Origin of the sequence: Fontibacillus forbon (assembly GCF_046559655.1) — a bacterium.
Taxonomy (GTDB): Bacteria; Bacillota; Bacilli; order Paenibacillales; family Paenibacillaceae; genus Fontibacillus.
This window is the reverse complement of record NZ_JBKGFV010000001.1, coordinates 1,324,773-1,429,873: the sequence shown is the minus strand read 5'-3', so window position 1 is coordinate 1,429,873 and position 105,101 is coordinate 1,324,773. Positions and strand designations below refer to the sequence as shown.

The 105,101-nt window shown below is 48.2% G+C and carries 102 protein-coding genes and 2 rRNA genes (1 of these 104 only partly in view); 92 read left to right on the top strand and 12 right to left on the bottom strand.

All coding sequences use genetic code 11. The features are described from left to right. From ACLB09_RS06645 to ACLB09_RS06505, 29 genes are all read left to right on the top strand, one after another. Positions 1–127, top strand: a 23S ribosomal RNA gene (locus tag ACLB09_RS06645); the annotation flags it as partial. Between the two features lie 186 nt (positions 128–313). After that, positions 314–430 (top strand): 5S ribosomal RNA (rrf, locus tag ACLB09_RS06640). Positions 431–1,313: 883 nt separating this feature from the next. Then, the gene (locus tag ACLB09_RS06635) at positions 1,314–3,173 is read left to right on the top strand and encodes an assimilatory sulfite reductase (NADPH) flavoprotein subunit (protein WP_410769020.1); all 1,860 of its coding nucleotides are present in this window, start codon (positions 1,314–1,316) and stop codon (positions 3,171–3,173) included. A 54-nt stretch (positions 3,174–3,227) separates the two neighbouring features. Further along, entirely contained in the window at positions 3,228–4,958 is a 1,731-nt protein-coding gene (gene cysI, locus ACLB09_RS06630) for an assimilatory sulfite reductase (NADPH) hemoprotein subunit (RefSeq protein WP_410768961.1), read from the top strand. Between the two features lie 197 nt (positions 4,959–5,155). Beyond that, a complete protein-coding gene (locus tag ACLB09_RS06625) occupies positions 5,156–5,836 on the top strand; it encodes an FHA domain-containing protein (protein WP_410768960.1) in 681 nt (226 codons plus the stop codon). Between the two features lie 45 nt (positions 5,837–5,881). Beyond that, the gene (locus ACLB09_RS06620) at positions 5,882–6,865 is read left to right on the top strand and encodes a glycerophosphodiester phosphodiesterase family protein (protein WP_410768959.1); all 984 of its coding nucleotides are present in this window, start codon (positions 5,882–5,884) and stop codon (positions 6,863–6,865) included. Positions 6,866–7,237: 372 nt separating this feature from the next. After that, positions 7,238–8,968 (top strand): proline--tRNA ligase, encoded by a 1,731-nt coding sequence (locus ACLB09_RS06615; RefSeq protein ID WP_410768958.1) that lies wholly within the window; start codon positions 7,238–7,240, stop codon positions 8,966–8,968. A 108-nt stretch (positions 8,969–9,076) separates the two neighbouring features. After that, positions 9,077–10,132 (top strand): ABC transporter ATP-binding protein, encoded by a 1,056-nt coding sequence (locus ACLB09_RS06610; protein ID WP_410768957.1) that lies wholly within the window; start codon positions 9,077–9,079, stop codon positions 10,130–10,132. Further along, positions 10,125–10,928, top strand: a complete 804-nt coding sequence (locus ACLB09_RS06605) for an ABC transporter permease (RefSeq protein WP_410768956.1) — start codon at positions 10,125–10,127, stop codon at positions 10,926–10,928. Before ACLB09_RS06610 ends, ACLB09_RS06605 begins: the two co-directional genes overlap by 8 nt. Positions 10,929–10,933: 5 nt before the next feature. Beyond that, a complete protein-coding gene (locus ACLB09_RS06600; RefSeq protein WP_410768955.1) occupies positions 10,934–11,722 on the top strand; it encodes an ABC transporter permease in 789 nt (262 codons plus the stop codon). Positions 11,723–11,963: 241 nt separating this feature from the next. After that, positions 11,964–12,401 carry a hypothetical protein gene (locus tag ACLB09_RS06595; protein ID WP_410768954.1) on the top strand — a complete coding sequence of 146 codons (438 nt, stop codon included), beginning with the start codon at positions 11,964–11,966 and terminating at the stop codon, positions 12,399–12,401. 149 nt (positions 12,402–12,550) lie between these two features. Beyond that, entirely contained in the window at positions 12,551–12,976 is a 426-nt protein-coding gene (locus ACLB09_RS06590) for a GNAT family N-acetyltransferase (protein WP_410768952.1), read from the top strand. Between the two features lie 59 nt (positions 12,977–13,035). Next, entirely contained in the window at positions 13,036–13,173 is a 138-nt protein-coding gene (locus tag ACLB09_RS06585) for a nucleotidyltransferase family protein (protein WP_410768951.1), read from the top strand. A gap of 73 nt (positions 13,174–13,246) precedes the next feature. Beyond that, positions 13,247–13,810, top strand: coding sequence for a hypothetical protein (locus tag ACLB09_RS06580; RefSeq protein ID WP_410768950.1), 564 nt, complete (start codon positions 13,247–13,249; stop codon positions 13,808–13,810). Further along, positions 13,807–14,238 (top strand): VanZ family protein, encoded by a 432-nt coding sequence (locus ACLB09_RS06575; RefSeq protein ID WP_410768948.1) that lies wholly within the window; start codon positions 13,807–13,809, stop codon positions 14,236–14,238. Before ACLB09_RS06580 ends, ACLB09_RS06575 begins: the two co-directional genes overlap by 4 nt. Beyond that, complete coding sequence (locus ACLB09_RS06570; protein ID WP_410768947.1) at positions 14,231–14,737, top strand: GNAT family N-acetyltransferase; 507 nt, start codon at positions 14,231–14,233, stop codon at positions 14,735–14,737. The genes ACLB09_RS06575 and ACLB09_RS06570 overlap by 8 nt, the downstream gene beginning before the upstream one ends. A gap of 222 nt (positions 14,738–14,959) precedes the next feature. After that, complete coding sequence (locus tag ACLB09_RS06565; RefSeq protein ID WP_410768946.1) at positions 14,960–15,412, top strand: hypothetical protein; 453 nt, start codon at positions 14,960–14,962, stop codon at positions 15,410–15,412. Positions 15,413–15,429: 17 nt separating this feature from the next. Further along, positions 15,430–16,239: a DUF2785 domain-containing protein gene (locus ACLB09_RS06560; RefSeq protein ID WP_410768945.1), complete on the top strand. Its 810-nt coding sequence runs from the start codon at positions 15,430–15,432 to the stop codon at positions 16,237–16,239. A gap of 287 nt (positions 16,240–16,526) precedes the next feature. Beyond that, positions 16,527–20,201: a nitrate reductase subunit alpha gene (locus ACLB09_RS06555; protein WP_410768944.1), complete on the top strand. Its 3,675-nt coding sequence runs from the start codon at positions 16,527–16,529 to the stop codon at positions 20,199–20,201. Continuing rightward, complete coding sequence (narH, locus tag ACLB09_RS06550) at positions 20,191–21,732, top strand: nitrate reductase subunit beta (RefSeq protein ID WP_410768943.1); 1,542 nt, start codon at positions 20,191–20,193, stop codon at positions 21,730–21,732. Before ACLB09_RS06555 ends, narH begins: the two co-directional genes overlap by 11 nt. Further along, the gene (narJ, locus tag ACLB09_RS06545; protein ID WP_410768942.1) at positions 21,725–22,294 is read left to right on the top strand and encodes a nitrate reductase molybdenum cofactor assembly chaperone; all 570 of its coding nucleotides are present in this window, start codon (positions 21,725–21,727) and stop codon (positions 22,292–22,294) included. The genes narH and narJ overlap by 8 nt, the downstream gene beginning before the upstream one ends. Beyond that, positions 22,281–22,979, top strand: coding sequence for a respiratory nitrate reductase subunit gamma (narI, locus tag ACLB09_RS06540; protein ID WP_114495688.1), 699 nt, complete (start codon positions 22,281–22,283; stop codon positions 22,977–22,979). The genes narJ and narI overlap by 14 nt, the downstream gene beginning before the upstream one ends. Positions 22,980–23,005: 26 nt before the next feature. Beyond that, positions 23,006–23,467, top strand: a complete 462-nt coding sequence (locus tag ACLB09_RS06535; protein ID WP_410768941.1) for a GAF domain-containing protein — start codon at positions 23,006–23,008, stop codon at positions 23,465–23,467. Beyond that, positions 23,464–24,510, top strand: coding sequence for a sensor histidine kinase (locus tag ACLB09_RS06530; protein WP_410768940.1), 1,047 nt, complete (start codon positions 23,464–23,466; stop codon positions 24,508–24,510). Before ACLB09_RS06535 ends, ACLB09_RS06530 begins: the two co-directional genes overlap by 4 nt. Before the next feature lie 66 nt (positions 24,511–24,576). Beyond that, on the top strand, positions 24,577–25,224 hold the full coding sequence (locus tag ACLB09_RS06525) for a response regulator (protein WP_114495685.1): 648 nt from the start codon (positions 24,577–24,579) through the stop codon (positions 25,222–25,224). A 21-nt stretch (positions 25,225–25,245) separates the two neighbouring features. Further along, positions 25,246–25,761 (top strand): hemerythrin domain-containing protein, encoded by a 516-nt coding sequence (locus ACLB09_RS06520; RefSeq protein WP_410768939.1) that lies wholly within the window; start codon positions 25,246–25,248, stop codon positions 25,759–25,761. 187 nt (positions 25,762–25,948) lie between these two features. Beyond that, the gene (locus tag ACLB09_RS06515) at positions 25,949–27,457 is read left to right on the top strand and encodes a nitrate/nitrite transporter (RefSeq protein ID WP_410768938.1); all 1,509 of its coding nucleotides are present in this window, start codon (positions 25,949–25,951) and stop codon (positions 27,455–27,457) included. A 66-nt stretch (positions 27,458–27,523) separates the two neighbouring features. Next, the gene (moaA, locus tag ACLB09_RS06510) at positions 27,524–28,546 is read left to right on the top strand and encodes a GTP 3',8-cyclase MoaA (RefSeq protein ID WP_410768937.1); all 1,023 of its coding nucleotides are present in this window, start codon (positions 27,524–27,526) and stop codon (positions 28,544–28,546) included. A gap of 26 nt (positions 28,547–28,572) precedes the next feature. Beyond that, complete coding sequence (locus tag ACLB09_RS06505; RefSeq protein ID WP_410768936.1) at positions 28,573–28,986, top strand: hemerythrin domain-containing protein; 414 nt, start codon at positions 28,573–28,575, stop codon at positions 28,984–28,986. A gap of 272 nt (positions 28,987–29,258) precedes the next feature. Here ACLB09_RS06505 and ACLB09_RS06500 read toward each other — a convergent pair whose 3' ends face one another. Next, complete coding sequence (locus ACLB09_RS06500; protein ID WP_410768935.1) at positions 29,259–29,975, bottom strand: YwiC-like family protein; 717 nt, start codon at positions 29,973–29,975, stop codon at positions 29,259–29,261. Between the two features lie 199 nt (positions 29,976–30,174). On the opposite strand from ACLB09_RS06500, the gene ACLB09_RS06495 reads away from it, so the two are divergent. The 15 genes from ACLB09_RS06495 to ACLB09_RS06425 all read left to right on the top strand — a co-directional run bounded on the left by ACLB09_RS06495 (position 30,175) and on the right by ACLB09_RS06425 (position 44,261). Next, complete coding sequence (locus ACLB09_RS06495) at positions 30,175–30,594, top strand: zinc ribbon domain-containing protein (RefSeq protein WP_410768934.1); 420 nt, start codon at positions 30,175–30,177, stop codon at positions 30,592–30,594. Between the two features lie 38 nt (positions 30,595–30,632). After that, entirely contained in the window at positions 30,633–31,139 is a 507-nt protein-coding gene (locus ACLB09_RS06490; protein WP_410768933.1) for a DUF4362 domain-containing protein, read from the top strand. Beyond that, positions 31,136–31,771: an HD domain-containing protein gene (locus ACLB09_RS06485; RefSeq protein ID WP_410768932.1), complete on the top strand. Its 636-nt coding sequence runs from the start codon at positions 31,136–31,138 to the stop codon at positions 31,769–31,771. The genes ACLB09_RS06490 and ACLB09_RS06485 overlap by 4 nt, the downstream gene beginning before the upstream one ends. Before the next feature lie 18 nt (positions 31,772–31,789). Continuing rightward, positions 31,790–32,305 (top strand): GNAT family N-acetyltransferase, encoded by a 516-nt coding sequence (locus tag ACLB09_RS06480; RefSeq protein ID WP_410768931.1) that lies wholly within the window; start codon positions 31,790–31,792, stop codon positions 32,303–32,305. A 59-nt stretch (positions 32,306–32,364) separates the two neighbouring features. Continuing rightward, on the top strand, positions 32,365–32,781 hold the full coding sequence (locus ACLB09_RS06475) for a DUF1801 domain-containing protein (RefSeq protein ID WP_410768930.1): 417 nt from the start codon (positions 32,365–32,367) through the stop codon (positions 32,779–32,781). A 99-nt stretch (positions 32,782–32,880) separates the two neighbouring features. Continuing rightward, positions 32,881–33,603 (top strand): YebC/PmpR family DNA-binding transcriptional regulator, encoded by a 723-nt coding sequence (locus tag ACLB09_RS06470; protein ID WP_410768929.1) that lies wholly within the window; start codon positions 32,881–32,883, stop codon positions 33,601–33,603. Positions 33,604–33,898: 295 nt separating this feature from the next. After that, on the top strand, positions 33,899–35,962 hold the full coding sequence (locus ACLB09_RS06465) for a catalase (RefSeq protein ID WP_410768928.1): 2,064 nt from the start codon (positions 33,899–33,901) through the stop codon (positions 35,960–35,962). Between the two features lie 175 nt (positions 35,963–36,137). Further along, positions 36,138–36,548, top strand: coding sequence for a VOC family protein (locus ACLB09_RS06460; RefSeq protein ID WP_410768927.1), 411 nt, complete (start codon positions 36,138–36,140; stop codon positions 36,546–36,548). 124 nt (positions 36,549–36,672) lie between these two features. Beyond that, positions 36,673–38,505, top strand: coding sequence for a UbiD family decarboxylase (locus ACLB09_RS06455; RefSeq protein ID WP_410768926.1), 1,833 nt, complete (start codon positions 36,673–36,675; stop codon positions 38,503–38,505). Positions 38,506–38,679: 174 nt separating this feature from the next. Beyond that, positions 38,680–39,393 (top strand): response regulator transcription factor, encoded by a 714-nt coding sequence (locus ACLB09_RS06450; RefSeq protein WP_410768925.1) that lies wholly within the window; start codon positions 38,680–38,682, stop codon positions 39,391–39,393. Further along, positions 39,390–40,748, top strand: a complete 1,359-nt coding sequence (locus ACLB09_RS06445; RefSeq protein WP_410768924.1) for a sensor histidine kinase — start codon at positions 39,390–39,392, stop codon at positions 40,746–40,748. The genes ACLB09_RS06450 and ACLB09_RS06445 overlap by 4 nt, the downstream gene beginning before the upstream one ends. 76 nt (positions 40,749–40,824) lie before the next feature. Continuing rightward, the gene (locus ACLB09_RS06440) at positions 40,825–41,562 is read left to right on the top strand and encodes a PepSY domain-containing protein (RefSeq protein ID WP_410768923.1); all 738 of its coding nucleotides are present in this window, start codon (positions 40,825–40,827) and stop codon (positions 41,560–41,562) included. A 122-nt stretch (positions 41,563–41,684) separates the two neighbouring features. After that, positions 41,685–42,302 (top strand): PepSY domain-containing protein, encoded by a 618-nt coding sequence (locus ACLB09_RS06435; RefSeq protein ID WP_410768922.1) that lies wholly within the window; start codon positions 41,685–41,687, stop codon positions 42,300–42,302. 416 nt (positions 42,303–42,718) lie between these two features. Then, entirely contained in the window at positions 42,719–43,648 is a 930-nt protein-coding gene (locus ACLB09_RS06430) for a macrolide 2'-phosphotransferase (protein ID WP_410768921.1), read from the top strand. Between the two features lie 73 nt (positions 43,649–43,721). Next, a complete protein-coding gene (locus ACLB09_RS06425; protein ID WP_410769019.1) occupies positions 43,722–44,261 on the top strand; it encodes a DinB family protein in 540 nt (179 codons plus the stop codon). A gap of 106 nt (positions 44,262–44,367) precedes the next feature. Here the strand turns inward: ACLB09_RS06425 and ACLB09_RS06420 are convergent, their stop codons facing one another. The 3 genes from ACLB09_RS06420 to ACLB09_RS06410 all read right to left on the bottom strand — a co-directional run bounded on the left by ACLB09_RS06420 (position 44,368) and on the right by ACLB09_RS06410 (position 47,571). Beyond that, on the bottom strand, positions 44,368–45,240 hold the full coding sequence (locus ACLB09_RS06420; protein WP_410768919.1) for a carbohydrate ABC transporter permease: 873 nt from the start codon (positions 45,238–45,240) through the stop codon (positions 44,368–44,370). 20 nt (positions 45,241–45,260) lie between these two features. Next, complete coding sequence (locus ACLB09_RS06415) at positions 45,261–46,118, bottom strand: carbohydrate ABC transporter permease (protein WP_410768918.1); 858 nt, start codon at positions 46,116–46,118, stop codon at positions 45,261–45,263. 109 nt (positions 46,119–46,227) lie between these two features. Next, the gene (locus tag ACLB09_RS06410; RefSeq protein ID WP_410768917.1) at positions 46,228–47,571 is read right to left on the bottom strand and encodes an ABC transporter substrate-binding protein; all 1,344 of its coding nucleotides are present in this window, start codon (positions 47,569–47,571) and stop codon (positions 46,228–46,230) included. A 307-nt stretch (positions 47,572–47,878) separates the two neighbouring features. Between ACLB09_RS06410 and ACLB09_RS06405 the strand changes: the two genes are divergently transcribed. After that, complete coding sequence (locus ACLB09_RS06405; protein ID WP_410768916.1) at positions 47,879–48,892, top strand: UDP-N-acetylmuramate dehydrogenase; 1,014 nt, start codon at positions 47,879–47,881, stop codon at positions 48,890–48,892. Positions 48,893–49,165: 273 nt separating this feature from the next. Next, a complete protein-coding gene (locus ACLB09_RS06400) occupies positions 49,166–49,786 on the top strand; it encodes a nitrite reductase (protein ID WP_410768915.1) in 621 nt (206 codons plus the stop codon). Positions 49,787–49,917: 131 nt separating this feature from the next. Here the strand turns inward: ACLB09_RS06400 and ACLB09_RS06395 are convergent, their stop codons facing one another. Beyond that, positions 49,918–50,628: a TioE family transcriptional regulator gene (locus ACLB09_RS06395; RefSeq protein ID WP_410768914.1), complete on the bottom strand. Its 711-nt coding sequence runs from the start codon at positions 50,626–50,628 to the stop codon at positions 49,918–49,920. A 212-nt stretch (positions 50,629–50,840) separates the two neighbouring features. Between ACLB09_RS06395 and ACLB09_RS06390 the strand changes: the two genes are divergently transcribed. The 4 genes from ACLB09_RS06390 to ACLB09_RS06375 all read left to right on the top strand — a co-directional run bounded on the left by ACLB09_RS06390 (position 50,841) and on the right by ACLB09_RS06375 (position 55,002). Next, on the top strand, positions 50,841–51,239 hold the full coding sequence (locus ACLB09_RS06390; RefSeq protein WP_410768913.1) for a GNAT family N-acetyltransferase: 399 nt from the start codon (positions 50,841–50,843) through the stop codon (positions 51,237–51,239). 141 nt (positions 51,240–51,380) lie between these two features. Further along, positions 51,381–52,844 carry an aminotransferase-like domain-containing protein gene (locus tag ACLB09_RS06385; RefSeq protein WP_410768912.1) on the top strand — a complete coding sequence of 488 codons (1,464 nt, stop codon included), beginning with the start codon at positions 51,381–51,383 and terminating at the stop codon, positions 52,842–52,844. A gap of 14 nt (positions 52,845–52,858) precedes the next feature. Next, positions 52,859–53,821: a D-alanine--D-alanine ligase gene (locus tag ACLB09_RS06380; protein ID WP_410769018.1), complete on the top strand. Its 963-nt coding sequence runs from the start codon at positions 52,859–52,861 to the stop codon at positions 53,819–53,821. Further along, positions 53,818–55,002, top strand: coding sequence for a pyridoxal phosphate-dependent aminotransferase (locus ACLB09_RS06375; RefSeq protein ID WP_410768911.1), 1,185 nt, complete (start codon positions 53,818–53,820; stop codon positions 55,000–55,002). The genes ACLB09_RS06380 and ACLB09_RS06375 overlap by 4 nt, the downstream gene beginning before the upstream one ends. A 212-nt stretch (positions 55,003–55,214) precedes the next feature. Here the strand turns inward: ACLB09_RS06375 and ACLB09_RS06370 are convergent, their stop codons facing one another. Together ACLB09_RS06370 and ACLB09_RS06365 are read right to left on the bottom strand one after the other, a co-directional pair. After that, complete coding sequence (locus tag ACLB09_RS06370) at positions 55,215–56,030, bottom strand: arsenite methyltransferase (protein ID WP_410768910.1); 816 nt, start codon at positions 56,028–56,030, stop codon at positions 55,215–55,217. Positions 56,031–56,133: 103 nt separating this feature from the next. Further along, complete coding sequence (locus ACLB09_RS06365) at positions 56,134–56,583, bottom strand: MarR family winged helix-turn-helix transcriptional regulator (protein ID WP_410768909.1); 450 nt, start codon at positions 56,581–56,583, stop codon at positions 56,134–56,136. A 276-nt stretch (positions 56,584–56,859) separates the two neighbouring features. On the opposite strand from ACLB09_RS06365, the gene ACLB09_RS06360 reads away from it, so the two are divergent. The 7 genes from ACLB09_RS06360 (at position 56,860) to ACLB09_RS06330 (ending at position 60,816) form a co-directional block, all read left to right on the top strand. Next, entirely contained in the window at positions 56,860–57,495 is a 636-nt protein-coding gene (locus ACLB09_RS06360; RefSeq protein WP_410768908.1) for a copper amine oxidase N-terminal domain-containing protein, read from the top strand. A gap of 135 nt (positions 57,496–57,630) precedes the next feature. Then, complete coding sequence (locus ACLB09_RS06355; protein WP_410768907.1) at positions 57,631–58,062, top strand: DMT family transporter; 432 nt, start codon at positions 57,631–57,633, stop codon at positions 58,060–58,062. Between the two features lie 72 nt (positions 58,063–58,134). Then, positions 58,135–58,833, top strand: coding sequence for a Crp/Fnr family transcriptional regulator (locus ACLB09_RS06350; protein ID WP_410768906.1), 699 nt, complete (start codon positions 58,135–58,137; stop codon positions 58,831–58,833). Between the two features lie 19 nt (positions 58,834–58,852). Next, the gene (locus ACLB09_RS06345; RefSeq protein ID WP_410768905.1) at positions 58,853–59,323 is read left to right on the top strand and encodes a DMT family transporter; all 471 of its coding nucleotides are present in this window, start codon (positions 58,853–58,855) and stop codon (positions 59,321–59,323) included. 107 nt (positions 59,324–59,430) lie between these two features. Further along, positions 59,431–59,886 (top strand): GNAT family N-acetyltransferase, encoded by a 456-nt coding sequence (locus ACLB09_RS06340; protein WP_410768904.1) that lies wholly within the window; start codon positions 59,431–59,433, stop codon positions 59,884–59,886. Between the two features lie 97 nt (positions 59,887–59,983). Next, on the top strand, positions 59,984–60,526 hold the full coding sequence (locus ACLB09_RS06335) for a GNAT family N-acetyltransferase (protein WP_410768902.1): 543 nt from the start codon (positions 59,984–59,986) through the stop codon (positions 60,524–60,526). 110 nt (positions 60,527–60,636) lie between these two features. Further along, complete coding sequence (locus tag ACLB09_RS06330) at positions 60,637–60,816, top strand: transcriptional regulator (protein WP_114495822.1); 180 nt, start codon at positions 60,637–60,639, stop codon at positions 60,814–60,816. Between the two features lie 44 nt (positions 60,817–60,860). Here the strand turns inward: ACLB09_RS06330 and ACLB09_RS06325 are convergent, their stop codons facing one another. Next, positions 60,861–61,523, bottom strand: coding sequence for an oxidoreductase (locus tag ACLB09_RS06325; protein ID WP_410769017.1), 663 nt, complete (start codon positions 61,521–61,523; stop codon positions 60,861–60,863). Positions 61,524–61,600: 77 nt separating this feature from the next. Further along, complete coding sequence (locus ACLB09_RS06320; RefSeq protein ID WP_410768901.1) at positions 61,601–62,221, bottom strand: flavin reductase family protein; 621 nt, start codon at positions 62,219–62,221, stop codon at positions 61,601–61,603. Positions 62,222–62,435: 214 nt separating this feature from the next. On the opposite strand from ACLB09_RS06320, the gene ACLB09_RS06315 reads away from it, so the two are divergent. The 21 genes from ACLB09_RS06315 to ACLB09_RS06215 all read left to right on the top strand — a co-directional run bounded on the left by ACLB09_RS06315 (position 62,436) and on the right by ACLB09_RS06215 (position 81,272). Then, entirely contained in the window at positions 62,436–63,212 is a 777-nt protein-coding gene (locus ACLB09_RS06315; protein ID WP_410768900.1) for a TetR family transcriptional regulator, read from the top strand. A gap of 118 nt (positions 63,213–63,330) precedes the next feature. Beyond that, entirely contained in the window at positions 63,331–63,933 is a 603-nt protein-coding gene (locus ACLB09_RS06310; RefSeq protein WP_410768899.1) for a class I SAM-dependent methyltransferase, read from the top strand. Between the two features lie 129 nt (positions 63,934–64,062). Then, the gene (locus ACLB09_RS06305) at positions 64,063–64,482 is read left to right on the top strand and encodes a MarR family winged helix-turn-helix transcriptional regulator (protein ID WP_410768898.1); all 420 of its coding nucleotides are present in this window, start codon (positions 64,063–64,065) and stop codon (positions 64,480–64,482) included. Continuing rightward, positions 64,479–65,309: an SDR family oxidoreductase gene (locus ACLB09_RS06300; protein WP_410768897.1), complete on the top strand. Its 831-nt coding sequence runs from the start codon at positions 64,479–64,481 to the stop codon at positions 65,307–65,309. Before ACLB09_RS06305 ends, ACLB09_RS06300 begins: the two co-directional genes overlap by 4 nt. A 347-nt stretch (positions 65,310–65,656) precedes the next feature. Further along, on the top strand, positions 65,657–66,661 hold the full coding sequence (locus ACLB09_RS06295; protein WP_410768896.1) for an ROK family protein: 1,005 nt from the start codon (positions 65,657–65,659) through the stop codon (positions 66,659–66,661). A 65-nt stretch (positions 66,662–66,726) separates the two neighbouring features. After that, the gene (locus tag ACLB09_RS06290) at positions 66,727–67,947 is read left to right on the top strand and encodes an MFS transporter (protein ID WP_410768895.1); all 1,221 of its coding nucleotides are present in this window, start codon (positions 66,727–66,729) and stop codon (positions 67,945–67,947) included. A gap of 188 nt (positions 67,948–68,135) precedes the next feature. Next, the gene (locus ACLB09_RS06285; protein ID WP_410768894.1) at positions 68,136–69,362 is read left to right on the top strand and encodes a cell wall-binding repeat-containing protein; all 1,227 of its coding nucleotides are present in this window, start codon (positions 68,136–68,138) and stop codon (positions 69,360–69,362) included. Between the two features lie 179 nt (positions 69,363–69,541). Then, entirely contained in the window at positions 69,542–69,733 is a 192-nt protein-coding gene (locus tag ACLB09_RS06280; protein ID WP_410768893.1) for a hypothetical protein, read from the top strand. Between the two features lie 174 nt (positions 69,734–69,907). Continuing rightward, the gene (locus ACLB09_RS06275) at positions 69,908–70,627 is read left to right on the top strand and encodes a response regulator transcription factor (RefSeq protein ID WP_410768892.1); all 720 of its coding nucleotides are present in this window, start codon (positions 69,908–69,910) and stop codon (positions 70,625–70,627) included. Continuing rightward, complete coding sequence (locus ACLB09_RS06270; protein ID WP_410768891.1) at positions 70,624–72,033, top strand: sensor histidine kinase; 1,410 nt, start codon at positions 70,624–70,626, stop codon at positions 72,031–72,033. The genes ACLB09_RS06275 and ACLB09_RS06270 overlap by 4 nt, the downstream gene beginning before the upstream one ends. Beyond that, positions 72,030–72,230: a hypothetical protein gene (locus ACLB09_RS06265; RefSeq protein ID WP_410768890.1), complete on the top strand. Its 201-nt coding sequence runs from the start codon at positions 72,030–72,032 to the stop codon at positions 72,228–72,230. The genes ACLB09_RS06270 and ACLB09_RS06265 overlap by 4 nt, the downstream gene beginning before the upstream one ends. 68 nt (positions 72,231–72,298) lie before the next feature. Further along, a complete protein-coding gene (locus ACLB09_RS06260; protein ID WP_410768889.1) occupies positions 72,299–72,568 on the top strand; it encodes an FAD/FMN-containing dehydrogenase in 270 nt (89 codons plus the stop codon). A gap of 161 nt (positions 72,569–72,729) precedes the next feature. After that, positions 72,730–73,410 (top strand): MBL fold metallo-hydrolase, encoded by a 681-nt coding sequence (locus ACLB09_RS06255; protein WP_410768888.1) that lies wholly within the window; start codon positions 72,730–72,732, stop codon positions 73,408–73,410. A 303-nt stretch (positions 73,411–73,713) separates the two neighbouring features. Continuing rightward, positions 73,714–75,192 (top strand): Lsa family ABC-F type ribosomal protection protein, encoded by a 1,479-nt coding sequence (locus ACLB09_RS06250; protein WP_410768887.1) that lies wholly within the window; start codon positions 73,714–73,716, stop codon positions 75,190–75,192. A gap of 737 nt (positions 75,193–75,929) precedes the next feature. Next, complete coding sequence (ilvB, locus tag ACLB09_RS06245; protein ID WP_410768886.1) at positions 75,930–77,675, top strand: biosynthetic-type acetolactate synthase large subunit; 1,746 nt, start codon at positions 75,930–75,932, stop codon at positions 77,673–77,675. A gap of 104 nt (positions 77,676–77,779) precedes the next feature. Further along, positions 77,780–78,418, top strand: a complete 639-nt coding sequence (locus ACLB09_RS06240) for a hypothetical protein (RefSeq protein ID WP_410768885.1) — start codon at positions 77,780–77,782, stop codon at positions 78,416–78,418. A gap of 191 nt (positions 78,419–78,609) precedes the next feature. Continuing rightward, a complete protein-coding gene (locus tag ACLB09_RS06235) occupies positions 78,610–78,777 on the top strand; it encodes a hypothetical protein (protein WP_410768884.1) in 168 nt (55 codons plus the stop codon). Between the two features lie 112 nt (positions 78,778–78,889). Beyond that, positions 78,890–79,306 carry an Rrf2 family transcriptional regulator gene (locus tag ACLB09_RS06230; protein WP_410768883.1) on the top strand — a complete coding sequence of 139 codons (417 nt, stop codon included), beginning with the start codon at positions 78,890–78,892 and terminating at the stop codon, positions 79,304–79,306. 92 nt (positions 79,307–79,398) lie between these two features. Continuing rightward, positions 79,399–80,262 (top strand): SDR family oxidoreductase, encoded by an 864-nt coding sequence (locus ACLB09_RS06225; RefSeq protein ID WP_410768882.1) that lies wholly within the window; start codon positions 79,399–79,401, stop codon positions 80,260–80,262. Between the two features lie 187 nt (positions 80,263–80,449). Beyond that, positions 80,450–80,800, top strand: coding sequence for a hypothetical protein (locus tag ACLB09_RS06220; protein ID WP_410768881.1), 351 nt, complete (start codon positions 80,450–80,452; stop codon positions 80,798–80,800). Then, positions 80,787–81,272, top strand: coding sequence for a nitroreductase family protein (locus tag ACLB09_RS06215; RefSeq protein ID WP_410768880.1), 486 nt, complete (start codon positions 80,787–80,789; stop codon positions 81,270–81,272). The genes ACLB09_RS06220 and ACLB09_RS06215 overlap by 14 nt, the downstream gene beginning before the upstream one ends. Positions 81,273–81,341: 69 nt before the next feature. Here the strand turns inward: ACLB09_RS06215 and ACLB09_RS06210 are convergent, their stop codons facing one another. Then, a complete protein-coding gene (locus tag ACLB09_RS06210; RefSeq protein WP_410768879.1) occupies positions 81,342–82,571 on the bottom strand; it encodes an NCS2 family permease in 1,230 nt (409 codons plus the stop codon). Between the two features lie 373 nt (positions 82,572–82,944). Here ACLB09_RS06210 and ACLB09_RS06205 point away from each other — a divergent pair, with 373 nt between their 5' ends. The 6 genes from ACLB09_RS06205 to ACLB09_RS06180 all read left to right on the top strand — a co-directional run bounded on the left by ACLB09_RS06205 (position 82,945) and on the right by ACLB09_RS06180 (position 90,747). Continuing rightward, positions 82,945–84,681: an ABC transporter ATP-binding protein gene (locus ACLB09_RS06205; RefSeq protein WP_410768878.1), complete on the top strand. Its 1,737-nt coding sequence runs from the start codon at positions 82,945–82,947 to the stop codon at positions 84,679–84,681. Next, entirely contained in the window at positions 84,674–86,548 is a 1,875-nt protein-coding gene (locus ACLB09_RS06200; RefSeq protein ID WP_410768877.1) for an ABC transporter ATP-binding protein, read from the top strand. Before ACLB09_RS06205 ends, ACLB09_RS06200 begins: the two co-directional genes overlap by 8 nt. Before the next feature lie 349 nt (positions 86,549–86,897). Then, on the top strand, positions 86,898–87,230 hold the full coding sequence (locus tag ACLB09_RS06195; RefSeq protein ID WP_410768876.1) for a hypothetical protein: 333 nt from the start codon (positions 86,898–86,900) through the stop codon (positions 87,228–87,230). A 14-nt stretch (positions 87,231–87,244) separates the two neighbouring features. Beyond that, on the top strand, positions 87,245–87,901 hold the full coding sequence (locus ACLB09_RS06190) for a PspA/IM30 family protein (protein ID WP_410768875.1): 657 nt from the start codon (positions 87,245–87,247) through the stop codon (positions 87,899–87,901). Positions 87,902–88,244: 343 nt separating this feature from the next. Beyond that, positions 88,245–89,090: an aminoglycoside 6-adenylyltransferase gene (locus ACLB09_RS06185; protein WP_410768874.1), complete on the top strand. Its 846-nt coding sequence runs from the start codon at positions 88,245–88,247 to the stop codon at positions 89,088–89,090. 100 nt (positions 89,091–89,190) lie between these two features. Continuing rightward, positions 89,191–90,747 (top strand): ABC-F family ATP-binding cassette domain-containing protein, encoded by a 1,557-nt coding sequence (locus ACLB09_RS06180; protein WP_410768872.1) that lies wholly within the window; start codon positions 89,191–89,193, stop codon positions 90,745–90,747. Positions 90,748–90,878: 131 nt separating this feature from the next. On the opposite strand, the gene ACLB09_RS06175 is transcribed toward ACLB09_RS06180, so the two are convergent. Further along, on the bottom strand, positions 90,879–91,961 hold the full coding sequence (locus tag ACLB09_RS06175; RefSeq protein WP_410768871.1) for a GntR family transcriptional regulator: 1,083 nt from the start codon (positions 91,959–91,961) through the stop codon (positions 90,879–90,881). A 295-nt stretch (positions 91,962–92,256) separates the two neighbouring features. Between ACLB09_RS06175 and ACLB09_RS06170 the strand changes: the two genes are divergently transcribed. The 7 genes from ACLB09_RS06170 (at position 92,257) to ACLB09_RS06140 (ending at position 103,460) form a co-directional block, all read left to right on the top strand. Then, positions 92,257–93,861, top strand: coding sequence for a xylulokinase (locus ACLB09_RS06170; protein ID WP_410768870.1), 1,605 nt, complete (start codon positions 92,257–92,259; stop codon positions 93,859–93,861). A 16-nt stretch (positions 93,862–93,877) separates the two neighbouring features. After that, the gene (locus tag ACLB09_RS06165; protein WP_410768869.1) at positions 93,878–94,573 is read left to right on the top strand and encodes an L-ribulose-5-phosphate 4-epimerase; all 696 of its coding nucleotides are present in this window, start codon (positions 93,878–93,880) and stop codon (positions 94,571–94,573) included. A 32-nt stretch (positions 94,574–94,605) separates the two neighbouring features. After that, entirely contained in the window at positions 94,606–96,030 is a 1,425-nt protein-coding gene (araA, locus tag ACLB09_RS06160; protein ID WP_410768868.1) for an L-arabinose isomerase, read from the top strand. Positions 96,031–96,271: 241 nt separating this feature from the next. Then, complete coding sequence (locus ACLB09_RS06155; protein ID WP_410768867.1) at positions 96,272–98,512, top strand: ATP-binding cassette domain-containing protein; 2,241 nt, start codon at positions 96,272–96,274, stop codon at positions 98,510–98,512. 220 nt (positions 98,513–98,732) lie between these two features. After that, positions 98,733–99,641, top strand: a complete 909-nt coding sequence (locus ACLB09_RS06150) for an NAD(P)/FAD-dependent oxidoreductase (protein ID WP_410768866.1) — start codon at positions 98,733–98,735, stop codon at positions 99,639–99,641. Positions 99,642–99,689: 48 nt separating this feature from the next. Beyond that, positions 99,690–100,460: a class I SAM-dependent methyltransferase gene (locus ACLB09_RS06145; RefSeq protein WP_410769016.1), complete on the top strand. Its 771-nt coding sequence runs from the start codon at positions 99,690–99,692 to the stop codon at positions 100,458–100,460. Positions 100,461–100,640: 180 nt separating this feature from the next. Continuing rightward, on the top strand, positions 100,641–103,460 hold the full coding sequence (locus ACLB09_RS06140) for a glycoside hydrolase family 2 TIM barrel-domain containing protein (protein ID WP_410768865.1): 2,820 nt from the start codon (positions 100,641–100,643) through the stop codon (positions 103,458–103,460). Positions 103,461–103,545: 85 nt separating this feature from the next. Here the strand turns inward: ACLB09_RS06140 and ACLB09_RS06135 are convergent, their stop codons facing one another. Beyond that, positions 103,546–104,202: a DUF2625 family protein gene (locus ACLB09_RS06135; RefSeq protein WP_410768864.1), complete on the bottom strand. Its 657-nt coding sequence runs from the start codon at positions 104,200–104,202 to the stop codon at positions 103,546–103,548. Positions 104,203–104,316: 114 nt separating this feature from the next. Between ACLB09_RS06135 and ACLB09_RS06130 the strand changes: the two genes are divergently transcribed. Continuing rightward, positions 104,317–105,101 carry the 5' portion of a hypothetical protein gene (locus ACLB09_RS06130; protein ID WP_410768863.1) on the top strand. The gene runs 13 nt beyond the window's last position, so the window shows 785 of its 798 coding nt (coding positions 1–785); its start codon is at positions 104,317–104,319; its stop codon lies beyond the right edge, outside the window.

Sequence of the window (105,101 nt, the reverse complement as noted above, 5' to 3'; positions counted from 1 at the left end):
AGCCCCCCTCAAGATGAGATTTCCCAATTAGTAAGACCCCTTGAAGACGACGAGGTTGATAGGCCTGAGGTGGAAGTGCAGCAATGTATGGAGCTGACAGGTACTAATCGGTCGAGGGCTTATCCAAAACAACTCCAAAAAGTGGCGTCAGGCTGAACAAGCCGATAGGAGCACTTGAGGAGACTAACACGCAAATTCAGTTTCGTATCCAGTTTTCAGGGAGCAAGATCCGATCGATGGCAATTCAAGTAATTGCTTCGTGAAGAGTTGCTGCACGGCATTTGGCGATGCCGCAACCTGAGCTATTAATACGTTTGGTGGCGATGGCGGAGGGGTTCCACGCGTACCCATCCCGAACACGACCGTTAAGCCCTCCAGCGCCGATGGTACTTGGACCGAAGGGTCCTGGGAGAGTAGGACGCCGCCAAGCAACGAAGAAGAGCACTGCCGATAACCTCGGTGGTGCTCTTTTGCTATTCTGGGGCTTTAAATCAATAAACTAACTGGAAAACCTACAGTTAATTTCGCGGAAATCGATTCTTCGAAACAATTAACTGTAAAATGTACAGCTAATTCTACGTTATTCCACTGAAAAGACTCAAATCCGCCGAAATAGCTGGAGGTTCTCCATCTAATTTACTCCGGCAGCCCGTCCAGGCCTAAATTAACTGTAGGAAATCCAGTTACTGAAGCAAAGACAAGTGAGTTAGGCAGGACCAAGAGGGTTAGATGGAGTTATAGGAAATTAGTCGGTAACCGAGGAGTATAGAAACTGGTGTATAGAAGTAGTATCAGCACTGCCGAGAACCACAACTAACTGTAAAACCTACAGTTAATTTCGCGGAAATCGCTTCTTCGAAACAATTAACTGTAAAAACTGCAGCTAATTTGAATAGTCAGAGCCATTTCAACGGAAAAATGTGAAATTAGCTGGAGGTTTTCCATCTAATTTACTCCGGCAGCCCGCCCAGGCAAAATTAACTGTAGGAAATCCAGTTAATTGGGCAGGTAAAGCGCAAAACATAAGAAATCGAAGAGGAAATTCTGCCAGGGTCAATTTTATAAACAAGATATCAAACTTACGCCGCATAGATCTACTGTTGAAATACGACGCTAGTGCTGATTTTATGATCGTTGGATTGTATTCCAGTTCGCAATAGAACCTCACTATACTTCTTTATCAATAATCCTAATAGAACCTATAAGATCATTCGAATTGACCATATACAGTAAGCTATGATAAGTTCAAAGAAGAATAATTCTGATCATATTGGTAGGAATTGAATTTATGGAAGCTACGTGAGGTGGAAATGGTGGAACTTCTAGTTACTAACAGTCCTTTTAATCAGGAGCAAGCGGAATTGCTGAACCGTCTGCTGCCTTCATTGACGGAAACTCAGCGCATATGGCTCAGCGGTTATCTGACGGCCGTTCAGGGTACGGTTGCCAATGCCGCTTTGACGGGAACGGCAGCTTTAACAGGATTAGATAGTTTGGAAAGCGGATTGGCTGTGGCCCCGGCCATTTCCAAAGAGGTAACCGTGTTGTTTGGATCCCAAACCGGTAACAGCAACGGGTTGGCCAAGAAGCTTGGGAAACGTTTGGAAGAGCAAGGTTTTCAGGTGACGCTTTCTTCGATGGGCGACTTCAAGCCGAATACGCTGAAGAAGGTTGAAAACCTGCTAATTGTCGTAAGTACTCACGGAGAAGGAGAACCGCCGGATAGCGCGATCGCTTTTTACGAGTTTTTGCATAGCAAAAGAGCGCCGCAATTGGACGGTCTGCGATATTCGGTACTTGCGCTCGGCGATACGTCATACGAATTCTTTTGCCAGACCGGCAAAGACTTCGACAAGCGCCTGGCGGAGCTCGGCGGTAAGCAGATCCTTCCGCGGGTCGATTGCGATGTTGATTTTGCAGAGCCGGCTGCGGAGTGGATGACTCAGGTGATCGGCGCACTGGCGGAAGGAGCGGGCAATACCGCTGGTACCAACACCGTAACCGCTACGATAGCAAGTATCGCATCAGGGAATGAAACGGAGTCGGAATACTCCCGAAGCCATCCGTTCCAGGCCGAGGTACTGGAAAACCTGAACCTGAACGGACGCGGTTCGGCCCGCGAAACCCGTCATGTGGAAATTTCGCTGGAGGGCTCGAATCTTCAGTATGAACCAGGCGATAGCCTAGGGATTTATCCGGAGAATCACCCGACTCTTGTAGATGAGTTGATCGGTGTCATGGGTTGGAACGCGGAAGAGTCCGTTTCCGTAAGCAAAAATGGTGATCGCCGGCAGCTTAGAGAAGCGCTGCTACGCTATTTTGAGATCACGGTGTTGACCAAACCGCTGCTTACCCAGGTAGCCGAACTGACCGGGAATCCAGGTTTACAAGAACTGCTGCAGCCTGATAAAGCAGAAGAGCTCAGGGCTTACCTTAATGAACGGGATTTGCTGGACCTGGTACAGGATTACTCTCTCAGAGGCATTCCGGCCAATCAATTTATTTCAATCCTGCGTAAAATTCCGCCGCGGCTATATTCGATTGCCAGCAGTTCAAAGGCTACTCCGGATGAGGTGCATATTACCGTGCGTGCGGTGCGCTTTGAGACTAACGGACGCAACCGTTACGGGGTATGTTCCGTACAGCTGGCCGAACGCGCGGAGCCAGGATATTCGCTCCCCGTATTCATTCAGCACAACCCGAATTTCAAACTTCCCGAAAATCCGGAAACTCCGGTCATTATGATCGGTCCCGGCACGGGCGTGGCTCCATTCCGGGCGTTTCTCAGCGAACGTGAAGAGACGGGAGCGTCGGGTAAGAACTGGTTGTTCTACGGAGACCAGCATTTCTCGAGCGATTTCCTGTACCAGGTGGAATGGCAGCGCTGGCTGAAAGAGGGCGTTCTTACCCGTATGGATGTAGCCTTTTCCCGCGATAGTGATCAGAAGGTGTACGTACAGCACCGGATGCTGGAAAAGAGCCGCGAGCTTTATCAATGGCTGCAAGAAGGAGCGATCATTTACGTTTGCGGCGATGAGAAAAAGATGGCCCATGACGTGCATGCAGCACTTGCGAACATTCTGGAGAAGGAAGCCGGATTCGGTCCGGAGGAAGCTGCGGAATATTTGACCCGGATGCAGCAGCAAAAACGGTATCAGCGGGATGTCTATTAAGTCGTAAGTAACGATGAAAGTTGAATCCCTTGACCCGCGAGAGGAGAAAGATACATGTCAGAAAATAATTTGTTGTCGCCGAACAGTGCGCCGCACAGCGACGTGGAAGATATTAAAATCCGCAGCAATTACTTGCGCGGAAAGCTGGAAGAAGTGTTGGAGGACCGGATTACCGCCTCGATTCCCGAAGACGAAAACCGGCTGATGAAGTTTCATGGCAGCTATATGCAGGATGACCGCGACCTCCGCAATGAACGCAATAAACAAAAGCTGGAGCCGGCCTATCAATTTATGCTCCGGGTCCGGGCGCCGGGCGGCGTCGTGACTCCGGAGCAATGGCTGATGATGGACCGGATCTCGCAGGCTTACGGGAACGGAACGATCCGTTTAACGACGCGCCAGTCTTTTCAATTGCACGGGGTTCTGAAATGGAATATGAAGAAGACGATTCAAGAAGTGCATCAATCCCTGCTGACTACGCTTGCGGCTTGCGGCGACGTTAACCGCAACGTGATGTGCAATCCGAATCCGCATCAATCGGAAGTTCATGCCGAAGTATACAACTGGGCGAGCCGGTTGAGCGAGCATCTGGAGCCGCAAACCAAGGCGTATCATGAAATCTGGCTGGACGGCGAAAAGGTGCTGGACAGTCAAGGCCAAGGTGCCGAGGAAGAGCAGGAACCGATCTACGGCAAAGTGTATTTGCCCCGCAAGTTCAAAATCGGGCTCGCCGTTCCGCCATCGAATGACGTGGATGTATTTTCCCAGGATTTAGGCCTGATCGCGATCGTCGAAGGCGGCAAGCTCAAAGGCTTCAATGTTGCCGTAGGCGGAGGCATGGGCATGACGCATGGGGATGTGAAAACCTATCCGCAGGTCGCACAGGTGATCGGCTTCTGTACTCCGGAGCAAGTCATTGAGCTTGCGGAAAAGACGGTAACGATCCAGCGCGATTACGGCGACCGTTCGGTACGCAAGCATGCCCGGTTCAAATATACGATCGACGACCGCGGCATCGACTGGTTCGTCGAGGAGCTTACCCGCCGTCTGGGATGGAGGCTGGAAGAGGCGAAGCCTTACCACTTCGAGGACCATGGCGACCGTTATGGCTGGGTCAAAGGAAACGGCGGCAAATGGCATTTTACTCTTTTTATCGAGAATGGCCGGATCAAGGATGAGGAAAACGATTTGCTGATGACCGGACTAAGGGAAATCGCCAAGGTTCATACCGGGGACTTCCGGTTGACGGCGAACCAGAACCTGATCATATCGAATGTATCGACTGCGAAAAAGAAAAAGCTGGATGAGCTCATTGCCAAATACGGAATTACTTCCGGGCAGCGTTATACCGCTCTTAAGCGCAACTCCATGGCTTGCGTGGCGCTTCCGACCTGCGGATTAGCCATGGCCGAATCCGAACGTTATCTGCCTTCGCTCTTGAACAAAGTGGAGCCGCTACTCGCGGAAAACGGCCTCAAGGAAGACGAGATCGTCATCCGGATGACCGGCTGCCCGAACGGATGCGCCAGACCGGCGTTGGCGGAGCTTTCTTTTATCGGTAAGGCTCCGGGCAAATACAATATGTATCTCGGCGGCGGGTTTGCAGGAGAAAGACTGAACAAGCTTTACAAGGAAAACATCGGGGAAACGGAAATTTTGAACTCACTGCGGACTCTTTTTACCCATTATGCTCAAGAGCGGCGGGAGGGCGAACATTTTGGGGACTTCACAATTCGCGCCGGCTATATAAAAGAAGTGCGTTCAGGGCAAGATTTTCATGCTTAATCGACTATAGAATTATAGATGGACAAGAGCCTTTGCCGTATACAGCGGCGAGGGTTCTTTTTTTTCTTCAAGGAGTAGTTTATCAGTCAATTATGAGGGTTTTATCATTCGGCGGCGATTTTGTTAGAATAGGAGATAAGCTAAGATTAACGAAGACAGGGAGTCTGGAGGGAAAATAACTGGAAACCTACGCATGTTTGTATATTATCCGCGGGGAGCCGTACCAGCCCGGCACATGCCTGAATCTTAACGAGACGGAGATCGAGGTAGGAAGGGCAACCAAAGACAACGCACCGGACGTGGCATTCACGAACATTTTTATATCCCGGCGTCATTTAAGCATTCGGCTTGAGGGAGAGAAGGCAGTGCTCTATGATTTGGAAAGCCGGCACGGAAGCGAAGTTAATGGAGTCCGGGTCATTCCCCATGCCCCGTATGTGCTCGAAAACAACGACAGAATTCACTTGGCCCGGGGAACCGTTATCCTGCATTTTTCCTATACAACCGGGGAGCAGACGCTGGAATTCGACTCGATCAAAGAAGTGACGGAACAACCGGAGCAAGGTCCGGAGCATGCCGTTATTTTGTGGGAAAAACGGGAATGCCATATTGACGGCCGGAAAATTCCGATGTCGGAAAAAGAGTTTCTTCTGATTCGGCTGTTGCATGAGCATTCGAACCGGCTCGTCTCCATAGCGGAGATTAAGAGTAACGTATGGTATGACCGGACCCTTGGTGCGGACGGCTTGCCGGATGTGTCGGCAGATGAAATCAGCGCCCTCATTTATCGTATTCGAAAAAAATATGGCAAGCATGCTTTTCAGATTACCGCTGTCCGCGGAAATGGCTATATTCTCGAGAGCGACCTATTTACATAAGTCCGGAGTGGTAGTCAGGCCGTGTTTCAAATTATGGAGGACGGTATGAAAAGACTTAAGCGATTGATCAAACGCAAGCGATTCTGGATTTTGACGGGATTGATCCTGTTCATCTACCTCAACAATTCTTCGCTGTTCGTCGGTGAACGTGATGGAACACCTAAACTGCTTGCCCATCGGGGACTTGCCCAAACTTTTCCCATGGAAGGCATAGAGAACGATACGTGTACGGCGGAGCGGATTTTTGAGCCGGAACACCCTTACCTGGAAAATACGATTCCTTCCATGGAAGCGGCTTTCAAAGCAGGGGCGGATATGGTGGAATTTGACGTCAAGCCGACCAAGGACGGACAGTTTGCGGTGTTTCATGACTGGACGCTAGAGTGCCGCACGGAGGCGCAGGGGACGACCAAAGATTTTACGATGGCAGAGCTGAAGCTGCTGGACATCGGTTACGGTTATACGGCCGACGGAGGGAAAACCTACCCGTTCAGGGGCAAAGGGGTACATTTGATGCCATCGTTGCCGGAGGTGTTGAAGCATTTTCCGGACCGATCCTTCTTACTGCACATCAAAAGCAATGATGCGGAAGAAGGGATACAGCTGGCACAATATTTTGCGGATATGTCTCCGGAAAAGCTGACACAATACACGGTATATGGCGGCGACGAACCGATTGCGGCTTTAAAGGAGGTTGTCCCGGATCTTAGGACGATGTCGAAAGCGACGCTGAAAAAATGTCTGGTCTCCTACGAGGCGTCCGGCTGGACGGGATATATTCCGGCAGCCTGCCGGAACACGGAGCTGCATATTCCCGAGAAAATCGCTCCCTGGATCTGGGGCTGGCCGGATAAATTTCTATCCCGTATGGATCGGGCAAATACGCGGGTGATTGTCGTGGGGGGAGACGGCAGCGATTTTTCGAGCGGCTTTGACAGCCTGGAAGATGTAAAACGGCTTCCTTCCGGTTACAACGGATGGATCTGGAGTAACCGGGTCGATGTAATTGCGGCGGTTAAACAGAAATAATAGCGGGAGCATATAAGGAGCATACGTTACTGCTTGACTATTGCGGATTTATCATGTAATTTAGGCAATACAACTTCTATAGTGTAATTGCTTTGACCAAGGCCCCATTGTTCAAAATCGCCACTCAGAGAAGAAACCCCAGGCTGAAAGGTTTCCCGCAGCGATGTAACGATGATCCTACCTTGCGAGCAGCAACGAGCGTGCCTTTTACGTGAGTCATTCAGCTTCGTTGCCGGCTTTAGCCGTTATCCTTTTAAGGACCGTAATCTCTTGCGGTCAAAACTAGGGTGGTACCACGACACATTCGTCCCTGACGGATGTGTCTTTTTTATTTTGCGAGGCATGTTGAAAAGCCGAAGGGAGAGTTATGCCATGCTTCAAAGTAAATTACTGCTGAATACTTTGCGGGAATCCCCTGGAGATGCCGAAACGGCCAGCCATCAGCTGCTGCTTCGTGCCGGCTTGATACGCCAGTTGGCTGCGGGAATCTATACATATATGCCGCTCGGCAGACGGGTGCTTCGCAAAGCGGAGCAAATCGTGCGGGAAGAAATGGACCGTGCGGGAGCGCAGGAACTGCTGATGCCGGCGTTGCAACCCGCGGAACTATGGCAGGAATCCGGCCGGTACGAGGTGTATGGACCGGAGTTGATGAGACTGTCCGACCGCCATGGACGTGAATTTGCTCTTGGACCTACACATGAGGAAGTCATTACTACGCTGGTGAAACAGGAGATAAACTCTTACCGCAAATTGCCGGTGACTTTGTATCAAATCCAGACGAAATACCGGGACGAGCGGCGTCCAAGGTTCGGCTTGCTGCGGGGCCGGGAATTTCTGATGAAGGATGCTTATTCTTTTGATAAGGACTTTGAAGGGCTGGACCGGTCGTATTGGGAGATGTACCATGCATATCACCGGATATTCGAGCGTTGCGGGTTGAATTTTCGTGCGGTTGAAGCGGATGCAGGCGCCATCGGCAGCGAAGGGGGAACCCACGAATTTATGGCGCTGGCAGAGATCGGAGAAGATACCATTGCGGCTTGCACGTGCTGCGATTATGCGGCAAATCTTGAAAAGGCGGAGTCAGGTTCATCTTCCGGATTAGTTATTGAAACCGGGACGGGAAATTTGGAGAAGCCGGAAAAGTTCCATACACCAAACATCAAGACGATTGATCAACTTGTGGTATCGTTAGGAGTAAAGACAACGGAAACTCTGAAGACAATTGTGTTCGTGGCTGACGGTGCGCCGGTGGCCGTCGTGATCCGGGGAGACCAGGAAATCAATGAATTGAAGGTGAAAAATTTCTTGGGGGCTGAAATGATCGAAATCGCAGATCCGGCTGACGTGCAGGCCTGGACCGGGGTTCCTGTCGGTTTCGTCGGCCCTCACGGGTTGAATCTTCCCATACTATTGGATCACACAGCTGCCGGAATGGAGCAAGGCATTGCGGGGGCGAATGAGCTGGATTATCATTACCGCCATCTTGTTCCGACGCGGGACATGAAGCAGGCAGAAATCGGTGATTTCCGCACTGTGAAGGAAGGCGATCCATGCCCTCGATGTGAAGATGGAACCTTGAAGTATTACCGTGGCATTGAGGTTGGGCATGTATTCAAGCTTGGAACCAAATACAGTGTAAAACTGGGCGCAACTTATCTGGACGCTTCCGGTCAGGCCCAAAGTATGATTATGGGTTGTTACGGGATTGGAGTATCGCGTATTTTATCTGCAGTCATTGAGCAAAATCATGACGATCAAGGGATTATCTGGCCGCTGGAATTGGCGCCGTATCAGGTGCATTTGATTCCGGTATCGCACAAGGATGAGACTCAAATGCAGCTTGCATTGAATCTGTACAGCCTACTGCAAGAAAGGGGAATCGAAGTGTTGCTGGACGACCGCGATGAACGGGCCGGCGTAAAATTCAAAGATGCGGATCTGATCGGACTCCCTGCGAGAATCGTGATCGGCAAGGATGCCGGTCAGGGAATGGTTGAATTTGCTGAGCGTAGCACGCCTGGGATCAAAACAACAATTCCCGTTGAGGAAGTCTTGGAACGCGTGCTTGATATACTGGGACGTTACCAGACTGATTAGGGCATTAGGTGAGCCACGGACTGGCGCTTTTTCCATAGCTGCTATATAATCGTAAAGCGATCTTTGAATCGATTTATTCATCTCAAGTTTAGCGAGGTACATCATAACATGAATGCAATTGAAGTGAAGGATTTGCGCAAGACGTTCAAGGTTCAGAAGAACCGCGAAGGTTTGAAGGGCGCTTTTCTCGATTTGTTTAAACGGGAGTACAATGAGGTCGCCGCGGTGAAAGATATCTCGTTCAGCATTCCGCAAGGCGAAATTTGCGGCTATATTGGCGAAAACGGCGCGGGCAAATCGACCACGATCAAGATGTTGACCGGCATACTCGTACCGACGTCGGGCCATTTGTCGGTAGGGGGCTTTGTCCCCTACGAGGAGCGCGAGAAATTCGTGCAGCATATCGGCGTAGTGTTCGGACAGCGAAGCCAACTGTGGTGGGATATCGGGGTAATTGAATCCTTCCAGCTGTTACGCAAAGTTTACCGGGTGTCCGAGCAGGATTTCAAGCGCCGGCTGGACGAGCTGGTGGAACGGTTGCAGTTGCAGGATTTGCTGAATCGCCCCGTGAGAAAACTGAGTCTCGGCCAGCGGATGCGCTGCGAGCTTGTTGCCGCTTTGCTGCACAATCCGTCGATCGTGTTTCTGGACGAGCCGACGATCGGACTGGATATCGTGGTCAAATCGGAAATCCGCGAGTTTCTGAAGGATATGAACCGGGAGCATGGGACAACAATTCTGTTGACGACCCACGATCTCCAGGATATTGAAGCGCTCTGCTCGCGCGTTATTATGTTGGATGATGGCAAGATTATCTATGACGGCGGGCTGGAAGAATTGAAGAACCGCTGGGGCACCGGGCGGGAAGTGCAGTTCCAGTTCGGTACCGGCACGAAGCTGGCTCAGCTTCAGAGTTGGACGGCCGGACTGCCGCTGGAATGGTCGGCGGACAATGATCTCGGCGCGAAAGTATGGATTCCGCTGGAGATCAATGTATCCGACGTGCTTGGGCAGGTGGTCGGCAAAGCCGATATCACCGATATCAAAATTGTGGAAACAAACACGGATGATATCGTTCGCAGCATTTATCAATCCGGTTCGGCCGATAAGAAAAACGGTGAAACGGCGGTCCAAGAGGACGAGGGTGTGGTGACCCATGTTTAACGGTACCAGCGCTTACTTGGACTTTATCCGGATCCGGTTTCTGACGATGCTCGCTTACCGGGTAAACTATTATACCGGTATTCTAATTTATACGCTTAATATTGGCGTTTATTATTTTACCTGGAAAGCGATTTATGGAGGCGGGGGAGAGCTGGGGGGATTCACGGCCTCGCAGATGACGACGTATCTGGCCGTTTCGTGGATGGCACGGGCGTTTTATTTTAACAATCTGGACCGCGAAATTTCGACGGATATCCGCGACGGAAGCATCGCCATTCAATTTATCCGGCCTTATAACTATATCATGGTGAAAATGATGCAAGGGTTCGGCGAAGGATTGTTCCGGTTTATGTTGTTCATGATTCCCGGGATGGCGATCGCCATGCTGCTCTTTCCCGTCAAGCTTCCAACCGCGCCCGAAGCCTGGGCAGGTTTTCTGGTCATGCTGTTCTTCAGCTTTCTGATCAATTCGCAGCTTAACGTAATTACCGGGCTTATGGCGTTCTTCGTGGAAAATAACGAGGGATTTATGCGCATGAAGCGGGTCGTCGTCGACCTGTTTTCCGGATTAATTATTCCGATCAGCCTATTCCCGGGCTGGCTTGGCGATCTTATGGGCTTTTTGCCCTTTCAGGCGATTACCTATCTCCCGGGTTCCGTGTTCACGGGCCGGATTCAAGGGGTAGGCATCTGGCAAGTGCTCGGCATTCAGGTTCTCTGGTTCGTCCTGCTGCTGATTCCGATGGTCTGGTTATACCGGATGTCGCGGAAGCGTCTGTTTGTGCAGGGAGGTTAAGGAAGATGAAATATTACTTGGGTCTTATCGTAGAATACTTGAAAAACTACATCAAAACCCGGATGACATACCGGGCTGATTTCTGGGTAGAGGTCATCTCCGATCTGCTGTTTCAGGCGACGAATCTGATCTTTATCTTCGTAATCTTTATGCATACCGACAGTTTAGGTGGATGGAGCCAGGGTGAAGTCGTGTTCGTTTACGGATTTTTCATGGTGCCGTTCGGCGTGTTCAGCTGTTTCATTAATCTTTGGGGATTCAGCGAACGCTACATCGTCAAAGGCGAGATGGACCGGGTCATGACCCGGCCGGCGCATAATCTGTTTCAGATTTTTCTGGAAAATGTCGATCCGCCTGCGTTAGTCGGCTCCATCATCGGGATCGTGATCATGGCGGTTAGCGGATCGCAGTTGGGTCTGCCGTTTGAATGGTGGACCATCCCGGCCTTGCTGTTGTTAACGATTAGCGCAGTGGCAATCTATACGGGCATATACACCGCCCTTACGTCGCTATCCTTCTATTCGGACGCGCCGACAGGCATATTGCCGCTGATGTACAACGTTCAAGGTTACGGGCGTTACCCGGTAACCATCTACAATCGGGCCATCCAGGTACTGCTTACCTGGATCCTGCCGTTCGCATTCGTCGGCGTTTATCCGGCATCGCTGTTCCTCGAGCGAGATGAGATGAGGAACATGGCGTTCCTCACCCCGCTCGTCGGCGGAGTATTCCTTCTCATCGGATTGACCGCCTGGAACTATGGGGTTAGGCGGTATCGGGGAGCCGGGTCTTAAATAAGCAGGTTTCTCGTTTATTTTAAAATATGTTATGTGCCTTAGAAGGGGAGATCCTTCTAAGGCTTTTTTTGATGAAAGAATAGACCGGCTCCGAAAGATTGGGGCTATCTACGTTCATGATCCCATTGTATAATTATGGAATACTTGCAACTAGCAAACGCCTCAGTCCAAGACAAGAGTTCCCTAGGCTAGGGCGTATTTATCTGAAGAATTTCTATGAAAATATGTTGAAAGAAAGATGGGGTTAATTATGCAGAGAAATTTGAAAGACGATATTATGTCCACTTCGGAAAGTTTTTCCGTTAATTTCGCCGACAAAGGAAACTTTGATTTCAGTGTAGAAAGCCTGCAAAGTGTGGATGATATTTTGGAAGAATTGAGTGATTTTGAAATGGATGGAGAGATGTTGCATTCCGTATCTTCGATGGCGGGGTGTTATATATTCGAGGTTGCAAGAAGAAATTTTGGCGGGGAGTATTTTTGGATCGAGGAAAGAGAGCAGCCGGTTCTGATCACGGGTGAACCTGACTTTTCAATCTCTTTATATGCTTTCGATAAAGTTAAAGGAAGAATACAAAACGGAAAGGAAGATCATATTCCATTTTACTTTGAAGGTTATATCAGCGCGGTCGAAAAGGGAAGAAGATCGAGTGGTTATTGCGCAACTATAGTCTAAACTAAGCGAATAGAGAAAATTCACAATTTATATCCTGGTCATGTTTTACATCAAGAAATCCTTCTTGCCTTTATTGATGATCATATTTATTAGAGACATTGAGGTGTATTCCAATGAAGTTTTCCTACTTACAGAGAGAACTCGACGGATTGGAAATCGTTGAACCGCTTTGGTATGGACTACGAGATCATCATGCGAGGATTTCTCCGGTATTTTCCGAGACGATCGCTGCTAACGATTTTCAAAAACGTTCCAACCAGATTCAAGCGAAAGCCAGAAACGGATTTATCCAGATTACTTTAGTTTATAGCACGGATTCGGAGATTTATGTAGGGTATTGTATTAGCACGATCAATGAATCCAACGAGGGCGAAATCGATTCGATTTTTATTCAGGAACCTTATAGGAAACAAGGAATCGGAGATAAGTTGATGCAGGTATCACTCGACTGGTTCCAGGCACACGATATTGAAGACATAAGCATAAGTGTCATGTTTGGAAATGATTCTGTTTTCCCGTTTTATGAGAAATACGGGTTTTACCCAAGAACTTATCATTTAGCGAGGAAAAAATAGTTATTAGAGGATAGAATGAGTGGCTATATTGAAGGAAATTATGGGCTAGGAGCTGCCGCATGAGCGATAAAGAAACATTGATTGAAATCATCAAGCGGAATGACGTTTTGGTTCAAGTATTCGATAAGGTGAGAGAGCTTGAGCTTGAATCTTATTTTGTTGGAGCGGGTTGTATTACACAAACCATTTGGAATTAGCGGTTAAATGGAAGTCGATATGGCCTGAATTAAAAATAATCCAATGGGACGATGCCGGCTATGGAGGATGAATATGAATCATTCCTATGAAAAACAATCTGTTGATAATCCGATGGAAGCTTCCTATGATCGCCCGATGGGGGTCACCCTTCTGGCGATCTTGCTGGTGCTGGGAGGTTTGGGAACTCTTGTTACCCAGCTGATGGCATTTAGTAATCTTAATGAAACAGCCTCCATCGTAGGCGTATCGAGTTACTTATTTCAAGGAGCAGTCGCTTTTTTGGGTCTGCTTGGCGTAACGGCCGGAGTAGGAACCTGGATCGGGAAAAAGTGGGGCTGGTGGCTGGCGTTATTTTACTTTGCTTATGCTGTTATTCGAAATATAAACGTCATAATATCTATATCCAATATGTTTTATCTGTATGAGGGATCCTTGAGCGGGTCGGCGATGGTTTATTTTAAATATGCGGTAAGAACTCTATGGAACTGTTTGCTGATCTTTTACTTGTGCGGAGAAACGGTCACAACCTTTTTCAAAACTACCGGAATCAAGAAGTGGAAGGCTTTGCTTATAGTATTCGGTATCTGCATATTCATTTATATCCTCAGTACTGTATTCAATTTATTGGTAGCATGAAGAAGAAAAACTTAAGTACCGCCATTGTAATAGTTCTTTTAATCGGTTATACCATCTTGCTGACCTATTGGATGGTTTGGGGGTTTGGAAGAAGCACGCAGGGTGATTTTATGTATAACTTAAAACCTTTCTTCACCATTAAACAGTTTCTTCGCGTTGCTAGCAGTCATGCGGCGGGTGCGATGATCAACCTTCTTGGGAATATCGGCGTATTTATTCCATTCGGTATATTATTGCCTATGATCTTTAAAGGAAGGTTGTCAAAGTCGTTGCTTATCTTTATTGCCGGACTTTTTATTTTGGAGACGGTGCAGCTGTTGTCGCGAAGAGGAAGTTTCGATATCGATGATTTTATCTTGAACTCTTCGGGTTTTTTCATTGGTATTGGGGTTTACAAGCTTTTCATTAGAGGAGGGCGCAATGAGTAAAACTATACAATTATGTCTGGCGCAAAGTGAGTCGGATATAAAGTTGTTTTGGGATACGTTCAACAATTACATTAACGAGCTGGCTCTTCATGTTTCGTTAGTCGATGATTTTGACTTGGATTACTTCCACTCGGATGAATATAGGGATGCTATTGAGAAGCTAAGAATAAGAACTAACAATCCATTAAGAAAGTTTATTGTAAAAACGGAAGAAGCGGTAATCGGTTTTTTTATGTATGTCACTTATTTTGACGAAAACGGGAAATGCTTTTTGATGGAATACTATATTGAGCCGCAATATCGTAGTTTAGGATACGGTTCAGCGGTTTTCTTTCAGGCGGAAAAGAGTATTCATGAAGAGGGAGCATCCTATATTGAACTTACGCCAACTAATGAAGCGAATGAACGCTTCTGGACCAAACTTGGTTTCGTAAAGTCCACGGACATGGACGAAGACAATAAATTCTACTATCGCAAAACGCTGAAAGAGTCTATGTAAGCCAGGAAAGTAATCTTGGAAAAAATGAACCAGGTCGATGATGAGTTATATTCACTGGAAAAGCCTGTCACCCGTAGCAGATAAGTTTACAAATTTTTGCCCTAAAAAAATCAAACCTATTTTCCGGAAAAGGTGGCGTGTGCTATTAAATCATTCGGAGTGTGTGCTACACTTCTGCTTTGTTTCGTCCTGGCCGGTTGTGGAGGCGTTAATTCGACCGAAGTGGAAAATAATTCCGCGATGCAGGAAAATAATTCCGCGATGCAGGAAAATAATGCGGTTCAAGAAGACCGGATTATATTGGAGTTAGAGAAAGAGAATGAACAATACATGATGGATTTGCGGGAAACCTTGAATCTCTCTTTTAAAGTGTTGCATGCGATGGAGGAGAAAGATTACGCTTTGCTGGAATCCCTTTCATCGTCAGATATATCCTTGGATAAGAAGGATAATCAGGTCGTGTACTTTGTCGGCGAGCAAGAAATCCGAATGAATTTCTTAACGGGGATCCATTTGGGGAACCTGGAGTATCGCGGAGGCGGATATAGCGACAATAACTCGGGGTTTCAGATCTATCTTGCCCATTATTTTGAGGATACCCATGGCACGATTTATTTTGATTTCATTAAAAAGAACGACCGCTGGCTATTCAACGGGTTTATGACAAATGCTTAGCAAAAAAGGAGAACAGGATGAACCTCAAACAACAATTGCAAGAAATAAGCGAACAGGATTATAAGATTCCGGAAGGGATTTCCCTCGCTGCCTTGGTCAGCGAAATGATGTCTCAAATAGGTTCGCCGGATAGCGAACTTAGGGATAGTTTGATATATATGACTTTGTATTACTGGACAATACGGAATGAAATATCCCCGGAAATCATGAAAGAATTACTTTACACGAGCTTGGATGAAAACCATTTATTCCTTGGGCTTGGTGAAAACGAGAGCGATACGGTTTTTACGCGTGCTTTTTCGGTATTGGTGGTTCCTTTAGCTTTAACAAGTAATGCACGCTTTAATTTTCTGAGCGAAGAAGACATTCAATACACGTTCGACAGAGTTACCACCTATTTTAATCAAGAGAAGGATTTACGGGGTTATGTGGAAGATAACGGCTGGGCCCACGCCGTGGCCCATGGGGCGGACGCTCTTGAATCCATCGTTAACTCTTCGTACATAAGAGCAGACGGCTTGCTGAGAGTGTTGGAGTTAATTCTAGCGAAAAGTCATGTGAGCAATACCTATTACATTTATCTTGAAGACGAAAGAATGACGAATGTCGTAGTTTCGATCATTAACCGTAATGTTTTGAGCAATGAACAGTTAATACATTGGATACGTCAAGTCGGGACTTGTCCTAAGACAGAGATCATATCCGAGGACTGCAATCGGAGAGGGAACGCCAGGAACATGCTGCGCAGTGTGTATTTTAAGCTAATGGGGCAGCAGAAGGACAACCCTCTGCTCGATGAAATCATAACAGCGTTGAATAAGCTGTAGAGATTTTTTAGAAGATCAAGAAATCCGGAAGCGACAGTATTTGTAGGAATATTTTACCTGCTTGCCCCGCATCCATATGAATAGTTCAACTAAATAAGCTAAATTATGCCCGAAAAATGCTCGACATTTTTTGGGCTTTTTTGTGAATAGGGGTTTCTAAGGGATCATGAGGGATTTCCCTTATGTGAAGAGTGGATAAACACTTTCATAATGTAAGTAGAAGAATGAATGCAATTGGATTCCCCTTCAAATGAATTCATTCTACGATGAAGGAGTGATCAACTCGCATGAAAAGAAGATCAGGACTTAAATTTTTTAAACCTACTGAGAGTTATTCGGGAAACTGGTCGATCCTTGAGGAAAAAAGCCGGGAATGGGAGAACATGTACCGCGGACGCTGGTCGCATGACAAAGTGGTTCGCACGACGCATGGCGTGAACTGTACCGGTTCCTGCAGTTGGAAAGTATTTGTGAAAAACGGAATTATTACTTGGGAAAATCAACAAATCGACTATCCTTCTTGCGGACCGGATATGCCGGAATTCGAACCTCGCGGATGTCCGAGAGGAGCTTCGTTCTCCTGGTATGAGTACAGTCCGCTTCGGGTGAAATACCCTTATATGCGCGGCCGTTTGCTGCGGCTGTGGAAAGATGCATTGGCAAGACACGATAATCCGGTGGATGCCTGGGCGAGCATCGTGGAAGATCCGGAAGCCTCCAAATCCTATAAACAGGCCCGCGGTAAAGGCGGCCATGTCCGGGTGACCTGGGAGGTTGCATCCAAGTTAATCTCGGCCCAACTGATTTATACCATCAGAAAATATGGACCCGACCGTATTGCCGGGTTTACGCCTATTCCGGCTATGTCGATGATCAGCTATGCCTCCGGCGCGCGCTTCATTTCCCTGCTGGGCGGCGAAATGCTCAGTTTCTACGATTGGTATGCGGATTTGCCGCCGGCATCCCCGCAGATTTGGGGCGAACAAACCGACGTTCCGGAATCGTCCGATTGGTACAATTCGGGATACCTCATCATGTGGGGATCCAACGTTCCGTTGACCCGGACGCCTGATGCGCATTTCATGACGGAAGTTCGTTACAAAGGAACCAAAGTCGTATCCGTTGCGCCGGATCATGCCGAAAACGTAAAATTCGCGGACAATTGGCTGGCGCCAAATCCGGGAACCGATGCGGCGGTTGCCCAAGCGATGACGCATGTCATCCTGGACGAGTTTTATATGCAGCGCAAAGAATCGATGTTTATCGATTATGCCAAGCAGTATACCGATATGCCGTTCCTGATTTTGCTGGAGCCTCATGAAGGCAAATACAAAGCAGGTCGTTTCCTGCGTGCAAGCGATCTGGGTAACGACTCCGAACATGCGGAATGGAAGCCGGTCATCTATGACGAAGCGGCTAACGAAATCATGGTTCCTAATGGAACGATGGGCCAACGCTGGGAGAAAGACGTGAAATGGAACCTGATTCTCGAACGGGAAGACGGAACCAAGATCGAACCGGCGCTCTCCGTAGAGAACCACGGAGCAGAGTGGACGGAAATCGTATTCCCTTATTTCGATGCTAACGGAAACGGAACATTCAACCGGACGATCCCGGTTAAAACCATTACCTTAGCTGACGGCAGCACTCGGCTCGCCGCAACCGTATTCGATTTGATGCTCAGCCAGTACGGCGTGAAGCGCATCGACAGCGGTTTGGAAGCAAAAGGGTATGACGATGCAAGTTCCCATTATACGCCTGCCTGGCAGGAGAAAATTACCGGAGTGAAGGCTTCGCTGGTCGTACAAATCGCCCGTGAATTCGCCCAAAACTCCCTCGATACCGGCGGACGCTCGATGATTATTATGGGCGCCGGCATCAATCACTGGTTTAACAGCGATACGATTTACCGTTCGATCTTGAATCTTGTCGTGCTTACGGCATCGCAAGGCGTCAACGGCGGGGGCTGGGCTCACTATGTAGGCCAGGAGAAATGCCGCCCGATTGAAGGCTGGTCATCGATTGCCTTCGCCAAGGACTGGCAAGGCGCTCCGCGTCAGCAAAATGCGACCTCGTTCTTTTATTTTGCGACGGATCAATGGAAATACGAAGAGATGAACAACGAATCGCTCAAATCGCCTACAGGCGGAGAGATCAAATATAGTCATCCGGCGGATTACAACGTGCTTGCGGCGCGGCTTGGCTGGCTGCCTTCGTACCCGCAGTTCAACAAGAGCAGTCTCGCTTTTGCCGAAGAAGCGGCGGCCAAAGGACAAACAAGCAATGCGGAAATTATCCAACATGCTTATGAACAAGTCGTATCAGGGGAAACGAAATTTGCAGTAGAAGATCCGGATGCTCCGGAGAACTTCCCGCGTTCCCTGTTCGTCTGGCGTTCCAACCTGATTTCCAGCTCGGCCAAAGGCCAGGAGTTCTTCATGAAGCATTTGCTGGGAACTCATAACGGATTGTTGTCGACGGCGAATGAGGAAGAGAAGCCGGAGGAAATAGTTTGGCGCGACGAAGTGGAAGGGAAGCTGGATCTGCTGGTTGCTTTGGATTTCCGGATGACGGCTACGCCGATGTATGCGGATGTCGTATTGCCGGCGGCAACATGGTATGAAAAAGTGGACTTATCCTCTACGGATATGCATCCGTTCGTCCATCCGTTCAATCCGGCGATTGATCCGCTCTGGGAATCCAGATCGGACTGGGATATTTACCGGTCGCTGGCGCAAACTTTCTCTGAAATGGCGAAGGAGCATTTGCCAGGGGTGTACAAAGACATTGTATCTTCGCCGCTGGGGCATGACTCGATGGCGGAAATTTCCCAACCGTTCGGCCAGGTCAAAGACTGGAAGAAGGGTGAAGTGAAGCCGGTACTCGGCAAGACGATGCCGAACTTCTCCGTTGTGGAGCGGGACTACACTCAAGTTTACGATAAGTACATCACGCTAGGGCCTAACCTGGAGACGGGAAAAGTCGGCGCCCACGGGGTTTCGTTCCCGGTTCACGAAGAATATGAGGAACTGAAAAAAATCAACGGCACGCACTTCGATGAAAGTATCAAGAACGGGCGTCCTAAGCTCCATACCGCCAGACACGCGGCCAATGCCGTGCTGCACATCTCTTCGGCGACGAACGGGAAAGTATCGCAGCGGGCATGGGAAGCTGCCGAACAGGACACTGGCGTTCCATTGAAAGATATCTCGGCCGACCGCGCTGCGGAACGGATCACGTTCGCCAGCATCACGGCCCAACCGCGTGAAGTGATTCCTACGCCGGTGTTCAGCGGTTCCAACAAGTCGGGCCGGAGATACTCTCCGTTCACGACGAATATCGAGCGTCTGGTACCGTTCAGAACCTTGACGGGCCGCCAGCATTTCTATCTGGATCATGAGATCTTCATGCAGTACGGCGAATCATTGCCGGTGTACAAACCGACTTTGCCGCCGATGGTGTTCGGCCCTCATGACAAGCAGGTGTCCGTCGATAAAGATACCCTTGTGCTTCGCTATTTGACGCCGCATGGCAAATGGAACATTCACAGCACCTACCAGGATAACCTGCACATGCTGACGTTGTTCCGCGGCGGTCCGACCGTATGGATCAGCCGGGAAGATGCGGAAGCGCACCAAATCAACGATAACGATTGGGTTGAAGTCTATAACCGCAACGGCGTCGTGACCGCGAGAGCCGTCGTCAGCCATAGAATGCCTATGGGAACCATGTTTATGTACCACGCCCAAGACAAACACATTAACGTTCCTGGCTCGGAAATTACGAAAGAACGCGGCGGCAGCCATAATGCGCCGACGAGAATTCATTTGAAACCGACGCAAATGGTCGGCGGTTATGCCCAATTGAGTTATGGTTTCAATTACTATGGGCCGATCGGCAACCAACGGGATGTTTACGTGGCTGTCCGCAAAATGAAGGAGGTCGACTGGCTTGAAGATTAAAGCGCAAATTGCCATGGTGATGAACCTGGACAAATGTATCGGCTGCCATACCTGCAGCGTTACCTGTAAGAGTACCTGGACCAATCGCGAAGGCGCGGAATACATGTGGTTCAACAACGTGGAAACGAAGCCGGGGATCGGTTATCCGAAACGCTGGGAAGACCAGGAGCAATACAAAGGCGGATGGACGCTCCGCAAAGGGAAACTGGAGCTGAAAGCCGGAACCAAGCTGTCCAAAATCGCACTGGGTAAAATTTTCTATAATCCGGATATGCCGGAGATGAAGGATTATTATGAACCCTGGACCTACGACTATGAAAAACTGACCAACTCGGGCGAGAAGAAGCACCAGCCCGTAGCCCGTCCCAAATCGGCCGTTACCGGCGAAACCATGGATTTGAACTGGGGTCCGAACTGGGAAGACGATCTGGCCGGCGGACATATTACCGGTCCTAAGGATCCGAACATCGAAAAAATCGAAGAAGAAATCAAATTCAATTTCGAACAGTCGTTTATGATGTATCTGCCGCGGCTGTGCGAGCATTGCCTGAATCCAAGCTGCGTCGCTTCTTGCCCATCGGGAGCCATGTACAAACGGGATGAAGACGGAATCGTGCTCGTCGATCAGGAAGCCTGCCGCGGATGGCGGTATTGCATGACGGGTTGCCCTTATAAAAAGGTGTATTTCAACTGGAAAACCAACAAAGCCGAAAAATGCACGTTCTGCTTCCCGAGAATCGAAGCGGGGCTGCCGACGGTATGTTCCGAGACTTGCACAGGTAGAATTCGCTACTTAGGCGTGCTGCTGTATGATGCCGACAAGGTGCTGGAAGCGGCATCGACGCCGGACGAACAAGATCTTTACAAAGCGCAATGCGACCTCTTCCTGAATCCTAACGATCCGGAAGTCATCGAACAAGCGCGCAAAGACGGGCTTTCCGAAGAATGGATCGAAGCGGCCCAGAACTCGCCGGTCTACAAACTGGCGATCGAATACAAGCTGGCCTTCCCGCTTCATCCCGAATACCGGACTTTGCCGATGGTATGGTACGTACCACCGCTTAGCCCGATCATGAGCCATTTCGAAGGGAAGGACTCGATTCAAAATCCGGATATGATCTTCCCGGCGATTGAAGAAATGAGAACCCCGGTTCAATATCTGGCCAACATGCTGACAGCCGGTGATACCCAAACTGTGAAAGAAGCATTGCAGCGGATGGCGATGATGCGTCAGTATCAACGGGCCCAGTTCTCGAAGCAGCCATTTGACGACAGCCGGTTGCAAAGAGTAGGCTTGACGACCCGTCAAGTTGAAGAGATGTATCGGTTGCTGGCGATCGCCAAATATGAGGATCGCTTCGTAATCCCGACTTCCCACAAGGAAGGGTACATGGATCCATACCGTGCGCAAGGCATGGAAGGGTTCGGCATGGACTGCGACGGTTGCGGCCCGGCTTCGCCGAAGGCTAACACCAAGAGCGGCAGAGAACTTTACGAAGAGAACTTCTATGGGGGGATTTGGCGTGATTGATTTGGCGAAGCTTAACGACCACAAAGAGGCCTTCGGCTTTTTTGCCCGGCAATTGGCCTATCCCGATAAACTAACCTTTACGGAGATGACGATGGACGGGGCATTTGCCCCCTCCGTCGATCCTCTGATCGAGACATACCGCGGAAACATGCAGCAGCTAAGCATGGACGAAATTGAAGAACTATACGTGCAAACCTTCGATTTCCAGAAAGCATCGACTTTGTATATGACTTTTGCCAAATATGAGGACAGTAAAGAACGCGGAAATATGCTGACCGCGCTGAAGGCGATTTATGAAATGTTCGGCCTGGACATTACGGAGAGCGAACTGCCCGATTACTTGCCTTTGATGTGCGAGTTTCTATACGCCGCAGAGTGGCCGGACAATGAGCACGCCGAAGCCAGCATCAATACATTGGTGAGCATCGTGGAAGACGGATCGTATCCGTTGATGAAATCATTGGAAAAGTATAACAGCCCATATTATTATCTCGTGAAAGCTTTAAGAGAAACTTTCAAACTTTGTCTCCGGAAGGAGGTTGAAATCCATGAACATGATTGATCAATTTGCCTGGGTGATCTTTCCTTATTTATGCGTCGCCGTCTTTGTTGTGGGTCACATTTTCAGATACCGGTACGATCAATTCAACTGGACCGCCAAATCCAGCGAGTTCATTGAAAAGAAGCAACTGATGGTGGGCAGTCTGTTGTTTCATATCGGGATTATTCCGGTCATTATGGGTCATGTCGCCGGATTGGGGATTCCTAAAGAATGGATGAACGCGCTTGGCGTTAACGATCATTTGTACCACATTGGCGCAATGTACGTCGGGGGGCTGTTCGGGGTAATAACTTTTGCGGGCATGCTGATTCTGACGGCGCGCCGGATTACGAAACGGTCGATTCGTAAGTTGAGCTCGACCTCCGATATCATCGTAAACCTGTTACTGGTCTTTATCGTATTTATGGGGATGTATTCAACGCTCGTTACAAACAACGTGCAGCCGGAATTCGATTATCGTGAAACGATTTCCATCTGGTTCAGAAACTTGTTCCTGTTCCGTCCGGAAGCGGCATTAATGACATCCGTACCGGTCACTTTTAAAATCCACGTGCTGTCCGGCTTTCTCATTTTAGCCTTTTGGCCGTTTACGCGCCTGGTCCATGTTTGGAGCGTCCCCTTGAATTATGCCCGGAGAAGCTATATCCTTTATAGGAAGAATCGCGGGCAATCAGCACGGCATTAAGGAGCTATAATTAGGGAGATATGGATATGAGTCAATCCTCCAATCAGTACCAGACGAAAATAGATCAAATCAGGGAGCAGTTGGGTTATGATTTCGTCTCGCTTGCCTTTGCGCAGTCTGCTCAGAATGGATTTGTCATCACCTGGCAGTTTGCTTCCGGCAATTTAAACAACCGCTACAAGCGGATTGTGCTTCAGTCGGGCAAAGGAATCGCTGGTCTGGTCTTTAAAACAGGAAAACCTATGCTGGTTTCCAGCGTAAAAGACGAGTTGAACCCTCAAGATATGTTTAATTATCCCATCGTTGTGTCGGAACGCTTGAATAGCCTTGCTGCCATTCCGTTATATCATTTGGACCGGGTTGAAGGCGTGCTGTTGGCCGGATACCGGGAGGGCAGGGTGATTACGAACGAGAATTTCCGCCATTTGTATGAATCATTACAGGGACAATTCGGAGATTATGGGATAAAGGAGTCGACATTCCGATGATCCAACCGTCCACCAAGGTTTCCACCGAGTTATTACTGAATATGTACGAGAAGAGTTCGGATGCGATCTTCTTTTTTGACGCAGACAATCACATAATCGCGATGAATCAGGCGGCAGGCAATATTATCGACCCTCCTGTGCTGAGTGATACCGGCTCCGGCGATTCCAACGAGTTTTGCTTTACCTGCCGGGGCTATACGAGTGATGATGAACAGATGTCATGCCTGAACTGCTACTTATCCAATTCGTCGAAGGACTTCTCTTCGTTTCAGGTATATCTTGAAACAAAGAGCCGGGGAATCATTCCGTACTCCGCCAGTTTTCAACAGATCGATTTGGAAGCCGGCATCCGGGTTCTCATGTTACGCGATTTAACCAACCAATTGCAGACACAAGAAAGCTTGAACCGGAACACGATGATGAAGAGCATCATCAAAGCGCAGGAAGACGAACGAAAACGGATTTCCCGGGAGCTGCACGACAGCGTTGCCCAGGAGATTCTTAGTTCCCTCGTGGATCTGCGCGTTCTAAAGTATTTGAATGTGCAGGATGATGCGCTGCAGAAAATTCAGCAAACCGAGGCTTCGTTAACCCGCTTGCTTGATCAGATCCGCAATTTGTCCGTAGAACTCCGGCCGGCATCGCTTGATGATCTGGGGCTGGAAGCCGCTTTTCGTTCGCATTTCAAATGGGTTGAGAAAAACTATGGAGTGATCGTGCATTTTACTGCGGAGCTCAATGGAGGCCGTTTTAACAGTGAAATCGAAACCGTAGTTTACCGCGTTTGTCAGGAATCCATGCTAAATGCGATGAAATATGCGGACGTCGATGAAATTGCGGTGCGGTTATTCGAATCGGAGCATGCCTTGGAGATGGTCGTAACCGATCAAGGAAACGGCTTTAATGTCAACGCCAGAGATCCGAAAGGTACGGGTCTGGGATTATACGGGATGAAAGAGCGAGCCGAGCTAGTGAACGGGGAGCTCACGATCACTTCGGAAATCGGTAAAGGCACGACCGTACATTTGGTGATACCAACCTGACCACTCTCGTATACATCGTGATAAGCAAGCGCAATAAATGAATCCAACAGACAGGGAGGATTGTGAGTGAAGATTGTGATCGCGGATGATCATGCCGTAGTGCGAAGCGGCTTTGCCATGATTATTAACTTTCAGGACGATATGGAAGTCGTAGCGACTGCAGCTGACGGGATTGAAGCTTATAAAATGGTTTCAAAACATAGGCCGGATATCCTTCTGATGGATCTTAGCATGCCTCCCGGTGAGAGTGGACTCATTGCAACCGCCAAAATTAACGAGGATTTCCCGGATACCAAGATATTGATTCTTACCATGTACGATGATGAAGAATATCTGTTTCATGTGTTAAAGAACGGAGCCCGGGGCTATGTTCTGAAAAATTCGCCGGACGAACAGCTGGTGTCGGCCATCCGGATGGTGCATCAAGGCGGGATTTATATCCATCCCCAAATCGCAACATCGCTGGTCCGGGAATTTATTAATAAAGATCAACGGGTCGATGAAAGCAATCCATATCAGCTTTTGTCAACTCGTGAAATAGAAATATTGCCGCTCGTAGCCAAGGGTTACGGGAATAAGGAGATCGCGGAGATGCTGCATATTTCCGTGAAGACCGTCGAAGCTCATAAAGCCAAATTGATGGATAAATTGAACTTAAAGACCCGGCCGGAGCTGGTAGAATATGCTTTGAAAAAGAAATTGCTTGATTTTTAACGAAAGAGGTCGCATTAGAACATGGAGAACACCAAATTTCGGACCCCGTTGCCTGCTATGCGTATCCTTGAAAATGAGCATGGCTACTTGTCGCATTTAATGAGTGAATGGCATTCCATTGTGCTGAATCTTCAAAATGACCGGTACACTCCGGACCAGGCCGTCCAGGAATTTTCGAAGTTACGTCAGCTCCTGGCCGAGTTCAAGGCACCGTTGGAGCAACATACGAAGAAAGAAGAGACCTTCTTTTTCCCTCTGCTGGGACGCTATATCGGGCATGATCAGGGCCCGCTCGTGTCGATAGAAAAGGAACATGAAGAAGTTGTCGCCTACATTGATCACTTTCTTCACCATTCCGAAGGAAATTTTTCCTTGCAGGAGATGAAGGATATTTCACGCGATGCGGGTGAGGCATTCGAGATTCTGACGGTTCATTTCGTGAAGGAAGAATCGGTGCTTTTTCCTATGACGGCGCAGGTTATAAAGCAAGCCGAGCAAGAGCGGTTATTCGAGGACATGCACACCTTAATACTTTGATACAGGGAAATGCCTGATGAAAAAAGCTCCAAATCAGCCTATTGATTTGGGGCTTTTTTGTGACCATAGGGAGTTCGCGAACCCGATTAGGGGAGTTCCCTATGAGGTTGCGGGGAATGTCTGCGTTACAATACGGGTGGGGAATCTTGAATTGGTTCATTCATAAACTTGGAAAAGGTGATGCTGTTTGATTAAAAAAGTCCAATTACCATTACAAACACTGAATCTCATCGTCGGCTTTGCAGTCTGGGTCATTATTTCTTCTTTACTTCCATTTATGAGAGAAGACATTAACATTCCCGCAAGTCAAACCGCAATTATTACGGCGATCCCGGTTGTACTTGGCTCCGTGCTTAGAATTCCGCTGGGTTATTTCGCAAACATCATAGGCGCACGTCTGGTCTTTTTAATCAGCTTTGTTTTACTGTTGTTTCCCGTATATTATATAAGTGAAGCTAATTCATCCACGGATTTGATTATCGGCGGATTGTTCCTCGGGATCGGCGGGGCCGTATTTTCAGTCGGCGTTACCTCTTTGCCGAAGTATTACCCTAAGGAACGGCATGGTCTGGTTAACGGGGTGTATGGTCTGGGCAACATGGGAACCGCGGTTACCACGTTCTCGGCTCCGCTGATCGCCAACCAATTCGGGTGGGCGACTACCGTTAAATTCTACTTGGTCCTGCTGCTCGTGTTTGCGGCATTGAACTTTTTGTTCGGCGACCGTAAAGAACCAAAAGTAAAAACATCCATGATCGAACAAATCAAAGGTGTCTATAAAAATGAAAAGCTTTGGCTATTCTCGCTGCTATATTTTATTACCTTCGGTTCGTTTGTGGCATTTACGGTCTATCTGCCGAATTTCCTTGTTACGAACTTTGAGCTTAGCAAAGTGGATGCGGGCATCAGAACCGCCGGGTTCATTGCGCTTGCCACCTTTTTGCGCCCTGTCGGCGGCTGGCTGGCGGATCGGTTTAACTCGTTGTATTTGTTAGTCGGTGTGTTTTCTTTGTTTACCGTTTCCGCCATCGTGTTGGCGTTTTCTCCAACGATTGCGCTGTACACGGTAGGTTGTTTGGCCATCGCCGTCAGCGCCGGGGTCGGTAACGGTGTCATTTTCAAGCTGGTGCCGCAATATTTTAATAAACAAGCAGGGATCGTCAACGGGATCGTATCGATGATGGGCGGCCTTGGCGGATTTTTCCCGCCATTAATGCTTTCCTTGATTCATTCGATCACCGGACAATATTCGATCGGCTTCATGCTGCTTTCACAGGTTGCCTTGGCGAGCTTGATTCTGGTCATTTGGATGGTCTATCAAAATAAACTGAGTATCTCTTCGGAAGTGTTCAACCGTACGGCTCAGGGAATTCTGGTTACCGACCAAAAGGGAACGATCACGGCGGTCAATCCGGCCTTTACGGCATTGACGGGTTTTACGGAAGAGGAAGCGCTGGGCAAAAAGCCGAACATTTTAAGAGCGAACAAACAGTCGGCCGATTTTTATAAAACAATGTGGGATAACATTAAAGCAACCGGAATGTGGCAAGGCGAAATTTGGAACCGGCGTAAAAATGGCGAAGTCTATTTGCAATGGTTGAATATCAGTGCGATTAAAGATGAGACGACCGGTGAAGACATCAGCTACGTAGGAGCTTTTTCGGAGTTGACGAACGACCGGAGAAAAAGTGGTTAATATAAACCGTAAGGGTTAGTTGGAGCGGTTTGAATTTGGGATCACGCTAGCGAAAGGATAATAGACATGATGACGTCAAAGACCAGAGTACATGACATGCTGCAAAGACCTCTGCGCGATCTGCGGATCTCCGTAACGGATCGGTGTAATTTCCGCTGCATCTATTGCATGCCGAAGGAGATTTTTGGGGACGACTATGCTTTTTTACCTAAAAATGAGCTGCTATCCTATGAAGAGATCAGCACTCTGGTTGAGCTGTTCGTCTCCTTGGGCGTCAAAAAGATCAGGCTGACCGGCGGAGAACCGCTGCTGCGAAGCGATCTGAAAGAGCTTGTCAAGAAAATCGCCTCGATCGACGGGGTGGAAGATTTGGCATTGACGACAAACGGCTTATTGCTCCATCGGTACGCGAGTGATCTGTATGATGCGGGTTTAAGAAGATTGAACATTAGCCTGGATGCACTTGATCCCGAGCTGTTTGGCATGATGAACGGAAGAGGGATCCATCCTTCGCGGATTCTTGAGAATATCGATGAGGCGAATCGGATCGGGTACGAGGTCAAGGTAAATATGGTTGTCCAAAAAGGGATGAACGATCAGGAAATCATTCCTATGGCGGAATATTTTAAAGACCGGAAGATTACGCTTCGCATGATCGAATTTATGGATGTCGGCACGGACAACGCCTGGAGCTATAAAAAAGTTCTTACAAAAGCGGAGATGATGCAAGCCATCGGCCAAAAGTACGAACTGACGCCCGTTGAGCAGTCATATTACGGCGAAGTGGCCAAATACTACCGCTATGATCAAAGCACCGCCAAGCTTGGTTTCATTACCTCGGTGTCCGAATCGTTCTGCTCAACCTGTACGCGTGCCAGACTGTCTTCGGAAGGTAAACTGTTCACCTGTCTTTTTGCAACCGAAGGGTTTGATTTGCGGGCCTTGCTGCGTTCCGGAGCGTCCAATGAAGAGATGCTGGAAGCGATTATGAAGGTATGGGAGCTGAGAACCGACCGGTATTCCGACGAGCGGACCGAGTATACGGCGAAGCATAGAAGCAAAATCGGGATGTCCTATATAGGGGGTTGATCCCGCTTTAAGAAAGGAAGATGACAATGGCAGTTGGGCCTTCCCTGCGGCAATTACATGCCCATAAAGCAATTCATAGCGGCGGACTTGCGGGTGCGGTATCCAAGACGGAAGAAGTTCTTGAACTACTGGAGAGCGGTGAAGCCGATCTGGCAAACACAGCGGTAGACGACTTGCTTCTTTATTGGGAAAACCGGATCATCAGTCATGCCGATGCAGAGGAGGAAGGGTTTTATCGGGAGATCGCGACCGCTAACCCTGACATGCAGGATACCATTACGAAGCTGACTAGAGATCACGACCTGATCAGAATCCTGGTTGCGGATATTCATAAACTGCGTCAAAGTGAAGGGTTAAGTCAGGAAGTACTCCGAATGTTGCATGCCCTGATCGTCGTGAATGAGATTCATAGCCGGGATGAAGAAAGTCTGCTTTTTTAACAACTCCGGCAAAAGTGAAAATAATTAATAAGGTTCCTATGCGGCATTGCCAATGCCGGGATAGGAACCTTTTTTACATGAACTAATGAATAGAATGCAGGCAAGGAAGTAAAATGATTCCGAATAAGCGGAGCGGTCGCCTTTGGCTCCGGATTTCTACCTAATCTGATTCTATAGGATCAAGAAATCTGGAACCAACAGCGATAATAGGAACATTTTATGTACTTGTTACATATCCATTCAATAGTTCAACTTATTTCACGGATTGGAGATTAGAATAGGGCCAAAGCCGTTCCGGCCATGATGACCGAGAAGGCAATTTCCATCATACCGCTTTGTTTGACGGTCGTTTTGGTTTTTGGAACCCAGATGGCCCGGACCAGCAAAATCGTCAGCGGAATCAGGATTCCCGGCGGGAATAAAAGGGCCGCAATCACGAGCGAGACCAGATGATAGCCAATGGAGAATCGGAAAAATACGGCGTTATTTTTTTCCCGGATAATCGTTTTTACATAAAATATGGTGCCCGTAAAGTAAAGAATGCTGAGGATGAACAGCTCTACAGCCATTCTCCAATTATCGCCACCGCCGATATGATAGGCCACAAACAGGATCAGGCTAAACTGGACAACCGCGGCAAGATCGTTCACAAAAGCGCGTTCGCGTTTACGCTTGGCATAGTAACAGTTAACTATAAAGAGCGGGAAAAACATGGGGATCCATTTCCATAATTCTGGCGCAAAAAGAAGCAGGCTTACGGCAACCGGAACCAGCAAGCCGCCATATAACAGCATGGGTTTGCCATATACTTGCATTTTCCTGGTCCGGACCCATTGAAGGAAAGGAAAAGAAAACAAATACACAAGCAGCCAGCCCAGAAACAGCAGTCCATGCAGCAATACCGGCTTAGCCGCGAACATGCCGAACAAAAACGGAATGACCAGCATGGCCCATGCACCGTGCTGGTTGGGAATGTAACCTTTTTTCATTGTGGAAAATCCTCGCTTTCACCATATCAACGTACACCATTAATTTTACCGCTTAGCTGCGATTGAACAGGTGACGGTGGTCACTTCAATCATATTTGTTTATAATTAGGTATAAATAAAATGACCACCAGCGACCCGGCTTATGATAGGTGATATCTAAGGCCGGGTTTATCGGTTTCGACAAGGAGAGATTTGGAATATGCTGGAATGTCCATGGTGCAACCGGGAGATCGAAATCAAGAATGGCCGATGCCCGGAATGTCACCGCAAACTCTACGAAGTTTCGGAAGAAGATTTTGAAACAGTAAGACATGAGGATGACGACGACTCTATGAACTTCGTTACTTACAACGATGATTCACTCAACGATCTGTCCGTCGAACAAATGATAGAAAACCGGTTCAAGTGTTCGAAGTGCGGCGAAACCGAATGCAAGGTCCAGGAAGTGGCCATGACCGGGGCGGGGTTAAGCAAGCTGCTGGACATTCAACATCGCCATTATCTTTTTGTGTCTTGTACCACTTGCGGTTCCGTGGAAGTTTACGATCCTGACATTTTGCATGGCATGAAAGCGGGCAGAGCGGGAACGATCATGGATATTCTGTTTGGCGGGGGATAAGGGATTAAGACAGGACTTCACCGAAGGGGGATGCTGCCATGACAAAACATCGCTGGCTTGCCGTATTAATGGTTATTTTATTGACCTCTTGCAGCCTGATTCCGGGGGAATCACCGCAAGCCTCGTCTCATCCTAAGCTGAATTCCGGCGAAGCGGCAAACCGGGGGTTTGTGGTAGCGGGACCGGCAGGAATGCATAATGTGGAAGTCTTAAAGCAATTTGTAGATAATTATAAGAAGAAAACGGCTGGCGAGATTACGCTTGCCCGGTATACGGATGAGGGCGATCCGATTTATGTCGACCTTGATTATGACGGGAAAGAAATCTCTTATAGCTATGATAACAGTTGGGACGAATACGGCGGAAGTAACCGCGGAATCAGCACCGCTATCTGCTCCACGATCGGCGAGAGAACCGATTCCCTGGGGGAACGCAACGGGACGGAGTACTATTTGTCATCCTGTAAGGGCGACGCACCCTATAACTATCCGGAAAAGAAAGAATATTATTTGTTGTTCGTAGAGGAGACGGAAGAAAATAAATGAATAACCATTACATCATTGAAGCGGCCGAAACCTTTGTTAAAAAGGAATTGGAGTTTGAACCGAGCGGACATGACTGGTGGCATATCGAACGGGTTAGAAACCTGGCGGTCGCCATTGCCAAGCGGGAACAAGCCGATCCTTTGGTCTGCGAATTATCGGCCCTTCTTCACGATATCGCCGACGAGAAATTGAATGATTCCAAAGAGTCCGGATTGGAAAAGGTTTCTTCGTGGCTCATGGATCACGGAGCCGATCAGGAGTTGAAGGATCATGTCATGCTCATCATTTCCACTATGTCCTATAACGGGGGTAAAAATCCGCCGATGGACACCATCGAAGGAAAAGTGGTACAGGATGCGGACCGCTTGGATGCCATGGGCGCCATTGGTATTGCGAGAACCTTCATCTATTCGGGGGCGACGGGTCGGCCAATGCATCAGCCGGGAAAAGATTTTAGCGGTGTCGATTACAGGTCCAGCGAGAAATCGGCGATCTATCATTTTTATGAGAAACTATTGAAGCTTAAAACGCTGTTGAATACGGAATATGCAAGGGTGCTGGCCGAGGAGCGGCATGATTTCATGGAGTCTTATTTGAATCAGTTTTACAAAGAATGGGACTTGAAGGAATAGGGGGGGGGGCGATGCTAGATGATTATTATGGAGACAAACCGGCTATGGATCCGGCAGCATTCGGACGATGACCTGGAAGACCTGCACTTTATTCTGGGAGACGCAGACACGATGTCGTTTTGGCCGGCCCCTTTTACAAAAGAACAAACATCATCCTGGCTTCAAAAAAATATAGAGTCTTATAGCACTTTAGGATACGGCCGGTGGGGAATGGTTCTGAAGGAATCCGGGGAACTCATCGGCGATATCGGATTTATGAGGGCTGAACTGGATTCGCAGCTGGAAAATGATCTGGGATATATTATTTCTTCCTCCTATTGGGGCCGGGATTTTGGTACGGAAGCTGCAGCCGCTTGCCTGGAATACGGATTCAATACAATCGGCATGCAGCGGATTTGCGCCAACATGCCGCTCGAGCACCATGCCTCAAGACGTGTGGCAGAGAAAATCGGGATGATCTGCGAGAAGCAGTACATAAATAAAAGGAACCGGAATATACTGACTTACTTGTTCAGTAAAAGTAAAAGCATGTAACGAGATCGGCTAGCGGTTTGGCGGTATCCATATGACGAAGAAAGCGATGGTGGCGAGCTATGTCAGTGAGCAAAAACGCCGGCAGTCAAAAAGTCATTGATTTTCTTAATAACCTTGAGCATCCTTTGAAGCAGGAGATTGAGCAAGTGAGATCCGTCATTTTAAACGCCGACTCTCAGATCACGGAACACATCAAATGGAACGCGCCCAGTTTCTGTTATCGGGGGGAAGACAGAATCACTTTTAATTTGCAGGGCAAGGGCTTCTTCCGCCTGATCTTTCATTGCGGGGCAAAGGTTAAGGATTCTTCCGGAAAAGGGCCATTATTCAAAGATCCGACAGGATTGCTGGATTGGGTTTCCGGAGACCGGGGAATCGTCAAAATTAAAAGCCGGGATGAAGTGGAAGCGAACCGGGAAAAGCTGACCCGGTTGGTTACCCTATGGATTGAAGCGGCAGAGTCATCCGAAACCTAGTCGCTTTTCTATGGAAACGCCATAAATCCGTAGTTTTTTCATCCACTAATTAGGTGTTATAATAGAAAACGTAAATTTTATAAAGAAAGCAGGTACACCATGGGTCGTAAATGGAACAATATCAAAGAGAAGAAAGCTTCGAAAGATGCAAATACTAGCCGGATCTATGCGAAGTTCGGCGTAGAGATTTATGTGGCAGCCAAAAAAGGCGAACCCGATCCCGAATCGAACCGGGCTTTGAAAGTCGTACTTGAACGTGCTAAAACATATAACGTACCCAAAGCGATCATCGACCGCGCGTTGGACAAGGCCAAGGGCAGTGCGGAAGAAACTTACGTGGAACTGAGATACGAAGGATTCGGTCCTAACGGATCGATGATTATCGTGGATACGCTGACGAATAACGTCAATCGTACCGCATCGGCCGTACGCTCGGCATTCAACAAGAGCGGGGGAAACATGGGGGTCAGCGGATCCGTTGCTTACATGTTTGATGCGACGGCCGTAATCGGCGTTGCCGGAAAAAGCTTGGACGATGTGTTCGAGCTTATGATGGAAGCCGACGTGGAGGTCCGCGACATTGTTGAAGAAGACGAGACGGTCATCGTTTACGCCGAGCCGGATCAATTCCATGAAGTTCAGGAAGCTTTCAAACAAGCCGGGATTACGGAATTTACCGTGGCCGAGTTAACGATGCTTGCCCAAAACTATATTTCGCTTCCGGAAGACTCGATTCCGCAGTTCGAAAAGCTGGTCGACGCGCTCGAGGATCTTGAAGATGTTCAGCAAGTTTATCATAATGTGGAATTCGACGAAGAATAAATTTCTGCATCAATACATTAGGTTATCGGAAAAAACCGCAATTTTGTTTGGCGATCCACGAAAAGTTGCTGAATAATCTGCAGAGCATACAGTCGCAAGAAGAACATCAGGAATAAACACCAAGGGGTATTCCCAAGTCATCATAACAATGACCGGGATGCCTCTTTTTTTGTGCATTTCAGATTGCGCAGGGGTTGGAGTATGAAGCTGTGTCCGATTCGTTACCGGTGTCAAAGGGTAATCAATGGTTGTTGTATTTCAGTTGCAAACACTAAAGACACCGGGAGGAACAAGAATGGACAACAAGCACAATCCATCCAGCGCAGGCAAAAGAAACAGCAAAGATGGGCAGTTGGATGCGTACCGGGTTCATAGTGAAGGGGAGAAATTAACGACGAATCAAGGCTTGCCCGTAGCTGACGATGAACATTCCTTAAAAGCGGGAGAACGCGGCCCGACCTTGATGGAAGATTTTCATTTCAGAGAAAAAATGACCCATTTTGACCACGAAAGAATCCCGGAACGGATCGTGCATGCGCGCGGGTTTGGCGCACACGGTTTTTTTCAGGTCTATGAGTCGTTGAAACCATATACGATGGCCAAGTTTTTACAGGATCCTTCCGTGGTGACGCCGGTGTTCGTACGCTTTTCCACCGTCGCGGGATCGCGGGGATCGGCGGACACCGTTCGGGATGTGCGCGGTTTTGCCACGAAGTTCTATACAGAGGAAGGCAATTACGATCTCGTCGGTAACAATATGCCCGTCTTTTTTATTCAGGATGCGATCAAATTTCCCGATTTCATTCATGCCGTCAAGCCGGAGCCCCATAATGAAATCCCTCAAGCTCAATCGGCCCATGATACGTTCTGGGATTTTGTCGCCAACAATACGGAGAGTGCCCATATGATCATGTGGGCGATGTCCGACCGTTCGCTTCCGCGGAGCTTTCGCATGATGGAAGGCTTTGGCGTGCATACGTTCCGTTTCGTCAATGAGGAGGGCAGAGCCCATTTCGTTAAATTTCACTGGAAGCCGGTACTGGGGATGCACTCGCTGGTTTGGGACGAAACGCAAAAAATTGCGGGTAAAGATCCCGATTTCAACCGCCGTGATTTATGGGATGCCATCGAATCCGGCAATTATCCGGAGTTCGAATTAGGCGTACAGATGATTTCCGAGGAAGACGAGTTTAAATTCAACTTCGATATTCTCGATCCTACCAAATTGTGGCCGGAAGAGATTGTACCCGTAAAATTGATCGGTAAAATGACGCTGAACAGAAACACGGACAATTTCTTCGCGGAAACGGAACAGATCGCCTTTCACCCTGGACACGTTGTTCCGGGCATTGACTTTACGAACGATCCGCTGCTTCAAGGACGGTTGTTCTCTTACACGGATACGCAATTATCCAGGTTGGGGGGACCGAACTTTCATGAAATTCCGATCAATCGGCCGGTGGCTCCCGTTCATAACAATCAGCGAGACGGCATGCACCGGATGACGATCAATCCCGGGGCGGTCAGCTATCACAAAAACGGGATCGCCGCCAATTCGCCGCACACCGTACCGCGCGAGCAAGGCGGTTATGTTCATTACACCGAAAAGGTCGACGGAGCTAAAATCCGCCAGCGCAGCGACAGCTTCAAGGATCATTACAGCCAAGCGGCGCTGTTTTGGAACAGCATGTCCGAAGTGGAAAAACAGCATATCGTTTCCGCTTTTCAATTTGAACTCGGCAAAGTGAAACGAAAAGAAATCCGCCAACAGGTCGTCGAGATGTTTGCCGATGTGTCGGGTGAATTGGCCACGCGGATTTCGGAAGGCATCGGCACGATTTCACCGAAAACATCTCGTTCGGCCTCCGACCAGTCCTCGCCGGCGCTCAGCATGATGAATACGGTCAAATCGCCGAAGACACGCAAAGTCGCGGTCCTGGCCGGTGACGGCTTCCGCGAACAAGAACTCCTTGGTGTGCTGACCGAGCTCCAGACGGCAGGCGTCATTGCTGAAATTGTTAGCCTCCGCCTTGGTGAAATTACTGGCGATCAAGGAGGGCGGCTCGAAGTCATGCACTCTTTGCTGGGAGCCGATTCGGTATTGTTTGATGCGGTGTTGATCGCCGGAGGGCAGCCCAGCTTTGAAGAACTGCTGTCCGAACCGAAAACACAAGAGTTCATAAACGAAGCGTATCGCCATTACAAGACGATTGGGGCGATGCACGAAGGAGTGCAAGCTTTGCCGGAGCCGCAAGGCCCCGGACTTATCGTAACTGCCCCCGGAACGTTCCCGAACGATTTCGGCAGCCGGTTGATCGAAGCCATCGCCCAACACCGGCATTGGACACGAAAAAGGTAAACTTTTCTTTTTAGATCTGTGAATATAGGCGGACCTTACTTCAATATGAAGGGAGGTCCGTATTCATGTTGGGTATATTCTAAATTTCTAATTTCCAAATTGCGGATTTCGTGGTAGGATATATACGAACTTTTGTTCTTGTAAAATTATTTTATTCTAAAGAGGTGGTATCCGAATGGCAGTTCAATTGAATCAGATTTTTGTCAATTTACCGGTCAAAGATTTGGACAAAACCATGGGGTTCTTTAAGCAAGTCGGCTTTGAATTCAATCCCCAGTTTACGAATGAGCAAGCCGCATGCCTAGTTATCAGCGAGCATATTTTTGCCATGTTGTTAACCGAGCCTTACTTCAGAACGTTCACCAAGAAGGAAATTGCGGATACGGCCAGTCATACCGAAGTTATTTTGGCCTTTGCGGCCAGCAGCCGGGAACAGGTGGATGAAATCGTAAACCGGGCCTTGGCGGCCGGTGGGCATAAGTATAATGATCCTGTGGATCACGGATTTATGTACAGCTGGAGTTTCCAGGATCTTGACGGGCATTTGTGGGAAGTCATGTATATGGATCCTGCGACTTTGCAATAAGGAAATTTTCCGCAAAAATCAATTGAACTGCGGTTGATACGTTCGGAAAACTAGATTATGCTAATATTACTTGCTTTTAAAATCAGGGTATCAGCATATGTCAATAGAATGGAGTTAATCCCGAATGTATCGCAATATGGAAGAATGTATCCTCGATCTCGAAAAACACGGACATCTGATCCGGATTCACGAAGAGGTAGATCCTTATCTCGAAATGGCGGCGATCCATCTCAGAGTTTATGAGGCGGGGGGCCCTGCTTTGTTATTCGAACGCGTCAAAGGTTCCAAGTTTCGTGCGGTCTCGAATTTGTTCGGCACGGTGGAGCGAAGCAAATTCATCTTCCGCAAAACCTGGAACAACACGCAAAATATTATCGCCTTGCGCAACAATCCTCTGTCTGCGCTTAAAAATCCATTGAAAAGCGTGGGTACCGGTTGGGCGGCCTTAAAGGCACTCCCAATGAAACAACTGGGGAGCCGACCGGCCGCGGCACAGGAAATCAGCATCTCCGACCTTCCGTTAATTCATCACTGGCCGATGGATGGCGGTGCCTTTGTCACGCTTCCTCAGGTATATACGGAAGATCCGGACAAGCCGGGGATCATGAATTCCAATCTAGGCATGTACCGGATCCAGCTCAGCGGGAACTCCTATGATCAGGATCATGAAATCGGAGTTCATTATCAGATCCACCGCGGCATTGGCATTCATCAGCACAAGGCGAATAAAAAGGGAGTTCCGCTGAAGGTAAGCTGTTTTGTCGGCGGGCCGCCGGCGCATACGTTGTCCGCGGTGATGCCGCTGCCGGAAGGCCTCAGCGAACTGACGGTTGCCGGAATGTTGAGCGGGCGACGTTTCCGCTACAGCTATCTCGACGGGTTCTGCATTAGCAACGAAGCCGATTTTGTCATTACCGGCGAAATCCATCCCGGCGAGACCAAGCCGGAAGGTCCTTTCGGTGACCATTTGGGATATTACAGCCTGGTCCATCAGTTCCCGGTCATGCGGGTACATAAAGTGTACGCCAGACCGAATGCGATTTGGCCGTTTACCGTGGTCGGACGGCCTCCGCAAGAGGACACGGCCTTCGGCGAGCTCATCCATGAGCTGACGGGCGATGCCGTCCGGCAGGAAATTCCCGGCGTCAAAGAGGTGCACGCGGTCGATGCCGCCGGCGTGCATCCTCTGCTGTTCGCGATCGGAAGCGAACGCTATACGCCATATCAGCAGGTCAAACGCCCTGCGGAGCTGCTCACAATCGCGAACCGGATTCTCGGGACCGGGCAGTTGAGCCTGGCGAAGTACTTGTTCATTACGGCCGAAGAGAACATGCCGCTGGACACGCACCGCGAGGAAGAATTTTTGACTTACATTCTGGAGCGGATCGACCTGCACCGGGATATTCACTTCCAGACCCAAACAACCATCGATACGCTTGACTATTCCGGCACCGGATTGAACAGCGGCAGCAAGGTCGTGTTTGCGGCCTATGGGGATAAGAAAAGAGAATTATGCCGGGACGTTCCGGAAGTTCTGCACGGAATCCGCGGATTTGAAAATCCCCGGCTGATTATGCCAGGCATCGTGGCGGTGAAAGGCCCGCAATTCGAGAACTATCAACAAGCGCAGCAGGAGATGGATGCCTTCAGCATGGCCGTGCAGGAGAGAGGGCCGCTGGATTCCTGCCCGATGATTATTGTTTGCGACGATAGTTCCTTCTTGAGCGAGACTCTGCGGAATTTCCTGTGGGTTACCTTTACCCGCAGCAATCCATCCCATGATATGCACGGGATAAACGGCTATTATAAAGACAAGCATTGGGGCTGCGACAACGTCATTATCGACGCACGATCCAAACCGCATCAGGCTCCGCCGTTAGTTCCGGATCAATCCGTGGAGCGCAAAATTGATCGTCTGTTTGCCCAAGGGGGCAGTTTAAGCGGAATTAAGCTATGAATTTGCACTCGTTAAATAGAAGACGCTGATTATTTAAGAAGAAACGCTCTGAAAAGGGGCGTTTTTTTGTTGGTGTCGGGATAATTCCGGCGTTCAAAGAAACCGATGCTTAGAAGCACAGGTTTAGTATAATATTAGAAAAATGAGGTTGTACTTAACAGCGGAGGGTAAAGGATGAACGAAGCGATACTGATCATAGAAGATGAAGAAAAAATCGCACGGCTGCTTGAAATAGAATTGGAAGCGGAAGGCTATCGCGTTGGTAAATCCATGAACGGTACGGATGGTATCGAATCGTATCGCCGCGGGCATTGGGATCTGATTATGCTCGACATTATGCTCCCCGAAATGAGCGGAATTGAAGTGCTCCGCCGCATACGCCAATTGGACGAGCGTATACCCGTCATTTTACTCACGGCGAAAAGCTCGGTCGAAGACAAAGTATCCGGCCTTGATCTTGGGGCCAACGATTATGTGACCAAACCGTTCCGGATCGAGGAACTGCTGGCCAGAATCCGGGCCGCCTTGCGTTTGCATAATACAGTCGTCGCAACTACTCCGTCATCAGAAGCTTTGCCGGAAGGGGATTGGATAAGCTTCGCCGGATTAAGGCTGAACGAGCAAACGCGTGAAGTCCTTCGCGACGACGATCCGGTGGAACTGACACCGCGTGAATACGATCTGCTGTTGTTTCTGCTTAAGCATCAGCGCCAGGTATTAAGCAGGGAGCAGATCCTACAGGGGGTATGGGGTTACGATTATTACGGGGATACCAATATCGTTGATGTATATATCCGGTATGTCCGCAAAAAGATTAATCATGACGGAGCGCGGGAACTGATTCATACCGTACGCGGGGTCGGATATGTTCTGAAGGAGCAATCATGAAGCTGAGAAGCAAGATCTATTTGTATACTTCCGTTTTATTCGCCTTGCTGCTGATCACGGTGAATTTATCGGTTTATCTTTTGTTCACGCGAATGTCCGTTGACAACGAGATCAATCGGGTCGAAGCGGGAGCGGAAGCGATCGTAAAGGGCGTGCGGCAATCGGCGGGCTTAATTCCGCCGGACGATCTATTAAGGGCGTACGCTCCGCTGGATGGAATGTTGCGGATCGTAAAGGAAGACGGTACCAGCACGCCGCCGGTAACAAACTCCACGGAACAGCAGCTCAGCAAGCTGGAGTATGCCTTCGAGGAAGAGCGACAGACCAAGCGTATTGAAGTCGGGCAGATAAGTTATGTCTGGGTCTCGGTGCCGGTGATCTGGACTGATGGAAAAGTCGTCAACGTCCAGGTCATGGAAAGTATAAATGATACCGAGAACAGTCTCAAAGTACTTCGAACGGTGCTCTTCGCGGTAACCTTTATCGCTTTGATTCCCGCGGTCTTGTCGAGCCGCATTTTAGCGGAGCGGATGATGAAGCCGATCACTTCGATGATCGGTACGATGAAGGAGATTATGCGGAGCGGAAGGTTCAAACGGCTTAGCCAGAGCGGAGCTTCCAAAGACGAACTGAAGGAAATGGAAGAGACATTTAACGAGATGATCGGCAAGCTGGAATCCAACTTTGAGCGCCAGGAGCGTTTCGTTTCGGACGCATCCCATGAACTGAAGACACCGCTAACGGTGATCGAGAGCTATGCAAGTTTGCTGGAGCGGCGCGGAAAGGAACGTCCGGATCTCTTTGACGAGGCCGTTGAAGCAATTCTATCGGAAACCGTCCGCATGCGCGAAATGACGGAACAACTCCTCATGTTGGCCCGGCGGCCGGAAGGTTGGAGCATAAATCTGGAGACCGTAGATTTGGCCAGGGTGGCCGAGGAATCGGTCCGTTCTTTTCGCAATGCGTATCACCGGGAGATCGCCTTTCTTGCGGAAGGCTCCTTTTGGCACACTACGGATGCAGGCAAGCTGAAACAGCTTTTGTTCATCTTGCTTGACAATGCGCGTAAATACAGTGAAGCAGCTATTACCGTGCGCATTGGTGGAGACGAGCAAGCAACTTGGATTACGGTTGAGGACCGGGGGATCGGCATACCTAAGGATGAGCTGGACAAGGTATTCGACCGCTTCTATCGGCTGGATCCTGCAAGAACAAGACGGTCCGGTGAAGGCGGTTATGGACTGGGGCTTGCGCTGGCAAAAGATATCGCAGGGGCTATTGACGTAGGTATTCAGCTTGACAGCAAAGTGGGCAAAGGGACGATCGCATCCCTTTTTTTTCGGAAAAAGCAATAACGGTGAATCATTCTCATGGATTTCTCATTTTTACTGGATATACTGGGTTGGACGGAATGATGAAAGGTGATGGCAGATGTTTTCACAGTTGAGACTTAGATCCTGGCTCGCGGGGATTCTGGTGATTGCGGGGTTTGCCGTGTTGATGATGCGGCAGCCCTGGAAGAGCGGGGAACCGGCGTTGACCGCACGGGAGGCCGAGCAAACGGTTCTTGCTCAATATCCCGGTAAAATTGAACAGTCCGTTTATGAAAATGGCCAATATAACCTGAGGCTCCGATCTGAGTCAGGATTGTATCAGGTGGAAGTTAACGCAGATTCAGGCAAAGTTAATTCAATTATACAAGTAGAAAATACGGGGGATACGGACCAAAAATCGCTGCTAAGCCGGGAGCAAGTGAAGGCGGATCTGCAAGCCGGAATTAAAGGGGAAATTGTTAAGCTGGAGCTTATCGAACAGAGTGGGAAGCAAGTGTACCATGCGATTGTGAGTCAGCAGAACGACGGCAGCCTGGAGATGACCCTTGACCCGTATACGGCAGAAATACTGAGTTCCGAAATTGTTTCATCACCGCAACAAGGAAAAGGCACGCAGGACAGGATGCTGACGGAAAGCGAAGCTTCAGAGCTTGCTTTAGCCGAAATTCCCGGGGAAGTGGACGATGTGGAACTCCGCGGTGTGGACAGCGGTACGCCATATTATTTAGTGGATATCGATCTGGTGGACGGCCGGGAAGCCACGGTGGAGATTAATGCAATTTCGGGCGTGATCCGGACGGTGACCTGGGATGAGGATGAACCCGATAAAGATTGAAATGAAGCTTCACCCTCTTTTTCTCAGCAAATTCTAATGTTTCTCTTTCCGACTTCTCATTCGGGTGAGGTAATCTAAATGTGCGGGCAACGAAGACCGAATTTAGAAGGAGGCATTTTGTGATGAAGAAAGTAAATATGTGGGTAGGTGCAGCATCTATCATGCTGCTGATAGGGGCTACTACGGTGGCGGCGAGCGGCAATGTAACGGGTGAAAGCACAGGCGTTACCCAAAACGGGACAGGTTCGGCAGCTACTTCCAAAACTGCGATTCAGCAGGCGGGAAAATCCTATATTACGATTGAGCAGGCTAAAGCCGCGGCATTAAAAGCAGAGGCAGGACGAGTCAGTGATGTGGAGCTCGAACGCAAATCCGGCAAAGTTTATTACGAAGTCGAGATTGATCAGACTAATGGAGAAGTGGATGTACTTGTCGACGCCGTGACGGGAAAAATTTTGGGAGTTAAAGATAAAGAAAAAGATGATGACGATCATGATTTCTTTACGGAATCGAACGGAACGGTGCCTGCCAAAGTTAAAATCACTTCCGATCAAGCTTCCGCTATAGCGGTTAAGCAAGTTACCGGGGGTACGGTCGTAAAAGTCGAACTTGATTATGATGACGGTCGATACGTATATGAAGCCGAACTGAAGACTGCTCAAGGCGAAGCCGATGTCGAGATCGACGCAACTACAGGCAAAGTGTATTCGGTGGACCAGGACTTTGATGATAGGGATTAATCCTGATAACTAATCCCGGTATTTTTATCGGATAGAATCAAGGTCCTAGGCTATTCACACTTCGGCCGCTAACGCGGGAGAGGCGGTTAAATCCTGAATGAAGCAGTTCTCCGGTTGCCGCGGTTTAGTGCTTATGGTAAGATAAACGCATTCTTAGTTAAAGGAGGCTTTCGTGTGATTGATAATTCCCGATAGAAGCGGCCATGCAATGAATTGCAGCTGTATTTTAGCTCTGCCTGTGCGCAGGGGATCGGGAGAAGTATGTCTATCCGCGAATGTCTAAAACGGTTTACACACGGAACGGGATTGTCCTGTTCGCTTCGTAATCTGTTTTGTCGTTCCTTTTTTCGATCATCCCTACAGGCAGGCATCTGCCTGTTTTTTAATTTTATTGCGGAAAAAAGGAGTGTTGCTATATGACAAATAATAAAAGCAGTAAACAAGAGTTACTTAAACGCGACTTAATATCGTTAGCTCTTGAATACGGCCTTCTGCTTAATTCCGAAGACGTGGAAATCAACGAATCGGGTATGGATTTCGTCGTAGCTTTTGCCAAGGAGGAAGACGGAACGCCATGGGTGCTGCGGAAACCAAGAAGGAGCGATGTGTGGGAACGGGCCGAGAACGAGCGTAAGGTTCTCAACTTTATCTGTGGAAAATTAGCGGTTTCCGTGCCCGAGTGGCGCATCGCTACGCCGGAGCTAATCGCATATCCTTTACTTTCCGGGAATCCGGTGGCGGTTGTTGATCCTGCGGCGGGCGGTTATGCCTGGACCTTTGAGCAGGCCGCTTTATCGGATGCGTTTTTCGACTCGCTGGCGGAAGCGCTGGCCGGGCTTCATGGCTTGGATCTGGATTCCGCGGCCAAGGCGGGCCTTCGCATTAAAAATCCGTACGAAGCGAGACAATCCTTCGAGAGCAACATTCGGGAGATTTCAGAAGTTTTTGAAATTCCCGAGAAGTTAAAACGGCGCTGGGAGAAGTGGCTTGCAACGGATAGCTACTGGCCCGACCATTCGGTGCTGATACACGGCGATCTGCATCCGCCGCATATTCTCGTCGATGAAACGCAGCGCGTAACCGGCATGATTGATTGGACCGAAGCGGAGTTTGCCGATCCCGGCAAAGATTTCGTGATATTTTACGCCTTGTTCGGACAGGATGGACTTCGCGATTTGCTCCGCCGGTATGAAAGGTTCGGCGGTACAGTATGGCCGCGCATGCATGAGCATGTGGCCGAACAATGGGCGGCTTATCCGGCATTAGTAGCCAAATTTGCACTTACGACCGGGGCAGAGAGCGATAAGGAGATGGCCCGGGGCATGTTGGCCCAATGGGAGGTTTAAAGCTCGGGTACAAACCTATGAATGACAGTTATGTTAAAATAGTAGGAGAATAGGCCATTATACTTTTTTGGAGGTGTCCGTAATTACGGTACATGAACGCAAATCCTACATCATTTCCCCTTTGCCTGATGTCGAGCCCGAAATCGGCCGTTGGCTGTGGGGAATGGACGACGTCAGAAGAACGATCAAGACCAAACTGGCCGGCATAAGCCAAGAGATGCTGGACTTCAAACCGGAGGGAACAAGCTCTATCGGATCCTTGTTATATCATATTGCGCTTATTGAGGCCGATTGGCTTTATGAAGAAGTTCTCTGTTCTCCCTGGGATCCGGCCATTAAGGCTCTTTTTCCGGCCGAATGCCGGGATGAAAGCGACGGGCTTTCCGCAGTGGAGGGAGAGGATGCGGCGTCTCATTTTGCCCGCCTGGATCAGGTTCGCGAAACCTTCAAAGCGACCTTCCGGGGCATGAGCCTCCAAGAATGGCGACGTCCCCGGGTACTTCCGGCCTATGACGTTACCCCGGAATGGGTAGTGTATCATTTGATCGAGCATGAGGCCCATCATCGTGGTCAGATTTTTACGATATTCAACCAGTTGAATAGTCAAAGTTAATCTTGTCATCCCGCTAAGCATCGGAGCGTCTTACATTGACGAGCTCCGGTGCTTTTATTCATGGAAGGAGGGAGCAGGCGTCTTCATGATTCCTCTTCCCAATAACCTAGCCCTTAACGGCGCCCTCGGTTAGCCCTTTTTGAATGTACTTGGAGATAAGCAGGTATACGATCAGGACCGGGATGACGGTGAGGGAGACGGCGGTCGCCATCAGTCCGAAATCGGTGCCGTATTGCGAGCTGATCTCATTGAGCAATGCGACGATCGGGCGGACGGTTTCTTTATTGACGAAGATTAACGCCGAGAACAAGTCGTTATACGACCATAAAAACACGAAGATGCTGGCCGAGGCAAAGACCGGCCGTGATATCGGCAAAAATACTTTGAGAAACATCTGGAAGCGGTTAGCGCCATCCACAAAGGCCGCATCTTCCAGTTCTTTCGGGATCGTCGCCATATAACCGGCCATGACCAGGATTGCGAAGGTCAGATTGCCAGCCGTGTGGGGCAGGATCAGCCCCCAATACGTATTTACCAGATCGGTTTTGATCAGCAGCTCGTACACCGGGACGACCGTGGCGAACGCCGGGATGAGCAAGGTTGCGTACAGTAGCGAGAAGATCGCCTTTTTTCCCCGGAATGTAAATCTCGACAAAACGTAGGCGGCCAAACCTCCAAAAATCAGCACCAGCAACACCGTACTTCCGGACATAATCAAGCTGTTGACATAGCTTTTGCTGATGCTAATCCGTTCAAAGGCGTTATCATAGTTAATCAAAACGGGATTCCAGGCGATGCTGAAAGAATTGTTCATAACGTCTCTGGATACCTTGAAGGAGTTGTTGACGATCCAGAATAAAGGGTAGATCGTAGTCATGGCCCATGCGGTCAGTATAAGGTATATAAAAACCTTGCCGATGTTCAACCGTCTGAATTGCACGCGCCGTACGCTGCGTTCCGCAGAAATGGTTGGCTGCATAAATGTACACCCCTAATGGCTTAATAAGTAATTTCTTCCCTCTTCATCAAACGGTTGGCGAGTAATGCCAGCAAGACACCGAAGACCACCATATAAATCGCCACGGCCGATCCATATCCGAAGTTCTGATCCACCATGGCCTTTTTATACATATAAGTGCCCAATACCTCCGTACCGTTCTGCCCTTTGGAGATGACCCAAATGAATTCAAAGACTTTGAGCGTACCCGTGATTGCAAGCGTAATTACTACCTTGATATCGCTAAGAATCAACGGAATCGTAAGCTTGGTCGTTCTTTTGAAGGTGGTGATCCCCTCCAGGCGTGCCGCTTCATAATAATCCGCAGGAATTTTCGACATTGCCGTCAGGAACAAAATGAAATAAAATCCGACATAATGCCAAACCGTTGGGATGGAGACGGCCCGAAGCGCGTTACTTTCGTCAAGCCACAGCACTTTTTCAATGCCGAAATTGGCGAGCAGACTATTCAAGAGACCGAAGTTATAGTTATAAAAAAGAACGAACAGCAGGGATATCGCCGTTCCGGAAATGACTACCGGGAAGAAGAAAACGGTTCGGTAGAAGCTTTGCAGTTTGGAGATGTTTTCTACCAGAACGGCTAATACCAGGGCGATGCCGACCTGAAACACGATAACGTAAAGCATGATCTCCAACGTATGCAGGGTTGCCGCACCGAGGAATTTGTCCGTGAACAACCGGGTGTAGTTATCCCAACCGATAAACTTCTTGTCAAAAAAGCCTTTTGTGCGGTAAAAACTTAAATATAAGCTTTTAAAGAACGGATAGTATAAAAAGGCAGTCATCAACAGTGCAGACGGGAGGAGAAAAATAAAAATATACTTTCTGTCACCTTTCATAACCATCACCTTTGTCCCGAATTTGCAAACCTTGCGTTGAAAAGGGGACGCCGCCCAGGTAAAGAAGCAGGGCGGCGTTCATCATGTTTACCTTTTCAGCATGAGCAACTCATTTCTTATTGGCATCCTCGACCTTCTTCGCGCTCTCGATCGCTTGCGTCGGCGTTTTCTTGCCGGTAGCCACTTGCCCGACGCTGGCACGAAGATCGGAGAACGTCTCCGGAGCCACTTTGCTGTCAACCGGTGCGCTGATCGAGTTTGCTTTGGCGGCCATGGCAAACCCGTCGATCGCCACTTGAGCGAGCCCCGTGACCTCAACATCCGCGGCTGGCGTTCCGCCGTTAGCGCTGGCGATTTTCTGAATGCTGGCCGGAGAAGTCAAATGCTTCAGCAATTCAACGACCGTATCTTTCTTGGCACTATCATCATATGCGGCTTTAGAAATATAGAATCCCGAGCCGAAGCCGCCGACGATGTCATTGCCGCTTCCCGTTCCGCCCGGAACGGTCGGGAACGGAAGGACCGTCGAATTGTTGCGGGTATCCTCGCTCCATCCGCCGACCGCCCAGGAACCTTCAATCGTCATTGCGGCAAGACCTTCACTGTAATAGTTGCCGGACATGCTCAAATCGATCGTAGCCGCATCTTTCGGAAAAGCACCGAGGTCATGCAGCTCTTTTATGGCCGCGTAGGCTTTTTCCCAGTTGGGATCGATGCCGTCGACCAGGCCTTTGTTCTGGCCTTCCGGACCGGCTGCCGACAGTATCGTATGCTCGATCAAATAATGGGATTGGTCAAACGGAATGGAAAGAGGAATGATTCCTTTGGCAGAAAGGGCTTTCACGGCCGTCGTCAGCTTCTCCCAATCCGTAGGAAGTTCAAGACTGTTATCTTCGAATATTTTCTTGTTCACGAACAGACCTTCATAGAATCCGGTAAGCGGAGCGGCATAAATATTGCCGTCCTTTTGGGTGGCCAGTTTAAGGGCGTCAGGGATAAATCCGTTCTTCCAGTCCGGATTGGCATCCAGAATTTCATTCAGGGGAACTACTTTTCCGGCATTCACGAATCCTTCTGCATCCGCTCCGATAAAGTAGAACAGCAAATCGGGTTCGTTGCCGCTGGTCATATCCGTATTCACTTTGGTACGGAAGCCGTCGTCATTGGCGGATAAGGTGTCGTTTTCAATCGTGACATGCGGGTATTTGGCCGTAAACTCATCGATGGCACCCTGGAAAGCCTCACGAGCAGCATCCGTGCCCCCGAATGTGGAGAATACGCGAAGCTTGACCGGGTCCGGCTCCTTGGTATCCTCGGCAGGCGGATCATTCGTGGCCGTAGCCGAATTTTCAGAGGCGGTTGGCGTCGTGTTGGCATTTTTATTACCGCATGCAGCAAGAAACATGGAGAACAACAACAGGATGCTCAGTAAAACCATAGAAGACTTTTTCAATATAAATCCCCCCAACGGAAATTAATTAAAATTTGTCATTCTGGCTGGTTAAAAAGAGTTTACCGGATGCCCATAAATACTTATAGGGGGAACATTTTATAAAAAGGGGATAAAATCTTATAATATGGTTTATTTGGAACAAAATAGAATAAATACCGACAAATTGAAACTAAATTCGTTATGCCGAATACAAGGCTGGAAAGCTGTGAAGGAAATTGCAATTTGGACGTAGTGCACACATAATATACATTAGTGTATATTTTGTGTGCTTATTATTTGCCGAGCATGAAGAAAGAAGGAGTTTCAAATGACATCCTTGGATTTGGCATGTATGCTTAAGGACCAGTCCTTATCCAAATATTCAACTTATGAAATAGGAGGCAAGGCACGCTTTTTAGCGTTACCCCGCAGTGACGATGAGGTGCTTGAGGTATTGGAAGCCGCGATGTCCCACGGCATGAACCCGCTCTTTTTCGGCATGGGATCCAACTTGTTGTTTCCCGATCGGCCAAACCCCGAGACATTATACATTTCCACCCGTTCGCATAGGGAAATCAACCTGCAAAACGACCGTTTGCATGTATCGGCAGGATTGCCCATGTCTCTGCTTGCTTTAATCGGGGCAGTCATCGGCACTTCCGATTTTGATTTCAGTTTCTTGCTGCCCGGAACCTTGGGCGGAGGGATTTACATGAACGCCAAATATTTCAGTCATTACGTCAGTGACTTTATTGATACGGTCTATTTTGTGGATCTTGATGATATCGGCCAAAGCATGCAATCGATCACGGTGGAACACTGCGAATTCGGCTATAAGCAATCCATTTTTCAAAGAAAAAACTGGTTTATCATTGGAGCCGATCTGAAGTTCAAACAAATTCCGAGCCATCCGGAAGCTTTGCAGCCGTTTCTCGGAGAACTGGATCGCGCTACGCTGGAAAGCTCCAGCCTGAAGGTGTTTTCTGCCTTTTACATGGATCATCTTAACCGACTTAAGCAGGAACACGATCCGTCCGCTATTCCCATGCGCAGCATTATCGCTGACCGGACAGGGAAGATGCACTTTGATTACCCATCTTGCGGTTCGGTCTTCAAAAACAATTACGCCATCGGCGAACCGATCGGCAAATTGGCGGATCGGTTACAGTTGAGGGGAAGGGAACATGGCAAGGCCATGATCTCGCCCGTTCACGGAAACGTGATACAAAACCGGGGAGGCGCCAGAGCGGAAGACGTCATTTATTTGATTCAACTTGTTCAGGAAGAGATCAATAAGCATTTTGGATTTGTTCCGGAAGCGGAGTTGGTCATCGTATCTTAATTAGGGTTTGATATTATAAAGGCAGCCTGGAGAAGAGTTGATCCGGGCTGCCTTTTCCTTCTCGAAACCGAGACTGACTAATTAGAAAATTCTTGACCTAATATAGGGTACCGGGGTATTCTATATAATGAAATTTTAATGTATTTGAATTCTTGGAAAATGAATCGTTGCTGGAGAGGAGGGGACTTCATTTTAGCTATTGAAAAAGTTATGAAGTTAATTTAATGGCATTAAATATCATCATAATTAATGCAGTTAATTATAGGAGGGGAAATGGAAGATTTCTTTAAAATAGCCGTAACACCGCCCATTCAATTAGGCGGAAGCTTATTCACCCCTGAGCAAATGATCAAGATCGGAAGCGTTACGAGATCCGACGCCAGGATTGAAATGACCGGCTTCCGGCAGCTTTATATCGAGGTTCCTTACGACGATGCCGGGTTCATTGAGGAGGAACTGCGCAGTACCGGTCTTGAAGTCTATCCGGTAGGGTTCGTAACGAAAAGTTTGATTGCCTGCCAATTTTGCAAGGGAGCGGAGGAGGCGGGACTGGAAATCGCACAGGCGTTGAACCAGGCGATTGCCGGGATAGCAACTCCCGCACCGCTTAAGGTGGGGTACGCTGGCTGCGCACTTGGCACAAGCGAACCATTGCTCAAGGATATCGCGGTCGTCAAAATGAGGACCACATTCGATATTTATGTCGGCGGAAATCCCAAAGGACTTAAGGTCACCTTGGGCAGCAAACTCCTGTCCGAAGTGACGGATGACAGGCTTATCCCGGTGATTACGGCAATCATCGAATTTTATAAGGCGAATGCGAAACCGAAAGAAAAATTCAGCAAATTTGTGGCCCGAATTTCCCTTGAGAAATTGCGGGAAGTTGCTGCGTAATACATGATCATTAGGAAGGAGCGAAAGAACCCATATTTCAGGCATCCGGGTCGGTCGACGATCCGGAACAGCTTTTTATATAAAGTTAACATAATTAATATTCTGTTATTTAAATAATATCAACATCATTCTTAGGGGAGAAGAAGTCCCGTCTCTTTACAAAGTTTGATCAGTTGGTGCACGCCAAGCATTTGTTGCCTGTTGCGTTCGTGGATCGTGGAGATCGCCTCTTCCGTAATTCTCTTTGCTTTGTCCAAGCTTTGGTTGTCCACGGCTTTTACAATTTCCTTCATATTTTTCAAGAAATAGACCGTGTTGCGTAGCGTACGAATAAGCAGGATCTTACGGGCATGGACGGGGGTAAACAGCCGGTAGCCATTATCCGGATTACGTTCGGGCGTGATAAGTCCTTCTTTTTCCCAGTGACGGATCGCCGAGGTGGTGGAACCCGTAAACGCAGCGATCTCCCCGATCGTCATGTGCTGTTTCAGTTTCCGGTTCGGAAAGGGCGGCAGTTCAAGCGTATCCAGCAAAGTCAGCGTTTGATCGGCGGCGGCTTTTTCGTGATAGAGGGTAGCCTGCTCCTTATTGACGAGCCAGAACGCAACATCGACGTCTTTTTTCTGAATGGAACGTAATACATCGCAGGTCACGGGTACGCCAAACCCCGGAAACATCGCTCTTAGACAGCGGAAATACGCCAGATGTACCTTCGTGTAAATGCGATAACCGTTGGAGGCGCGGGCGGGAGCGGGAACGACTCCCCAGGATTCATAGTGTCGCAATGCGCTTGTGCTGATTTGCAATTCTCTTGCAATTTCTGCGGGTTTATAGAATTCCACTTCCGAGGCCTCCAATCTCACTGTCACTATCGAAGCTCACTATATCAGAAGTGGAAAGTAGCGGCAAACCTTAGAATAGAACATTAAAGGTGCATGACAAGCATTGCCGATACATAATCCATTGTTTCAACATTGATCATGCTAAACTTTAGCACTTGCATAAATGTTGTACATTAATGATATACCTGTCTGAAAAAGGAGTGTTAAAACAAATGAACATCTCTCACGAAATACCCTCGGCGAAAGAATATATGGATTTACGGCAATTGGTCGGTCTTCGAACCGGGAAAGAAGCCGATGCTTCCGCGGCTTTGGCGAATTCATTATTTTGCGTAACGTTAAGAGATGAGATTTCCGGTTTGCTGGGGATGGGGCGAATCATTGGCGATGGCGGCTGTTATTATCAGATCGTGGATGTCGTCGTGAATCCTGATTCACAGGATGATGGTGCCGGACTGGTGATGCGTGAACTACTGGGATATCTCGATCAACATGCGCCCGAAACCGCCGAAGTATTGGTTATATCCGACATAGCGGGAATGAAGTTGTATCAGGAATACGGGTTTAAATTGGTGTATCCTGATTTCTATGGCATGGTCCGGAAGCCGTAACGCTTGGGATTTATGATTTGTACCCGGTTGTGAAGCTTATGCGCCACGTCACAGAACCACGACTCCGCGAAAAACGGCGGGCCGTGGTTCTTTTCATTTCTTCCTCTTATGTGTCATGATGTGGATGGAGGGCGATGTAAGATGTTTAACGATTTCAAGGTGCTGGATGAAGACCGTCCAGTCTATATTCAGGTGAAAGAATATTTAAAACGCATGATGATCAAAGGTGCGTTGCAGGGGGACCAGAAGCTGCCGTCCACCCGGGAGCTGGGCTTGCTCCTCGGCGTTAGCCGAAACACCATTATTGCCGCCTATGCGGGCCTCGAAGAGGAAGGATTCGTGTATACCCTCCAGGGCAAGGGCAGCTATGTGGCTGCGGTATCCTTCTCCTCCGCAACTTCCGTTCCTTCGTGGCAAACGGATTGGTCGTCCCGCATCAACGATTACGCGCGGCAGGCGGTGGAGCTGGACCGGATGAAACGGGGCATACGCGCAGATAAGAAGACTATATCATTTACAAGTATCGCGCCTGACGAGCATTTGTTTGATCTGGATCATGTCCGGCGAGCATTTTTGGACCGGATGGCGATTGAAGGAAACGTTCTGCTGAATTACGGTTATGCAAAAGGGTATAAACCGTTGATCGAACTTCTCATGCGCTACATGGAACATAAAGGCGTAGATATGCACGGAAAAGATATGCTGATTACCAGCGGGTTTACTGAAGGACTCGATATCGTGATGTCCGCCTTGGGCCGAAATAACGGCGGGTCCGTTCTTTGCGAAAATCCGAGCCACCATACGGCCATTAAGAACTTCAAGCTGAACGGTTTTGAAATTACAGGCATCCCTATGGAACACGACGGTATTAATCTGGAGAGGTTAGAGCGGGCATTGTCCGAAAGGGCCTATGACTGCGCCTATTTCATACCGTCTTATCACAATCCGACAGGCATCGTGACTTCACCCGAAAAAAGAATCGCCCTGTTGAAACTAATGGCGGAATATCAGGTGCCGGTCATTGAAGACGGCTTTAATGAGGAACTGCGCTATTCGGGTTCCCACGCTCTGCCGTTGATCGCTACGGCGGGACAGGGTAACGGCGTAATATATATCGGCAGCTTCTCGAAAGTACTCTTTCCCGGCCTCCGGGTAGGGTGGGTGCTCGCGGACAAGGAACTGATCTCTTACTTGGAAAGCATCAAACGGGCCCGGAATATCCATACTTCGACGCTGGACCAGTCGGTATTGTTTCAATATCTTCATAACGGCCATTTGGAGAAGTATTTGAAAAAAGCACGGTCCGAATATAAAAGAAAATACGAATGGACCAAACAATGCTGTGAAAAATATTTGCCGTTTGCCCGGTTATCCGGCGACGGCGGCTTGCATCTGTTTCTGGAATTCAAGGCAGGCTTCGACACTCATCGATTGCTGGCGGCCTGTTCCAGCCAGGGCGTGATATTCACGCCCGGCGATATGTTCTTTACGGATGGCGGCGGATTGAATACGATGCGGATCGGTTTCTCGAGAGTGTCCGAAGAAGACATCAGCATAGGGCTCCGCATCATAGGCGAGACAGCCCGCAAACAACTTAGGGGATAAAGGGAGTGCGGAAGATGAAAGTAGGCGTCATTATGGGAGGCATCTCCTCGGAACGTGAAATATCGCTATTGACCGGAAATGAAATGCTGGCCCATCTGAACCCGGACAAATACGAAGGCATAGGCATTGACATCAAGCGGCCGGATGAGCTTATCGATAAAATCAAGGATATCGACTTCGCCTTGCTTGCGCTTCATGGGACATACGGCGAAGACGGCACGATTCAGGCGGCGTTGGAATCCATGGGCATCCCTTACTCCGGCAGCGGCGTATTGTCCAGCGGCTTATGCATGGACAAAAATCTGTCCAAGCGCTTGCTTCAGGCCGAAGGGATTCCGACGCCAGAGTGGATCTATTGGAACGGGGTGGACGATTATTCCGCCGAAGCTATAAATCGTCTGGGATTTCCGGTTTTCGTCAAGCCGAACTCGGGAGGATCGAGCGTCGGGACGCTGCCGGCCAAGGATGAGGTATCGCTGATGGCTGCTATGAAAGAAGCTCTTCGCTGGGATAGTTCAGTCGTGATTGAAAAATATATCGAAGGCGATGAAATCACCTGTCCGATTTTAGGAGGAGAACTGCTGCCGATCATCGGAATCCGGTCCAATACCGCAACATGGTTCGATTACAACGCCAAGTATCAATCCGGCGGAGCGGATGAACAGGTTATTGCTTTGCCGCCGGAGACGGAAGCCTCCGTTCGGGCTGCTGCACTAAACAGCTACCGGATGCTGAAGTGCGGCGTGTATGCGCGGGTCGATATGATTCTGAAGGACGGCATTCCTTATGTACTGGAAGTGAACACCTTGCCGGGTTTGACGCCGGCCAGCCTAATGCCCAAGAGCGCACACGCGGCGGGGATGACATTCAGCGGGCTGTTGGATCGGATCATCGAGCTTTCGCTGCAAGAACGGGACCGCAACTGGAAGTTGAATCCGCAGCGGATTCAGGCAGGAATGGAGGAATTGCGTCTATGAAAAATGAGCGAATTGCTCCCCGCGTGCGGGAGATCCCGCCATCCGGCATTCGCGCCTTCTTCGAGACGGAAGCGGGCGGAGCGGATACAATTTCCCTCGGCGTTGGAGAGCCCGATTTTATTACGCCGGAACCGGTGCGGGAAGCTTGTATCCGCGCCTTGAACGAAGGGCAGACGAAATATACGCCGAATGCTGGGCTTATGGAGCTGCGCGAGGAAATCGCGTCATATTTAAGCGACAGCTTCCGCTTGAATTACGAACCTGCCCGCGAAGTCCTGGTTACGGTAGGCAGCAGCGAAGCCGTCGATTTGGCCTTGCGGACTTTTCTGGCGCCGGGGGATGAGATTTTGATCCCCGGACCGGGCTATGTAGCTTATTCGCCGATCGCCACGCTCCACGGCGGGGAGGTGGTTGAGATTTCCACTTCCGCCGAGCGAAATTTCAAGCTTAAAGCAAAGGAACTGGCGAAGGGGATAACGCCGCGTTCGAAAGTGCTTATCGTGAACTACCCGAACAATCCAACGGGTGCCGTCATGACGGAGCAAGACTGGCGGCCGATTGCCGACCTGGTCATCGCTAACGACCTTCTTGTCATCTCGGACGAAGTCTACGCCGAGCTGACTTATGACGGGCGGCATTGCAGCATCGCCTCGCTCCCGGGCATGAAGGAGCGGTGCATCGTGATCAGCGGGTTCTCCAAAGCCTTCGCAATGACAGGCTGGCGGATCGGCTATGCCTGCGGCGACCGGGAACTAATCGCCGGGATGCTGAAAGTGCATCAATACACGATCATGTGCGCCCCTGTCATCGGGCAGATCGCCGCGTTGGAATCGCTGCGCAGCGGACTTCCGGCCAAGGACCGGATGAAGAACGTCTTCGACGGGCGCAGGCAGATGTTCGTGCAGGGTTTGAATCGGCTGGGGTTTTCGTGCCACATGCCTCAGGGGGCTTTTTACGCCTTTCCGTCGATTGCGCATACCGGGCTCAGCTCGGAGCAATTCGCCCGGCAATTGCTGCGGGAAGAGGGGGTTGCGACCGTTCCGGGTCATGTTTTCGGAGCGGGGGGCGAAGGACATATCCGCTGCTCCTACGCAACGTCGACTGAGAAGCTGGCGGAAGCGTTGGAACGAATGGAACGATTTGTGAGTTCCTGCAAAAGTGCATCATTTTCGCTGGTATAAGTACACTTTGAAGAAAATTACTGCAAAAGTACAGGAAATGGTCGCCTTCTCCTCGTTTGCGGGCTGATATTGGCTCAATATGCTGTATTTTTGCAGGAATTCGCTTATACAAGCGGGGGTGGTCTCCATATTCCTGTATATTTGCAGCAAATACCGAAAAGCAGCGCCTCTTTCCTTGGAGGCGCTGCTTTTTGAGCCGAGAGAACAAGTAGTCAGCCTTTGACTGCTTGAATTACCGCAGAGACAATGTAATTTTCCACGTTTGCGCCGGGAACCCAATCTTTAATGAACGACACAGATTCATCCTTCGGCTCGATCGAAATGTCGGAAAATCCGCTTCGGGCCAGCATTTCCGTGATTTCCGCAGCCGATGACGCACCTGAAATACAGCCGGAATAGAGCTCATTAAGATCGTTTTTAATCTCGGCCGGAAGCTCGGCCGTGGTGATGACATCCGAGATGGCGAGCCGCCCGCCCGGCTTGAGGACACGATAGGCTTCATGAAACACCTGCGGTTTGTCCGGGGACAGATTGATTACGCAGTTCGAGATAATGACGTTTACGGTTGCATCCGCCACCGGAAGATGTTCGATCTCTCCCAAACGGAACTCCGCATTTGTATAATCGCCTTTGACCGCATTCCCCCGGGCGCGGCTGACCATCTCGGGCGTCATATCGACCCCGATTACTTGTCCCGTTTCGCCGACCTGGCTGGCTGCCAGGAAACAATCGAATCCGGCCCCGCTGCCCAAATCGAGGACAACCTCTCCGGGTTTTAATGCCGCAATGGCCTGCGGATTCCCGCAACCGAGCCCCAGATTTGCTCCTTCGGGTGCGGCCGACAATTCCTCATTGGAATATCCCAATTGGGAAGAAACGGCATCGAAGGAGGGAGGAGCCATACTGCAGCAGCCGTCTGCGGAACAGGCAGCTCCTTCTAGATCCGACCCCTGCAGATCGAGCAGGGCGATTTCCTTGTAACGCTCCCGGACATTTTTGCGAATGGCATCGTTATTCGTTTCGTTCATTTTCATCGCTCCCATTAAGGTTGTTTTGTGGATCAAAGTTGTTGTTCATCGGATGACTTCCATGATCAATAATTGTAATTTGCAAGTATGAATAGGGTGAAACTCACCCGGAAACAGGGTTGCAGCATTTGTCGGATTTCCCCATCGCCTCATTAAACAGCCGGACCGAGCGGAGGACGGTTTCTTTCTCAAAGTCGGTCATTTGCGAAAAAACATCAGCCAGATAACTGTTCATTTGTTCATCGATGGAACCGGCGACGAATTTGCCTTCCGTCGTCAGTGAGAGGGTAAAAATCCGCCGGTCATTGGCGTCAGGGGTCTTCCGTACCAGATTCATCTTCACGAGAGACTGGACTTGACGGCTGAATGTCGTAATATCGGTGCCTAGCGTTTCCGCAACCTCCTGCATGGAAGGCTTATGCTGCCGGCCTATTTCGTATAAAATATGGCTTTGAACCAGCGAAACGTCACAATCTCCGACGGAACAGCAATTTTTGTTTAGTAAGCCAAAACGGCGCGACATGATTTGAAACAGTTCGCGAGCATTTTCCATTAAATTCACCTCATAAATCAGTTATAACCTAATAATTTGCATTTTGCAAGTAAGGTGATTTGATTCATCAAAATATTGCCAGTGTGTAGCTGGAGTGTGGACGTAACTGCCCCTTAACTCTATTTATTAAATAAATATGAATTTTGAATAATTTGACTGGGATAACGAACGAATGTTTGGTATTGTTAATGTAAAATGTGGAAATGGGGGACGAGAACAAGCGGAATTTGGCGAGGGTACATAACGCATTATGTGATAGTAAAATTGGAGGGAATCGTGTTGAAAAAATTAGTATTGGTCTTATTTGTAGTATTGGTGGCCGTGTCCGCTATGCCGCCGGCAGCGTCGGCATTTCTGGGAAAGCTTGACGTGGTGGTAGACGGCAAACCATTGCAAGGAAATGCTGTAGTCAAAAATAAAATCACTTTCGTGCCGTTTCGCGAACTATTCAATGAGCTTGGATTGGCAATCAATTATAATTCCAAAACCAATCAGGTTACCGGAACAAAAAGCAATTTAAAAGTTACGTTCACGATTGGAAGCAAGACTGCTTATGTCAATGGACAAAAGAAAGCACTTCAAGCAGCACCTTTCTCAAAAGACGGTAGCGTCTATGTACCTTTGCGGATTGTCGGCGAATCGACAGGAAGCCAGGTTGTCTTTTTTCAGGATGTGGAAATCGTTCTCGTAAACAGTCCCGCATTCGACGGATTGGTTTATGACGGTGAATTCGGATCCCTGAGTATTACGGCGGAGGGCAAACTAAAGGTCGAAAATCTTCTGGTATTGGACGAGTTTCTGAGTTTCTCTCAGGAAGAAGAAGTGGTATATATTAAAGAAATTTCCAATGAAGACGAGAGTGTTCCGTTTACAAGTTTAACCCCTGATAGCGAAGTAGTGCCGGCTGAATAATAAATACTTGCCGATGAAGCATGACACGATATGTGTCATGTTTTTTTATGCTAGCCGAGGACATATGTCCTTCCCAAAAACTTGAGGATACCTTTTAATTAGTAGGAACAGTTTTTGTGGAGGAGAGAGACAGATATGAGAGGATTGATATTCGCGTTTTTGGCCGGAGCATTTATTACGCTTCAGGGTGTGGCGAATTCCCGGATCAGCCAGGACATCGGTACTTGGCAGGCGGCGGCGGTTACCCAAATGACCGGGTTCGTTACGGCTTTGCTGATTCTGATGTTTGTCCGTGAGGGCAAAGGCAAAGGGCAGCAATTCAAACAAGTGAAGCCGTTATATTTGACAGGCGGGGCTTTGGCGGCGATCATCATTTTCGGCAACGTTACGGCGATTCAGCAAACCGGGGTTACGTTTACCATTTCAGCGCTGTTGATAGCACAACTCGGATTAACTTTTCTCGTCGACATTAACGGCTGGTTCGGCGTGGTGAAGCAAAAAATGAAGCTGCCCCAGTTTATCGGGATTGTAATGATGATCGCGGGCGTAATTATTTTAAGATTTTAAACTTATACAAATAGATGAAGTTAACGAGAAATTACGGGCATAATGAACAGTTAACGGGGTGATGAAGATTTTATGAAAGAGATGAAAGACGAGGAGCTTTTAAACTCCTATCTGCGGACTTTTCAGCTGGATTCCGTATTCCGTGAGCCATTAAAGTCCCATCTGACGCTATACGGCTTTGATGTAGGCGAGTTTATTTGCTCCCAAGGCGAGCCTTCCGAGGTTTTCTATGTGCTCGTTAAAGGGAAGATAAAAATCTATACGACTTCAGTGGAGGGAAAAACGCTGATTCTCGCGTTTAAGACGCCGCTGGAAGTGGTTGGGGATATCGAGTATGTTCAGAATACGGAGATTATTAATACCGTTGAAGCGGTTACCCCGGTTCATATGATTGGCATTCCCTACCGCTGGTTGCGGCAATACGCGAAGGACGATGTTCCTTTTCTGCAATTTTTACTCGGAATTATCACCAATAAATTTTTCATTAAATCCAATTCATTAAGCTTCAATTTGATGTATCCTGTGGAAGTACGTCTGGCGAGCTACTTATTGTCCGTTTCCTTCGATGAAGGAGATTCCCTTTTTCATGGGCAATTGTCTACGGCCAGTTTGAAGGATGCTGCGAATTTGATTGGGGTCAGCTATAGGCATCTGAATCGGATTCTCTTACAATTTTGCTCGGAAGGCCTTATTGAACGAACAAAAAGCGGGATTATCGTTAAGAATCGCGAAGGCTTGAACGCGCTGGCAAGCCATAATATATACGAATAAGAGACGGGGGAGTAATACCATGCTATTAGGGCTTTTTTGGGCGCTGCTCGCCGGTTGTCTGGTGGGTTTGCAAAATATATTTAACAGCAAGGTGAATGAACACGCAAGTTCCTGGGCCACGACGACCTTAGTATTAGGGTTGGGATTTCTGGCATCCTTCCTGTTCGGTTTGATTTTTGAAGGGACGAATATGTTCGGGTTTGAGAATATGCAGCCGTGGTTTTGGTTTAGCGGAATAATCGGCGTAGGAGTCGTCGTTTGCATGGTCAACGGGATCAAGCTTCTGGGCCCCACATACGCCGTGTCCATCGTGATGACATCCCAGCTCATTTTCGCTTTATTATGGGACTCATTAGGCTGGTTCGGACTTCAGCAAGTCCCGTTTACTATGAAACAGCTGGTTGGCGTGTTAGTTATCATAGCCGGCATATTTGTGTTTAAAATCGGAGGCTTACGTCAGCCGCGGAAGTCCGTTGCGGAAGGGAAATAACCACTATACCAATAATTGGGATTCTGACAATCCATGGTAGCGTTGAGCGAACGAGAATTAGAACGTATACTAGGGATAAAAAAATCAGAGAATGGTGAGTGATAGGATTGGATATTAGAGTCGACGATTTAACCGGACCGGAAATAGCTCAATTGATCGGGGAGCATCTCCATAGCATGACATTGCACTCGCCGCCGGAAAGCATTCATGCGCTGGATCTTGAAAAACTGAAAAAGCCGGAAATCACTTTCTGGAGCGTCTGGGAAAGGAATGAACTGCTTGGCTGCGGGGCACTTAAAGAGTTGGACGGTCAACACGCCGAGGTTAAATCCATGAAAACGGCTACTGCTCATTTAAGAAAAGGCGTTGCCAGAGCGATGATGGAACATTTAATACATGAAGCCAAGCGCCGCGGATATGTCCGGTTAAGTTTAGAGACGGGATCCATGGCTGCCTTCGAACCCGCCAAAAAACTTTATGAAAAATACGGATTCACCTATTGCGCTCCGTTTGCCGATTACATTGAGGATCCGAACAGCGTATTTATGACAAAGGAATTATAATTAGCTATTCCAATGAGGCGCCTATCAAGTAAGCTGTACTTGGTAGGCGTTTTAGATTGCGGAATTATTGGAACAAACAGCAAATGGAGGTTAGATCATGTCTGTGAATTTACAGCTGTATTATGATGAAACAGAGGAGTTAGTTTCTTTCCTATCCGGGGAGAGCTGGCCATTTCATGGTGTCTCGACATTATCTGAAGCGGCAGTACGAGAACAGATCTTATCGGGAAGGTATGACTCTACGGAAGAGAAAAAGACGTTCTGGATTGTTGATGATAAGGGAGCGAGAATCGGATTGCTTCGGGTTTTCGACCTTGAAGATCCTACGCCGATGTTTGATATCCGTATCGGTGCGCGGCATCGCGGGCAGGGGAATGGAGTACGAGCGGTGAAGAAACTCGTTGAATACCTATTTTCGAATTACGATGATAAAATCCGGCTAGAGGGCCATACTCGCGCTGATAATTATGCCATGCGGAAAACGTTTCATAATGCAGGTTTCGTGAAAGAAGCATTTCACCGCCAATCCTGGCCTTCCGAGGACGGAAAAATCCATGACTGCATCGGGTACGCAATTCTAAAAAGCGATTGGACGGAAAATAAAACGACGCAGATCAATTGGAATGACTTCCCATATTAAACTTGCATGATGAAGATATGCTTACAAAAATGAACATTTTTCAAACAGCCTAGGATCGGGAACGAATGTTTGGTATTCTGGTGGTAAATGCAGGAATGGAGGTGACCCAGGTGAGTGTGAAAGAACAAGTACTCGAAACCATGAAAGCAGCCGGTAAACCAGTCAGCGCAGGTGAAGTGGAACAGCTCTCCGGATTGGACCGGAAAGAGATCGACAAGGCGTTTAAAGAACTGAAGCAGGAAGAAGCTATTACGTCTCCGATTCGTTGCAAGTGGGAGCCGGCAAAATAATAGGTCCTAGTAAGGGTTGGAGAGGGTTTAGGCTTCAATCCTTTTTATTTGCCGATCTCCTTCATTTCGGTCCATTCATAAATAAATTCGCCGCTTTGATTTCCTTTCGCCACAGCAACCATCGCTTGAGCTACCTCTTTCGCTTGAATCGGCTTATAATTTTTCAACGATCCCATCATCAGCGGAGAAAAAACCGGACTAAGCAGGGCCGCCACTTTCTCCCCCAGGCGAAACTCATTTCTTTTTCCCAGCAATAAAGAAGGGTGGAATATATGCAAGGACGGAAATTTGAGCTGTCTCAAAGCATCTTCGATTTCACCTTTTGTGCGGCTATAAAATACCTTGGACCGACTGTCGGCTCCGATAGCCGATACGATGAAGTACTGCCGTGCGCCTTGTTTTTTGGCTAACTGTGCCGCTTTGAGCGGATAATCGAAATCGACCAATTTGAACGCCGCCTGCGATCCCGCCTTCTTAATGGTTGTTCCGAGACAGCAAAATACATCATGGACGGCAAAAGCATCCTCGAAGTTTTCCATTTGATTGAAATCTACCATTAGTTGAGTAAGCTTCGGATGCTGAATCGCTACCGGTTTACGAACCAACACGGTGACGTGCTCATAAGTGTCCGACTGCAATAATAATAGCAAAAGTTCGTTTCCGATGAGCCCCGTTGCACCGATAATTAATGCACTTTTGTTCTTCATACTCAATCCGATCACTCCACGGCTTCAAAATATGGTTTTGCTGGGCAAGTTACGTCCAGTCCAGGATCAAGGCTCCGTCAAGAGGAGCCAAGTCCAAAAACAGGAGCTAATTTAGACGCTGACTGCTGCCCGCTTAATCCAAAATACTGACAAAAATTCATGATCATCGGATTCCATTTGGACGGATCGATATGATTGGGGTTTCCCTCCATAAGCAAGCTGTCCTCAACATGAACTTTTTGGATGCGTACTTCGATGGCAACCAAGGAACTCGGTGCTTCGAATGAATGTAATTGTACTACGGATGCTTCCAAATGGACAGGACATTGTTCCACGCGCGGCGCCCGTACCTGATGGGAAGGAAGCGGCGTTAGTCCCGAGACTCCGAATTTATCTCTTTCGAACATATATCCTCGTCTTGCCTTGGAATCCGGGACCGGATTCCGCCCGGTCAGCAAGGTTAGCTTGTCGATCGCGGGAATCAGATCGGGGGAGGGCAAGTTAAGAACGCACTGTCGTTCCCGGATCATATTTTGGACGGTCTGCGATTTACTGCTAAGTCCGAGCATGCAGGATTCATTAAGCCACCAAGCCGAAGACATGGGCGCCAGATTGGGCGACCCGTCTTCATTCAACGTACTGATAAGTACAACGGAAGAACCGAAATATAGAATTTTTGGTTCAATTACAGTATGCATATTTGGTCACATCTCCTAAATGATTTTTTTTGACGTGCCCAGTGTAACATAATAAATCGAGTTGATTGACAATTCGGCAATATAAGCGCAAGAATGCGAAATACTCATCAAGATGGATTACGGGAAATACATCTTGCATTTCACGGAAGTAAATAATATTATATTCACATACTAGTTGGTATTTAAAAATAACTGGATAAGCAGGGAGAAAAAAATGAGCGTTAGAAATCAGGTCCTGGAAGCCGCGCAGGAATTGGCGGGAACCAAACCTTTCGATCAGATCACCTTTGCGGAGGTTGCCCATTTGGCTGGTGTCCACTGGACCGCCGTTCGCCGTCATTTTGGAGATAAGCAGGGGATGAGAAACTGGCTGATGGAGAAACAGCGCGAAAATCAAGAATCGCTGAATGATACGCGTACCCGGATTTTGGAAGCCGCCGCTAAAACTTTTGCCGAACAGGGGTACACCACGACATCCCTGGATAAAGTCGCAGCTGAGGCTGGCCTAACCAAGGGAGCCGTATATTGGCACTTTTCAAGTAAGCAGGATTTATTCCTGGCTATCATGGAACGGAATTTATCGCAACAGGTGCAACAACTGCCGGTACAGATCGAGAACCTGCTGGAAGCTGCTAATCCGGAAGCTGCTTTGACGGTCTGGCTTCAATCCCAGTTTGATTGCCTGGAATCCGGGGATGGGGGGTCAATCCTGTTTTTTGAATTCGTCACCTCTAGCAGGGAGCCGGAAATCCGGGAGAAGCTGCAAGCGATGTACGGCAAAAGCCTGGAAGCTTTAGGAGCTTTTCTATTACAAATGCAGCAAAAGGGATATATCGCGGAAGATCTTGATCCGCAGTCTCTCGGCATCATGGTGGATGCATTGCTGAAAGGAGTCGTCATCGAATGGATGATCGATCCGGTCCGTTGTCAGCCCGGGCGGTTGCTCCAAACCATGGCTAAAGTGTTATGGCAAGGTATGGCCCCCAAATAAAAGTTTATGTACCCCGTACACCTGTCCGCAGAATATTTTACGGGGTTAATTTATAGCTTTAACATACTAATTAGTATTTGAAAAGAATATCATTAAGTATAGAAAAAGGAGCGATGACATGAAAGTGGAAAAGCAGATTCACAAATTCGATAAACAGGCCAACATGTACGACAGAAAAAGGGAAAAGCGTGAGCTCGGAGAACACCGCCGCCACTTGCTTAGTTCCGCCCGCGGAAAAGTGCTGGAGCTTGGGGTTGGAGCCGGCAGCAACTTGCCTTATTATAGTTCCGACATTGAATTAACGGCTGTAGATTTCAGCCCGGCTATGCTTGAAAAGGTAAAACTGGCTAATGACACGAAATACGGTTTGAAGATGGAATATATCCAAGGCGATGTGGAATCGCTTTTCCTAGATGAGCATGACTTTGATACCGTCGTTTCCACGCTTTCTTTATGTGCTTATCGCGACCCGATGAAGGTGCTTCATAACATGAGCCGCTGGTGTAAGCCGGGGGGACGCATTCTTTTACTGGAACATGGCATTAGCTCGAACGGAGCGATTGCATTCGCTCAGAAAACACTTGATCCGCTCGCATACCGGTTTGTCGGTTGCCATCAAAACCGGGACATTATGAGATTGATAGCTGATTCACCATTGAAAATACTGAAAGCGGAGCACCACATGTCCGGAATGATGCATTTGATTTGGTGCACGCCCTAGAGGAATATCGCAGCTAAGTCCGGGTTCGCGTTTGTGCGCGGGCTCTTTTAATATTTGCTTGTGTTTCACAAAAGTAATTTTTATACTAACTACATAGTTAATACACTAACTAAATGATTGGAGACATGAATGGATAATCCAGGTTATTTGATAACGAAGGCAAGTATGGTATTAAAAACATCCATTACCCGCAGACTAATCCCTTATAATGTCACAGCCTCCCAGTGGGCTGTATTAAGGGATGTTTCAAGCTATCCTGACGGCACGATGCCTGCAAAGATAGCGGAGCGAATCTATGCAGATCGGCCGACGATAACTGGTGTTCTTGAGAGGTTAAAGCGGAAAGGTTATATATTCATGAAAGAGAATCCTGATGATAAACGATCCAATTTAATCTTTTTGACGGACCACGGAAAAAGTCTTGTAAACGAAATAGAACATCTAAGCGATGATATTTTGGAAGAAGCCCTGAATGAAGTAAGCGAACATGATCGAACCATTTTCGTGAACGTGTTGAAGCAGATCATTGCTAAGGAGAGATTTCAATGATTCTAATTACAGGTGCTTCTGGTATTGTGGGGCGAGAAGTTGTTAAAGAACTCGAATTTAAAGGGATATCTTATAAAATAGCCTCCCGACAGAAGGGAGGAGAACATATTTATTTTGATTTTAGAGACCCTCTCAGTTTCCGGCCAGCATTACATGGTGTCAAAAAGCTGTTTTTGCTTCGTCCGCCGGAACTTGCCGATGCCAGAAAGTATTTTCTGCCTGTCATCAAAGCCGCAAAAGAAGAGGGAGTGGAGCATATCGTCTTCCTTTCCTTATTAGGCGCTGAAAAAAATCCCGTCGTTCCTCATTCGAAAATCGAGAAATTTATTAAAAAGTCAGGGATTCCTTATACGTTTTTACGGCCAAGCTTTTTTATGCAGAACTTGTTCTCCCAACACGGAGAAGAATTACGTGACGAAAAGGTAATATTTGTCCCCGCAGGAAAAGGTAAAACCAGTTTCATTGATGTTCGGGACATAGGCGCGGTGGCCGCCAAAATCTTGATCGAACAAGGGCACGAGTATAAAGCTTATTCCTTAACTGGAAGCCAAGCACTTGATTATTATGAAGTGGCGGACATTTTATCCAAAGAGACGGGGGAACCTATTAGGTATATCAATCCATCCATGTCTCAATTTAGGGACAAGATGCAGGCAAAAGGTATCCCAAAGGTATTTATTACGGTAATGATCGGAATCTATTTTACCGCGAAAATCGGTTTAGCAAAAAAGGTGACCCCAGAGTTAGAGCAATTATTGGGCAGAAAACCGATTACAGTTAAAGAATTCGCTCATGATTACAGAATGGAATTTCAAAAAAAAAGTTAAAATGGTATGTTGCTAATGGTCTATATTAACGTCGCTGCGGGAACGCAAAACTACATACTGATCGTAGAAAACCAAGATCCTGGTTCCGTCTCAACCTTAGTCGTACCAGTTATATTTAGCGCACTTGTTACTGGAGGATAAGTAATTCGTTTAGACATAAAAGGGGATTTTCTCCAAAACATCTTTGGTGATGTTGGGGAAAGTCTTCATTTTTTTATAGTGAAATTAAACAACAACCATGGTTATCCGGAGAATCTCCGGCTTGACAGTAAAAATCTGTTGTAGCATTATAAATAAATATACTTTATTAAGTTTGTTTATTATGTATGCTTTGTAAGGGGATGCTTATGGAAAAAGCCGGCAGCAACTTAATGAAAGAGATTAACATTAATCTGGTTAGGCGGGCGATAAAGCAGACCGGGATTGCAACCAAACCCCAGTTAGCCTCATTGACGGGACTAAGCGTAGTTACCATTACCTCGCTTGTTAAAGAACTGCTGGATATCGGCGAGCTTTCCGAAGACGAAACGGTCCCTTCCAATGGGGGAAGGCCTGCATTAACCTATCGCTATAACTACGATTTCAGCCTGGCTTTAGTCATTTATTTAAACGAGAAGCAGGGGAATGATGTAGTGGTGGCCACCGTCGTAAATTTGCAGGAAACCGTCCTCTGGCGGGAAGAGTTCTGCATACCGCTGTTTGAGCATAAGCCGTTTTATGAAATGATAAGCTTAATTATCGGAAATCATCCATCGATCAAAGTCATCGGGATCGGAATTCCGGGACAGTCCGTGGATGGTGAAATTAAAGTGACCAGTCACGAACTGCTCCAAGGCGTGCGGATGATCGAAGATCTCCAGTCCCGATTCGGATTGCCTGTTGTATTGGAGAACGACGTAAACGCGGCCTTGACCGGATATTGCGCCCAAAACGAGACAAAAGAAAATCAATGCATTCTCGGCGTTTATTTTCCCAAATCCTATCCGCCCGGTATGGGGATTTACGCGGATGGGAAAGTAGTCCGGGGAAAAGACGGTTTGGCGGGAGAAATCAAATATTTGCCGATCGATGTGGACTGGAAGTACCCCTTGGAGAGTGAGAAATTTATAGAAGTGGTTTGTACTATTATTCATATGATCAACGTCATTCTAGCTCCGGATAAAATCGTTATGTACCAAAGCCAGATGGATAATGATACATGGAACCGTTTTTGGGAGGCCTATAAATCCGAACACTTCATGCCGTCCAATCCAGAGGTTATTGTTTTGGACTCGTTCCATGAAGATTTTGAAGCGGGGATGCGTTGGTTGACCTTGAAAGAACTGGAACCTTCCATTTCAGAATTTAGATAACGAGAAAGAATTAGAATCATTGAATCATTATCATACTTAGCGTAAAAAGGGGAAGAGAATTACTTATGGCAACTTGGTTCCTGATCATTATCTATTTATCATTCATCAGCTTGGGCATCCCCGATGCGTTGCTGGGATCCGCCTGGCCGATCATGCACCACGATATCGGTGCTCCGTTTGGTTCCGCCGGACTTATTTCCATGATCATTGCGGGAGGAACCATCGTATCGAGTTTGGCCAGCGGCAGCTTGATCCATAAACTGGGGACCGGCAAGATTACCCTCATCAGCTGCTTTCTGACTGCAGCGGCCCTGTTTGGTTTTTCTTTCGCACCATCCTTGTTTTGGCTCGCGGTTCTGGCAATCCCTCTGGGGATCGGGGGCGGTTCTGTGGATGCGGCGCTCAATCATTATGTAGCCTCCAATTACAAAGCTCACCATATGAGCTGGCTCCATTGTTTCTGGGGTGTCGGTGCGACGATGGGACCTATGATTATGTCTTATTTTATGGCGGACCGCAATTCATGGAGAGAGGGCTATTCAGCCGTTTCGATGATTCAGTTCGGATTGGTGATTATATTGTTGGTTACGTTGCCGTTATGGAAGCGGGTAGCCAAACTGCATCAAGCTACAGCGGAAGCGGAACAAAATGAAGCCTTGGATGTCGGAATTTCGGGTGATACCGTCCAGTCTTCTGAAAGAAGAGTTCATCCCATCCGCATACAAGGCGTGAAATTTTCGCTGATCGCTTTTTTATTTTATTGCGGCCTTGAGTCCATGGTTGGACTATGGGGAGCCAGTTATCTGGTCGGAGCCAGAAACATTTCGGCGGAAACGGCGGCCGGTTGGGTATCCATGTACTATGGCGGCATCACGATAGGAAGGCTCATTACCGGATTCGTAACGCTGAAAATCAACAATCGGGCACTGATCCTCATCGGTCAGCTTACGGCTCTAGTCGGAGGTCTGGTGCTGTTGCTTCCTTTACCGGACATCATGAACCTCGTGGGACTCATCTTGATCGGTGTGGGTCTCGCTCCAATCTATCCGGGACTGATTCATGAAACGCCGGCCCGGTTCGGAAAAGAAAATGCCGCTCAATTGATCGGCTACCAGATGGCGGTGGCTTATACGGGAACTACGCTATTGCCTCCGTTGTTTGGACTTATTGCGTCCCAGACGAGCATCGGTTTGTTTCCGGCCTTCGCCTTAGCTTTCTTGCTGTTGATGACGCTTAGCACGGAACAGATCAATCGGACTTTGAAACGCCGGTCTGTGGGGAGATAGTATCCTATAAAGACATTAACAAAAATCTTAAGAGTGAGAAGTTAAAAGAAGGGCAGAGATGTCCTTCTTTTTTTATATCTTTCAATTGGATTCTTGATCAAAACTACACACTTTCTACAAATATGCTGTTTAAAATAGATATCATCTAATAACACTGATAAAAACAACGAGATCCATAGGAGGGACGCATGAAAAAATCTGTTAAAGTAGCTGTCATTGCATTAACCGCAGCCTTCGCTTTATCCGCCTGCACAAACTCAGGAAACAACGACGAATCCAGAGCCGAAAATGCCAATAAACCGGTTATAAAGGACGAAGCAGGCACTCAAACGGTGACTCCCTGGATTGCATCAAAGAATACGACACGGATTAATTCGGACAATCCCATCGAAGCAGCCGTTACCGTATCTCAATCTTTATGGATGGCCACAAGTGCAGACAATCGTCCCGGGAGCGTCATTCTTACATCACCGGACCCCTGGCAGAATGCCGTTGTGAGCGCGGACTTGATTCATCATCCGAGCAATGGACCGATTTTGTTTGTTGATGGAGAAAGCATACCTGAGGTTACGGTTAATGAATTGAAAAGGCTGCAACCCAAAGGGGTGGAATCAAACGATGGCGTTCAAGCGCTTTTAGTCGGCGAATTGGACCCCAAAATAGAAGATCAGGTCAAAGCTCTTGGACTCAAAACTGATCAAATTAATGCCGATAACCCGGCGGCGCTCGCAAAAGCAATCGATGCCTATTACACAAAAGTTGCCGGCGAAAACCCGGCTTCCGTCATTGTCGGATCGATGGATGCCCAGGAATACACCATGCCGGCGGTAAACTGGATCGCACATATGCCGGAGCCGCTGCTCTACGTGAAAAAAGACGAAATTCCGCAGGAAACCGTAGACGCCTTGCAAGCCCGGGGCGGAAAAGCTCATATTTACATTCTCGGTCCGGAATCCGTCATATCGGCAAATGTAGAGAAGAATTTACAGAAATATGGAACTACGGTACGCATTTCTGGCGAAGATCCTTATGCTAATGCGATTGCTTTTGCCAAATACAAGGACGAGAGCACTGGATTCGGCTGGGGAATTACCACACCGGGGCACAATTTCTCATTTATTAATGACGAGACGCCGGAATTGGCTATCACGGCAGCTCCATTCTCCCATTTAGGCAAACACGCTCCTTTACTGTGGACGAAAAAAGACGCTATGCCGGAATCGGTAATGGCCTATGTAATGTCCGTGCAGCCGAAATATGACAAGTCACCAACCGAAGGTCCTTATAATCATGCCTGGTTGACCGGTTCGGAGGCTTCCTTGAGTATGAAAGCCCAAGGGGAAATAGACTCCATGCTAGAAATCGTCTCCCAATCCGGGGAAGGACATGACAGCATGTCCGGGATGAGCCATTAGCATTAGCATCCTTGTAATCTGCCGCCAACTCCGAAAACACGGTTCACTTGAATCGTGTTTTTCTTATTGCCGTTATTTATAAGTCCATTGTTTTCGCAATCATTCCACATCATTTCTACACAATATCTTTTTACAATAGGTGCATTAAGAAAATGGAATGGTGAAGGAGGTATATATATATGGATTGGTCTTGGCTACTCGTATTGATCTGCCCGCTGATGATGGTCTTCATGATGTTCGGAATGAAGGGCACGCATGGCCGCTCACATGGGCATCATCCGCAAGGTGATTCGTCGCTTCGGGAAGAACTGAATGAACTAAAAGCCCAGAACGAGCAAATGAAGCAAGAAATTCAGAAGCTGTCCCGCTAGAGCCAATTCACATCACATAGGAAGGAAGTCTGGGAGGTGAAAATATCAGGCTAACTATAGGCGTGCTCTTTTTAAGCTATAATATCATGTATGCGATCGCTCGATTTTCGCTCGAATTTCTGCGCGGCGATTACCCGCGCTATGCATTTCAGTGGATTGTAAAGAGTTAAAGGGATGGTGGGTAGCGTGTCAAGACTACAGGTACTTGTGGTAGACGATGAATGGAATATGCGGAACTTGCTACGAATCTATTTGACGAAAGAGGGATTCGAGGTGAAGGAGGCAACCAATGGCAACGAGGCGTTGGCCATGGTTTCGAAGTATGCCTTTGACATCATCCTGTTAGATATCATGCTTCCCGACATGGACGGTTGGCAAGTATGCAAAGCGATCCGGGAACGGGAACAGGTTCCGATCCTGATGCTCACCGCCCGCTCCGAAACCAAAGACATCGTACATGGTCTTGGCATTGGCGCCGATGACTATTTAACCAAGCCCTTTCAACCGGAAGAATTGCTAGCGAGGGTTTACTCCATCATTCGCAGATCGGCAATTGCGGGTTCCGTCATCCAACAAGAACCGGTCATGGATTTTTCCGGCATGCGGATACTGCCGGAGGGTCGGGAAGTCTATATTCATGATCAACCTACGGAATTTACGCAGAAAGAATTCGATTTGTTGGTCGTGCTCGCAAAGAGTGGACAGCGGGCTTTCACCCGGGAAGAATTGGTTAACCTGGTCTGGGGCGATGAGTATGAAGGAGAATATCGTGTCGTCGATACGCATATTAAAAATATCCGCGACAAAACGCAAAAGGCAGGTCTTCCCTATAATCCGGTTCAAACGGTGTGGGGCGTCGGTTACAAGTTCAACGGGTCCGGGAACGGCTCATGAGAAACAATAGGATCGGATTCAAGCTGGGTTTGGTCATTCTCGCTGCATTTGCAGGGGTCATTCTCTCGCTCGGTTTGGCCATAGACCGGATGTTCAGTAACTTTTACAATTCGGAAATGAGAACCGAGGTAGAAGAGCTTACTACCCATTTTACGGCGATGAGTCAGTCCCTGGATACGTCGGCGGAACAAACGATGCTTAAATTTGCCGACTTTTCTAACGTTAGCGTTTTGTATGTCGATGACGAAGGAAACGTGTTGGCGCATTCCGGCCAATATGATTTATCCGACCGGACATTTATTCGTCCCAGCGACGTGAATTTGCTTTTCGCCGGGAAATCGATTCAACTTGAGCACACCGATCGACAAGGAGAACGCTACTTTGTCGCGGCAAGTCCGATTGAGGATGCGGGCGATCGGACGATTGATTCGGCGGTTTACGTATTATCCTCGACGAAACATATAAATGAATCCATTTCCGCGGTGCGGAGCGTTCTCTTGCTTTCAGGCGTAGGAGCATTTCTGCTCGCGGTGGGAATTACCTGGATTATCGCGCAAACTCTATCAAGACCTCTGCTGCAAATGAAAGAGGCGACGCGCAAAATTGCGATTGGCGATTTCGAAACGCGATTAAGCATTGCCCGGAATGATGAAATCGGGTCACTAGCTGATGCGATTAATCATTTGGCGGAAGATCTTCAGCGATACCGGGATACGAGGCAGGAATTTTTTGCGAATATATCCCATGAGCTTCGGACACCGATCACTTACCTGGAAGGTTACGCCAAAGTTGTTCAACATCGTCTATATGATACCGAAGAAGAGAAGGATAAATATTTGGACATCATCCATGATGAGGCGCTGCGTTTGCAACATTTAGTAGACGACTTGTTTGACTTGGCTAAAATGGAGGCAGGCCAAATTCATTTAACTTGGGAATGGATCGATCTTGCGGAAATCGCCGAAAATGCACAGCGGAAGATCCAGTTAAAAGCAAATGAAAAAGGCTTGCAATTGCATACCAAGATAGGGGATAACATTCCGCTAATATATGGAGACGGCTTGCGCATGGAACAAGCACTCCTGAATTTATTGGAGAATGCCGTCAGATACACGGAAAAAGGCAGTATAACCGTCGAATTGACAGGGAGCCCAGCTTCTGTTTGTTTAACCGTGGAGGATACCGGAATCGGAATTCCTGAGGCGGAACTGCCGCATATATTCGAGCGGTTCTACAGAGTGGAGAAATCCCGATCCCGGCAATTTGGAGGTACGGGATTAGGGTTGGCCATTGCCAAGAAACTAATTGAAATGCAAGGCGCAGAACTCCGGGTATCTAGCGTTGTAGGGGTTGGAACTGCGTTCGAGATTACCTTTAAGCCTGAAAACCCGGGGGAACCGTCATGAAAAAGAGCGATTGGTTGTTCGCGATCTTAATCATAGGCATGGGGCTGCTTTGTTTGATCATTTCGGCAACCTCATTCCGCGGCCTCCATTTTCTTCAATTCGGACTATCCATGCGAACCCTGTGTATGGCCATGATTAGCTTGAGTGTGATTATCGGTTTGGTGTATTACTTTATCGATCAAAAAAACAGGCATTAACTGTCAGGCTAATTCCATAGTTTCTACACAATTTAGGTTTATATTGGACTCATAAGGAGATGAACAACATGAAAAAAATATGGATTGGATTGACTGCAGCCGTTTTGGTAATGGGGATTGGAACCGTAGGCGCTTATGCAGCTACGATCGACAACAACGGCACCGGCAAGTCGGAGAACCAAAATTTCTTTGAGCGGATGCTGCCCTATGCGAAACAAATGCACCCGGATCTATCGGATGAACAAATCAAGGAGATGTACGACAACTGTCATGGCGGGAACGGCACACAGGGCATGATGGGCACTTCTCCAGGGAGAAGCGGCATGATGAATTTCTGAATCAACATTGTTAGTATTGGCCTTGCGATTATCGCAAGGCCTTTTTATGTATTCCGCAAGGTCGATTATAATAAACAGGGCTTCGCTTGCCAAATACTATCCCAAAATATTAGAATGCCTACATAATCTTATTATGAAAAATAGAGAGGATGTTCCGTCAGATGCCGTTTTCTAACGCGGGAATTAAAGCAATTAGTCTGGATATGGACGTGGAGGGCAAACCGTTTGTAGTTCATCCGGCATTGCTGTGGGATGACCATAACGTCGTTCTTGTAGACACGGGAATTCCCGGTCAACTGGAACTGATTCGGAGGGTGCTGGAACAGGAATCTCTTTCATTGGAGAAAATAACGAAAATTATCATAACGCATCAGGACCGCGATCATATCGGCAGTCTCCCGGAACTTGTACAAGCTCGCGAGGGAGGCGCGCAAGTGCTTGCCCATGAACGAGCAGTACCCTACTTAGCCGGGGAAACCCCGCTACTCAAAAGCAAGCTCATGGCTCCGCCCGTAAAAGTGGACCGGACACTTCAAGACGGGGATATCCTTCCATTAGCCGGCGGGATTCAAATCATATTCACACCCGGCCATACGCCGGACCACATATCTCTGTACCACATTCCAAGTAAAACGTTGATTACAGGGGATGCACTAACTTCGGAAAATGGAGTTCTCAAATCTTTCGATCCCCATTTTACTTTAGATCACGCGTCGGCTTTGGATTCCATTCGTAAATTCCAGGCGTTGGATATCGAAACAGTGATCACCTATCACGGCGGTGTATGTACCGGTAATATTCAAGCTCAAATTAGCGAAATACTACAAACAACTTCGATTTAGAAATAAGGTTTCACCTTCTGTACTTGTTGAAAATCGCACGGAGTTATGTTAATATACCCTTAATTTGAGAACTGGAGTTGAAGGAGATCATGTAAAATTTCTTGCTGCAAAATAAAACGAAAAAGCGAGTGTTTTCGCTAGTTTTATTTTTGATGTGCAAGAAAGTTACGATCTCTTATTAACTCAAACAATATATCCTTATCTAACTTCGTCTTTGGGTTGGATTTGTTGTATCTATTATTTGAGCTACAAGAAAGTAACTTTCTTGTAGCTTTTATTTTTTTGATACAGGAGGATAAATTCATGTCATTAATTAAAGTTACAAACCTGACGTTTGCCTATGACGGAAGTTACGATAGCATATTCGAGAACGTCGATTTTCAAATTGATACAGATTGGAAATTAGGATTTACGGGAAGAAACGGCAGAGGAAAGACAACTTTTCTCAACTTGTTGCTTGGCAAGTACGAATATAGCGGCACGATTTCTGCCGATGTTTCTTTTGACTATTTTCCATTTCATGTGGAAAACAAAGAATACAATACCCTGGATGTCATCAGCAACATCTATCCGGATTACGTTCATTGGGAATTGATGCGCGAACTTTCCTGGTTAAAGGTATCGGAAGATGTGTTGTACCGGCCGTTCGATTCCCTGTCTAACGGAGAGCAGACGAAAGTGCTGTTGGCTGCATTGTTTCTGAAGGAGAACAGCTTTCTGTTAATTGACGAGCCCACGAATCATCTGGATATGGACGCAAGAAAACTTGTAAGCGATTATCTGAAATCCAAGCACGGTTTCATTCTGGTATCTCACGACCGGGCTTTTCTCGATAACTGCGTAGATCACATCTTATCCATCAACAAGACGGACATCGAGATTCAAAAAGGCAATTTCTCCGATTGGTGGGAAAATAAGCAAAGACAAGACCAATTCGAGCTTGCCGAGAACGAAAAGTTGAGAAAAGATATCAAGCGCTTGGCAAATTCGGCAAAACGAACAAGCGAGTGGTCGGATGACGTGGAGAAAAGTAAAAATGGCACGAGAAATTCCGGTTCCAAGCTGGATAAAGGGTATGTAGGCCACAAAGCGGCCAAAATGATGAAACGCTCGAAATCCATGGAACAGAGACAGCATTCCGCCATTGAGGAAAAGTCGAAGCTTCTTAAGAACGTGGAAGGCTCAGAAACCCTGAAAATTTCGCAACTTCCTTATCACAAGAATCAGCTTGCCGAGCTCGAACATGTTTCGATTTCTTACGGAGAGAAAACCGTTTTCCAAGATCTAAGTTTTACGATCGGTCAAGGGGAGCGAATTGCACTTGCCGGGAAGAACGGCTCGGGGAAATCCAGCATCATTAAACTGATTTGCGGCGAGGATATTCAGTATTCGGGCACGTTCAGAAAAGGCAGTCAGCTTAAAATTTCCTATGTGTCGCAGGATACTTCCCATTTACAAGGAAATCTAACGGACTTCGCCAGAGATCAGGAGATCGATGAAAGCTTGTTCAAAGCGATTCTAAGAAAACTTGATTTCTCCAGGGTACAATTTGAAAAGGATATATCTTCCTTCAGCGGCGGCCAAAAGAAGAAAGTGCTGATCGCCAAAAGTCTCTGCGAGAAAGTTCATTTGCATATCTGGGATGAACCCTTGAATTTTATCGACGTCGTTTCCCGGATGCAAATCGAAGAGCTGCTGCTGGAATACTCGCCAACCCTGCTGTTTGTGGAGCATGACCGTGAATTTTGCAGCAATGTGGCTACGAAGGTGATTAAGCTCTAGTGGAATTTTCAGGAACATGTTGATTATTCAAAATATTTCTGTTAAGATGATGCCTAACATAATTTGGCAATGATGAGGACTAAATTGCAAAAGGCGCTTATGCCCAGAGAGCAGGGGGAATGCTGAAACTTCTGCCGTAATCCTTTGCGAGATGTCGCCCTCGGAGCTTTTGACCGAAAAAAGTTGGCGCCAAGGCGTCGATCCACAAGTAGGCTCAAACGGAATGGCACCCGTTACCGTGCTGCAGGTAAGGAGATTTCTCCTTACCTCATGAGGCCGGAATCGCAAGATTCCCGGTAAATCAGGGTGGTACCGCGAAATGAACCCCTTTCGTCCCTAAGCTTGACAGGCGTATTCTGTCGGCTTTGGCTGAAAGGGGTTTTTAATTTTATATGTAAAGCGATGAAGAGAATTAAATTGCAAAAGCACTTATGCCCAGAGAGCAGGGGGAATGCTGAAACTTCTGCCATAATCTTTTGCGAGATGTCGTCTCGAAGCTGTTGACCGAAAGTTGGCGTCAAGTCAAGTCGCCCATCCACGAGTAGGCTCAAACGGAATGGCACCCGTTACCGTGCTGCAGGTAAGGAGATTTCTCCTTTCCTCATGAGGCCGGAATCGCAAGATTCCCGGCAAATCAGGGTGGTACCGCGAAATGAACCCCTTTCGTCCCTTTGGCATGGCAAATGTTAGGCCGGCCGGGATGAAGGGGGCTATTTTTTATTAGGAGGGAACCACTCATGAAGAAAACCAAGATGAACGAGATGGATCGGCAGGGGTTGCAAAAACCATCCCCGGAGTTAATTACCGGATCGGAAATGCTGTTAAGATGCTTGCTCCGGGAAGGTACGGAATGCGTATTCGGATATCCGGGCGGTAACGTTCTTTATATCTATGATGCTATGCTCGGCAATCCGGAATTCAGACACATTTTGACGCGGCATGAGCAGGGGGCCATCCACGCCGCCGACGGATATGCCAGATCGACGGGGAAAGTGGGGGTTGTGATCGCCACATCCGGTCCGGGAGCGACGAATTTGGTAACCGGCATTGCAACCGCCTATATGGATTCCGTCCCGCTTGTCATCATTACAGGTAACGTTCCGACAAGTGTGCTTGGTACGGATGCTTTCCAGGAAGCGGACATTACTAGCATTACGATGCCCATTACCAAACATAATTATTTGGTTCGTGACGCGAATGACTTGCCCTTCATCATTCATGAAGCGTTCCATCTTGCCAATACGGGCAGAAAGGGTCCGGTATTGATCGACATTCCCAAGGATGTATCCAACCAGAAGATACAGGATACCCGGTCGTCATCCGGCGCTATCCAGTTGCGAGGCTATCAGGCCGATCCGAAGCTTGAAACGGAAAAAATCGACGCTTTGATTCGGGCGATTGCGGAAGCCGAACAGCCTGTCATTATTGCCGGGGGCGGCGTAATCTATTCGAATGCATCGAATGAACTGTTGGAGTTCGTCAATAAAACAAACATCCCCGTGGCAACTACTTTGCTCGGTCTCGGGGGATTCCCGAGTGCCCATGAGTTATGGTTAGGCATGCTTGGGCATCATGGCGTTTATGCGGCGAATATGGCGATCCAACACGCCGATTTGGTCATTTCGATCGGCTCCAGGTTCGACGACCGCGTCACGATGAAACTGGATGGATTCGCTCCGCAGGCTAAGTTGATCGCGCATATCGATATCGATCCGGCGGAAATCGGGAAGAATGTGAAAACGGATATTGCCTGCATTGGCGATATCAAAGCTGTGCTTGGCTATGCAAATAAAAATGCATTATCTTCCCGATCAAGTACGTGGATTACCGAAATTCAGGAGAATAAAACCCGGTTTCCTTTACGGTATAAAGATTCCGAAAGTGAGCTTAAGCCCCAGTTCGTAATCGAAATGATCCATGAAACCACGAAAGGCGAAGCGATTATTACGACGGATGTAGGCCAGCACCAGATGTGGGCGGCTCAATATTATAAATTCAATCATCCTCGTTCCTTGATCACCTCCGGAGGTTTCGGAACGATGGGATTTGGATTGCCGTCCGCCATCGGCGCTCAGGTAGGAAATCCTGATCGGCTCGTAATATCGGTAAACGGCGACGGCGGGATGCAAATGTGTGCCCAGGAAATGGCGATCTGCGCCATTCATAACATTCCCGTCAAAATCGTTGTCATTAATAATCAAGTACTGGGAATGGTCAAACAACAACAGGAAATCATCTATCGGCATCGATACAGCCATATCGATCTTGCCGGAAGCCCGGACTTCGTAAAATTGGCGGAGGCTTATGGAATCAGAGGATTAAGGGCGCATACGAAAACGGAGGCGCTCCGGATTTGGAACGAGGCCCTGGAGATTTCCGGCCCTGTTCTTGTCGAATTTGTCGTACCGAAGGATGAGAATGTTTACCCCATGGTTCTCGGCGGAACGACATTGGATCAGATGATCATGGGGGGTTCGGAATGATGAAAGACCTATTTTTATAATCAGAAATAAATTGTTAGGTCTAAGGTCCTTGTGGTAATGTTATTAAAGTTATTTTAATTTACCCACAAGGAGCAAATGGCAGCATGAAAAAACTCAATTTGGTTTTGTCATTTTTATTGGTGATGATTATCTCGTTTATTGCCGGCGTATATGCAGCGCCTTCCATTCAGTTAGGCGGAAACGTGAAGCTAGCGGATAGCCCGGCAAACGTTGATCCTGAATCTGCTGGGAACAAAGTCGCTCCGGCTGAATCGGGCGAAACGATTTCCATAGCTGAATCATCGGACGGCAATTCTTTGGAGACATCCAAGGACGATACGGATCTCTCCGCCAGCGAATCGGCCGAGGTCGTTTCAACTGGCGGAGAAATCGGTACTCCTATCACGTTCAATTACAGCATTAACAGTGCCGAAGGCATCAAAGTTACCTGGGAAGGGAAGAACCTGACCGGCAAAACGATCAATTATTATACGGCCGAGCTCAGCACCTATAATAGGGTAGGGGATCCGTCACATGACGAATTTACAGGGGACAGCAATTTTTCATTAAAATATGTGGGGCCGATTGAGCCGGAAGGAGACATGATCCTATTTGATCTGTTTACTTACCAAGGGGCACTACATAAAATCAAAATTGATAAGTTCATTCTTGAGTACAGCGACGGCACGACAGAAACAATCGATTATGGATACGAAACCACGGATGACAGCGGACTTGATTAGATGGTAAACCCTCGAATTTAACGATTTGCCTTTTGGAGATACATATCAATGAACAAAAGATGAGAAGCAGCCATGGCTGCTTTTTGTATTTTATAGACTCATCTTATTAGGATCTGGAAAGAAAGAAACAATCACGAAGCCGAATAAAGCCTTGTGATAAGGGCAATCTATCCGCACAAGGAGGGAAGAATATGCCGTATGAACATGAACCCGATCTAACGGATGGAGACCCGAATACTATTTATGAGGATACTCGCCCCCATACGCCTACAGGCTTCTTACCGGAACAGTCAAACATTTTGAATATTCCTTCAGATGAAGCTTATGAAAAAAATAGAAACAAACCGTCCGAATCATAACCCGGGCTGATCAAAAAGACAGGATACAGTTGTTATAGGCTGTATCTTGTCTTGATATATTGACAATGCCTCTAGAAGTAACTACAATGGTTACAACCGGTGGTGATACCAAATGAAACAGATTAGTACGCGATTTTCGATGGCAGTGCACACTCTTTCTCTGATTGCCGTCAGTCCGCAAGATTGTACCGGAGATTACATTGCGAGCAGCGTTAATACGAACCCCGTTGTAATCCGAAGAATTATGGGGATGCTAAAAAAGGCAGGATTAGTGGATGTCCGACCTGGAGTAGGCGGCGCTTCCTTGCTTAAACCTCCTGATCGGATTACGCTCCTTGATGTCTATCGGGCCGTGAATGTGACGGAAGAGAACCAATTGTTCCGCATACACGAAGAGCCGAACTTTGCTTGCCCGGTTGGACGGAATATCGAGGAAGTTCTACAAGATGATTTGAGAGAAGCTCAATCTGCGATGGAGCAACGATTGGGACAAGTGACAGTGCAGAAGCTGATCGAAAAGTTCAAGTAAAAGCTCTTAATGAGCTTTTCTTATACACTTGTTGTAACTTTAATGGTTATAACAACTTTCATTACAACAATATTCTTTGGGAGGTAATATTCATGAAAATTTTAGTTACAGGCGCAACAGGGAAATTGGGAGCAAAGGTAGTAGAGCAACTTTTGAAAACTGTACCCGCCAATGAACTGGCGGTCAGTGTAAGAGATCCGCTGAAAGCGGAAGGACTACGCAATCGTGGGGTAGATGTTCGCCATGGGGATTTCGATCATCCTGAAACATTAGAAACCGCTTTTAAAGGGATTGATCGATTGTTGATCATTTCTGCGGACGGAGATAATGAAACGAGAATTCGCCAGCACCAGCATGCTGTTTCTGCCGCTGAACGTGCCGGAGTTCAATTTATTGCCTATACCAGCTTGGCAAACGCTCAAGATAGTAAAAATATGCTTGCGCCAACGCACAAAGCAACCGAAGAAGCTATTTTGAAAACGGGTATTCCATATTCTTTCTTGCGTAACAACTGGTATTTGGAAAATGAAGTATCGAGCATCCAAGGCGTCCTGGCAGGAGCTCCTTGGGTAACATCGGCGGGTAACGGCAAAGTGGGCTGGGCACTGCAGCAAGAATATGCCGAGGCCGCCGCAGCTGTACTAACAGGAGATGCACATAATAACAAAATCTATGAGCTGTCAGGCAAGCTTTTGTCACAGGAAGAAATGGCATCTGCCTTGGGAACAGTGATCGGCAAAGAGGTGCCTGTTCAGCAGGTCAGCGACGCTGTATATGCGGAAATCATGAAAAATGCCGGGGTACCTGATTTCGTGATCCCTATGCTTGTCGGCATCCAGGAGGGGATTCGAGAAGGGACTCTCGAGGTGGAAAGCCATGATTTCGAACAACTGCTCGGCCGGCCGCTAACCCCGATCAGCGAGGCTTTGAGACAAATCGTTAACGGTATTGCCTAACATTGTTATCCAAGAAGCATCAGCGGCTGCTGGTGCTTTTTTTATAGCAGCTAAAAAAGGATTTTCGATATATCCGGCCAATTCTTCTCAAGAAACATAACTTGACATCCTTGCATAAGTTCGTATACATTTGTATACAAAGCAATGACGTATACGAATGTATACAACTCTGAGGAGGAGATGTAAAATGCGTGAGGGAAGACATAAACATAGAGAGAATCACGGTTACAGAGAGCATATGGAAAGCCGTGGAGGGCATGAATGTGATCCGAACGGCAAACAACGGCCCCAAAGTGCCCAGACTTTTCGCCGAGGCCGGGCGATAGCTTTTCTTGAAAGGTTAAACATCAAGCGTTCGACTTTGCAGAAGCAGCTGGAACAACCGGAATATGAGTCCATTAAGCAAGTCATCAGCGGCGAACTGAAGGCAACCGATGCGATCATTCAGGAGTTCATTCATACATTTGAGCTGCGTGAAGCCATTTTCGATAACGATTCTAAAAGTAAAGGAGCCGATGTAAACCATGACAATAACTGATGCGATCAAAAACCGCAGAACGATCAAATCCTTTAAACCGGATCCCATTCTTGAAAGCGAATTGCTTACCTGGTTGGGGACGGCAAGCTATGCGCCTAATCATCGGTTGAACGAACCCTGGGAAATTGTTGTCGTCGGGCCGGAGACCAGATCGAAATTAAATCATAAAAAGGATTTTGGCGGGGCGCCTGTCGTCCTCGCCATATTGTCCAAACCCGCAGCCACTCCTTTCGAACGGGATGAAAATGTCATGGCCGTTTCTTGTTTCGTGCAAAACTTCATGTTAGCCGCTCATGAAGCGGGGGCAGGCGTTTATTGGTCATCCATGGGGAATTTGCCGCAAAATCGCGATATACTCGGCGTAGAGCAAGATTGCGATGTCGTTGGCGTATTGGGAGTCGGCTATCCGGCGGAAGTTCCGGTGGCCAAACCGAGAACACCGATTGCATCCAAGATTACGAATTTAGCTTAACTGTAATATATATGAAAAGGCCCGTCCGAACGCCAAATCGTTCGGACGGGCCTGAATTATGAATTGGACTCAAATGGCCTGAAGCACAAAATGCAAGATGAAGAGAAGCGAAATGAAATAGAAGAGGGGCTTCACTTCGCGCCATTTGCCGACAGCCGCATGAAACAATGCGTAGCTGATGAAGCCAATCGCGATTCCGTCCACGATGCTATGCATGAGCGGAATGAAAGCGATGATGAAGAAGGCGGGTAGCCCTTTTTCCATGCGTTCAAAAGAAATGCTTCGAACGGACGGCATCATCAAACCACCGATGAAAATAAGGATCGGCGCGACGGCCTGATCCGGAACGAGCGTGATCACGGGCATTGCAATCAGCGAACACAAGAATAAGATTCCGGTAAATGCCGATGTCCAGCCTGTTTTACCTCCGGCTGATATCCCGGCTGCCGCCTCGACAGTCGATACGGTAGGACTTGTCCCGAAGATGCCGCTAAGAAAGACGGAGAACGAAGTAGCTTGCATGGCACGTTTGAAGCGCCCTTGTTTTCCGCTCATGTTCAATTGGGCGTTAATGAGACCGACATTCTCGAACACGATGACGAGCGTAAGCGAAAAGACAGCGACAATCAGGGTCGTAACAGGCAAGTCTTTTACCGATAATTGTCCGAAAACTTCTCCGTAAGAAGACCATGAGAAGCTTCCAAAGCTTCCTGACGCCGAAGGCTTAACGCCGAATAATAAGGCAAGCATTGTTCCGCCGATAATGGACAGCAGTAAATTGCCGGGAACCTTCCGCATGTACAAAATGCACGTTAATACCAAAGTGGCAAGCGTTACAACGACACCGGGGTTCGTGAATGATTGTACGGCTATAACCGAGGCGTTATCCGGAAGAATAACGCCTCCCTTATGCAAGCCGATCAGGACCAGCATAAGACCGATACCTACGGAGATCGCTTCTTGAAGCGAAGCAGGGATGGCCTCGCGTAACTTCTCGACGAGAGAGCTCATGCTGATGGCCAAAAAACAGATCCCCGACATCATGGACACCGCCAGCGCTTGCTGCCAGGTTAAACCCATACCTTGAACAAGCGTATAGGTGAACATGGCATTAATCCCCATACCGGGAGCGATAATCAAGGGAGCTTTGCCCCATAAAGCCATCACGAAGCAGCCTGCAGCCGATGCAAGAATCGTGGCAATAATCCCGGCTTCTTGGGGAATGCCGGCATCCGCCAATATCGACGAATTGACTATAATAATATAGACGATCGCAAAAAATGAAACGGTTCCTGCCAAAGCCTCCCGTCGCCAAAAGCTTGGGGTAAGGCGGGAAGTTGGATCAGGTGATGTATACTCCTTTGCCTGCGATGGTGTCTGTTTCTCTTGGTGGACCAACAAAAAACCTTCCTTCCATTGTAACCCCTCACCCAACCCTTTCAAAAAATGAAAGAAAAACGGCTTAAAACCGCATGAGTTCTATCTTACCACAATCCGAAATCCAGAATCTAATGAATTTCATTACATTCGAAGTATGCCGTACCCATGATAATTTTAATCTTGACATGACGTTAACACCTCGTATACATTTGTATACATAAAAGAATCGTATACAAATGTATATGTATAATAAGGAGCATGGTCATGTACATAGAAAAATTGGGTGAAATGAATGCTGAAGCTTAAGAAATTTATTAGGCCCTATTGGCTGTGGTGCGTACTGGCGCCGCTATTGATGGTGGTCGAGGTGATTATGGATTTGATGCAGCCGGCGCTGATGGCAAGCATCGTAAATGATGGTCTCTTAACGAACGACTTGGATCACATTGTCTCAACGGGGTTAACGATGCTGGGCGTAGCCTTCATCGGACTGATCGGCGGGGTAGGTTGCACCGTATTTTCAAGCATCGCCTCCCAAAGTTTCGGCAATGATTTGCGGATCAAGCTGTTTGAACACATCCAGACGTTCTCGAATCGCAATTTGGACCGGCTGAAAACAGGCTCGCTCATTACCCGGTTAACGAACGATGTAGGACAATTGCAGACATTTGTGCAAATGATTTTGCGTTCGTTCGTCCGTTCTCCGTTGCTGCTTGTCGGCAGTTTGGTGATGGCGATCCGGATCAGTCCGTCCCTGACGCTGATCCTGTCCGTGTCCGTCCCGTTGTTATTCGTCATTCTGTATGCGATCATCTCTCTTTCTTTTCCGTTATTCTCAAAAATGCAAGAGAAACTCGACGGCGTCAACACGGTATTGCAGGAAAATCTGTCGGGCATCCGGGTGATCAAGGCTTTCGTTCGCTCAAAAGAAGAACAAAAGCGTTTTAATGACGCTAATACGGAGTATACCAGCAACGCGATCAAAGCCATCCGTCTCATGGCACTGAATTTGCCGCTTATGATGCTTGTTTTGAATGTAAGCATTGTGGCCGTGCTCTGGTTCGGCGGCCTTAAGAACTGGAACGGAGAACTTCCCGTCGGCGATTTAATTGCCTTCATTAATTACGTCACTCAGTTGTTGATGTCGATGATGATGCTGAGCAATTCGCTCACCTTTGTCTCCAGGGCAAAGGTTTCGGCGGACCGGGTAAACGAAGTGCTTGCCGCAACAAGCGAAATTTCCGACGCTACATCGACGGAATCCGATGTGATCCACGCCGGCCGGATTCAATTCAATCATGTATCTTTCGCTTATAATTCGACGGACGAAAATCTCGTCCTGGAAGATATCAGTTTCATTGCCGAACCGGGTAAAACGGTCGCCATTCTCGGCGCCACCGGCGCAGGCAAGTCGAGTCTCGTCAGCCTCATTCCAAGGCTTTATGAAGTTTCGTCCGGTTCCATTGAAATCGACGGAACGGACATCCGTAATATTAGCCTGGATCATCTTCGTAGCGAGATCGGATTCGTAATGCAACAAAGTATTCTGTTCAGCGGCACCATCCGCGACAATATCCGGTATGGACGTCCGGACGCTACCGAAGAAGAAGTGGTGCAGGCGGCTATGACCGCGGAAGCCCACGGCTTCATTACCGGACTTCCCGAAGGGTATGACACTCAGCTTGGTCAGCGCGGCATCAATTTGTCCGGCGGACAGAAGCAGCGTCTTTCACTCGCTCGCGCTCTGCTGATCGCTCCGAGAATCCTCATCATGGACGACAGCACCAGTGCGCTGGATGCCGTTACCGAGGCCCGAATCAGGCAACTGCTGAAAACGCGGATGCGAAGCAGTACCAACATATTGATCGCACAGCGGGTCTCGTCCGTCATCGACGCCGACGACATCCTGATCCTGGAGAACGGCCGAATCGTATCCCACGGCACCCATGAAGAACTGATGCGAAGCAGTGAAATTTACCGGGATATCCGGCAGTCGCAGCTGAAAGGAGAGGAGGCGCCCCATGCCTAACGTAAATAACCGTACTCCGATCCCCATACCCGGACGTCCCGGCGGTTTCGGCGGAGGACCTCAAGGTCCCGGCGGAGGACCCGGTCGAGGTAACGTGCCGATCGTAAGAGCCAAACACCGGGGAGCTACGATCAAGCGGATTTGGGCTTACTTAAACCGCCAGCGGGCCGGACTTATCGTAGTATATGTGTTTACCGTGCTGAATGCGGTCGTTTCCCTGATCGGGCCTTACCTGCTCGGCAAGGCCATCGATACCGCGGTCATTCCCGGCGATATGGACGGGCTTGTCCGGTTTTGTCTGCTCCTTCTGGGCATCTATCTGTTAGGGAGCGTGGTAGCCTGGGTACAGGCATATGTCATGACTTCTGTGTCGCAAAATACGGTGTTCGAGCTCAGGCGCGATCTGTTTGCCAAGTATCAGCAGTTGCCTGTTCAATTTTTTGATACGCATCCTAACGGCGAACTGATGAGCCGGGCCACCAACGACATCGATAATGTGTCGAACACGTTGAATCAAAGCGTGACCCAGTTGCTGAACAGCCTGATTACGCTGAGCGGATCGCTCGTGATCATGATTTCGCTTAACATTCCGCTTACGGTTGTCGCCATGCTTACCATTCCGCTAGTTTTGCTGGCAAGCCGTAAAATCACGGGCTTGGGCCGGGTTTATTTTAAAAACCAGCAACGTCATTTGGGTGAGCTCAACGGATTTATCGAAGAGACGGTTAGCGGGCAAAAAGTAGTAAAGCAGTACCGCAGGGAAGAGATTGAAGTTCGCCGCTTCCGCAGCATCAGCGGTGACTTGAATAAGGTCGGCATTAAGGCGCAGATCGTTTCCGGCCTTGTGGGCCCGGTCATGAACCTGATCAACAACCTGAACTTTGCCCTCATCGCGGGCGTCGGCGGCTGGATGGCTTATCATGATATAGCCACCGTGGGCGTGATCGTTAGCTTCCTTAATTATTCCAGGCAATTCGGGCGGCCGATCAACGAGCTGGCCAACCAGTACAACCTGATCCAGTCGGCGATCGCCGGCGCGGAGCGGGTGTTTGAAGTCATGGATATGCCGTCCGAATACGGGGATGAAAAAGGGAGCGAACTAGAACTGTCCAGATTGAGCGGGGAAGTCAAATTTGATGACGTATCGTTCGGCTATAAGCCGGATGCACCGATTCTGCGCGGAGTGTCGTTCGAAGCGAAACCGGGCGAGAAGATCGCGCTTGTCGGGCCGACGGGTGCCGGGAAAACGACGATTATCAATCTGTTGACCCGATTTTATGAAATCCATGACGGTAACGTGTTTATCGACGGCCGGGAGATCCGGGAGTTGGACAAAAACGCGCTTCGCCGGCAGCTCGGGATGGTACTCCAGGATGCGCATGTGTTCTCGGGTACGATTCGCGACAATATTCGCTTCGGCCGCCTCGATGCGACCGATCAGGAGATAGAAGAAGCGGCAAGGCTCGCGAATGCGGAGAGATTCATCGCCAGGCTTCCGCACGGCTATGATACGATGCTGGAATCGGAAGGCAGCAATCTGAGCCACGGACAACGCCAACTCCTGACCATTGCTCGGGCAATTCTGGCCGATCCGGCCATCCTGATTCTGGACGAAGCAACGAGCAGCGTAGATACGCGGACGGAAATGCATATCCAGCATGCGATGAAAACATTGATGAAAGGACGCACCAGCTTCGTTATTGCCCACAGGCTCAGTACGATCCGGGATGCGGACCGTATTCTTGTCATCCAAAGCGGAAAGATTGTAGAGCAGGGCAACCATGAGCAACTTCTTGCGCTCTCAGGCGTTTACCGCGAGCTTTATAACAGCCAGTTCAAGCAAGCGATTCAGACGGACGCTATGTAAGGTAAGAGACGCGCCCGCTAAGGTTGTATTCATGATAAGGACGGTAACGGCGCCAAGCCGGTAACCGTCCTTTTTTGTATTTTCCAAAAACGGAGGGCCTCAAATTCAATTTGTTCATTTAAGTTTCGTTAAAGGTTCCTGTCTTATCATACAAACATGGATGGAAGAAAGGAGGTGAAAGACATTGAAACGATCTACAATTCTAATATCCATCGCAGTATGTTTCGGTTCCATCTTTCTCCTTGCGGCACTATTAAAATTAAGCTTTGTTCCGTTACATGAAGGCGTCCAGCATCGGCAACTATGGCAAGAACCACTTAGGCATGGACATCACGGAAATCCCGTGTTCATGAAACCGAACACTGCCGCAACCCCAGAAGTGAATCCGGTATGGCTAGTTCTGCTTCAAATCGCCGTTTTGTCCGGTGGAATCGCGCTTTTCCTCAAGGCGAAGGGCGGGCTTAAATGGGCAGGTGCCGTATTCGCCGCTCTGTGTACGCTGAGTTTACTTACCCCCATTTGGGGCATGGTTGTTTTGATCCTTGCTTTCTTGTTATATAGAAGGATCGCAAATAACCGTAAATATATAACTCCTCGCGCTTTAAACGTTTTTCCGTCTTACGGGGAAACCTCAGAAAGCCGGGGACGGTTCCTGGATGAATGGGAACGCAAACAACATTAGGAGGAATGATTTTCATGGGAATTTTCACAAGAATTAAAGATATTGCCGCCGCCGACACACACCGCCTGCTGGATCTGGTGGAAGATCCGGTCAGTATGGCCAAGCACTATATCAGACAGTTGGAGGAACAGATCGATCAGGCACGATTGGCTCTGGAGAAACAGTTTGCCGCTGAACAGCAATACGATCTGTTGGTAGCAAGAACCGGTCAAATGATCGATAAGAGGGCCCGCCAGGCCGAACTTGCAGTCGAACGGAAGGAAGAAGACATCGCCAGGCTGGCCATCCAAGAGAAATTGAGCCATTCGAAGCTGCAGCAAACCTATTTGGAGCAGCGCGAAGCGATCCGGAAACAGACCCAGGCCCTACGTGAGGAAATCGGCCGGCTTATGGACCTGCATAAAGAGCTGAGCGATAAGCTCACCTTCCTGCTGGCACGCAGTCAAGCTGCGGTAGCCTTGCGGGCAACGGCGGCAACGACCTCGCCTGCCGACGTTAGCAAGATTTCGCGCGGGTTCGATCGGATGGAGCAAAAAATCATGACACTCGAATCCGGAGTACTTGCTTATCGAAGCACGGATACAAGAAATGCCTCCCCGACGGGCTGGAGCGAGCAGGATGAAGTGGAAACCGAACTCGCCAAACTTAAAGCAGCTAAGGAAAATCAGTAACGGATCTGGTAACGAGCCAATTAATTACCGCTCTGGACAAGCATTTGGCCGATGGCAAGGTTACGCAAGCCAGTATGATTCTAAGAAGGCTAATCTGAAGGCAAAAGCACTCGACATTGTAACTGAACCCCAAAACCCCTGCTACTTTACGAAGCAGGGGTATTAAGTATAAACTCCATTCGCTTGAATCCGGTTTGCCGCTGCTTTCCGGTGCTTTGATCATAACAGTCATATCTCCGGCAAACGGAAGTTAATTTTATACAATAAGTAGTCAGGATATGACAATCCTTTCGGAAATGGAGATTGTAAGATGACTATATATCCATTACAGGAGGGCAAGGCCATGCATAAAGATTTAGAGGCCGTGTTTCAAAGGGTCGTAGAGTTATTGAAAGAAGATGAACGTTGCAAGGGCGGGTGGCATTACGGTTCCATAACCAGAGGGGCGGAAGACATCTACTCGGATTATGATCCGGTTTTTCTGGTGGGAGATCGCGACTTTGAAGACTTCGCGGCAGATGTCCCGAAGGTGCTTGCCAAAGCTTCGGACGAACTTTTGATATTCTGGGGAGAAGACTTTAATGACGCCCATTTCAAGAATTATTGCAGCGTGATCCGTCTAGGGAATCAATTGCATCAGTTTGATTTTTTTATGATCAACTATGATCATCCCGAGGCATGGATGTGCAGGCAGCATTGCAAGGGTTGTACGAGGGATCATATTATTTTTGACCGGATCGGAGAAGTAGCGGCGTTCCTCGAACAAGGTTATCGTACGGATAATTACATACCCGACCCAATCAGAGCCATGGATACTTACTGGATTCATACCGAGATGTTGATCAAATACTTTAAACGACAAGATCTGTTTAAATTAATTAAAAATGTGGATGTCTTGTTTCATAGTCATGTAAACCTCTTGTTAAGCCAATACGATACGTTAGATTGGGGTTCGTGGGAGAGTAAAGTTAAACATTGCGTTCCGGAGGAAAAACAACGGCATCTGAAATCTTATTTTCCAAGGGCCGGTTTCGGCGACCTGGAAGCAGCCGTGAAAGAGAGCATAACTTTATTCAGGAAGGATGCCGCAGAGGTATGCAAGTTAAAGGGGATACATTATCCCGAGAGCATACCTGAGCAAGTCATTGCTTATTTTAACAAAAGAATGGACTCCGATGAATGGCATTAAGTGCCTAAGTAAATGATTTACTGTCGTCAAGGACTTGTTGCAAAGCGCACATTCCATATATAATATGACGAGTATATATAAATAGAAAAGGTGTTAATTCATGAGCATATTAAACGTAGAAAAACTCAGTCACGGTTTTGGGGACCGTGCGATTTTCACAGACGTATCTTTCCGCCTTCTGAAAGGGGAACATATCGGACTGATCGGAGCGAACGGCGAAGGGAAATCCACCTTCATGAATATCATTACCGGCAAGCTCCAACCGGATGAAGGGAAGGTCGAGTGGGCCAGACGTACCCGTGTCGGCTACCTGGATCAGCATGCGGTGCTGAGCAAAGGAATGACAATTCGCGATGTCCTGCGCGGAGCCTTCCAATACCTGTTCGACATGGAACAAGAAATGAACGACATGTACGCCAAAATGGGCGACGTGACGCCGGAAGAACTGGAGCAGCTGTTGGAGGATGTCGGTACGATCCAGGATACGCTGACGAATCAGGATTTTTATTTGATCGATTCCAAGGTTGAAGAGACCGCCCGAGGCCTGGGTTTAACGGATATCGGACTGGACAAGGACGTCAATGATTTGAGCGGCGGACAGCGGACGAAGGTGCTGCTTGCCAAACTGCTGCTTGAAAAGCCTGATATTTTGCTGCTTGACGAGCCCACCAACTATCTGGACGAACAGCATATCGAATGGTTACGACGGTATTTGCAGGAGTACGAAAATGCGTTCATTTTGATCTCGCATGATATTCCGTTTCTTAATAGCGTAATCAACCTGATCTATCATATGGAAAATCAGGAACTGAACCGTTATGTGGGCGATTACGACTACTTCCAGCAGGTTTACGAAGCGAAGAAGCAGCAGCTGGAATCGGCCTTTAAGCGCCAGCAGCAAGAAATTGCGGACCTGAAGGATTTCGTGGCCCGGAATAAAGCGAGCGTGGCTACGCGCAACATGGCGATGTCCCGTCAGAAGAAGCTCGATAAGATGGACGTCATCGAACTGGCCAAAGAAAAACCGAAGCCGCAGTTTAACTTCAAAGACGGCAGAACGTCCGGGAAGTTGATTTTCGAAACGACGGATTTGGTCATCGGTTACGATTCGCCGTTATCCCGGCCGCTGAATCTCCGCATGGAACGCGGTCAGAAGATCGCGCTTGTGGGGGCGAACGGGATCGGTAAAACCACGCTGCTACGGAGCATTTTAGGTCAAATCCAGGCTCTCGAAGGCTCCGTTCGTCTCGGTGAAAATCTGGAGATCGGATATTTCGAGCAGGAAATGAAAGAGGCCAACTACAATACCTGCATCGAGGAAATTTGGAATGAGTTTCCTTCGTTTAGCCAATTCGAGGTACGCGCGGCTCTCGCCAAATGCGGCCTTACCACGAAGCATATCGAGAGCAAGGTTGCGGTGCTGAGCGGTGGGGAGAAGGCGAAGGTGCGCCTTTGCAAACTGATCAACCGCGAATCGAATCTGCTCGTTCTTGACGAACCGACCAACCACCTGGATGTGGACGCCAAGGATGAACTGAAACGTGCGCTTAAAGCATACAAGGGAAGCATTCTGCTTATCTCTCACGAACCGGAATTCTACCGCGATGTCGTGACGGAAACCTGGAACTGCGAGTCCTGGACAACAAAAGTGTTTTAATATTATTGAAATTGATTCGAAATTGGTACATGATGTGGGCTGCACTTGGCTCCGTTGTGTACCATTTTTTATTCTAGCTTTAGCCGGTTAAAACAAAAAACCATCTGCCATGCAGATGGTGTAGTCCTCAATTATTTCTTTATAACCGTTTCACCTTCAATTAACACCGGTTGATAATAGGTGTTGTTAGGCAGGTCCTTCTTTCCTTGTAATTTCTTAATGACCCAATCCGCTGCATCACGGCCCATTTTTTCTTGCGGGTGTGTCAACGTGGTTAGTTTGATGTTCGCGTTTTGGGCGATATAGGAATTGTCCTGGCCAATAATCGATAATTCCTCCGGAATGGAGATGTCCAGCTGCCTGCAGGCATTGACCACTTCCAGCCCCACCTCGTCGTTATAGCAGACAAGCGCGGAGAGCGTATCTCTGTTTTTATCCAAAAAATCTTTCAAGTTTGTGGGGAGCGCCTGTTTCGTCTCCGTGTCGAATGAAAAAACTTGCTCCGGATAAAATCGCAATTTGGCTTCTCCCAGCGCTTTGATATACCCCTTCATACGATACTTCCCTTGTAAGTCATCCATTTTTGCAATAAGACCAATTTGGGTGTGCCCGTTCAGAATCAACTCTCTCGTTGCCAGATAACTGGACTGCACGTCATCGAGACAAAGGAAGGGCACCTCTATTTCTTCATAAAAAGCATTGATCATAATGAATGGAATATCTTGTTCTTTGAATGACAGGTAGTAAGCGATATTGGGATTGTATAAATTGCTTTTCGTAGGTTCAATAATTAAACCATCCACGCCATAGGACAGCATCATTTCCAGCGCCTTTTTTTCTTGCTCAACATCGTTATTGGTACTAGCCAACAGGAGTGAATAATTATCCTCATTCAATCGGCTTTCGATCCCCCGGATGATGGAAGGGAAGATGTAGTCGGAAATGTAGGTCGTGATGACACCGATGGTTTTCTTATGGGTACTCCCGCCGGATTTTGATCGATATTGGTTGCTGACATACGTGCCGGAACCTTTTTCGCTGCGCAGAAATCCTTCGTTGGATAGTTCTAAAATGGCTTTTCGTACCGTCTGTCTGCTTACTTCGTACAGAGACTGCAAGGCAGACTCCGTAGGAATTTGTTCTCCGATGTTGTAATCTCCTGAGAGGATTTTGCTTTTTATATCATCAAGGATAACCTGATATTTGGGTTTCATGTAACTCCTTCTTCCATACATGTTCGCTTAGTTATTACTTCATTTGTTGAATTTGTATGTACAAATTATAGCATGATTGTGAAAAAAGTAAAAAGGGGAGCTGTATAAAGATAAATTGAGTATTAACACCTAAAATGTAGAATAATAATCTTAATTCCATCTATATTTGTATGTATATATAATTCGCTGCATTGACAAATGTACGTACAAAAAATATACTGAAACTGTTAATCAAGAAGCTTATTATTCTTATCATTACTTTATTAAAAGCGCTGTCAGAGAGGTGACCAACGTGATGTCGAATCAAGTGAGCATGAAACAAGCGGTCGTGAACGGAGAAACTTCGCTTGGCATTGAATTCGGATCCACGCGTATTAAAGCAGTACTCATTGACCATAGCTTTCAAACGATCGCTTCCGGAAGTTATGAGTGGGAAAACCAGTTGAAAGACGGTTTTTGGACCTACAGTTTAGAGGATATTATCAAAGGTCTGCAAAAAGCTTATTCCGAGATGAAGCAAGAAATTGAACGGAATTATGGAATCACCCTCCAAACGATCGGTTCGATCGGTTTTTCTGCCATGATGCACGGATATATGGCTTTTGACGACAAAGATGAATTGCTCGTTCCTTTCCGGACTTGGCGCAATGCAACAACAGGTGCGGCAGCCAAAGCATTGACGGATCTGTTTGAGTTTAATATTCCTGAACGTTGGAGCATTGCTCATCTTTATCAAGCGATATTAAATGAAGAAGAACATGTGCCTCGGATCCGTTATGTTACGACATTAGCGGGATATATTCATTGGTTGCTGAGCGGAAGTAAAGCAATTGGCGTCGGGGATGCATCGGGCATGTTCCCGATTGACGAATCCACGGGAAATTATCATGCATCCATGATCAAGCAGTTTGATGAACTTGTGGCAGGTAAAGGTTATCCATGGAAGCTCGATGACCTGTTTCCCAAGGTGTATGTTGCGGGCCAGCAAGCCGGAGTGCTTTCCGAAACGGGAGCTAAAATCTTGGATCCATCCAACCAACTGCAGGCAGGTATTCCGCTGTGCCCTCCGGAAGGGGATGCCGGAACCGGCATGGTCGCTACGAATAGCGTCAAGAAACGCACCGGGAATGTCTCCGTTGGAACATCGGTTTTTGCCATGATTGTACTCGAGAAGGAACTGTCAAAGGTATATCCGGAAATCGATATGGTCACTACGCCGGACGGAAGTCCGGTTGGTATGGTTCATGCCAATAACTGTTCGAGTGACATCAACGCATGGCTCGGATTATTCCGCGAATTCTCCGATGCCGTGGGACAAAAGGTAGATACCGAGAAATTGTACAGCGTCATGCTGAATAAAGCATTGGAAGCCGACCCGGATGGCGGCGGATTGCTTAGCTACGGTTATTTCTCGGGTGAGAATATTACCGGATTAGAACAAGGCCGTCCGCTATTTGTTCGCTCGCCTGAGAGTAAATTTAATCTGGCTAATTTTATGCGGGTTCATCTGTTCACTGCATTCGGGGCTCTAAAAATCGGCATGGACATTTTGACGAAGGAAGAGAATGTCGCTATTGATAGCATTTTGGGCCATGGCGGTTTATTCAAGACTCCAGTCGTCGGACAGAAAATGATGGCCGCGTCCATGAATGTACCCGTATCCGTGATGTCGACCGCCGGAGAAGGCGGCGCATGGGGAATGGCGATTCTTGCCTCTTTTATGATGAATAAAGATCCAGAAGAAAGCTTGGACAGCTTCCTCGACCACAAGGTGTTCAAAGATGTCGAGGGACAAGAGATTCACCCGGATCCAATCGACGTTAAAGGATTCGAAGCCTTTATCGAACGATATAAACAAGGTCTGGCGATTGAGCAAGCCGCCGTCGACAACTTAGTGTGAGAATGGAGGGAGCAAGATGTTAGAACAACTTAAAGAAGAAGTTTTTCATGCCAATCTGGAATTGCCTAAACATGGACTTATTAAATATACGTGGGGAAATGTAAGCGCCATTGACCGTGAAAACGGTTTGTTCGTAATCAAACCCAGCGGTGTCAGCTATGAGACGATGAAAGCGAGCGATATGGTCGTTGTTGATCTGGATGGCAATGTGGTTGAAGGAGATATGAGACCTTCCTCCGATACACCGACTCACGCCGTGCTTTACAAGCATTACTCCGAAATCGGAGGCATAGTGCACACGCATTCCACTTGGGCGACCATCTGGGCTCAAGCAGGACTTGATGTTCCCGTCATGGGAACGACGCACGCCGATACATTCTATGGTTCCGTTCCCTGTGCACGGTTCTTGACGCAAGAGGAAGTAGATCGGGGTTACGAGGCGGAAACAGGCCGTGTCATCATCGAAACTTTTGAGCAGCGCGGCATAGATATTATGGCGGTTCCGGGCGTTTTGCTAAAGGGGCATGGACCATTCACTTGGGGAAAAGATGCCAAATCCGCGGTCATGAACAGTGTCGTGCTGGAGGAAGTATCGAAAATGAATTTATTTGCGAGAGAGTTAAACCATTTTGCGGAGGAATTGCCGCAACGCATTTTAGATAAACATTACTTGCGAAAACATGGCAAAAACGCTTACTACGGGCAAAAGTAATTAAACAATAACATATAGAAAAGAGGATGAATATGTCAACAGTAGCAGCAAAACAATTTTGGTTTGTCGTAGGTTCTCAGCATCTTTATGGGGAAGAGGCATTAGCTGAAGTTAAAGCCCATGCCCAAGAAATGACGGATGCTTTAAATAAAAGCGGAGTTTTGCCTTATCCTTTGGTATTGCAGGATTTGGCTGTCAGCGCAGAGAAAATCACCAGCATCATGAAAGAAGTCAACTATCGTGACGAAGTTGCCGGTGTCATCACTTGGATGCATACGTTCTCGCCTGCAAAGATGTGGATCCGCGGAACCAAGCTGTTGCAAAAACCTTTACTTCATCTGGCAACACAATATAATGAAAGCATTCCTTGGGCAACGATCGACATGGACTTCATGAATCTTAACCAAGCGGCTCATGGTGATCGTGAATATGGTTTTATCAATGCGCGTTTGAATAAGCAAAACAAAATTGTCGTCGGCTACTGGGAACGCCCTGAAGTACAGAAGCAAATTGCTGAATGGATGGACGTAGCGGTTGCCTATAACGAAAGTTTTAATATCAAAGTCGCCCGCTTTGGCGACAACATGCGCAACGTAGGCGTAACCGAAGGCGATAAGGTCGAAGCGCAGATCCAATTTGGATGGACTGTCGACTACTTTGGAATCGGGGACCTTGTTCAATACGTGAACGAAGTGAAGGAAGAAGAAATCGATGCTTTGTTTGCCGAGTATGCATCCCTTTATGAATTTGATTACGGCACTTATAGTAAAGAAGCCTGGGAAGCTAGCGTAAAAGTACAAGCAAGCTATGAAATCGCTATTAAACGCTTCCTGGATCATGGCGGTTACAACGCCTTCACCTCGAACTTCGAAGATTTACACGGTATGAAACAGCTTCCGGGGCTTGCCGTTCAACGCTTGATGGCACAAGGATATGGTTTTGCCGGTGAAGGGGATTGGAAGACTGCAGCTCTGGATCGCTTGCTCAAAGTGATGAGCCATAACCAAAACACGGGATTTATGGAAGATTACACTTACGAATTGACAGCCGGCCAAGAATCCATCCTTCAATCCCATATGCTTGAAGTAGATCCTACGTTGGCAAGCAACAAACCCAAAATTATCGTTTCTCCATTGGGCATCGGCGGTAAAGAAGATCCGGCCCGCTTAGTATTTGACGGCAAAAAAGGAGACGGCGTGGTTGTTTCCATGGCTGACTTCGGCACGCATTATAAGCTGTTGATCAACGAAGTTTCCGCATTCGAGCCAACGGTTCCGGCTCCTAAGCTTCCAGTGGCCCGTGTCCTTTGGAACGTGAAGCCGAACTTCCAAGACGGGGTTAAAGCTTGGATCGAAAATGGCGGCGGTCACCATACCGTTCTTTCATTAAACTTAACAACCGACCAAATTGTTACTTACGCTAAACTGGTTAACTTGGACTATGTAGTTATTAAGTAATCGTCCCGTGTGACTTCCTTGTCGGAGGACATAAACATTAGAAGCCGCGATCTGCGCGGCTTCTTTTTATTACGCAATCTCATGATTTGCTGCGACATTATATATCACAGCACGAAATTTGCGTCTACTCCATGTTTTCACTTGTGTTAGGAGCCTCTTACTGGTACACTCATCTCCTGATGACGAGCAAGAAATTTTTACCGCATCATGAAAGACAACTTCATTAAAGGAGATGATAGACATGCCGCAAGAGTTCATCGAAATCAGAAATGCCAGGGAAAACAACCTCAAAAATATTAACGTAAGGATTCCAAAAGGGAAAATTACGATTTTTACGGGGGTATCCGGTTCCGGAAAATCATCCATCGTGTTTGATACGATTGCCCAGGAAGCAGGACGCCAGTTGAATGAAACCTATAGCAGTTTTGTACGGACTTTTCTGCCTCGCTACAGCAGGCCGGAAGCGGACGAAATCAGCAATTTGTCCACGGCGATTGTGGTGGATCAAAAGCGGCTGGGCGGAAATGCCCGCTCGACGCTAGGAACGGTAACGGATATCAATTCTCTTTTAAGGCTGTTGTTTTCACGTTTTGCGGAACCGCATCAAGGGTATAGCAACGCTTATTCGTTTAATGATCCCAGCGGGATGTGTCCCAAATGCGAAGGAATCGGAAAAATCATCACCTTGAACGCCGATGCGGCGCTGGACTGGGGGAAATCGCTGAATGACGGCGCCATTTTATTGCCCGGCTTCGCCCCAGGCACTTGGCAATGGAAGACCTACGGCGAGTCGGGTTTCTTCGATAACGACAAAAAGATAAGAGATTACAACAAAGAGGAACTTGAACAGTTGCTTTATGCGGACCCGCAAAAAGTGGTGGTTACCCACATGGATACCGGTATTAATGCCACCTATGAAGGACTGTCCGTAAAATTCATGCGATTGAATGTGAAAACCGAAAAAGAAACGACCAAGGCCGGGGCGAAAAAACTGGACAAGTATACTACAACCCGTACCTGCCCGGTATGCGATGGCAAGCGCTATAATGAACAGGTTTTGTCTTCAAAAATCGAAGGATTCTCCATATACGACCTTACGGACATGCAACTGGATGAGTTAATCGAAGTTCTGTCGAGGCTGGACACCCCGCCGGCCAAGCCGATTGTAGACGGCATTGTAGAACGTCTGGGCAATCTTTGCGAGATTGGGCTCAGTTACATGAATCTGACAAGAGAAACACCGACCTTATCCGGGGGCGAATCCCAAAGGGTAAAAATGGTGAAGCATTTATCCAGCAGTCTGACCGGGTTAATGTATATTTTTGATGAACCAAGCACCGGTTTGCATCCCCGGGACGTACATCGATTAAACGAATTATTGATCAAGCTGCGCGACAAGGGAAATACCGTTCTGGTCGTGGAACATGATCCCGACGTCATCCAGGTTGCCGATCATATTATTGATGTCGGACCGCATGCGGGGGCCGCAGGCGGAACCATTATGTATAGCGGAAGTTACGAGGGTTTGATGTCTTCCGATACCCTTACGGGCAAGTATTTGTCGCGTAAAACCGAAATCAAGGCCAAGCCCCGTCCGGCTTCGGACTTTCTGGAGAGCAGCATAAGCAGTCTTCATAATTTGAAAAAAGCCAGGCTTCGCGTTCCCCAAGGGATCTTCACGGTGGTTACGGGAGTGGCGGGCTCCGGAAAAAGTACGCTCGTCAACGAAGTTTTTGCCAATGACTATCCGGAAGCCATTCGGATCGATCAAAGCCCGGTCCATGCCAATATCCGTTCGAATCCGGCCACGTACTCCGATATCATGACCGCGATTCGCAAAGTCTTTGCGGAAGCGAATCAGGTGGATGCCGGGCTGTTCAGCTACAATTCGGAGGGAGGCTGCGAAGCTTGCGGCGGTACCGGAACCGTGGAGCTCAATATGTCATTTATGGACAAAGTGGAAGTGGTTTGCGGCGAATGCGGAGGAAGCCGTTACAAGCAACATGTGCTTCGCTACTTGTATAAGGGGAAGAACATTGTTGAAATCATGGAAATGTCGGTGACGGACGCCCTGGATTTTTTTGATACGAAAGACATTCGCGGCAAACTGAAAAGCATGGAAACCGTGGGACTCGGATACCTCTCGTTAGGCCAGCCGCTGAACACGCTGTCCGGCGGGGAGTGCCAGAGATTAAAGCTGGCAAGGGAATTAACGAAAAAGGGGAATATCTACATTCTTGATGAACCGACGACGGGATTGCATATGTCGGACGTCTCCAATATTTTGCGCATCATCGATAAATTAGTGGAAAAAGGCAATACCGTCATCGTTATCGAACATAATCTGGACGTGATCCGGCATAGCGATTGGATCATCGATTTGGGACCGGATGGCGGCACGGGCGGTGGAGAGATTTTATACGAAGGGCCTCCATCCGGGATATTGGGTTGTGAGCGATCCGTAACCGCACGTTATATATAAGTGCCCGACCCGAAGAGCCTGGACAAGAAAGTCCGGGCTCTTTTATTTTTTGTTACCGAATTTAATAAGTAATCAGAGGAGGGGGGGAGAAGCTTCGTGGACAAGGGATTCTTGACAGACCGGCTTAATCACGGTTATTATAGATACATTAAGTCCTTGATCGATATTGAAACTTATAGTCGCGGGAAACTTCCTAAACGAGGAATGGAGGAGTATTTTTATGAATTATGATTGTGCCATTGTCGGAGGCGGTCCGGCCGGGTTAAATGCGGCACTCGTGCTGGGCAGGGCAAGAAAAAGCGTTGCTTTGTTTGACGACAGCCAGCCGCGGAACGGGGTAACTCACGCGTCGCACGGATTTCTTACGCGGGACGGAATTAAGCCGGCCGAGTTTCGCCGGATTGCCTATGAGGAGGTGCTTGGTTACCCGTCGGTGCGGCATTTCGAGGTTCAGGTAACCGATCTTCGGAAAAACGAGCATGGATTCGTTATTCGAACGGCTTCGGGCGAGCCGGTTTATGCCAGCAAGGTGATATTGGCTGCCGGGCTGAAGGAAGTATTACCCGAAATTAAGGGGATTTCGCAATTTTACGGAAAAAGCCTGTTCAATTGTCCTTTTTGCGATGGCTGGGAGTTGCGGGATCAACCGCTTGTGGTCTTAGCAGAAACACCGGAAGCATTTCACAAGGTGAAATTGCTGCATAACTGGAGTGCGGACTTGGTTATGTGCACGAACGGAAACGATATTTTGACAGAAGAACAGCGGTTGGAGTTCGCATCCAAGGGAATAGTGATCATGGAAGCTCCCATTACTGAATTTTCGGGTCGAAACGGATTGCTGGAAAGGGTGCATTTTTCCGATGGTTCGCAACTCGAGCGAAGCGGCGGCTTCATTGCTCCTACTTTAATTCCCAATGCAAGGTTTCATGAAGCGTTAGGCTATCAAACTGAGCCAGATGGAGGGATTGTAACCGATGCGATGGGCAGAACCGCAATAGCCGGCTTGTACGCGGCGGGAGATTCCGCTTATGTGATGCCTTCCCAATTGATCTATGCCGCTGCCTCGGGAAGCAAAACCGCGGCGGCCGTGGTTGCGGACTTGACGGAAGAGGCGTGGCAATCGATATAGGGCGATGGAGCAAGGCGAAGTGTTGAACGATATATAAGGGAGATGATGTTGATGCACAGCTTTGATGGTCATCGCTTGAATTCGGGAGGCTCCAAGAATAAACCAAATCCGGCAGGCAGACCGGGAGTCGAGCTCATATCCTTGCTACAGCCCCAGACGGGGGAGCGAATCCTGGACGTGGGATGCGGGAACGGGGATCTGACCGCCGCGATTGCGGCGGCAGGAGCGATTCCGACAGGGATCGACCTGTCGGAAGAAATGGTGGATCGAGCCCGCCTGAAACATCCCGAATTGCATTTTCAGGTGGAAGACATATGTCATTACAAATCTGATGAACGTTTCGACGCCGTGTTCTCGAATGCGGCTTTGCACTGGATCAAGGATGCTCCCGCAGCCGCCCGCTCCATCCGGTTAGCCCTCCGGGCAGGCGGACGATTCGTCGCCGAATTCGCAGGAAACGGCAATCTTGCGATACTGACTGCCGCCATGAAGCAGGCACTTGAGGAGCATGGCTATGCATGGGAGGGACGGAACCCGTGGTATCATCCCACGGTTGGCGAATATGCCAGCCTGCTGGAACAAACCGGCTTTCGCGTCACGTTGGCTTATCGCTTCGACAAGCTCATTCCGCTCAAGGGGAATTTAGGAATCAGGAATTGGCTGGACAGTTTCGCTGCGTACTTTTTCCCGGACGTAACCCCTTCCGATAAAGAATCCATTTATCGCTCAATAGAATTAACCGCAAGGCCGGACCTGGAAGTCGAAGGTCAGTGGAAGATAGATGCAAGCCGATTGCGTATCCTAGCCATCAAGATTTGATCGCCCCGCAAAAATGAAGCAGACGTTACAAGATTAATGGGGTAAAATATGTTCTGATCCCTGAAGGAAACTGAAAATGTAAATGTTCGATTCAGCAGGAATCGGCCATTCCCGGGGAGAAGGTAACGATAAGCCATGAAGAACCCCCCAGCAGGAATGTAGCGTTTACTACAAATAGGAGTGATATTTTTGCAGACAAAGATCAGCCTGGAAGGCGAATGGAAATTGCAATTGGATGAGAGAAAACAGGGACTGAAACTGCCGTTTCAAGAGGTTATCACCCTGCCGGGCACGACGTCGCATGCGCGAAAGGGACCGAAAAACGAAAATGCGTTGATCGGCGCCCTGACGGATGAATACTTGTTTGAAGGATCGGCCTGGTATGGTAAAGAGATCACGATTCCGAATGAACTTGCCGGAAAAAGAGGTTTGCTGTATCTGGAACGCACCCGGATGACGACAGTATGGCTGGATGGCCAGGAGATCGGCAGCCGTGACAGCCTGAACACCGCCCACATCTACGAGGTAGGACAGCTCAGCGCAGGTAGCCACACCATTACCGTGCGGGTTGACAATACAGGTTATCCGACAAAAGGAGGACATTTAACCTCCCCGGATACGCAAACCAACTGGAACGGCATTACCGGTCGGATTGAGCTTCAATTTTTCGGAGAATCGTCTCTGAGCAATATCAGATTGTATCCCGATTTGGCCACTCGGTCGGTCAGAGTTACCGGAACCATGGAAGGCATGGCTGAAGGAACGGTTGTCGTGGCAGCCGAAAGCTTTAACAGCGAGACTTCACACTCGGTTCCTGAGCGGGAATTCGCCGTATCGGCAGGGGAGTTCTCCGTCGTTTATGAGCTGGGTGCCGAAGCGCTGCTTTGGAGCGAATTCAAGCCCAACCTTTATAATTTAAGCGTCATTTTGAAGGACGGAGAAAGTGGAGAAGCCGATCGTCATGAGTTGATCTTCGGTCTCAGGGAATTCAAAGCGGCTGGCGACAAGTTTATCATTAATGGAGAGAAGACCTTTCTTCGCGGCAAGCATGACGGCCTGATCTTCCCGTTGACCGGCTATGCGCCTACCGATGTGGAAGAATGGCTTAGAATCCTTGGAATTTCAAAATCTTACGGCATTAATCATTACCGTTTCCACACTTGCTGTCCGCCGGAAGCGGCCTTTACCGCCGCGGATATGCTCGGGATTTACATGGAGCCGGAGCTGCCGTTCTGGGGAACGATCACGGAAAAAACCGACGAAGGGCACAATCAAGCGGAGCAGGACTATCTCATCAGTGAAGGTTATGCCATTCTGCAGGCGTTTGGCAATCACCCTTCCTTCGTGATGATGTCGCTTGGTAACGAGCTGTGGGGGAGCAGAACGAAGATTGATTCCATTCTGAAAGAATACAAGGATTTCGACGACAGACATTTGTACACGCAAGGCTCCAATAACCATCAGTTCATGCCGGAAATTTTGGAGCATGACGATTTCTTCTGCGGCGTGCGCTTTTCCAGAGATCGGTTGTTCAGAGGCTCTTACGCGATGTGCGATGCTCCGCTGGGTCATGTACAAACCGACTATCCAAGCACGATGAAGGATTACGACGACCAGATCGTTCCTCCGGATTTTCATAAAGGCGAAGGTTCGGCAGAGAAAGCAGGAGGGGCGATCCAGATTCAGTACGGAACCGAAGCCAAAACCGTCGAAGCCGGGGACGTTTCGGGAGAATGGATTCCGCAGATTCCGGTGGTTTCTCATGAGATCGGGCAATATGCGACATATCCGAATTTCGAGGAGATCGAAAAATATCAAGGACCGCTCAAAGCGGAGAACTTCAAAATCTTCCGCGAACGTCTAGAGAGTAAGGGGCTGGGCCACCTTGCCGGGAAATTCTTCGAAAGCTCGGGGCAACTGGCTGCAGCTTGCTATAAGGAAGAGCTTGAAGCCGCTTTCCGCTCCCGCAGACTTGCCGGCTTCCAATTACTGGATCTGCAAGATTTCAGCGGTCAAGGAACCGCATTAGTCGGCGTGCTGGATGCTTTTATGGATTCCAAAGGGATGATTACGCCGGAAGAATGGCGGACGTTTTGCAGCGATGCCGTCCTGCTGGCTAGATTCCCGAAATACAATTATGCCGCCGGGGAACGCTTCAGCGCCGCTGTCGAGTTGAGCTGGTTCCGGCAAGGAGCCCACGGCAATCTCGTGCTGAGTTGGGAGCTTTCCGCAGACAGCGGGAAGCTGGCGGAAGGCTCCGCCGAAGCAAATATTCCTGCAGGTACGAATTATATCGATATCTGCCAACTCGACATTGATCTTCCCGGGGTTCAGCGGATGACCAAAACGGAATTATCCCTACGGATCGAAGGAACGGACATCCACAAAACCTACGACCTGTGGATTTATCCGGAGAACAGCGGAAGCGGGCTTGCCGGAGCCGGAATCAACGTATTCGAGGAACTATCCGATGCGGCGTTAGCGCTGCTGGAGCAAGGCGGAAATGTGTTGCTGATGCCGAAGCCGGAATCTCTCCAAAACGCTGTCGAAGGTTTTTATTGCACGGATTTCTGGTGCTATCCGATGTTCCGCTCCATTTCGGAAAGCATGAACCGGCCGGTGCCCGTCGGCACCATGGGGTTGTTGATCGACAACGACCACCCGGTGTTCCGCGATTTCCCGTGCGAAGAACATTCCACTTACCCGTGGTGGAGTATCATACAAAACTCGAAGTCGCTCATCATGGACGGAACCGATCGCGAATGGAGCCCGATCGTGCAGACGATCGACAATTTTGAGCGCAATCATAAACTTGGCTTCCTGTTTGAATGCCGTGTCGGCCAAGGCAAGCTGATGGTCTGCGCCCTGGATGCAAGCAAAGCGGGCGAAACGCCGGAGGGAAGACAATTCCTGTCCAGCTTGGCCGGTTATATGACCTCCGAGGAATTCAACCCGCAATATAAAGCGAGTGCTGCAGAGCTTCAAGAGTTGATCCGATAAGACGAACGCTCTAAGATAGCGTTCGGACCACCTAACGGAAGCAGCCCGGAAAATAAATTCCGGGCTGCTTCCGTTTATTGAATTTCTAGTGTTCTCCCGGGACGAAGCTCCAGGCTTCGACGATGGATACGGGTGCCTTACGGCTTTTGTCTCCGCCGCCTTCTTCACTCCAGAGCGGAGGGTAATAGGCAAATACTTCGCCTTCCCGGAGCCGGCCTGTATCTTCCCGCCATCCCTGCCAGCGGAAGGTTTGATAGAACTGTTCCAGATCGCCTTCCGCGAGCCAGGCGAGGAACCTGGAATATTGAAGTTCCGTAGATTCCCACTCCAGCGTGTCCGGCGCGAAATAGTGGATCAACCCGCTGCATCCGAATTTGCCCGTATCCAGCGCAAAAAAACCGCCGGCTGCATCATAGGCGACCACAAGCATCCCATTGAGCGGCTCCACTGACTTGTTGTCCGACAATCCGTTCCAGGAATTCAAACTGCCATAGATTCCCGGACTGCCCGATCCGAGCAAATGAATCCAGCCGTCGTCCCAAAGCATACCTCCAGCCTCGAAAGCAATCGCCCCTAAATAGGACTTTGTGCTTACTTGTAACCGATATAGCGTGTCCTCTGCGGATTCCCGCTCGGCGGGGAGAATGACATATGGATTAGACCCTTTGCTCAAAAGTTCGACAATTTCTTCCCATGCATGATGTTCCTTATCGATCAGTTCTGCCGCGGTTAAAGCCTGCATATTTGTCAATCCTTTCCTTTATTTCTGCATATTTCGTACCTTTCGCTTCCTGCCTTTTCCAGTGTATCATGAAAAGAATCGCGGTTTAAATAAATTGAGAGAGGAAGGAAACCGATGGATCCCAAAGCCAGGAAAATACTGATGAACGCTTTTTGGACCTCTCGAGGTTGGAGAGCCGGAGGAGCTTTTTATACGGATGAAGATTTTCAATATGCTAAAAGTAAAGGAGTCATGTTTGATCCGGTCACTTGGAGTCATGATGAATGCGTTCGGAGGATCAGGGAGCTGCATGAGCGGCATATCACGAAAGAGAAGGCGGTCCGGGCTTTTCTGCACAGTCTTTCCACGCGAAAGGTCCATTTGCGGAGCGCTTTGTCCAGCTTTGCGCTTACGCGCGATTTACCCCTACATACTTATGCTCAGCAGCCGGCGGAACAGCCGGGTTATAGTGCTTGCGGCGATTGCAATGACAGTAAATTGATGGCGAATGAACAGTATATCGACGAGGATTTGAACGTACTTAATTTTGAACGCATAAAATGGGGCGGTATCCGCTTAAACTGGTTGGTTTATTGCTTGATGGACCTGGAATATCTCGCCAAGTCGGAGGAATTCGAAGTCACGGTCGAAGACATGGCTATCTTGAAGCGAATGTTCGAAGCGGTAGAAGCCTGTGGCGAAAAAGAAGCAGCCAGGCAGTTGGAGAAGCGCTGGAAGGATGTTCTTCCTTCCAATCAATATGAACGGGACGTTGTACTGGAAATTTGGGGATACGCCGGTTTGCTGGAGTCCCAAGACGATTACCGTAAAGAACGCGGGCGGGGCACCGATTTTAGGTCGATGGCAACCTGGAGAGGCGAGGACGTCTATTCCCGGGAAAAAGCGGAGTATTATTTTGG

Excerpts from the sequence above, each read along its gene's own strand:
- cysI (WP_410768961.1), top strand. The coding sequence starts at position 3,228 with ATGTCAGAAAATAATTTGTTGTCGCCGAACAGTGCGCCGCACAGCGAC.
- ACLB09_RS06620 (WP_410768959.1), top strand. The coding sequence starts at position 5,882 with ATGAAAAGACTTAAGCGATTGATCAAACGCAAGCGATTCTGGATTTTG.
- ACLB09_RS06615 (WP_410768958.1), top strand. The coding sequence starts at position 7,238 with ATGCTTCAAAGTAAATTACTGCTGAATACTTTGCGGGAATCCCCTGGA.
- ACLB09_RS06610 (WP_410768957.1), top strand. The coding sequence starts at position 9,077 with ATGAATGCAATTGAAGTGAAGGATTTGCGCAAGACGTTCAAGGTTCAG.
- ACLB09_RS06605 (WP_410768956.1), top strand. The coding sequence starts at position 10,125 with ATGTTTAACGGTACCAGCGCTTACTTGGACTTTATCCGGATCCGGTTT.
- ACLB09_RS06600 (WP_410768955.1), top strand. The coding sequence starts at position 10,934 with ATGAAATATTACTTGGGTCTTATCGTAGAATACTTGAAAAACTACATC.
- ACLB09_RS06595 (WP_410768954.1), top strand. The coding sequence starts at position 11,964 with ATGGGGTTAATTATGCAGAGAAATTTGAAAGACGATATTATGTCCACT.
- ACLB09_RS06585 (WP_410768951.1), top strand. The coding sequence starts at position 13,036 with ATGAGCGATAAAGAAACATTGATTGAAATCATCAAGCGGAATGACGTT.
- ACLB09_RS06580 (WP_410768950.1), top strand. The coding sequence starts at position 13,247 with ATGAATCATTCCTATGAAAAACAATCTGTTGATAATCCGATGGAAGCT.
- ACLB09_RS06575 (WP_410768948.1), top strand. The coding sequence starts at position 13,807 with ATGAAGAAGAAAAACTTAAGTACCGCCATTGTAATAGTTCTTTTAATC.
- ACLB09_RS06570 (WP_410768947.1), top strand. The coding sequence starts at position 14,231 with ATGAGTAAAACTATACAATTATGTCTGGCGCAAAGTGAGTCGGATATA.
- ACLB09_RS06560 (WP_410768945.1), top strand. The coding sequence starts at position 15,430 with ATGAACCTCAAACAACAATTGCAAGAAATAAGCGAACAGGATTATAAG.
- ACLB09_RS06555 (WP_410768944.1), top strand. The coding sequence starts at position 16,527 with ATGAAAAGAAGATCAGGACTTAAATTTTTTAAACCTACTGAGAGTTAT.
- narI (WP_114495688.1), top strand. The coding sequence starts at position 22,281 with ATGAACATGATTGATCAATTTGCCTGGGTGATCTTTCCTTATTTATGC.
- ACLB09_RS06535 (WP_410768941.1), top strand. The coding sequence starts at position 23,006 with ATGAGTCAATCCTCCAATCAGTACCAGACGAAAATAGATCAAATCAGG.
- ACLB09_RS06530 (WP_410768940.1), top strand. The coding sequence starts at position 23,464 with ATGATCCAACCGTCCACCAAGGTTTCCACCGAGTTATTACTGAATATG.
- ACLB09_RS06520 (WP_410768939.1), top strand. The coding sequence starts at position 25,246 with ATGGAGAACACCAAATTTCGGACCCCGTTGCCTGCTATGCGTATCCTT.
- moaA (WP_410768937.1), top strand. The coding sequence starts at position 27,524 with ATGATGACGTCAAAGACCAGAGTACATGACATGCTGCAAAGACCTCTG.
- ACLB09_RS06505 (WP_410768936.1), top strand. The coding sequence starts at position 28,573 with ATGGCAGTTGGGCCTTCCCTGCGGCAATTACATGCCCATAAAGCAATT.
- ACLB09_RS06500 (WP_410768935.1), bottom strand. The coding sequence starts at position 29,975 with ATGAAAAAAGGTTACATTCCCAACCAGCACGGTGCATGGGCCATGCTG.
- ACLB09_RS06495 (WP_410768934.1), top strand. The coding sequence starts at position 30,175 with ATGCTGGAATGTCCATGGTGCAACCGGGAGATCGAAATCAAGAATGGC.
- ACLB09_RS06490 (WP_410768933.1), top strand. The coding sequence starts at position 30,633 with ATGACAAAACATCGCTGGCTTGCCGTATTAATGGTTATTTTATTGACC.
- ACLB09_RS06485 (WP_410768932.1), top strand. The coding sequence starts at position 31,136 with ATGAATAACCATTACATCATTGAAGCGGCCGAAACCTTTGTTAAAAAG.
- ACLB09_RS06480 (WP_410768931.1), top strand. The coding sequence starts at position 31,790 with ATGATTATTATGGAGACAAACCGGCTATGGATCCGGCAGCATTCGGAC.
- ACLB09_RS06475 (WP_410768930.1), top strand. The coding sequence starts at position 32,365 with ATGTCAGTGAGCAAAAACGCCGGCAGTCAAAAAGTCATTGATTTTCTT.
- ACLB09_RS06470 (WP_410768929.1), top strand. The coding sequence starts at position 32,881 with ATGGGTCGTAAATGGAACAATATCAAAGAGAAGAAAGCTTCGAAAGAT.
- ACLB09_RS06465 (WP_410768928.1), top strand. The coding sequence starts at position 33,899 with ATGGACAACAAGCACAATCCATCCAGCGCAGGCAAAAGAAACAGCAAA.
- ACLB09_RS06460 (WP_410768927.1), top strand. The coding sequence starts at position 36,138 with ATGGCAGTTCAATTGAATCAGATTTTTGTCAATTTACCGGTCAAAGAT.
- ACLB09_RS06455 (WP_410768926.1), top strand. The coding sequence starts at position 36,673 with ATGTATCGCAATATGGAAGAATGTATCCTCGATCTCGAAAAACACGGA.
- ACLB09_RS06450 (WP_410768925.1), top strand. The coding sequence starts at position 38,680 with ATGAACGAAGCGATACTGATCATAGAAGATGAAGAAAAAATCGCACGG.
- ACLB09_RS06445 (WP_410768924.1), top strand. The coding sequence starts at position 39,390 with ATGAAGCTGAGAAGCAAGATCTATTTGTATACTTCCGTTTTATTCGCC.
- ACLB09_RS06440 (WP_410768923.1), top strand. The coding sequence starts at position 40,825 with ATGTTTTCACAGTTGAGACTTAGATCCTGGCTCGCGGGGATTCTGGTG.
- ACLB09_RS06435 (WP_410768922.1), top strand. The coding sequence starts at position 41,685 with ATGAAGAAAGTAAATATGTGGGTAGGTGCAGCATCTATCATGCTGCTG.
- ACLB09_RS06430 (WP_410768921.1), top strand. The coding sequence starts at position 42,719 with ATGACAAATAATAAAAGCAGTAAACAAGAGTTACTTAAACGCGACTTA.
- ACLB09_RS06420 (WP_410768919.1), bottom strand. The coding sequence starts at position 45,240 with ATGCAGCCAACCATTTCTGCGGAACGCAGCGTACGGCGCGTGCAATTC.
- ACLB09_RS06415 (WP_410768918.1), bottom strand. The coding sequence starts at position 46,118 with ATGAAAGGTGACAGAAAGTATATTTTTATTTTTCTCCTCCCGTCTGCA.
- ACLB09_RS06405 (WP_410768916.1), top strand. The coding sequence starts at position 47,879 with ATGACATCCTTGGATTTGGCATGTATGCTTAAGGACCAGTCCTTATCC.
- ACLB09_RS06400 (WP_410768915.1), top strand. The coding sequence starts at position 49,166 with ATGGAAGATTTCTTTAAAATAGCCGTAACACCGCCCATTCAATTAGGC.
- ACLB09_RS06390 (WP_410768913.1), top strand. The coding sequence starts at position 50,841 with ATGAACATCTCTCACGAAATACCCTCGGCGAAAGAATATATGGATTTA.
- ACLB09_RS06385 (WP_410768912.1), top strand. The coding sequence starts at position 51,381 with ATGTTTAACGATTTCAAGGTGCTGGATGAAGACCGTCCAGTCTATATT.
- ACLB09_RS06380 (WP_410769018.1), top strand. The coding sequence starts at position 52,859 with ATGAAAGTAGGCGTCATTATGGGAGGCATCTCCTCGGAACGTGAAATA.
- ACLB09_RS06375 (WP_410768911.1), top strand. The coding sequence starts at position 53,818 with ATGAAAAATGAGCGAATTGCTCCCCGCGTGCGGGAGATCCCGCCATCC.
- ACLB09_RS06370 (WP_410768910.1), bottom strand. The coding sequence starts at position 56,030 with ATGAACGAAACGAATAACGATGCCATTCGCAAAAATGTCCGGGAGCGT.
- ACLB09_RS06365 (WP_410768909.1), bottom strand. The coding sequence starts at position 56,583 with ATGGAAAATGCTCGCGAACTGTTTCAAATCATGTCGCGCCGTTTTGGC.
- ACLB09_RS06355 (WP_410768907.1), top strand. The coding sequence starts at position 57,631 with ATGAGAGGATTGATATTCGCGTTTTTGGCCGGAGCATTTATTACGCTT.
- ACLB09_RS06350 (WP_410768906.1), top strand. The coding sequence starts at position 58,135 with ATGAAAGAGATGAAAGACGAGGAGCTTTTAAACTCCTATCTGCGGACT.
- ACLB09_RS06345 (WP_410768905.1), top strand. The coding sequence starts at position 58,853 with ATGCTATTAGGGCTTTTTTGGGCGCTGCTCGCCGGTTGTCTGGTGGGT.
- ACLB09_RS06335 (WP_410768902.1), top strand. The coding sequence starts at position 59,984 with ATGTCTGTGAATTTACAGCTGTATTATGATGAAACAGAGGAGTTAGTT.
- ACLB09_RS06325 (WP_410769017.1), bottom strand. The coding sequence starts at position 61,523 with ATGAAGAACAAAAGTGCATTAATTATCGGTGCAACGGGGCTCATCGGA.
- ACLB09_RS06320 (WP_410768901.1), bottom strand. The coding sequence starts at position 62,221 with ATGCATACTGTAATTGAACCAAAAATTCTATATTTCGGTTCTTCCGTT.
- ACLB09_RS06315 (WP_410768900.1), top strand. The coding sequence starts at position 62,436 with ATGAGCGTTAGAAATCAGGTCCTGGAAGCCGCGCAGGAATTGGCGGGA.
- ACLB09_RS06310 (WP_410768899.1), top strand. The coding sequence starts at position 63,331 with ATGAAAGTGGAAAAGCAGATTCACAAATTCGATAAACAGGCCAACATG.
- ACLB09_RS06305 (WP_410768898.1), top strand. The coding sequence starts at position 64,063 with ATGGATAATCCAGGTTATTTGATAACGAAGGCAAGTATGGTATTAAAA.
- ACLB09_RS06300 (WP_410768897.1), top strand. The coding sequence starts at position 64,479 with ATGATTCTAATTACAGGTGCTTCTGGTATTGTGGGGCGAGAAGTTGTT.
- ACLB09_RS06295 (WP_410768896.1), top strand. The coding sequence starts at position 65,657 with ATGGAAAAAGCCGGCAGCAACTTAATGAAAGAGATTAACATTAATCTG.
- ACLB09_RS06290 (WP_410768895.1), top strand. The coding sequence starts at position 66,727 with ATGGCAACTTGGTTCCTGATCATTATCTATTTATCATTCATCAGCTTG.
- ACLB09_RS06285 (WP_410768894.1), top strand. The coding sequence starts at position 68,136 with ATGAAAAAATCTGTTAAAGTAGCTGTCATTGCATTAACCGCAGCCTTC.
- ACLB09_RS06280 (WP_410768893.1), top strand. The coding sequence starts at position 69,542 with ATGGATTGGTCTTGGCTACTCGTATTGATCTGCCCGCTGATGATGGTC.
- ACLB09_RS06275 (WP_410768892.1), top strand. The coding sequence starts at position 69,908 with ATGGTGGGTAGCGTGTCAAGACTACAGGTACTTGTGGTAGACGATGAA.
- ACLB09_RS06270 (WP_410768891.1), top strand. The coding sequence starts at position 70,624 with ATGAGAAACAATAGGATCGGATTCAAGCTGGGTTTGGTCATTCTCGCT.
- ACLB09_RS06265 (WP_410768890.1), top strand. The coding sequence starts at position 72,030 with ATGAAAAAGAGCGATTGGTTGTTCGCGATCTTAATCATAGGCATGGGG.
- ACLB09_RS06260 (WP_410768889.1), top strand. The coding sequence starts at position 72,299 with ATGAAAAAAATATGGATTGGATTGACTGCAGCCGTTTTGGTAATGGGG.
- ACLB09_RS06255 (WP_410768888.1), top strand. The coding sequence starts at position 72,730 with ATGCCGTTTTCTAACGCGGGAATTAAAGCAATTAGTCTGGATATGGAC.
- ACLB09_RS06250 (WP_410768887.1), top strand. The coding sequence starts at position 73,714 with ATGTCATTAATTAAAGTTACAAACCTGACGTTTGCCTATGACGGAAGT.
- ilvB (WP_410768886.1), top strand. The coding sequence starts at position 75,930 with ATGAAGAAAACCAAGATGAACGAGATGGATCGGCAGGGGTTGCAAAAA.
- ACLB09_RS06240 (WP_410768885.1), top strand. The coding sequence starts at position 77,780 with ATGAAAAAACTCAATTTGGTTTTGTCATTTTTATTGGTGATGATTATC.
- ACLB09_RS06235 (WP_410768884.1), top strand. The coding sequence starts at position 78,610 with ATGCCGTATGAACATGAACCCGATCTAACGGATGGAGACCCGAATACT.
- ACLB09_RS06230 (WP_410768883.1), top strand. The coding sequence starts at position 78,890 with ATGAAACAGATTAGTACGCGATTTTCGATGGCAGTGCACACTCTTTCT.
- ACLB09_RS06225 (WP_410768882.1), top strand. The coding sequence starts at position 79,399 with ATGAAAATTTTAGTTACAGGCGCAACAGGGAAATTGGGAGCAAAGGTA.
- ACLB09_RS06220 (WP_410768881.1), top strand. The coding sequence starts at position 80,450 with ATGCGTGAGGGAAGACATAAACATAGAGAGAATCACGGTTACAGAGAG.
- ACLB09_RS06215 (WP_410768880.1), top strand. The coding sequence starts at position 80,787 with ATGACAATAACTGATGCGATCAAAAACCGCAGAACGATCAAATCCTTT.
- ACLB09_RS06205 (WP_410768878.1), top strand. The coding sequence starts at position 82,945 with ATGCTGAAGCTTAAGAAATTTATTAGGCCCTATTGGCTGTGGTGCGTA.
- ACLB09_RS06200 (WP_410768877.1), top strand. The coding sequence starts at position 84,674 with ATGCCTAACGTAAATAACCGTACTCCGATCCCCATACCCGGACGTCCC.
- ACLB09_RS06195 (WP_410768876.1), top strand. The coding sequence starts at position 86,898 with ATGAAACCGAACACTGCCGCAACCCCAGAAGTGAATCCGGTATGGCTA.
- ACLB09_RS06190 (WP_410768875.1), top strand. The coding sequence starts at position 87,245 with ATGGGAATTTTCACAAGAATTAAAGATATTGCCGCCGCCGACACACAC.
- ACLB09_RS06185 (WP_410768874.1), top strand. The coding sequence starts at position 88,245 with ATGCATAAAGATTTAGAGGCCGTGTTTCAAAGGGTCGTAGAGTTATTG.
- ACLB09_RS06180 (WP_410768872.1), top strand. The coding sequence starts at position 89,191 with ATGAGCATATTAAACGTAGAAAAACTCAGTCACGGTTTTGGGGACCGT.
- ACLB09_RS06175 (WP_410768871.1), bottom strand. The coding sequence starts at position 91,961 with ATGAAACCCAAATATCAGGTTATCCTTGATGATATAAAAAGCAAAATC.
- ACLB09_RS06170 (WP_410768870.1), top strand. The coding sequence starts at position 92,257 with ATGTCGAATCAAGTGAGCATGAAACAAGCGGTCGTGAACGGAGAAACT.
- ACLB09_RS06165 (WP_410768869.1), top strand. The coding sequence starts at position 93,878 with ATGTTAGAACAACTTAAAGAAGAAGTTTTTCATGCCAATCTGGAATTG.
- araA (WP_410768868.1), top strand. The coding sequence starts at position 94,606 with ATGTCAACAGTAGCAGCAAAACAATTTTGGTTTGTCGTAGGTTCTCAG.
- ACLB09_RS06155 (WP_410768867.1), top strand. The coding sequence starts at position 96,272 with ATGCCGCAAGAGTTCATCGAAATCAGAAATGCCAGGGAAAACAACCTC.
- ACLB09_RS06150 (WP_410768866.1), top strand. The coding sequence starts at position 98,733 with ATGAATTATGATTGTGCCATTGTCGGAGGCGGTCCGGCCGGGTTAAAT.
- ACLB09_RS06135 (WP_410768864.1), bottom strand. The coding sequence starts at position 104,202 with ATGCAGGCTTTAACCGCGGCAGAACTGATCGATAAGGAACATCATGCA.